Below are 115343 nucleotides of genomic sequence, written 5' to 3'. Positions count from 1 at the left end.
GGCCAGACCGTGGCGATTGGCGACGGCGCTAACGACCTGCCGATGATCCAGACGGCGGGGCTGGGCATTGCCTACCACGCCAAACCGAAAGTGAATGAAAAGACGGAAATCACTATCCGTCACGCTGACCTGATGGGGGTGTTCTGTATCCTCTCCGGCAGCCTGAACCCGAAATAAAGAGGTAAAAGGTGGCGAAAGCTCCAAAACGCGCATTTGTCTGTAACGAGTGTGGTGCGGATTATCCGCGCTGGCAGGGGCAGTGCAGCGCCTGTCATGCCTGGAATACCATCACCGAGGTGCGTCTCGCCGCCTCGCCGCAAGCGGCGCGCAATGAACGGCTCGCCGGCTACGCAGGTAGCGCGGGCGTCTCTAAAGTACAAAAGCTTTCTGAGATTAGCCTTGAGGCGCTGCCGCGTTTCTCGACCGGTTTTAAAGAGTTTGACCGCGTGCTTGGCGGCGGCGTGGTGCCGGGCAGCGCCATTCTGATTGGCGGCAACCCGGGCGCCGGGAAATCGACGCTGCTGCTGCAAACGCTCTGCAAGCTTGGCGAGCAGATGAAAACGCTCTACGTCACCGGCGAGGAGTCGCTGCAACAGGTGGCGATGCGCGCGCATCGTCTGGGCCTGCCGACGACGAATCTCAACATGCTCTCGGAAACCAGCATCGAACAGATCTGCCTTATCGCCGAAGAAGAGCAGCCGAAGCTGATGGTGATCGACTCCATTCAGGTGATGCACATGGCGGACGTGCAGTCGTCGCCGGGCAGCGTCGCGCAGGTGCGTGAAACCGCCGCCTATCTGACGCGCTTCGCCAAAACCCGCGGCGTGGCGATTGTTATGGTCGGCCATGTGACCAAAGACGGCTCGCTGGCGGGCCCGAAAGTACTCGAACACTGTATCGACTGTTCGGTGCTGCTGGACGGCGACGCCGATTCGCGTTTTCGCACGCTGCGCAGCCATAAAAACCGCTTTGGCGCAGTGAATGAGCTTGGCGTGTTCGCGATGACGGAACAGGGTCTGCGCGAAGTCAGCAACCCGTCGGCCATTTTCTTAAGCCGTGGCGATGAAGTCACTTCCGGCAGCTCGGTGATGGTGGTCTGGGAAGGCACGCGCCCGCTGCTGGTGGAGATCCAGGCGCTGGTGGATCAGTCAATGATGGCGAACCCCAGACGCGTGGCCGTGGGCCTTGAGCAGAACCGCCTTGCGATCCTTCTTGCGGTGTTGCACCGCCACGGCGGTCTGCAAATGGCCGATCAGGATGTGTTCGTCAACGTGGTCGGCGGGGTGAAAGTCACCGAGACCAGCGCTGACCTGGCGTTGCTGCTGGCGATGGTTTCCAGCCTGCGCGATCGACCACTGCCGCAGGATCTCGTCGTGTTTGGCGAGGTGGGCCTCGCAGGCGAGATTCGCCCGGTGCCAAGCGGCCAGGAGCGTATCTCCGAAGCGGCGAAGCACGGTTTCCGTCGCGCCATTGTGCCTGCCGCCAACGTCCCGAAAAAAGTGCCCGAAGGCATGCAGATTTTCGGTGTTAAAAAGCTCGCGGATGCGCTAACTGTCTTTGACGACTTATAATTAATTATTCAATGGGTTATTACCCACAATCATTCGCGTTGCGGGAAGGCGGCGCGTTTGTGAGCCCGGGGCGCTTACTGAAGTCAGCGTCCGGGGACGCAAGCGAAGCCAACGCACCGCAGCGTGACATATAAAGGGTAATTGCAGGAGGCAGCGCATCTTGTCATTCGACTATCTTAAAACCGCGATCCGTCAAAAGGGCTGCACGCTACAACAGGTGGCGGCGGCCTGCGGCATGACCAAGGGCTATTTAAGCCAGCTGCTCAACGCCAAAATCAAAAGCCCCAGCGCGCAGAAGCTCGAAGCGCTGCACCGCTTTCTGGGCCTTGAGTTTCCGCGCCGCCAGAAGCGCGTCGGCGTCGTGTTCGGCAAGTTTTATCCGCTGCATACCGGCCATATTTATCTGATCCAGCGCGCCTGTAGCCAGGTCGACGAGTTGCACATCATCATGGGCTACGACGAAAAGCGCGACCGCACGCTGTTTGAAGAGAGCGCAATGTCGCAGCAGCCCACCATCAGCGACCGCCTGCGCTGGCTGCTGCAAACCTTCAAATACCAGAAAAACATCCGTATTCACGCCTTTAATGAAGAGGGCATGGAGCCGTACCCGCACGGCTGGGACGTCTGGAGCGAGGGGATTAAAGCGTTTATGGAGGAGAAGGGTATTGAGCCCGACACCATCTATACCTCCGAGGAGGCGGATGCGCCGCAGTATCGCGAACATCTCGGCATCGAGACCGTGATTATCGACCCCAAACGCACCTTTATGAATATCAGCGGGGCGCAGATCCGCGCCAACCCGTTCCGTTACTGGGAGTATATCCCGACCGAGGTGAAGCCGTTCTTTGTACGTACGGTGGCGATCCTCGGCGGCGAGTCGAGCGGGAAATCGATGCTGGTCAATAAGCTCGCCAATATCTTCAACACCACCAGCGCCTGGGAATATGGCCGCGATTATGTGTTCTCGCACCTGGGCGGCGACGAGATGGCGCTGCAATATTCCGACTACGACAAAATTGCGCTTGGTCATGCGCAATATATTGATTTCGCGGTGAAATATGCCAATAAAGTGGCGTTTATCGACACCGATTTCGTAACCACCCAGGCGTTCTGCAAAAAATATGAAGGGCGTGAACATCCGTTCGTACAGGCGCTGGTAGATGAATACCGCTTCGACCTGGTTATCCTGCTGGAGAACAACACGCCGTGGGTGGCGGATGGACTGAGAAGCCTTGGAAGCTCGGTGGATCGCAAAGAGTTCCAGTCGCTGCTGGTGTCGATGCTCGAAGAGAACAAGATTGACTATGTGCACGTCGAGGAGCCGGATTACGACTCCCGTTTCCTGCGCTGCGTGGAGCTGGTGAAACAGCTGATGGGCGAGCAGGCGTAGCGGGCAGAAGGGGCTGGAGGGCGGGTGTACCGCGCCTACCTGCCCTACGGCTATTCGCAAGCGCGCATACATACAGGGCGGGTAAACCACGCGTCGCGCAATGCGAGAGGGTAAACGCGCCGCGCTTACCCTCCCTGTGTCTTAAAACGCCACGACTACCTTGCCGCGCATATGGCCTTCCAGCACTTTACGGTGTGCGTGGGTAATACTCTCAACGCTCAGCCCGTGGAAGGTTTCGCTCAGCGCGCTCTCCACTTCGCCGGCATCCACCAGCTTCGCGACCTCGTTCAGGATCTCGCCCTGGCGCGCCATATCGGCGGTCTGGTACATGCTGCGGGTATACATGAATTCCCAGTGCAGCGCGGCGGATTTCGACTTCAGCGCGTCCTGATCCAGTGGATGCGCGTTTTCCACGATGCTGCAAATATGCCCCTGCGGCGCGATAAGCTGGCTCACCGCCGCCCAGTGACCGTCGGTATCATTCAGAATGAAAATGTAATCGACAAATTTAATGTCGTGCTTCGCCAGCTCGCCCGGCAGATCCTGATAGTTCACCACCAGATCCGCGCCACGATCCCGGCACCACTGCGCGGAATCTTCACGCGAGGCGGTGGCGATGATTTTCGCTTTGCTGTGCAGGCGCGCAAACGGGATCGCAAGCGAGCCCACACCGCCCGCGCCGCCGATAATCAGCAGCGTTTTCTCTTCACCCGCATCCTGAATCTTCAGGCGTTCGAATAACCCTTCCCACGCGGTCAGCGCCGTCAGCGGGATGGCGGCTGCGGCAGCCCAGGAGAGCGTGCGCGGTTTATGGCCCACGATGCGGGCGTCGATCAACTGATGGCTGGCGTTGCTGCCAGAACGGGTAATATCCCCGGCATAATAGACTTCATCGCCCGCCTTAAACCCGCTGACCTTGCCGCCCACGGCCGTCACGATGCCGCTCGCATCCCAGCCCAGCACGCGCGGCGCCTGCAACCCGTTTTTCTTCAGGCTGGCATGCACTTTAGTGTCGACCGGGTTAATGGAGACCGCTTTCACTTCCACCAGCAAATCGTAATCGCCAGGCTGCGGCATCGGCTGGGTGATTTCAATAAAGTTTTCCGGCGCGTCCGGATTAACGGCAATCGCTTTAACAGACATGGTGTGTTCCTTTTGCTGAGTTTGTTCAGAGAATGTTGTGTTGAATGTAGTCTATGCGGGCTGACAGAGGGTGATAAGATGGACAATCCAGAACGGCGTGTTCGTGAGAGATGAACAATCATGTTTAAGCAACTGCAGGATATGGCACTCTTCGCGCTGGTGGCGGAAACCGGCAGCTTTACGGCGGCGGCGCAGAAAGCGGGCCTGCCGAAATCAAGCGTCAGCCAGCGTATCAGCCAGCTGGAGGCGCATGTCGGGCTGCGGTTGCTCAACCGCACCACGCGCAAGCTGAGCCTGACCTTTGCAGGCGAACATTATCTGGTTCACTGTCGTGAAATGCTCGATGCCAGCGAGCGCGCGGATCTCGCCGTTCAGCGCCTGCGCGACAACCCCAGTGGTCGGTTACGTATTACCAGCCCGGCGGGTATCGGCGCGACGCTGCTGGCGCGCATGAATGCGGAATTTCTCGCGAAATACCCGGATATCACGCTGGAGGTTTTTATCTCTGACGACGTGCGGGATCTGGTGATGGAAGGGTTTGACGTGGCGCTGCGCACCGGTAAACCGCAGGACTCCTCGCTGATTGGCCGTAAAATTGGGCACTGTCCGCGTTATCTGGTCGCCTCGCCGGGCTATCTCTCTCGCTTCCCGCGCCTTACTCACCCGTCACAACTGGTGGAACACCGCGTCGTGGTGCACCGCGCCTGGACGGAGTGGCTGCTGCAGCGCGACCGTGAACTCTACCGCTGTCATCTGAATCCTGTGCACCAGACCGATAATTTGCTTTATGCCCGCGAAAGCGCGCTGGCCGGAGCGGGCATCACGTTACTGCCCGCTTTCTTACTGGACGACATACTGCGCCAGGGCGCACTGGTCAATATCCTGCCAGAGTGGGCCGTCACCGGTAACGATCTCTATCTGGTCTATCCGGGGCGCAAACTCAACGCGCCAGCGCTGGTGAGCTATATCAATTTCGCACTCGGCTATGAAGGCGTTACTCAGTTTTACGAAAATATGACGATGTAAGGCTTCTGGTGGATATTTTCGGCGGTTAAGTAAATAAAAAGAGAGAAACAAAAGCCAGGAAAAATAAAATCCAAAAAAGTAAAACCGCCATAATTTATTTGTGGGGATGATGTGTTGTGATATTTTACGCGCCTGAATTATTGTAACGCCCTTCTGCTGCCGGAATCATTGATAACTACGGCAAATAATAAATGAGCTTAGATTAACTCGGTTTATATACACGCGAGCAACAGCACGCGTGCGCTGCTTTTTTACGGCAGCGGAAGCGCGCCTCGCCACGGCTATGGGTATACCCCACGGCGGTAGCCTGTTCGCAGCATTCTTACAGGATCGGTTAATGAAAAGACATGGACTGGCTGTTCAACGCGCCACCGTTCTGGCGTTGTTTTTAAGGGAGATAAAAACGCGTTTCGGCAAGTTCCGCCTCGGTTACGGCTGGGCGTTGCTTGAGCCTTTACTGCATCTCGCTATTTTATTGTTTGTTCTGGATTTCGTCATGGAACGAACGCTGCCGGATATTTCTTTTCCGGTGTTTTTATTAAGCGGCATTATTCCCTATTTTATTTTTAGTCATATTACAGGGCGCTCTGTTAACGCCGTCGATGCGAATCAGGGGCTTTTTAATTATCGTCCGGTAAAACCTGTCGATACGATTATCGCCAGAACGCTGCTGGAGGCGGGGATTTATATTGCGGTTTATCTGCTGCTGCTCGCCATGCTGGCGATGATGGGCGAAGTATTTACCTGCTCACACCTCTTAACGTTATTTAGCGTCTGGGGCTGCCTGATTATTTTCTCCTTCGCCATCGGGCTGATTTTTATGGTCATCAGCAGCGCATTTCCGGAAGCTGAAAAGTTCCTGCCACTGCTGACGCGCCCGCTCTATTTTATCTCCTGCGTGATGTATTCGCTCAATACTATTCCGCAGGAATATCAACGCTGGGTGGCATGGAACCCGTTGGTGCATGTCGTCGAGCTGACGCGGGAGTCGCTGGCAACCAGCTATGAGAGCGACGGCGCGAGTCTTGCGTATCTCGCCATCAGCACGCTGGTGGCGCTCTTCACCGGCCTTGCACTCTATCGTCACCAGGAAGAGGCGATGCTGACCTCATGATTACTATTGAAAATCTCACCAAATCGTACCGCACGCCCGCAGGGCGACATTATGTATTTAAGGATCTCAGCCTGACGCTACCGTCCGGCAAGAGCGTGGCGCTCATCGGGCGCAACGGCGCGGGAAAATCGACGCTGCTGCGCATGATTGGCGGTACGGATAACCCGGATAAAGGGCGGATTATCTCCAGCGCGACGATCTCCTGGCCAGTCGGGCTGGCGGGCGGTTTTCAGGGCAGCCTGACCGGCCGGGAAAACGTGAAATTCGTGGCGCGGCTTTATGCAACGAAAGAGGAATTACGGCAGAAAGTGGCGTTTGTCGAAGATTTCGCCGAGCTCGGCAAATATTTTGATATGCCTGTCAAAGCGTACTCGTCCGGTATGAAAGCGCGCCTCGGCTTTGGCCTGAGCATGGCGTTTACGTTTGATTACTATCTGGTGGACGAAGTGACGGCCGTTGGCGATGCCAGCTTTCGTAAAAAATGCGAAAAGGTCTTTGAAGAGCGCCATCGTGACGCCTGCTTTTTAATGGTGTCGCATAACCTTAATTCGCTGAAACAATATTGCGATGCGGCAGTGTTTATCGGGCGGGAAAATCAGGTTCATTATTACGATAATGTTGATGGCGCCATTGATGCCTATAAGGCGCAGGAAAATCTGTAACCATGCTATACAGAAAAGCCAGAAAGCTTCTCTCTTCCCCCGGCATGTTCCTGAGAGATTACCTGCTTAAAAAGCACCCGCTCATTTTTAATGAAATCCATTGTCCGGTAACAGAGGAGGGCGTGTTGCTTAAGCATGACCTCGCACTGGAGCGCATGTTTGAGGTTAACTTCCCGGTCGATGTGGTTTTTACCTGGGTTGATAACAACGACCCGCGCTGGGGCAGTAAATTTCAGCAGTACCGGCGCACTCATTTACAGCAGGGTGACAACGCCGACTGCGACCTGGCGCGCTTTGATAATCACAATGAAATCTATTACTCAGTGCTGAGCGTATTGCGTTTTATGCCCTGGGTACGTTTTATTTATATTGTCGTTGACGGGCATTCGTTGCCGTGGGCAGAACGTATTGCCAACGTTAAAATTATTTCGCATGAAGAGATTATCCCGTCGCAATATTTACCTACATTTAACTCGCACGTTATCGAAGCGCATTTACACCATATTCCTGGGCTTGCGGAACATTTTATCTATTTTAATGACGATGTTTTTGTGGCACGCGATCTCCCGGCCAGCCATTTTTTTAAAGGTAACGGTCTGGCATCGCTTTTTATCTCCCGCAAAAGCCTGACGGCGATGGCGCAGCGCGGAAGCACGACACCGGCCTTATCTGCGTCGTTAAATGCCAGAACGCTGCTGGCTGACGATACGGGGTTTACACCGGATGCGCCGTTGGCGCACACGTATGTGCCCTTACGCAAAAGCATGTTTACCGAGGCCCGGCAGCGATACCGCCAGCAAATTGATGCGTTTCTCTCCTGTAAATTCAGGAGCGATAACGACCTGAACCTGCCGACGTTCCTGGTGCCCTGGCTTGCCTACATCAGGGGAATGGCCGCGCCCGCGAGGGATATTTGTTATTACTTCAACGTACGCTCGCCCGCCGCGAAAATGCATTATCGGGCGCTGATTGACAGACGGCCGCATGATGGGGCGCCGCACTCCTTCTGCGCCAATGATTTTTCTTCACGTAACACAAGTATTCATCATTATCAGGACCAACTGATTGACATGCTGGAAACATATTTTGAAAATGGAACACACAAAAATGTTTAATAATAAACTTCGCAAGCTGGTAAGGGACCCCAAACTGTTCTTCAGCGACATGGCTGCCAATCAGGCGCGGAAACTAAGCAAACTGCATATTAAAAAAGAGGACGGGCATTACGAATATACGGTGGTCTCGGCGGTATATAATGTCAGTGCTTTTCTGGATGACTATTTTAAAAGCTTTATCAATCAGCGGCTGAAGTTTAAAAAGCATATTCAGCTGATCCTGGTCGATGATGGCTCGACAGATAATTCTGGCGACATTATTAAAAAATGGCAAAAGAAATATCCGAATAATATTATTTATATTTATCAGGAGAATGCCGGGCAATCTTCTGCACGTAATAACGGGTTGCAGCATGTGGCTACGGAGTGGGTGACATTTATCGACCCGGATGATTTTGTTGATGTCGATTATTTTTACAACCTCGACGCTTTTCTTTATCAGCATCAGGATAAAGACGTTAAAATGGTAGGTTGTAATATCATTATGTTTTATGAGGCTAAGAATCAATATAAAGATGCACACCCTTTGGCTTATAAGTTTAAAAAGGGCAATCAGCTGGTGTCGCTTGCTGAAATGGAAAAAGAGATCCAGCTTTCAGCCAGTACGGCGTTTTTCCGTACTGAAATGATCGCATCCAAAAACGTCTTTTTCGATGCCAGAGTGAAGCCTAATTTTGAGGATGCACATTTCGTTGCTCACTATTTACAAGGTGAAAAAAACGGACATGCCGCATTTTTAGCGCATTCAAAATATTTCTACCGCAAACGTGAAGATGGCTCGTCTACGCTGGATACCTCCTGGACTAAAAAAGAGCGGTTCACGCATGTTCCTGTGTATGGTTACCTGGACGTTTTAAAATCCTACGCCGAAAAAGAGGGTACAGTACCGGTAAATATACAAAGGACGGTCATTTATGAGATTGTCTGGTATTTGAAATGGTTAACTAATCATGACGCGCGTAGCGCCTTTTTGTCAGCAGATGAAAAGCAACGGTTTATTCATAAGCTCAAAGAACTATTTGGTTATCTCGATAAAAATACCATTATGAATTTCGAGCTGGCAGGCGCATGGTTTTACCATAAAGTGGCCATGCTGTCTTTTTTCAAAGATCTCCAGCCCGACGCGCAAATTGTGTATGTGGAGAAATACGATCCGCATAAACACATGGCGCAGCTTCGCTATTTTTCCAGCTTTGTCGGCCTTGAGCAGATTACGCTGGATGGCGTGGACGTGATACCGGCATATGCCAAAACTATCCGTCATGATTTTATGGATGAAACCTTAATTCTGGAACGACGTCTGTGGGTTGCGCTGGGAGACGCTCAACACATAACAGTATCTGTATCAGGATTGCCAACGCGTATTTCTCTTGGCGGAAAACAGCATAAAGATGGCCTGAACCCATGCGAAATTGTTAACTTTTTTTCTTGTATGATGCCTAAGTATGCAAAGAAAAAAGATTACATGGATGCCTGGGTTTTTATAGACCGCGACACTCAGGCTGATGATAATGCCGAACATCTTTATCGCTATGTTCAAAAAAACTATCCAGAAAAGAAAATTTTCTTTGCTTTAAAGCGAGAGTCACATGACTGGGCTCGTCTGGAAAAAGAAGGGTTTAACCTGCTTGAATTTGGTTCTATGGAGCATAAGCTTGCGCTCGGCTCATGCAGTAAAGTGATCAGCTCCCATGCTAATTACTACATTACTAATTTATTGGGCCCTAAAATGCTTACAGGAAGACACTTTGTCTTTTTACAGCATGGCGTCATTAAAGACGATCTCTCTGGTTGGTTAAACACAAAAGAAGAAATCAATTGCTTTATCACGTCATCATCAGCGGAGTATCATTCGATTAGTAATGATTTTACTAAATATTCTTGCTCTAAAAAAGAAGTCTTTTTGACCGGATTGCCACGGCACGACAAACTGATAGATAATCGCATTCAACCAGAAAGACTAATCGTAATTATGCCTACATGGCGACAAAGCATAGTCGGTAAGGTATTAGGAGATGGTGATGAACGTGAAATAAATCCATCTTTTTTTGAAAGTGATTTTGCTTTGCGCTGGAAAAGTTTTTTACAATCTCCACTGTTGGCTGAGTATGCTAAAAAGTATAGTTACCGTGTGGCTTTTTTTCCTCATTTTAATATTTTGCCTTATTTAGAGAAATTCGACGTTCCTGAGTTTATTGACGTTATTACTCATGTTACGGGTAGTATTCAGGAAACATTTAATCGAGCCGCGCTGATGATTACTGACTACTCATCTGTGGCTTTTGAAATGGCTGTTCAAAATAAACAAACAATCTATTACCAGTTTGACGCTAAAGAATTCTTTGCAGGCCATGTGTATTCAAAAGGCTACTTCGACTACCGTGAACACGGTTTTGGCCCGGTTGTCGAAACGGAAAAAGAGCTGTTTAAGGAGCTGAACACGCTGCTGAAAAATAATGCAGTGCCCTCTGCGAAAATCCTCAAGCGTATCAGCCAGACGTTCCCGTACCGCGACGGTCATAACTGCGAGCGCACTTATCAGGCTATCGTGTCGCTGGATGCGCCGTTGCCGCAAGGATTTGCCGATGCGGACATTCACCGCCAGTACGCCCAACAGGCTACTGCGGCCCGCCGCTGGGCGTTGGCCGAAAAACGCTGGCAGGCGTATCTGACGCTGACGCTCACGCAGGATGAGGACGCGCAGGGCTGCGCCGGGCTTGCCGAAGCGCTGCGTAAGCAGGGCAAAACAGTCGCGGCGCGTCAGATTATTGATGGCTGGTATGCCCGTTATCCTCATCAACGCCATCAGGCGCTCTGCGTCGCAAGCGCGCTTCTTGACATGGCGGAGCATCACTGGCAACAGGCAGCGGCGCACTGGCAGGCGGCTGGCGAGGCCAGCGTGGATAACGCCCGTTACTGCTACTCACTCTGTCGTAGCGAGCAGGTTTCCGTACTGGAGACCCTGTGTAAAAAAGTCCGTCCCGTGACAGGTTTCCATTACGCCCGCTTCTGTTTACTGCTGGCGAAGAAAAAATGGGCCGAAGGGATTGCCTATGTCGAGGCGCAGGGTGTTGATGTGGCGTCCCCGGAAAGCCTGGAGAATAAGCTTCTGATTACGCTTTCCTGGTGCTATCAGCAACTGAACAAGCTCAATGAGGCGCATCAGTGCCTGGTGAAATATGAAAAACATATTGAAAACGATCCGCAGTGCCGGTTGAAAATTGCCCGTCTGGCTTTTCTGCGCCAGAACTGGGAGAAGATCCTTACGCAGCTGAATAAAGCCTGCACGGATGTCGCCAGATTGCCGGATGAGCATCTTTATTACTATTGCGTGGCGTTACTGCGCACCGGTAAATATGCGGAAATGTATGTGCTTTACGGTACGCTGAATAGCGCCCTGAAAAATGACATTCGGTTCCTGAAAATTTATGCGCAGGCGTGTCTGGCGCTGAAGAAAACAAACGAAGCGATCGCGCTCTTTGAAAGCCAGAATAAACCGGATGATGAGTTCAGTCTTATCTATGCCGGGGCCTTAAAAGAGGCCGGGCGCTTTAGCCAGGCGCTCTTGGTAGTGCGCAATAAGATTGGCCGCTATAACCAGAAGGCATGGATGTTGCGGTGCGACCTGGCCCAGCTCTGCGAGGACTGGGATGATGCTTACGACTGCTGGCTGAATCTGTTGCGCCATTATCCGCAGCAGATGCCCGCCAATGCGGCGGAAAAACTACAAAACCTGCGGCTCCTGCGTGAGTTTTCCGTTAAGTCAGATATTCAACAATAAACGTTAATAATTTAAAAACAGGCGCGGGCTTTCTGCGCCTGTTTTTTTATGGAGTAAAAATGTCCGAGCAAACTGAAATTGTGAATGGCGTGCAGATCAAATACCGCTTTAAAAAAAGAAAATATGACACGCAGCATATGCTTTTTATTTTCAGCGGGTTTGGCGGGGCTGGCATGTTTACGTATGATTTCGCCAACGCCCTGCAGGATTGTCCGGCGTATGTGGTGTGGATCAAAGATGATTTTAACGATGCCTGTACTTATTACCTGTGTCAGAACAACGATTTTAGCGTCGAGCAGGCGGTTATCACCTTTATTGAAAACATGCTCGCACGTTATGGCCTTGATAAAACGCAGTGTACGCTGGCCGGGTTTTCAAAAGGTGGCAGCGCGGCGCTGTGGTATGGCCTGAAATACGCGTTTAAAAATATCGTTGCGACGGTTCCGCAGTTTCATATTGGCAGCTATGCGCAAAACAACTGGCCAGAGGTATTTACGCATATGACTGGCGATAAAAGCGAAGCGTCTGCCCACAGGCTGGATACGCTCTTGCCTTGCCAGTTAAGCGCTGACACGGCGTTTGATAAGAATATCTACCTGTTAACCTCTGAAGCCGACTGCCAGTATGAAAGCGAAGTAAAACCCTATATTCCCGTATTTCGGAAATACCAAAACTTTAATCTGTTTATGGCGCAGTCGATGCTTATCAGAGAGCATAATCAGGTTACGTCTTACCATGTGCCGCTGTTATTAGGGATTTTCTATTCTCTCTCTCAGGGCGCGGTTCCACGCTTTGGCGACTGCGCCCTGGCGGCGGATAATCGCGTGCTGCCGCGTCCGCTTAAGCCCGAGCCGGTCGCCGTGCTGAAAAAGATAGCCGTTAACGGCGCACGGCTGTTCCCGGAAGGCGTGGCGGTACTGAAAGGACTGAGTTGCGCGGAGTACCCGGATATCCAGGTGGATCTGGTGTGTAAAAACGAAAGGTGTGAAGAAGTTTTCCGCATCGCGAAAGCCCATCGCACGATTCTCACCCGCCAGCTTTACGATGAGGGGTTTGTGAATTACGACAAAGGCTGGTTCTGTACGGCGCGCTACGAAGGGCTTTCGCTGGCGGCATTACCTGCAGGGACATATCAACTGTGGCTTGATATTACCTGTCAGCAGACAGGGGCGCGCAAAGCGCTGGAAACCGACGCGGCCCTTGCTAACCGCGTGCTGGCGGCCAGCGAGGCGCTGGAGGTGTTCAGCGAAGGTACAAACGTGTACCTCACCCGTAAAGCGCACTCATAACCCGGCGAAAGGGTTCTCACGGCTGTAAAAGACGGCGTTGATTTGCGTGCGACGCATCAGATAAGCACGAAACGCCGTGAACAGTTGGTGATCCGGGCGAAAAGGCGTTTTCCAGAATGCATCCAGATTTCCCTGAAACGTAAGTCCTTCGATATCATACAGCGCCTTTCCCATCACCTTCAGGGGCTTATTGTGAATAAGCGCTGAGATCCCCACCGTGCTGTTAATGGTCACCACGCCTGCCGAATTGCTGAGCAGTTCCGGCAGCGGCAGGTCATGGATATAAATCACCCGTTCGCCCACGCCATAACGTTTGCTCAGTGCATTAATAAACGCGCGGTAATTCTGGTGTCCCCGGTCCATCGGATGATGTTTGATAACCAGTATCTGCGAGGGCGGGGCATGGCGCGCAAATGAGCCAAGCGTCTCCTCAATAAACGCCCGAATATCGTGATAATGACTGTGGCGCTGTAGCTGGCTGTCGTTAAAAACCTGCAGGATAGCCAGAAAATAGCGCCCGCGGTAGCCCGTCGCCAGCGCGCGGCGAATACTACGCTGCGTGCAGCCATACCAGAGCTTACGCACTGCGGCGCGCGCCCAGCATGCGCCTTCATACCAGGGTGAAAAACATTTGTGGTGTTGATAGTGCGCAAACGCGCGCTGACGGTAGCAGCCCATCAGATAATACCAGGCCGCGTGGCCGATACGCCGCAAGGCGGAAGGCGCGATACGCCTGACATCCGGTACGGGCAGCGCGGGCAAATCCCGATAAAACGCCGCCTCGCGCGGCAGCCCGGAAAACCCGTTCACCCCGTTCTCTTCAAGCGTGATAAAACACGGCCGTAAATAGCCCTCTTCAAAGACCAGAAAACGTATTCCCTTCGCTTGCGCCCAGCGGCGCGCGGCCTGATGCAGCGGCCGACAATCGCCGAAGCAGACCAGCGTATCAAACGGCCAGTCGCTGCGCGTCTCGCCAAGCCAGGCGCCGAAAGCGTCCGGCTCGCCGCGGTAGGCCTGGCTTTTTTCCTGGCGGCAGTAGAACTCATCGCCGCCGTTAAACGCCACCTGTCGCGCCTCGCGTCCTTTACTCTCTAACCAGTCGGCGAGATGACGAAAAAACGGCCCCATCGGCCCCTGTAATAACAGGTATTTCTGGCCGGAAAGCAGAGTATCAAGAGCGCTGCGCATCATGCGATATCACCGGAGGTCAAAAAAAGGCGTGAAAGAGATTGCGGGTTTTGTTCACCAGATGCCTGAGCACATTGCGCCGTGCGGTGAGGGCGCGATGGCGTGCCGGTGAGGCGCTCAGAATAGCGACCGCCTCTTCCACGCTCATCGGCGTTTTACGCGCCGGATGCAAATAGAAGGGGTAATCAATAAGCGTGGTGTGGATAAGCTCATGAAGCGAGAGCTGCCGGGCGCGGCGCGGGCAGGCGTATTCATCCTGCGTCAGCCCCCATCCGGCATAAAACGGCATGCCGTAACAAAACACCGTTTTGCCGCGCAGCAGCGCCTCAAAACCGGTCAGGGAGGTGAGAGTATGTACTTCGTCCACCTGTTCGAGCACGTCGGCGATATCCGCCCCGGTCGCGAGGCAATCCGCCCAGCGCAACGCGTCTTTACTGTCGGGCTCTCCGGCACGGTTACCCGCCACGACATCCGGATGCGGTTTGAACACGATATACGCCTGCGGATTTCTGGCGCGAACGGCGCGCAACAACGCTGTAACGGTCTGGATATGCTGCGTGCCGCCCCTGAGCGAGGCGTCATTGCTGACCTGACCCGGCACCAGCAGGATCCGCCGCCCCCAGGCGGCGACAGGTAGCCGCCAGGCGTCGCCGGCGTTATATTTGCTCACGCCGCTTTCGACAATGCGCTGGCGCAGCCGCTCAGCGCGCGCGGCCTGCGCTGAGGTCAGGCGTACGGCATTAAGCGCGACTTCCAGATCGCTCTGGCGCGTGGCGTCGTAATAGATGCCGCGTTTATCCAGCACCAGCGACAGCGGCGTATGGAGATCGGATCCAAGACCTACCGAGCGCAGAAAGCCGTCTTCCATACGCCAGACATCCATCCCGTGCGCACGGGCAACGGCCTGCCAGCGCGCTTCGCCAGCGGTTCCCCAGACCACACAGGCGTCGGCGGGCAAGGCGCGGCGGGAAAAGCGCAGATGGTTACCTGCCGTGGCGAGAAAGGGCTTCAGAATACTGCGTTTCCAGAGCGTCAGCCCGGGCGCCCACAGCGTGCCTCGCAGCGCCAGTTGGTGCCGACGGCGCAGCGCCAGATATTCCAGCACATCAAACAGCGTGCCGGGCTGGTTTGTTTGCGGGTTCAGGTAGCGCGCGTAGCGTAAATACGCTGCGCTCACCAGCGCGAGAAGCGTCGCATTGCCGCGGCGTGCCGCGAGCGACTGCGCCGCGGGATGGCGATCGTCCGTCAGTCCCCATCCCGCATACCAGGGCTGCCCAAAGCAGACCACCGGTTTGCCCGCCATCAGCGCTTCGAAACCATACTGCGACGTCACGGTATAGACGCGCTCCACATACCGCAGCAGCGACTGCGGGCTGACGTCCTGTGTTATCAGCCGAACGCCGGCGTGCCGGGGCAGATCGCACAGGTAGCCGCGCTTCTTGCCGTGTAATACGTCCGGATGCGTTTTAACCCAGATTTCGGCATCCGGGTTTTCCGCTCGGGCAATATCAAGCATTAGCCGGAATGTCGCGGCACTTGCGTTACCGAACGTGACGGAAACATCCCCCAGGGTTTGATCGACCACCAATACCGCTCGGGCAGCGGGCGTGCCGTCAAAGGGCGGCGCGTGGTTATATTTCGCAAGATCGCCCTCTACGATAAGCCGCATCGCCTCCTGCGCCTGCGCGCTGAGCGCGGCGTTGCCGGGCGAGTCCTGAATAAGCTTTTCAAGCGCGCTCGGGCGGCTGGCATCGTAGTAAATGCCGTCGTCATCAATAACCAGCGAGAGCGGCGGATATCCCTGCGCCGCCGGGCCGGGCGAGCGAATAAAACCATCCTCAAGACGAATGACGTTAAGCCCGGCCTGGCGCGCGCGGGCAACGGCTGTCGCCGCGCTGGGTCGACAGCCCCAGACGGCGATGGCAGTGATCTCAGGTGGGATCGCCCGTCGCCGCGCGAGTTTACGACAGGGCATCGCCAGCAGGTGCGCTAAGCCCGGAATGCGCCAGATGCCCGGCGAGAAGGTGCCGATGAGGATGGGTTTCATCATTACAGCGTCAGGATGACTTTCGCCGCGACGGCGAGCTGGTAGAGGATGGTCGAAATACCGCGCGTCACTTCGATATTCTTCGACTCATACTTCGGCAGAACCATCAGCTCGTCGCCTGGCTGCATTTCATCGACCTCTTCGGCGTCCAGCGCTGCGCCGTTCTGGCGAATGACAATGACTTTCGCGCCGCTGGCCTTCTGCGTCATGCCGCCGCATTTGGCGATGTAATCTTCAGGATCGAGCCCTTTCTCCCAGGTGACGGCGTTGGGGAACAGCACTTCGCCATGCACCATCACCAGTGACGTTTTCTCCGGAATGGTGATAACGTCGCCATCTTCCAGCAGCACCGAATCGAGGTTATTTTCGCTCAGCACCACTTCGCCCTGCGGCACGACGGTGCGGGCTTTCGCCACAAAACGGCTCACCAGCTGCGCCTCCTGCATACGCAGGCGTGACTCTTCCTGCGTTGAGGACTGCGCCGACAGCGACGCCTGTTCCAGTTTTTGCAGCGCCAGGTCGAGCATCTCTTTCTGGCGCAGCGCGACCGAACGGCGGTACAGCTTAATGGCGTTTAACTGCGACATGCTGTTCGGACGCAGCTTCGCCAGCACCTGGCGCATCGTGGCGCCGTAAGGCAGCACCATTGCATGTTCGCCGGAGTGCGCGCCTTCCACGCGCACCTGGATAGTGCCGGTATAGCGGTCGGAGCTCACCACCATTCTGTCGCCATCCTGAAGCGTGCGGCTGGATGCCTCACCAATCGGAAAATATTCACTCTGTTTCATCGCGCCCTGCTGGCGCACCAGCGTGACGTGCGTCGCGCCCGGTTTGGGGCGCGCCCAGCGCAGCGCCTCAGAGACTGGCATGCGCTCCTCGGTGAATTCAAAGTCGTAGCTGTTGAACACGTCACCTTCGACGCCGAACGTGTGCTGGCGCGGGCCGACGATAATGGTGTCACCATCGGCGAACTGCGACAGGCTTAGGCTGCCGTTGAGCAGAAAATCATACAGGTTTACATGGGAGCGCGTTTTCGTGCCACGCTTGACGGTGATATCGACATAGCTGCCGCGCTCGCTGTCGACGCCGCCCGCTTTGCTGAGATAGGAGAGCAGCGAATCGGACGCCACGCCGCCGTAAAGCCCGGGCGTGCGCACGTAGCCGGTGACAAACACTTTCACCGGCTGCGCCTGCAACAGCGAAGCGTAAACATTGACGTTAGACTGATAAACCTCTTTGACGCGCATGATAACCAGCGTGTTGAGCTGGCTGTTCGTGACGCCCGCCACTTTCAGCGGACCGACGTTTGGCAGAAAAATATTGCCTTTCGGATCGACGGTAAGCGTGCCGTCATAGGTGAACGCGCCCCACAGGCGCACCTGAATAGTATCGCCGAGACCAATCACATAGTTCGGGTTAAACGCGATGCTGGCGCCGCCCTGCGCGCCAGGCGAGGTAAAGAGCTGCGCGCCGAACATGCGGCTCATCACGGCGGCAGGCGCGGGCAGCGGCGTGTTATCGAAACCGTCCGCGCTGGCCGGCGCGGATGACGTGGGCATGAGGACTGGCGCTGCGCCAGTCAGCGCCGGGTCGGCAGTTAAATCAAGCGCGCTGGCGCTGGCCGTCAGACAGAAAAAAATCAGTGAGGCGGATGAAACGTTTTTCATAACTCTCTCAGGAATTAAAGCGGCAGGGTTAAGCTCGGTGATCGTCAACGATCGCCAGCAGTAGTCTGAGCGTGCCGAACAGCAGGCAGCAGATCAGTAAACCACTGGCTAACAGGTAGAGCGTCTCGGGATAGCGTGATTCTTCCGCCAGCTGGGGGGAGCTGATGACTGACAGGCTTTTCAGCTTGCGAGCCGCCTCCACGCGCGTTTTTTCGATGGCCGTCAGGGCAAGCTGATACAGATCGGTATCGAACGTCACCCGGGATTTAAGCTCGTCGAAATCCGCCGCCACACGGTTGAGCCGGTCGCCTTCCGGGGCCGTAATGTTGTTTTTCTCTTTTTCGATCTGCGCGTTGATGGAGGCCAGCGTGTTTTTGGTGGTCACGACCGGCGGCGCGTCTTCACGCAGATAGGTCAGCAGCGTGCGCAATTCCGTTTCCAGCCGGATCTTTTGCTCGGTCAGATTGTTGACCGCCGAGCTCGCCGCGACGGCAGAGGCCTGCGGATCCAGCATCTGGTTACGGTTCTGAAAGGCGAGCAGGGCGCTTTTGCTGGCATCCAGCCGCTGACGCGCTTTTTCCAGCTCGCCTTCGGCAAATGCCTGCTGATCGCGGGCGATGTGGTGCGAAAGCTCGTTGATAAAGCGTTCGGATTCTTTCAGCACCGCCTGGTTAAAGCGCAGGGCGAATTGTGGCGTGAACCCCTGGGTTTCGATGGTCAGCAAACCGTTTTTGTTGTCGTAACGAATGGCGATGCGGTGGCGGTAGTAATCGAGAAACGCTTCGGCGGTCGCGTTAGCGGAAAGGTGATAAAAAATATCCAGCCCGCTTGCGCCAAACGCCTTTTTAAAATCGAGCTGGCGGTCGAGTATTTTTAGCAAATCCGGCGAGTGCAGATACTCTTTGAGGTAGAGCGCGTCTTCGGCGGAGCTTGGGTTGGAGGCGCCCATCAGCAGGCCGATATTCAGGCTGCTGCTGTCGATGTCACTGGCGCGCTTGATGGCAACCTGTGATTCGCTCACATAGCGCGGCTGGCTGAAAATCAGCAGGTAAACGGCCAGCAACATTACCGGCGCGCCAATCACGATTTTCGCGCTATGGCGCTGAAAGATGACCACGCTACGGGAAATATCCCGTCGCCGTATCCATGCTAAAAGGAGCTTAATTTTATTGAGCACTGTGTGAATACCATTAATTTCGTGAATAAATGATAGATATATATTTTTATAAAAAATGCTATTGCTACGGGCGGCGGCTTTTATTGCCATCACCCGGTAAAATATTGCCGTCTGCCAACAGGAAACGGCCAGCATAACCTTAAGCCCTGGCGGTAACCGGTAGTAAATCTAAAAACTGACTGTCGGTTTTATGTATTGACGGTGAAAATGATAAAAAGCGAGGAGAGATGACGTTAACGACGCGCAGATGGCGGTCTGTTTAACCCTGACACCGATTCCGTGACATTTTCAATCCATGAAAATAATAAACGCCAATAATAAAGTTTCTGCTAACGGACGGCGCAAAAACCTTATGAAACCCAAAGAGCCAAATATGGTTTATTAATTACCATAATAGGGGTGAATGAACAAGAAATCGGCAATAAATCGGAGTTAAGGGCGGGTATAAATCTTAAGAATAAGGCAGATGAAAAACGGCCTTCCTGAGAAGGCCGTGAATGACATTACTTGGCGATACGTTTGTATTTAATACGCTTTGGCTCCAGCGCATCCGCGCCGAGCGTGCGTTTCTTATACTCTTCGTATTCGGTGAAGTTACCTTCAAAGAACTCCACTTTGCCTTCATCCTGATAATCCAGGATATGCGTGGCGATACGGTCAAGGAACCAGCGGTCGTGCGAGATAACCATCGCGCAGCCCGGGAACTCCAGCAGGGCGTTTTCCAGCGCGCGCAGGGTTTCGATATCCAGGTCGTTAGTCGGTTCATCGAGCAGCAGCATGTTGCCGCCAACCTGCAGCAGCTTCGCCAGATGCAGACGACCACGCTCACCGCCGGACAGCTCGCCGACGCGTTTGCCCTGGTCAACGCCTTTAAAGTTAAAGCGGCCTACGTACGCGCGGCTCGGCATCTCGGTGTTGCCGATTTTCATGATATCCAGCCCGCCGGACACTTCTTCCCAGACGGTTTTGCTGTTGTCCATGGCGTCACGGAACTGGTCGACGGACGCAAGCTTCACGGTTTCACCAAGCGTAATGGTGCCGCTGTCCGGCTGCTCCTGCCCGGACATCATGCGGAACAGCGTGGATTTCCCCGCGCCGTTCGGACCGATGATGCCGACAATCGCGCCTTTCGGCACGGAGAAGCTCAGGTCATCAATCAGCACGCGATCGCCGTAGGATTTACGCAGATTGCTGACTTCCACCACTTTATCGCCCAGACGCGGTCCCGGCGGAATAAAGAGTTCGTTGGTTTCGTTACGTTTCTGGTACTCGGTGCTGTTGAGCTCTTCAAAGCGCGCCAGACGGGCTTTGCCCTTGGACTGACGGCCTTTGGCACCCTGACGCACCCACTCCAGCTCTTTCTCTATGGATTTACGGCGCGCGGCTTCCTGAGACGCCTCCTGGGCCAGACGCTGATCTTTCTGCTCAAGCCAGGAAGAGTAGTTGCCTTCCCACGGAATGCCTTCGCCGCGGTCAAGTTCGAGGATCCAGCCCGCAACATTATCAAGAAAGTAACGGTCGTGGGTGATCGCCACCACGGTGCCTTCGAAATCATGCAGGAAGCGCTCCAGCCACGCCACGGACTCGGCGTCCAGGTGGTTGGTCGGTTCGTCGAGCAGCAGCATGTCCGGCTTTTCCAGCAGCAGGCGGCAGAGCGCCACGCGGCGGCGTTCACCACCGGAAAGGTTCGCGATTTTCGCGTCCCAGTCCGGCAGACGCAGGGCATCGGCCGCGCGCTCCAGCTGGACGTTCAGGTTGTGGCCGTCATGGGCCTGGATGATTTCTTCCAGTTTGCCCTGCTCGGCGGCGAGCTTATCGAAATCGGCGTCCGGGTCGGCGTAGAGCGCATAGACTTCGTCCAGACGCTTAAGCGCGTTAACCACTTCAGATACCGCCTCTTCGACCGATTCACGCACGGTGTGTTCAGTGTTGAGCTGAGGCTCCTGCGGCAGGTAGCCGATTTTGATGCCGGGCTGCGGACGGGCTTCACCTTCGATATCTTTATCGATGCCCGCCATGATGCGCAGCAGGGTGGATTTACCGGCGCCGTTCAGGCCCAGCACACCGATTTTGGCGCCAGGGAAAAAGCTCAGAGAGATATTCTTCAGAATGTGTCGCTTCGGCGGAACGACTTTGCCGACGCGATGCATGGTGTAAACGAATTGAGCCACGTTGGACTTCGCCTCTTATCATGATTAAGGGTTTAACAGCTGCGAAGTTTAGCTGTTTTCAACGCTTAATCCCAGCCAGCAACGCCGCGAATGCGGCAGACGAGACATTAAAGCGCGAATGGTAAAAAAATGTTCACGACATGGCGCAACGGCCTTCGCCTGGTTAGCATGAAGTATCTGAGAATTTCAGGCGGCATGAGGCTGCCGGTCAGTCAATTAACATGAGGAAGGATTGTGGGAACATCCAGACAGGCCGTCTGGCGGTGGCTGGCGGCAGGCGTCTGCCTGCTGGCGCTCGGCCAGGCCGCACGCGCCGATTCGCTCGACGAGCAGCGCAGCCGCTATGCGCAGATCAAACAAGCGTGGGATAACCGGCAGATGGACGTGGTGGAGCAGTTAATGCCCACGCTGCAAACCTATCCGCTTTATCCCTATTTGCAGTACCGCCAGCTCACCGATGACCTGATGAATCAGCCCACCCTTACGGTGCAGCAGTTTATTCAGGCGAACCCGACGCTGCCGCCGGCGCGTTCGCTCAACTCCCGCTTTGTGAATGAACTGGCGCGCCGCGAAGACTGGCGCGGCCTGCTCGCCTTCAGCCCGCAACCGCCGGGCAGCACCGAGGCGCAGTGCAATTACTATTACGCGAAATTTAACACCGGCGACGCGCAGGGCGCGTGGCAGGGCGCGAAAGATCTCTGGCAGACCGGGAAAAACCTGCCGGCGGCGTGCGAGCGTCTCTTTGACGCCTGGCGCACCTCCGGCGCGCAGGATCCGCTGGCCTACCTTGAGCGTATTCGTCTTGCGATGAAAGAGGGCAATACGCGGCTGGTGAGCTCGCTGGCAAGCCAGCTACCGTCTGATTATCAGACCATCAGCAGCGCGCTGGTGAGCCTCGCGAACGATCCCAACAGCGTGATGACGTTTGTGCGCAGCGTCGGCGCGACCGACTTCACCCGCCAGATGGCTGCGGTGGCGTTCGCAAGCGTCGCCCGTCAGGATGTTGAAAACGCCCGGCTGATGATCCCCTCGCTCATCCAGGCGCAGCAGCTTAACGACGCGCAGGCGCAGGAGCTGCGCGATATCGTGGCGTGGCGTCTGATGGGCAACGACGTGATCGCCGAGCAGGCCCGCTGGCGTGATGACGCGATTATGCGTTCCGAATCCACGTCGCTTATTGAGCGCCGGGTGCGTATGGCGCTCGGCACAGGCGACCGCAGCGGCCTGAATACCTGGCTTGCGCGTCTGCCGATGGAGGCGAAAGAGAAAGACGAATGGCGCTACTGGCAGGCGGATCTCCTGATGGAGCGTGGACGCGACGACGAGGCGAAAACCATTCTGCATTCGCTGATGCAGCAGCGCGGCTTCTACCCAATGGCGGCGGCGCAGCGGCTTGGCGAGGATTATCCGCTGCGCGTGGACAAAGCGCCAACGGTTAACGCCGCGCTGTTTGAAGGCGCGGAAATGGCGCGCGTGCGCGAGCTGATGTACTGGGGGCTTGATAATACTGCGCGCAGTGAATGGGCGAATCTTGTCACCAGTCGGAGCAAGCAGGAACAGGCGGCGCTGGCGCGTTATGCATTCGACCGTAACTGGTGGGATCTGAGCGTACAGGCGACGATCGCCGGCAAGCTGTGGGATCAGCTCGAAGAGCGCTTCCCGCTGGCATATAAAGATCTGTTCGCCCGCTACGTGAGCGATAAAGCTGTGCCGCAGAGCTATGCGATGGCGATCGCGCGTCAGGAGAGCGCCTGGAACCCGAAAGTGCGCTCGCCGGTCGGCGCGTCGGGCCTGATGCAGATAATGCCCGGCACCGCGACCCATACGGTGAAGATGTTTAATCTGCCAGGCTACAGCAGCAGCGCGCAGTTGCTTGACCCGGAAACCAATATCCAGATAGGCACCAGCTACCTGCAGTATGTCTATCAGATGTTCGACAACAATCGCATCTTCGCCTCCGCCGCGTATAACGCCGGGCCGGGACGCGTGCGCACCTGGCTTGGCAACAGCGCCGGGCGCATCGATGCGGTGGCGTTTGTTGAAAGTATTCCGTTCTCTGAGACGCGCGGCTATGTGAAAAACGTGCTGGCTTATGATGCCTATTACCGCTATTTCATGGGGGATAAGCCGGTGCTGATGAGCGATGCGGAGTGGCGCCGCCGTTACTGATCGGCGGTGTTGTGCTATGCTGGCGTACTAGTGAACGAGTATGGCGGCATCCGATGACTCAACATTCAACTTATTCCGCGGCCCAGGCCGAACAGAGCCATCAGGAGTGGCTGCGCTTTGTGGCGCTCCTGAAGCAATCTTTTGACGACGAGCTTCATCTTCCCCTGTTAACGCTGCTGCTGACGCCGGACGAGCGCGCCGCGCTCGGTACGCGCGTGCGCATTATCGAAGAGCTGTTGCGCGGCGAGATGAGCCAGCGCGAGCTGAAAAGCGAACTCGGCGCGGGGATCGCAACAATCACCCGCGGCTCTAATAGCCTGAAAGCGGCGCCCGCCGAGCTGCGCCAGTGGCTTGAACAGGAGCTGTTGCAGGCTCAGCGGTAAATCGCGTTATGAAAGGGGCTTAAGGCCAGGATCACCGCCTGATGGTAGACGCTGCTGCGCGTCAGCTTGCCGGCGGTGAAAATACCGATAGCCCCTTCTTTACGTCCAATTTCGTCAATGCCTGTCCAGGCGGACATAACCGGCCCCAGCGCCTTTCCGGCTCGCACTTCTTCGAGTATCGACGCCGGCAGCGGCAGCGTCGCAGAACGCGCTTCGCCGCGCTGTTGCGCGCTTTCAATCACCACCCAACTGAAGGTGCTGCCTTCATCAATACCGGCTTCAATCGCCACCCAGTAGTCGGCTTGCGGACGCAGCGCGCGGGCGTTGATGACGCGCTGGCGCGCGCCCGTGCGCGTCTCGTCGCTCCCCAGCGGCTGTTCCGGCACGCCGCTATCGACGGAGACGGCGTCAATATGGCAGGATGCTTCGCCGAAAATCTCGCTAAATGCACGCAGAATCGCCTGAATTTTGGCTGGATTCGTCGTGGCGCAGACAACATGGTACATAATTAATTCACACTCACAGACGTTTAAGTCGCAGCAGTATAACGGATAAAAAGCATGTTACAGGTATATCTGGTTCGCCACGGTGAAACGCAGTGGAACGCCGAGCGACGCATCCAGGGGCAATCGGACAGCCCATTGACGGAAAAAGGGGAACACCAGGCCATGCAGGTGGCGCAGCGCGCCAAAGCGCTTGGCATCACGCATATCATCAGCAGCGATCTGGGGCGTACCCGGCGTACGGCGGAGATTATCGCCCAGGGATGCGGCTGCGACGTGATACTGGATCCGCGCCTGCGCGAACTGGATATGGGCGTTCTTGAACGCCGTCATCTCGACACGCTCACCGAGGAAGAAGAGGGCTGGCGTCGACAGCTTATCAACGGCACGCCTGAAGGACGCATTCCGCAGGGCGAGTCGATGCAGGAGGTGAGCGATCGCATGCACGGCGCGCTGAACGCCTGCCTTGATTTGCCGCAGGGCAGCCGCCCGCTATTGGTCAGCCACGGCATGGCGTTGGGTTGCCTGGTGAGCACGATCCTCGGTTTGCCTGCGTACGCGGAGCGTCGTCTGCGCCTGCGCAACTGCTCGATTTCCCGCGTGGATTATCAGCAGAGCCCGTGGCTCGCGTCCGGCTGGGTTGTGGAAACCGCAGGCGATGTGTCGCATCTCGATGCGCCTGCGCTGGATGAGTTACAGCGTTAACGGCGGATGGGGATCAGGTATTCGCAGCGCAGGCTGATGCTGCGATCCTGAGCGCGGGTATCTTCCGTCAGAAAATAGCGCTCAATATCCTGGCCGCGGCGGCGCGTCAGACCCAGCGCGGGCATGCAGGTGCCGTAGACCGTCAGGATAAACTCCTGCACGCCGGTGCCTGGCCCTTCATAGGTGAACTGCACGTAGTCGCCGCCTTCCAGCGTCACCGGATGCGTGTGCTCCACACAGCCGTCGGCCAGCGGCTCCGGCAGCGCTGTGGTGTAAAAAACTTCCTGCTCATCGTCTTTTTCCACGCTCGGGCGTGATTCGTTGAGGCCGTAAAACACCGGCGGCAGGACAGGGCAGTTCGCCAGGAACTCGCGCCAGAACTGAACGCGCATCTCCTGGCGAAACGCCGAGATTTGCTCCAGCGCGCAGGTGTAGCTCTGTGTGAGTCCGGTTAAATGCAGTGGCGCGAGCGTCACAAACTGATGCGGCGGCGGCGTGAATGCCTCAAGACGGATTGGCGGACACATTCCCTTTGCGTTCCAGTCCGGCGAACGGCGATAGAGCGCTGGCGTCAGCGAAAACTGTTTTTTAAACGCGCGGGTAAACGTTTGTTGCGAGTCGAAACGGTATTGCAGCGCGATATCAAGAATAGGACGAGCGGTCAGACGCAGGGCGACGGCGGATTTCGACAAACGGCGCGCGCGGATATACGCGCCAATAGCCTGGCCCGTCACCTCTTTGAACATCCGTTGTAAATGCCACTTGGAATACCCGGCTTTGGCCGCCACATTGTCCAGAGACAAGGGGTGATCAAGATGGCCTTCCAGCCAGGTGAGCAGATCCCGAATGATCCCAGACTGATCCATATATAATCCTCATCCTTAAACGCAGTGCCTGAAAAAGTGGGTAGCGAATAGTAGCATTTTTTGTTCTTCTGGCATTCAGTGTTTTCTTTTGCTGATTAGGCAGGATCTGCTGCTGCAAAATGTGATTTTGAGTAACAATGTGATCTGTAAGGTTTTTTGTTCGAGCTGTGAATAATCACCAAACGTAACCTTAAATGAATGGTAACAATATGAAATATCGGGCGTTATTAGTTCCAGTAATGTTTATGGCATTGAGCGGTGGTTTACGTGCTGAAGAGATAGGCTCAGTAGACACGGTATTCAAATGGCTGGGGCCGGATCACAAAATTGTCGTCGAAGCGTTTGACGATCCGGATGTCAAAAATGTGACCTGCTACCTGAGCCGTGCGAAAACCGGCGGCATCAAAGGCGGCCTGGGCCTTGCGGAAGATACCTCCGACGCGGCTATCTCCTGCCAGCAGGTCGGGCCTATCGAGTTGAGCGATAAAATCAAGGCCGGTAAGGCGCAGGGCGATGTCGTGTTCCAGAAGCGCACGTCGCTGGTTTTCAAAAAATTGCAGGTAGTGCGGTTTTATGACGCGAAACGCAACACGCTGGCTTATCTGACATATTCCGACAAAGTGGTTGAAGGTTCGCCGAAAAACGCGCTAAGCGCGGTACCGATTATGCCGTGGGGCCAGGCCCGGTAATTCACAGGATTATTCAGGATGAATCAGACAACCGTCTGGCTGGTGGAGGATGAAACCAGCATCAGCGAAGCGCTGGCGTATGTGATGCAGCTTGAGGGCTTCACGGTACGCACTTTTGAACGCGGGCTGCCCGCGCTGGACGCGCTCCGCCATACCTTGCCGGATCTGGTGGTGCTGGATGTCGGCCTGCCAGACATCAGCGGTTTCGAGCTGTGCCGTCAGCTACTGGCGGCGCACCCGGCGCTGCCGGTGCTGTTTCTCACTGCGCGCAGCGAGGAGGTCGATAAGCTTATCGGCCTTGAGATCGGCGCCGATGACTATGTCGCCAAGCCGTTTTCGCCGCGCGAAGTGTGCGCCCGCGTGCGCACCATTTTGCGGCGGCTGCAAAAGCAGCAGAGCGGCGCGCAAAACGTGGTACGCGCGGGGCATTTCGAGCTTAACGACGACGCCGCGCACATCGCCTGGTGCGGCCAGCCGCTGCCGCTGACCCGCTATGAATTCCTGCTGTTAAAAACGCTGCTGCTGGCGCCGGGGCGCGTTTACTCGCGCCAGCAACTTATGGATAAAGTGTGGGGCGACGCCAGCGACAGCTTCGATCGCACCGTCGATACCCATATTAAAACCCTGCGCGCCAAGCTGCGCGCGGTAAACCCGGACGCCTCACCCATTAATACGCACCGGGGGCTGGGTTACAGCCTGACGGTCAGCTGATGCGCATCGGCATGCGGCTCCTGCTGGGCTATTTCCTGATTGTCGCCGTAGCGGCCTGGTTTGTGCTCGCCATTTTCGTGCAGGAGATCAAACCCGGTGTACGGCGGGCGACGGAGGGCTCGCTCAATGACACGGCCACGTTGCTTGCAGAAATTGCCCGCGACGATTTGCTGGCGGGGCGTCCGCGCGACGGGCAACTGGCGCAGGCGTTTAAGCGTCTTAACCACTACCCGGTGAACGCCAATATCAGCGGCATCAAAAAGGTGCGGAATGAGTACCGTGTTTACCTGACGGACGCGCAGGGGCGGGTAGTGTTCGACTCCAGCGGCGAGGCGGTCGGACAAGATTATTCGCGCTGGAACGATGTCTGGCTGACGCTGCGCGGACACTATGGAGCGCGCAGCTCGCCGCTGCACCCGGATGATCCGGACAGCACGGTGATGTACGTCGCCGCGCCGGTGCGCGACGCGGGACGCATCATCGGCGTACTAAGCGTCGGCAAGCCAAATATCGCGCTTGCGCCGGTGATCCGCCGCAGCGAACACCGGATCATGATGGCGGGCGTTGCGCTGCTCGGCATCGCGCTCCTGACCGGCATCGTGATGGTGCTCTGGATCAACGGCTCCATCGGCAGGCTGGTGCGTTACGCCGATTCGGTTACCGGGGCCGCCCCCCTGCCGCTGCCCGACCCCGGCAGCAGCGAACTGCGGCGTCTCGCCCAGGCGCTGGAAAACATGCGGGTGCGGCTCGAAGGTAAAAATTATATCGAGCAGTATGTCCACGCGTTGACCCACGAGCTGAAAAGCCCGCTGGCGGGCATTCGCGGCGCGGCGGAGATCCTGCGCGAGGCGCCGCCGCCTGACGTGGCGCGGCGGTTCAGCGAGAATATTTTGCAGCAAAACGCGCGTATGCAGGCGCTGGTGGAAAAACTGCTGCACCAGGCGAAGCTCGAAAACCGGCTGGAGATCGCGCCCGAGCCGGTCTTACTGGCGCCGCTGTTCGCCACCCTGGCGGAGCTCTACGCCTCGTCACTTTTGCAAAACGCGGTACGCCTGCGTATCGACCCCGACCCCGGCGACCTGCGCGTGGCGGGCGATGAGGCGCTGCTGTTGCAGGCCATCGGCAATCTGCTGGTGAACGCGCTCGACTTCACCCCACCGGACGGCGAGATAACGCTGGGCGCATGGCAGGAGGGCGAGCGGGTCATTGTGCGCGTGACAGATACCGGCAGCGGCATTCCGGACTACGCGCTGGCGCGCATTTTCGAGCGTTTCTATTCGCTCCCGCGGGCGAGCGGACAGAAGAGCAGCGGCCTCGGGCTCGCGTTCGTTCAGGAAGTGGCGCGGCTTCATCAGGGCGACATTACGCTGGCTAACCGGCCGGAAAGCGGCGTTGAGGCGCGGCTGACGTTAAATCCCGCCTGACTTCACCGGCGCTTCACATAACTTCATTTCCACCCCACATAAGCCCTCTATCTTCGGCACCATCGAAGAGGAGAGGCTTATGTTGAAATCACCATTGATGTTAAAAGGCATGGCGCTGCTGGGCTGTATGGCGCTGCTGTTGATCCCGCTGCGTATTCTGAGCGTCGTCATCGGCGAGCGCGCCGATTATCGCGACCACGTCACTCACTCGCTTGAGCAGAGCACCAGCGGGCCGCAGAAACTCGTCGGGCCGCTTATCGCCATTCCGGTTACCGAAATCACCACCACAATGGAAGAGGGCAAAGAGGTGACCCGGGAGCGCAGTTTTATCCGCTACTGGCTGCCGGAGTCGCTGATGGTAACGGGAAAGCAGGCGGTTGAACCGCGTCATGTCGGCATTTACGAAGGGCAGGTTTGGCGCAGCGAGGTGTCGCTGGAAGCGCGCTTTACGCTGCCTGCGCAGGCGGTAAACCCTGGCGCGCAGTACCGGCTGGGTGACGCCCGGCTGGTGATGGCGGTAGGTGATTCGCGCGGCATCGGCAATGTGGGCGCGCTGAACATTAACGGGCAGACGCTGGAGGTCGAACCAGGCACCGGGCTTGAGGAGGGGGGCGAGGGGCTGCACGCGAGCGTACCGGCTGCGCTGCTTGAGGCCTCGACGCTCGCGGTCCGCTTCTCGCTGGAGCTGAACGGCACCGGCGCATTTTCCGTCGTGCCGCTGGGGCGCAGCAGCGAGATGTCGCTTATCAGTAACTGGCCGCATCCCAACTTCTACGGCAACTTCCTGCCCGCGACGCGGGAGATCTCCGCCAGCGGTTTTGCGGCGAAATGGCGCAGCAGCTGGTATGCCAATAATCTCGACGGCTATTTTCAGAAGGGGCAGGAGGTGAGACTGGGCGCGCTGCCGGCGTTCAGCGTCACGGTGGCGACGCCGGTGGATCAGTATCAGCTCACGGACCGCGCGGTAAAATACGCGGTGCTGCTGATAGCGCTCACTTACATGGCGTTTTTCGTCTGCGAAACCCTGAGCGGCATTACGATGCACCCGGTGCAGTATCTGCTGGTGGGGCTTTCACTGGTCATGTTCTATCTGTTGCTGCTGGCGTTCTCCGAGCATATCGGCTTTAACCTGGCCTGGCTTGCCGCAAGCCTCGCGGGGGCGGCGCTGAATACGCTGTATCTGCAGGCGGTACTGAAAGGGTGGCGGCGTAGCCTGCTCTTTGCAGGCGGTTTGCTGGCGCTCGACGGCGTGCTCTGGCAGTTGCTGCGCTCACAGGATTTCGCGCTATTGCTTGGCAGTGGGCTGCTGTTTGCCGCGCTGGCAGCGGTAATGTTGCTGACCCGTCATATCGACTGGTATGCGCTGACGCCTGCGAAAGCACGCTTCACACGCCTGACGCCTGCCTCGCAGGAAGAGCGCTTCCGGCTCTGGAAGTAAAAGGCGGGCAATAAAAAAGGGCGGAATCTCCGCCCTTTTCGCGTTTCGCCGTCAGGTTTATTCCTGCAGATCACCGCAGAAACGGTAACCTTCACCGTGAATGGTGGCGATGATCTCCGGAGTGTCCGGCGTGGATTCGAAATGTTTACGAATGCGACGGATGGTCACGTCAACCGTACGGTCATGCGGCTTGAGCTCGCGACCGGTCATTTTCTTCAGCAGTTCCGCGCGGGTCTGGATCTTGCCCGGGTTTTCGCAGAAGTGCAGCATGGCGCGGAATTCGCTGCGCGGCAGTTTGTACTGCTCGCCATTCGGGCTAATGAGCGAACGGCTGTTGATATCAAGCTCCCAGCCGTTGAACTTGTAGCTTTCCACGCTGCGACGCTCTTCGCTTACCGTACCCAGATTCATGGTGCGGGAGAGCAGATTGCGGGCGCGGATGGTCAGCTCACGCGGGTTAAACGGTTTGGTGATGTAATCGTCAGCGCCGATCTCCAGCCCTAAGATTTTATCCACCTCGTTATCACGGCCAGTCAGGAACATCAGCGCGACATTCGCTTGCTCGCGCAGTTCGCGCGCCAGCAGCAGGCCATTTTTACCCGGCAGGTTGATATCCATGATAACCAGGTTGATATCATTGTCAGAGAGGATCTGATGCATCTCGGCGCCATCGGTGGCTTCGGACACATCATAGCCTTCTGCTTCGAAAATACTTTTTAACGTGTTGCGTGTTACCAACTCGTCTTCAACGATAAGAATGTGCGGGGTCTGCATGTTTGCTACCTAAAAATTGCCAACTAAATCGAAACAGGAAGTACAAAAGTCCCTGACCTGCCTTATACATGCCATAAATTAACATGCCCGGCCTAACATGACTAAAGTACGTAATTGCGTTCTTGATGCACTTTCCATCAACGTCAACAACATCATTAGCTCGGTCGTGGGTACTTTTCCCTCTGGACCCGACGGTGTCAAAAACGGCTGTTATCCTAACCATTTTAACAGCAACATAACAGGATGATACGATACCAACACCGAATAAAACTACGCTTCGTTGACATATATCAAGTTCAATTGTAGCACGTTAACAGTTTGATGAGATCATCGCAGCGAAGAACTAACTCTGATTACATTCGGGTAACATTGCGGATAATTTCGCCTCTTAACTAATAAACAAAGCGAATCCGATAAGCAAGCGGAATTTGTATTGTTTTTATTGATGATAAACAGCCGGATAACGCCGGTTTTACGGCATAATAAAAGGGATTTCTCCGGTTATTTCCATAACTACTGTTTATCTATTTAGCGACCCTTAACGGGCCGGGATTGTATATAAAATGTAAATTCGCGACGCGTATTAATTGGCGGGTCGCTATTTTCCTCCACGACAGAATCACAGAGAGCCTTATGCGTTTGCCCATTATTCTGGTGTCACCCGCCAGACCTGAAAACGTCGGCGCCGCCGCGCGTGCCATGAAAACCATGGGATTTACCGAATTGCGGATCGTTGACAGTTCAGCGCATCTTGACCCGGCGGCGCGGCGCGTCGCCCACGGTGCTGGCGATATTCTCGATAATACGCGGCATTACGACACGCTCGCCGCCGCGCTGGACGATGTGGACTTCACGGTCGCCACCACAGCGCGCAGCCGCGCGAAGTTTCACTACTACGCGACGCCGCAACAGCTCCTGCCGCTGCTTGAAGAGAAAGCGGCCTGGCTGCCGGTGACGGCGCTGGTGTTCGGACGTGAGGATTCGGGACTGACCAATGACGAGCTGGCGCTGGCCGATGTGCTAACCGGCGTGCCGATGGTCGCCGATTACCCGTCGCTGAACCTGGGTCAGGCGGTGATGGTTTACTGCTATCAGTTAACGACGCTGATGCAAAAACCACCTGCCGCGGCGCCAGAGGCCGATCATGACCAGCTGAAAGCGCTACGCCTGCGCATCGACGCGTTGCTGACCACGCTTGGCGTCGAAGACGACATCAAAATGGCCGACTGGCTGCAACAGCGTCTCGGGCTTCTTGAGCAGCGCGACACCGCGATGTTGCATCGTTTGCTGCACGATATCGAAAAAAAAGCAGCAGGCTGAAAAACTACATTGCCTGCGTCTTCCAGCATTAAATGCTAATTAGACAGGGGAATCGCCGGGTTTTAGGGGCGTAAAAGACGTCTTTATCGCTATCCGGCGGAACAGTTTCGGCCGGTGCGTAAATGAAATATTCGTTGACTTAACCTGACGATTACTTTAACCAATAGAGATACAGGACAGAAAAGTACAGAGCACACAACATCCATGATTCGCATCAGCCTGACTACCATTATTACTACCACCACCATTACCACAGGTAACGGGGCGGGCTGACGCGTACAGGAAAAACTGAAAAAAGCCCGCACCTGAACAGTGCGGGCTTTTTTTTCGGCATAAAATCAAGGGGTAACAACCATGCGAGTGTTGAAATTCGGCGGTACATCGGTCGCGAACGCAGAGCGGTTTATGCGTGTCGCCGACATTCTGGAGAGCAATGCCAGGCAGGGGCAGGTAGCGACCGTTCTTTCTGCTCCCGCGAAAATCACCAACCACCTGGTGGCGATGATTGAGAAAACCATCAGTGGCCAGGATGCCCTGCCGAATATCAGCGATGCCGAACGTATTTTTGCCGAACTGCTGAAAGGGCTCAGCGACGCCCAACCTGACTTCCCGTATGCGCAAATGAAAGCGGTCGTCGATCAGGAGTTCGCTCAGATAAAACATGTGCTGCACGGCATCAGCCTGCTCGGCCAGTGCCCGGACAGCATCAACGCGGCGCTCATCTGCCGTGGTGAAAAACTCTCTGTCGCTATCATGTCGGCGCTGCTTGAGGCTCGTGGCCATAAAGTAACGGTTATCGATCCGGTGGAAAAACTGCTGGCGGTTGGCCATTACCTGGAATCGACCGTCGATATTGCCGAATCCACCCGCCGCATCGCGGCCAGCAAAATCCCGGCGGATCATATGGTCCTGATGGCGGGCTTTACCGCCGGTAACGATAAAGGCGAACTGGTGGTGCTCGGGCGTAACGGCTCCGACTATTCCGCCGCGGTGCTGGCCGCTTGTCTGCGCGCCGACTGTTGCGAGATCTGGACTGACGTCGACGGTGTCTATACCTGCGACCCGCGCCAGGTGCCGGATGCGAGGCTTCTGAAGTCGATGTCGTACCAGGAAGCGATGGAGCTCTCCTACTTCGGCGCTAAAGTTCTCCACCCCCGCACCATCACCCCCATCGCCCAGTTCCAGATCCCTTGCCTGATTAAAAACACCGGTAATCCGCAGGCGCCCGGCACGCTGATTGGCGCGTCCAGTGACGAAGACGGCCTGCCGGTGAAGGGCATCAGCAACCTTAATAATATGGCGATGTTCAACGTCTCCGGCCCCGGCATGAAAGGCATGGTGGGGATGGCGGCGCGCGTGTTCGCGACCATGTCCCGCGCCGGGATCTCGGTGGTGCTGATTACCCAGTCGTCGTCCGAGTACAGCATCAGCTTTTGTGTGCCGCAAAGCGACTGCGCCCGCGCGCAGCGGGCCATGGAAGATGAGTTCTATCTGGAGCTGAAAGAAGGGCTTCTGGAGCCGCTTGCCATTATGGAGCGCCTGGCGATTATCTCGGTGGTAGGCGACGGCATGCGCACGCTGCGCGGTATTTCGGCGAAATTCTTTGCCGCCCTTGCTCGCGCGAATATCAATATTGTGGCGATTGCGCAGGGCTCATCCGAACGCTCTATCTCCGTTGTGGTGAGTAATGACGATGCCGTCACCGGCGTGCGCGTCACGCACCAGATGTTGTTCAATACCGATCAGGTCATTGAAGTCTTTGTGATTGGCGTAGGCGGAGTCGGCGGCGCGCTGCTGGAACAGCTGAAGCGCCAGCAAACCTGGCTTAAGCAGAAGCATATCGATCTGCGCGTCTGCGGCGTGGCGAATTCAAAAGCGCTGCTGACCAACGTACACGGGCTGGATCTGGAAAACTGGCGCGCGGCGCTGGCGGATGCCAACGAGCCGTTCAACCTCGGGCGCCTGATTCGCCTGGTGAAAGAGTATCACCTGCTGAACCCGGTCATTGTCGACTGTACCTCTAACCAGGCGGTGGCGGATCAATACGCTGACTTCCTGCGTGAAGGCTTTCATGTGGTGACGCCGAACAAAAAGGCTAACACCTCATCGATGGATTACTACCACCAGTTGCGCCACGCCGCCGCCGCGTCGCGCCGCAAGTTCCTCTATGACACCAACGTTGGCGCGGGGCTGCCGGTTATCGAAAACCTGCAAAATCTGCTCAACGCCGGTGATGAGCTGCAACGCTTCGCGGGCATCCTTTCCGGCTCGCTGTCATTTATTTTCGGCAAGCTCGATGAGGGCATGAGCCTGTCGGAAGCGACCCGTATGGCGCGCGAAATGGGGTATACCGAGCCGGATCCGCGCGACGATCTCTCCGGCATGGACGTGGCGCGCAAGTTATTAATTCTGGCGCGTGAAACGGGCCGTCACCTTGAGCTTAGCGATATCGTCATTGAGCCGGTGCTACCGGAAAGCTTTGACGACAGCGGCGAAACCGGGAGCTTTATGGCGCGCCTGCCGCAGTTGGATAATGAGTTCGCCGCTCGCGTGGCGCAGGCCCGCGACGAAGGCAAAGTGTTGCGCTACATCGGCACCATTGAAGAAGATGGCGTCTGCCGTGTGAAGATCGCCGCGGTGGATGGTAACGATCCGCTTTATAAAGTGAAAAACGGCGAAAACGCGCTGGCGTTCTACAGCCGCTATTACCAGCCGCTGCCGCTGGTGCTGCGCGGCTACGGCGCGGGTAACGATGTCACGGCGGCGGGCGTGTTCGCCGATCTGCTGCGCACCCTGTCATGGAAGTTAGGAGTTTAAGATGGTTAAAGTGTATGCCCCGGCCTCCATTGGCAACGTCAGCGTGGGGTTTGACGTATTAGGCGCTGCCGTGTCGCCGGTCAATGGCGAGCTGCTGGGCGACTGCGTGACGGTAGAGGCGGCGGCGGAGTTTTCGCTGACCAATACCGGGCGCTTCGTCAGCAAGCTGCCCGCCGAACCGCGAGAAAATATCGCCTGGCAATGCTGGGAGCGCTTTTGTCAGGAGATTGGCAAAACCGTGCCGGTCGCCATGACGCTTGAGAAGAACATGCCGATAGGCTCCGGGCTTGGCTCCAGCGCCTGCTCCGTGGTGGCGGGCCTGATGGCGATGAACGAATTTTGCGGCAAACCGCTCAGCGACGATCGTCTGCTGACGCTGATGGGTGAACTGGAAGGGCGCATCTCCGGCAGTATTCATTACGATAACGTCGCCCCCTGTTTCCTGGGCGGCCTGCAGCTGATGCTGGAAGAAAACCACATTATCAGCCAGCCGGTGCCGTGCTTTGACGAATGGCTGTGGGTAATGGCGTATCCGGGGATCAAAGTCTCAACCGCCGAGGCGCGGGCCATTTTACCGGCGCAGTATCGCCGTCAGGATTGCATCAGCCACGGGCGTTATCTGGCGGGCTTTATTCATGCCTGCCATACGCGCCAGCCGCAGCTTGCCGCTAAACTGATGCGTGACGTCATCGCCGAACCGTACCGTACCAAATTACTGCCGGGCTTTAGCGAGGCACGCCAGGCGGCAACGGAGATCGGGGCGCTGGCGTGCGGCATCTCCGGCTCCGGCCCGACGCTGTTCGCGGTCTGTGATAAAACCGACACCGCACAGCGGGTGGCGGAGTGGCTGAAGCAGCACTATCTGCAAAATCAGGAAGGCTTTGTACATATCTGCCGTCTCGACACGGCTGGCGCACGAGTATTGGGATAACGCATGAAACTCTACAATCTGAAAGACCATAACGAGCAGGTCAGCTTTGCGCAGGCCGTCACGCAGGGACTGGGTAAAAATCAGGGGCTCTTTTTCCCGCACGACTTGCCGGAATTCAGCCTGACTGAAATCGACGAAATGCTGGAGATGGATTTCGTCTCCCGCAGCAGCAAAATTCTCTCGGCTTACATCGGCGATGAGATCCCGGCCGATATTCTGCGCCAGCGCGTGGCGAACGCTTTCACGTTCCCGGCGCCGGTAAGCCAGGTTGCGGAAGATATCGGCTGTCTGGAGCTGTTCCATGGCCCGACGCTGGCGTTTAAGGATTTTGGCGGCCGTTTTATGGCCCAGATGCTGACGCAAATCAGCGGCGATAAGCCGGTGACCATTCTGACCGCGACGTCCGGCGATACCGGCGCTGCCGTGGCCCACGCCTTTTATGGCCTGAAAAACGTCCAGGTGGTTATCCTCTATCCGCGCGGCAAAATCAGCCCGTTGCAGGAGAAACTGTTCTGTACGCTTGGCGGCAATATTGAAACTGTCGCCATCGACGGCGATTTCGACGCCTGTCAGGCGCTAGTGAAACAGGCGTTTGACGACGAAGAACTGAAAGCGAAACTGGGGCTTAATTCCGCCAATTCCATCAATATCAGCCGCCTGCTGGCACAGATCTGCTACTACTTCGAAGCCGTCGCGCAGCTGCCGCAGGAAGCCCGCAACCAGCTGGTAGTTTCGGTGCCAAGCGGCAACTTCGGCGACCTGACCGCCGGGCTGCTGGCGAAATCCGCCGGGCTGCCGGTGAAGCGCTTTATCGCCGCCACCAATGCCAACGACACGGTGCCGCGTTTCCTGCAACACGGCGAGTGGTTGCCGAACGCGACGGTGGCGACCCTCTCCAACGCGATGGATGTGTCACAGCCGAACAACTGGCCCCGCGTGGAAGAGCTGTTCCGCCGTAAAATCTGGCGTCTGAACGAACTGGGCGTGGCGACCATCGACGATGAAACCACGAAGGCGACTATGCGCGAACTGCGCGAGCTGGGCTATCTCTCGGAGCCGCACGCGGCGGTCGCCTACCGCGCGCTGCGCGATCAGCTGCGCCCTGGCGAGTACGGGCTGTTCCTCGGCACGGCGCATCCGGCGAAATTCAAAGAGAGCGTAGAAGCGGTGCTTGGCGAAACGCTGCCGCTGCCACCGGAGCTGGCAGAGCGCGTCGACCTGCCGCTGCTGTCGCATTCGCTGCCAGCCGATTACGCCGCGCTGCGTGAATTGATGATGAACAAAGCGCCGTAAAACGCGCGTTCAGGCGGTACATTACCGGGAGAGGCGTCGCCTCTCCTTTTTTTGTGCGCGATAGCTGCAAACGTGAAGAAAATGTGTAGTGAAAAGGCAGGAAAAGCGCAGAAATTCCCAATAAATGCGGGCGTTTATCATTTGAGATTGCGCAGGATTATCAATACCCGGCAGGACGCTTATCCTTCTTTCATCAACCCATAACGGGCATGAATCTGTAAGGAGTTCCTGTGTTAAAACCTCTACTGCTGGCCTTTTCCATCCTGATGACCGCGCCGCTGTTAACGCAGGCGGCAGAACTGACGCTGCTGCCTTCCGTGAAGCTGCAAATCGGCGACCAGGATCGCGACGGCCATTACTGGGATGGTGGTCACTGGCGTGACCGCGACTGGTGGCATAAGCACTATCAGCGCCATGAAAACCGCTGGGAGCCGCGCCATCACGACGAACGCCCGGTAGCGCGACACGACCGTCACGACGGGCCTGACGTTCATCACCGCTAATAAAAACGCCAGCCTTCGCTGGCGTCATAGTTACTGCTCGTGACGTTTAAACACCAGCTCGCCGCCGCCCGAGGCGGCCTCATCGAAGAAATAGCCTTCGCTGTCGAATGCGGTGAGCTGCTCCGGTTTTGTCAGACGATGCTCGATGATGTAACGGCTCATCAGCCCGCGCGCTTTTTTGGCGTAGAAGCTGATGATTTTAAATTTGCCGTTCTTCTCATCAAGGAAGACCGGTTTGATTATCTCCGCGTTCAGTTTCGCAGGCTTGACTGCTTTGAAATATTCATCTGACGCCAGATTCACCACTACATTATCGCCCTGGGCGGCAATCGCCTCGTTCAGCTTCTGAGTAATCGTATCGCCCCAGAAAGTGTAGAGATCTTTGCCTTTCGGGTTCGCAAGGCGCGTACCCATCTCCAGACGGTACGGCTGCATGAGATCGAGCGGGCGCAGCACGCCGTAAAGCCCGGAAAGCATACGCAGATGCTGCTGGGCGAAATCGAAATCCGCCTCGCTAAACGTTTCCGCTTTAAGGCCGGTATAGACGTCGCCTTTAAATGCCAGGATCGCCTGGCGGGCGTTATCCGGCGTGAAATCGGGCTGCCAGTCACTGAAGCGGGTCGCGTTTAGCGACGCCAGCTTGCTGCTGATGCTCATCAGGTCGGCAATTTCTTCGTCGGTCAGCCGACGGGCAATATCGATAAGCGCCTGCGCGTGGTCGAGCAGTTCAGGCTGGGTGTAGCGCGTCGTGGCAAGCGGACTCTGGTAGTCCAGAGTCTTGGCGGGAGAAATCAGAATCAGCATGACATGTCCTTTCTTCGTTTTCCCGGAACTCTACCAAAGAACGCCGTAAAGTGAACCAATGGCTGCGATTGAACGCGCTTACTCCAGCGGCGCGCTGCGCCAGACATCGGGCTCTACCTGGCGGGCTATTTCCGGGTAACGGTCTGAATTAAAGACCGGCTTTAGCCCCAGCCTGCGCTGGCGCAGGTAGTCATCGGCGATGCATTTCACCACCGGAGAGAGCAGCAGAATGGCGGTAAGATTCATTACCGCCATCAATGCCATCGTCACTTCAGCCACCTGGCGCAGCAGCGGTAAATTAAAGAACGGCCCGGCGAAGACCATCGCGATCACCGCAATCCGCAGCAGCCATCGGTAAGGGGGCGTGTATCTGCGCAGGAACACCAGATTGTTTTCGGCATATGCGTAATTGGCAACGATCGAGATAAAGGCGAACAGCACGATCACGCCCGCCACCAGATCTTTGGCCCATGGCCCGGCGAGCCGACCCAGCGATTCGCGCGCGAGCGTCAGCCCGTCCGTCGCAGCGGGTAACGACTCTGTCATCCCGGCCAGGAGCACGATAAACGCGGTGGACGAGCAGATAACCAGGGTGTCGATGAATACGCCTATCATCTGCACGATACCCTGGGCGGCCGGGTGGGGCGGCCAGGAGGTCGCGGCAGCGGCGGCGTTAGGCGTGGCGCCCATGCCTGCTTCGTTGGAAAACATGCCGCGCTGAAAGCCGCTGGTCAGCGCCTGACTGATACTCCAGGCAAGCGCGCCGGAGGCGGCTTCCTGCCAGCCGAAGGCGCTGCGCACAATCATCAGGAAGATATCAGGCAGCGCGGAGAGATGCAGAGCCATCACCACCAGCGCGGTTATGACCCAGACGCCCGCAATCGGCGGCACCACGCGGCACATCAGGCGCGCCACGCCTTTAAAGCCGAGCAGCAGCATCGGCAGCAGGCACAGCGCCAGCAGCCCACTGCTGACATAAACGGGTAACGTCAGCGCTTTGCCGAGCGCTTTAGAGAGCGCGCCCGCCTGCGCGGCATTAAAGAGAAGTCCGAAAGTGAAGATTAAAAACAGGGAAAACAGCACGCCCATCCAGCGCATGCCGAGCCCGCGCTCCATATACCAGGCCGGGCCGCCGCGAAAGTTGCCCTCCCGATCGCGTCCTTTATAGAGCTGCCCCAGCGCATTTTCGGCAAATGACGTCGCCATGCCGATAAGCCCGGCGACCCACATCCAGAACACGGCGCCCGGCCCACCGCTGATTATCGCGAACGCGACGCCGGCAATATTCCCGCTACCCACCCGCGCGGCGACGCTGGTGCAGAGCGCTTCAAAGGCTGTCAGCCCGCTGCCGGAGGGGCGCAGGCTACGGCTCAGCGCGCGCGGAAAAAAACGCAGATAACGAAACTGAATGAAATGCGTGCGCCAGGAAAACCAGAGCCCTGCGCCAGCCAGCAGATACAGCATGGCTGAACCCCAGAGTATTTCGCTGATAAATAAAAGAAAATCCGACATGCCTGTTCCCCGCAGCGCGGCTCTGCCTGGCGCCTGCGGCAAGGCCGCCGACACGCCTTCTATGAAAGCGCAGAGCCTGAAATAAAAGCAGTTTATCACATGGCTACGACGCGATTGCCCCGGTTGCGCTCGAAAAGTCTCGTGTTATCATCACCGCAGACCGATTACATCTCCCTGACACGAAGTTCAAAAGAGAAACACTATCATGACGGACAAATTGACCTCCCTTCGTCAGTTCACAACCGTGGTTGCTGACACTGGAGACATCGCGGCAATGAAGCTGTACCAGCCGCAGGATGCCACGACTAACCCTTCTCTGATCCTTAACGCCGCACAGATCCCTGAATACCGCAAACTGATCGACGACGCGGTGACCTGGGCGAAAAGCCAGAGCAGCGATCGCGCTCAGCAGGTGGTAGACGCGACTGACAAGCTGGCGGTGAACATCGGTCTGGAAATCCTGAAGCTTATCCCTGGCCGTATCTCTACCGAAGTGGACGCGCGTCTCTCCTATGACACCGAAGGCAGCATCGCTAAAGCCAGGCGCCTGATCAAACTCTACAACGACGCTGGCATCAGCAACGATCGCATTCTGATCAAGCTCGCTTCTACCTGGCAGGGCATCCGCGCCGCCGAGCAGCTTGAAAAAGAAGGCATCAACTGTAACCTGACTCTGCTGTTCTCCTTCGCGCAGGCGCGTGCGTGCGCTGAAGCGGGCGTTTACCTGATCTCTCCGTTCGTGGGCCGTATCCTCGACTGGTACAAAGCCAACACGGACAAAAAAGAGTATGCGCCGCAGGAAGATCCGGGCGTGGTTTCCGTGACGGAAATCTACGAGTACTACAAACAGCACGGCTATGAAACCGTGGTCATGGGCGCAAGCTTCCGTAACGTCGGCGAAATCCTTGAACTCGCGGGCTGCGACCGTCTGACCATCGCGCCTGCGCTGCTGAAAGAGCTGGCGGAAAGCGAAGGCACCGTTGAGCGTAAGCTCGCCTTTAACGGCGAAGTGAAAGCGCGTCCGGAACGCCTGACTGAATCTCAGTTCTTCTGGGAGCACAACCAGGATCCGATGGCGGTGGACAAACTGGCGGACGGTATCCGCAAGTTCGCCGTTGACCAGGAAAAACTGGAAAAAATGGTCCAAGACCTGCTGTAATCTCTCCGTGGCCGGCCCTGCCGGCCACGTTTCTTACGTTCCCGCCCTGTCTGCAAACCACTCTGGCGTGTATCATTTCGCAAAACTGCACTGATTTTCGGAAATGATATGGATACGTTACGCATAGGCTTAGTTTCAGTTTCTGACCGCGCTTCCAGCGGTGTGTATCAGGATAAAGGCATTCCGGCGCTCGAAGCGTGGCTTACGCAGGCGCTGACGACCCCGTTCGTGCTGGAGACCCGTCTGGTACCCGACGAACAGCCGCTTATCGAACAGACGCTCTGTGAACTGGTAGACGAAATGGGCTGCCATCTTGTGCTTACCACCGGCGGTACAGGCCCGGCGCGCCGCGACGTGACTCCAGACGCCACGCTTGCGATTGCCGACCGTGAAATGCCGGGCTTCGGCGAGCAGATGCGCCAGATAAGCCTGAACTTTGTGCCGACCGCGATCCTCTCGCGTCAGGTGGGCGTGATCCGCAAGCAGGCCCTCATTCTCAATCTGCCAGGCCAGCCCAAATCCATTCAGGAAACGCTCGAAGGGCTGAAAGATGAGCACGGTCACGTAAAAGTGTCAGGAATATTTGCCAGTGTCCCGTATTGCATTCAGCTGCTGGATGGCCCTTACGTTGAAACTAATGCCGACGTGGTAGCGGCTTTTCGTCCTAAAAGCGCAATTCGCGAAGTAAAAAACTAATTATTCGCTGTTGATGACATAAACGATGTTTGAAGGTGGCGTGGCGGTGATTTAACGATATAGTCACTTTTAGTTTACGTTTTTACGATAAGCTAATTCACGCCCACCACTTTACAAACGGTTCGTTATGGAACAGCAAACACGTCCTCTTAATCGTCAGGACTATAAAACCCTGACGCTGGCGGCCCTGGGTGGCGCGCTGGAATTCTACGATTTCATTATTTTCGTCTTCTTCGCGGCGGTCGTCGGGGAGCTGTTTTTCCCGCCGGATATTCCGGAGTGGCTGCGTCAGGTACAGACTTTCGGGATCTTCGCCGCCGGTTATCTGGCGCGACCGCTCGGCGGCATTATCATGGCGCACTTTGGCGATCTGGTGGGCCGCAAAAAAATGTTCACCCTGAGTATCCTGCTGATGGCCGTGCCCACGCTGCTGATAGGTCTGCTGCCGGATTACGCGGCGATGGGCATCGCCGCTCCTGTGTTGCTGCTCCTGATGCGTATTCTGCAGGGGGCGGCCATTGGCGGCGAAGTGCCGGGCGCGTGGGTTTTTGTGGCCGAGCATGTCCCTGAAAAGCGTATCGGCATTGCCTGCGGCACGCTGACCGCCGGCTTAACGGTGGGCATTTTGCTGGGCTCGGTAGTCGCGACCCTCATTAACACCAGCATGACGCAGCAGGCCATTCATGACGGCGGCTGGCGCATTCCGTTCCTGCTCGGCGGCGCGTTTGGTCTGGTGGCGATGTACCTGCGTCGCTGGCTTCAGGAGACGCCGGTTTTCCTTGAGATGCAGCAGCGCAAGGCGCTGGCGCAGGAGCTGCCGGTGAAAGCCGTGGTGGTGAAGCATCGTCAGGGCGTGCTTATCTCTATGCTGCTGACGTGGCTGCTGTCGGCGGGCATCGTAGTGGTGATTTTAATGTCGCCGGTCTGGCTGCAAAAGCAGTACGGCTTCACGCCAGCGGTCACGCTGCAGGCCAACAGCATCGCGACGATCATGCTCTGCATCGGTTGCCTGATAGCTGGGCTTGCCGCGGATCGCTTTGGCGCCAGCCGCACGTTTATTATCGGCAGCATGCTGCTCGCGGCCTCCAGCTGGGCGTTCTATCACCTTTCCGGCGCACATCCGGAACACCTCTTTTTGCTCTATGGCCTGGTGGGGGTATGCGTCGGCGTGGTGGGCGCGGTGCCTTTCGTGATGGTGCGTGCGTTTCCGGCGGCGGTGCGCTTTACCGGCATTTCGTTCTCCTACAATGTGGCGTATGCCATTTTCGGCGGCCTGACGCCCATTGCCGTCACGATGCTGATGGGCGTCTCACCCATGGCGCCCGCCTGGTATGTGCTGGCGCTCTCGCTGATGGGGTTAGGGCTCGGCGTCTGGCTGGGCCGAAAGCGGCAGTCTGACGCTTCGCATACCGTGGCGGAGCCCGCGCAGTCGTAATCGCGAAAATGCGCCGTTCCGGCAGCGTGGCCACACAGGGCGAGGCTAAAGATATTAAGCAGCGATGTGGCGGATAAAAGAGAACAGCGTAAGCGTGGCGCAAGCAGGATGAAGGGCGCGTCAGAAGAAGACGTCGTGCCCGTGGGCACGACGCAAAGCGAAAATCAGTGTTTCTCGCCAATCGGCAGTACGGTGCGGCCGTACTGCTCGTTCAGCACTTCGCCCATCGCGAGGTAAATCGCGCTGGCGCCGCATACGAGGCCAATCCAGCCTGCAATATGCACAATGCTTTCGTTATCCATCAGATGGCCGACCGCCAGCAGGGCGAACAGCACCGTCAGGCTCAGGAACACGAATTGCAGCACGCGCGCGCCGCATAGCGTACCGAAGAACATAAACAGCGTGAACACGCCCCAGATACTTAAATAAACGCCCAGAAAATGGCCGTTAGCCGCCTCTGCGAGGCCCATTTTCGGCAGCAGCAGAATCGCGACCAGCGTCAACCAGAACGAACCGTATGAGGTGAAAGCGGTTAAACCGAAGGTGTTGCCTTTTTTATATTCCAGCAGACCGGCAAAAATTTGCGCGATGCCGCCGTAGAAAATCCCCATCGCCAGAATAATGCCGTCCAGCGGGAACATGCCGATATTATGCAGATTGAGCAGAATGGTAGTCATACCAAAGCCCATTAACCCCAGGGGGGCCGGATTAGCCAACTTAATGTTGCCCATAAACCCTCAAAATAATAAGAAAAATTTGCAAAAAGTAACGCCCCGGACGTTATCTTTCGTGACGGGGCGCGGCATCATAATCAGGCCGTTTCGCGCCGTCTATGATCTGGGAAGGGAGAAAATAAAAAAATTTTGCGCTTTGCCCCTTGATGGCGGGCGGAGCGACCCCATCTTGTAGTCAACCGCAATGGATGAGCCTGAAAAAAAAGGGCGGTGGACGGTTGAATCCCCACCGTTAGCCCGCATAACAGGTTCAGACCACATGATGACGATTTTTTAGTGGAGACGTTTAGATGGGTAAAATTATTGGTATTGACCTGGGTACAACCAACTCTTGTGTAGCGATTATGGATGGCACTCAGGCTCGCGTGCTGGAAAATGCGGAAGGCGACCGCACCACGCCTTCTATCATTGCATACACTCAGGATGGTGAAACTCTGGTAGGTCAGCCGGCTAAACGTCAGGCAGTGACTAACCCGCAGAACACCCTGTTTGCAATCAAACGCCTGATCGGCCGCCGCTTCCAGGACGAAGAAGTTCAGCGCGACGTGTCCATCATGCCGTACAAAATCATTGCCGCGGATAACGGCGATGCATGGCTGGACGTAAAAGGCCAGAAAATGGCCCCGCCGCAGATTTCCGCGGAAGTGCTGAAAAAAATGAAGAAAACCGCCGAGGATTACCTGGGCGAGCCGGTGACTGAAGCGGTCATTACCGTTCCGGCATACTTCAACGACGCGCAGCGTCAGGCAACCAAAGACGCTGGCCGTATCGCGGGTCTGGAAGTCAAACGTATTATTAACGAACCGACTGCCGCAGCGCTGGCTTACGGTCTGGATAAAGAAACCGGCAACCGTACCATCGCGGTATACGACCTGGGCGGCGGTACGTTCGATATCTCCATCATCGAAATCGATGAAGTTGACGGCGAAAAAACCTTCGAAGTACTGGCGACCAACGGTGATACCCACCTGGGCGGCGAAGACTTCGACAGCCGCCTGATCAACTATCTGGTGGAAGAGTTCAAGAAAGATCAGGGCATTGACCTGCGCAACGACCCGCTGGCGATGCAGCGCCTGAAAGAAGCGGCCGAAAAAGCGAAAATTGAGCTTTCTTCCGCGCAGCAGACCGACGTGAACCTGCCGTACATCACTGCAGACGCAACCGGTCCGAAACACATGAACATCAAAGTGACTCGCGCGAAACTGGAAAGCCTGGTAGAAGACCTGGTAAACCGTTCTATCGAGCCGCTGAAAGTCGCGCTGCAGGACGCTGGCCTGTCTGTGTCTGACATCAACGACGTTATTCTGGTCGGCGGTCAGACCCGTATGCCGATGGTCCAGAAGAAAGTGGCTGAGTTCTTCGGCAAAGAGCCGCGTAAAGACGTTAACCCGGACGAAGCTGTCGCTATCGGCGCAGCGGTGCAGGGCGGCGTACTGACCGGTGACGTGAAAGACGTGCTGCTGCTGGACGTGACCCCGCTGTCGCTGGGTATCGAAACCATGGGTGGCGTGATGACTCCGCTCATCACCAAAAACACCACTATCCCGACCAAGCACAGCCAGGTGTTCTCGACGGCTGAAGATAACCAGTCCGCCGTGACCATCCACGTGCTGCAGGGTGAGCGTAAACGCGCTGCTGATAACAAATCTCTGGGTCAGTTCAACCTGGATGGTATCAACCCGGCGCCGCGCGGCATGCCGCAGATCGAAGTGACCTTCGACATCGACGCCGACGGTATTCTGCACGTGTCCGCGAAAGACAAAAACAGCGGCAAAGAGCAGAAAATCACCATCAAGGCTTCTTCTGGTCTGAACGAAGACGAGATCCAGAAAATGGTGCGCGAAGCGGAAGCGAACGCAGAAGCTGACCGTAAGTTCGAAGAGCTGGTGCAGACCCGCAACCAGGCGGATCATCTGGTGCACAGCACCCGCAAACAGGTGGAAGAAGCAGGCGATAAACTGCCGGCTGATGACAAAACCGCTATCGAATCCGCGCTGACCGCGCTGGAAGCGTCCCTGAAAGGCGAAGACAAAGCGGATATCGAAGCGAAAATGCAGGCGCTGGCGCAGGTTTCCCAGAAGCTGATGGAAATCGCTCAGCAGCAGCATGCTCAGCAACAGGCAGGCTCCGCTGACGCTTCTGCGAACAATGCGAAAGATGACGACGTCGTTGACGCTGAGTTCGAAGAAGTTAAAGACAAAAAATAATCGCCCTGATGCAGGGTAGATAACACTGGCACGGGCGTAGGAGTTTCTCCACGCCCGTGCACGCATGTCAGGGGCAGATAAAAAATGGCGAAGAAAGACTATTACGAAATTTTAGGCGTCCCGAAAACGGCGGACGAGCGTGAAATAAAAAAGGCGTATAAGCGCCTGGCCATGAAATATCACCCGGACCGTAACCAGGGTGATAAAGAGGCCGAAGGGAAATTTAAAGAGATTAAAGAAGCCTACGAAATTCTTACCGACGCGCAAAAACGCGCGGCCTACGACCAGTATGGTCATGCCGCTTTTGAACAGGGCGGTATGGGCGGCGGTGGTTTCGGTGGCGGCTTTGGCAACGGCGCTGACTTCAGCGATATTTTCGGCGATGTTTTCGGCGATATCTTCGGCGGTGGACGCGGTCGTCGCGCCTCACGTGGCGCGGATTTACGCTACAACATGGAGCTGACGCTGGAAGAAGCGGTACGCGGCGTCACAAAAGAGATCCGCATCCCGACGCTGGAAGAGTGTGAAGTCTGCCACGGCAACGGCGCTAAACCCGGCAGCCAGCCGCAGACCTGTCCGACCTGTCATGGTGCAGGCCAGGTGCAGATGCGTCAGGGCTTTTTCGCCGTACAGCAGACCTGTCCGCACTGTCAGGGCCGCGGTACGCTTATCAAAGATCCGTGCAACAATTGCCACGGTCATGGCCGTATTGAGAAAACCAAAACGCTGTCGGTGAAAATCCCGGCGGGCGTCGATACCGGCGATCGCATCCGTCTGGCGGGTGAAGGCGAGGCGGGCGAACACGGCGCGCCAGCAGGCGATCTGTACGTTCAGGTGCAGGTGAAACAGCACCCGATCTTTGAGCGCGAAGGCAATAACCTTTACTGTGAAGTGCCGATTAACTTCGCGATGGCGGCGCTGGGCGGCGAGATAGAAGTGCCGACGCTGGATGGCCGCGTGATGCTGAAAGTGCCGAGCGAAACCCAGACCGGCAAGCTGTTCCGCATGCGTGGAAAAGGCGTGAAATCGGTACGCGGCGGTGCGCAGGGCGACCTGCTGTGCCGTGTCGTGGTGGAAACTCCGGTTGGGCTTAACGATCGCCAGAAAGCGCTGCTTCAGGAGCTGCAGGAAAGTTTCGGCGGGCCGACCGGCGAAAAAAACAGCCCGCGTTCCAAAAGCTTCTTCGATGGCGTGAAAAAGTTTTTTGATGACTTAACCCGCTAATCATTCTGTTTTTACGAACAGTGAAAATCAGCCTGAAATGGTTTCCGCCATTTCAGGCTTTTTTCTACGATTTTACTTACTATTCTGAATAGCGTTTTGCCATCATTATTGGTCTCGTTATTGTTTACATCTCGCTGCCATCGATCCCGCGTCGTTGAAATTTGATAAAAATCGATTTTTTGGCGAGGCAAATTGATTTTGCCAGTGAACGCTGAAACTTATATTTTGTTACTTTTACCGACGGCAGGATACGCTGACGCATGAAGAAGAAAAGCGGTGCCAATGAGTTTGATTATAATCTCATCAAAGTTTTTGACGCCGTCATCACCGCAGGAAATGCGGCACGCGCCTCTCAACAACTTCAGGTCACGCCTGCCGCTATCACGCTCGCTATTCAGCGCCTGCAGCAAACCTATGACGAAGAACTCTTTATTCGTACCCGTGAAGGTCTGACGCCGACGCCGCGCGCCAGGGAAATTCACCGTGCCTACAGCAAGGCGGTGGATATTATCAACGCGACTTTTGAGCGTACCGCGACAATGCCGGCGCGGTATGAAATGAAAATCACCGGAGATGATGTCAGCGAGCAGTATTACTTCGCCCAGCTCTTCGATATGGAACTGTTTGAGCGATTTCGCCTGCATTACCTTTCCTCTACCGGCAAAAGCTTTTCACGCCAAAGCAATGACTTACAGGCAGGGAAAAGTGACTTGTTGTTATCAACACACTATTTTAGCGAGCCGGATATTGAGCAAACCATTATTGATCAGTACCGTCAGTATACGGTGATTTGCAATACCCGGAATCCTCTTTGTGAATTGCCGCAGTTATCTCTGGCTAACCTTTACGCTTCACGACACGCGGTTTACCACCCCTACAAAGTAAAAACCGCCTTAAAAAAAGATATCAAAAGTAATGATGGACTCTCATTTTTTAACAATCAGTTTTCTGTCAGGTATTATACAGATTCGATAAATGGTTTATTAAGTATCATTGAAAACTCATCGTTAATAGCAATACTGCCATTAAAAATAGCCCGCTTTTTTCAGGCACAAGGAAAATACCGAATCGCTTTAATTGCACTGCCCGATGAAATAGACATTGAAATAATTAGAGTTTATGCCGGATGGCATCGCGATAACGCGCAGCGAGATCAGATAAAAGAGGTTATAATCATGCTACAGACGCTTATTAATTATCGTAAATAGCCTGTTCCGAACTTGTAAATCACAGCCATCTCTTTTCATGACTAAAAAACTGTTCCTCCATTAATAAGAGTGTACGTCCCGCAGTGAGATGAAATGATTACCTTACTACTGATTAGGGTGCTAACTTTATTGCATCGCCAGATGGCGTATTCATTTATCGTTCACTAATTATCGAGGTTTATCATGTCTATTGCAGCGCATATCCCCACGCCAAAACTGGTTTTGGTTGAACTGGAAATTTTATTAACCATTATTGCTATCGGCGGTTGGGGCGGCTTTGTCAGCTATCTGATGAAGTGTGAAAAAAGTCAAACCCATAAAGATATTATGGACTGCCTGGCGCAGATCGCTATCTCATGTTTTACCGCCTTTCTGTTAAGCGTGGCGGCGATTGACCGAAACATGAGTTTTAATATGGTACTGATGCTGGCAGGTCTTGGCGGGGTATTTGCAACACCGATACTGCGGATACTAAGCGAGAGAGTAAAAAGCTTTTTGGGCGGCACGTCCCTGTTAAAATAAACCAGCAAAAGCCCGCCGTGATAGCGGGCTTTTCTTTTCCGTCCTCAGGACATCGTGACCCTTTCACGCAGCCAGCCGTAAATAAACGCCTCGTTAGCTTCCCGTTTTTCCGTTATATCAAGATAATAGTCGCCTTGCGTACAGTTCAGCGCCCGTACCAGCACGATTTCGCCTTCTTTGCCTCGTTCATCCAGGTAACGTTTTAAGGCCTCAAGCGTATTTTTCCCGATAGCGCCATCCACGACCAGATCGCCATAAAGCTTCTGCTGGCGATTAAAAGCATTGAGCCAGCGCTGTAGCCAGCGGGCGGGGATCGCGGGGCCGATATTAGTGCCTGCATCGCAAAGCTCAAACGCCACGGGGAGCGAATACTGAGCGACGCGGTTAAAACCCGGGGCTATCCAGTAATCTTGTTCCAGTATGTTGTATGCCTCTTCACGGGTGAGTGCGCGCATATCGCCTTTATAACCGTGCGCTCTGGCGGTTTTCTCGGTAATGCCCCACTTTGTGGGACCACCGAGATCGGCTGGATGATTCACATAATTCCCTTCGATGTTCAGGATGCCGTCAATGACAGGATTCATAATGGTTCCTCGCAGCAGAAATTCAGGGGTGGCTCACATCCATCAAAGTAAAAAGCGCCAGTACGCAGACAACAAAAACGGCGAACAACGCCATCGTCCACCACGTGCGTTTAGGTTTCTTATTGTTTTCAACTGTCAGCAGGTCGACAGGGATCTCATCGTTCACTTTGATGCCAAGCTTGGGCACAGTGACGAACAAATCATTGATGCCGAGCGTGCGCAGATCCCGACGTAGCAGGTAAAGCACCTGCGTAAGATTAGCGTCGCTGATGTACTGACCACGACTGCCCCAGAGTACCGCGGCGATTTGTTGTTTTTCGATAATGCCATTTTTTGCGTTTTCAATAATGAAGCTCAGGCAACGTGCGCGCATGGTTGTCATTTTGATGACGCATGCGTTATCCGTGTTTTTTAATTCGTTATTAGCCTCTGTAAAAATACAATTGCGATTAATAACATAGCTTTTCATATATCACCTGTTGACAGATATAAATATATGGCGGGAAGTTCCTTTAGCGATTTAGAGAGTAAAGTTCAGCTTCGTTATTTTCCATAGCCCGCATTAAAAAAAGTGGTTTTATTTAACGAAACGACAGTTCAGATCACGATTTGCCACCGTTATTAAATGCTTTTTAAGTGACAATTAAAGTGTGCTTAATCTTTAATACATTATATATTTTGAATCATAGTGTTGATATTTAATGGTAATTTCAAAAAAATTTTCGTTAAGTTTAATCTTTTTTAATAAGTTTCATAAATGCGCTTATTTTTTATTGGAGTTTTATTTGATGTGATTGGCGCGATGTTTTTTGTCCACGCATGATAGTTAGCGCAGAAAGTACTGCACTCACTTTTCACGAAGGAAAATAAACATGGCTACAAGTAAATTAATTCAGGGCGACAGCCTGACCGAAACCAGTAACGCTGCAGATGGGTTTAATCCGGCCAGTGAAGCTGAAAAATACAGCTATACATCAGCCCGCGTGGCAAAGCCGGTATACAATAAATATAAGTCTGCTAATAAGCCTAAAGTATTTGGTTATTATACCGACTGGTCCCAGTATGATGGACGCCTCCAGGGCGACGATACCCCATCCAATCGTGGGCGCGGCTACGATCTCGCAAAAGTGTCGCCCACCGCGTATGACAAGATCGTTTTCGGTTTCCTGGGCATCGTCGGCGATAAAGGCGAAAAGCAATACACGATTGAAAACGCCGCTCGCCTGACCAACAAAAACACGAACGAACCGACGTTCCTTGATCCATGGGGCGATTTTCAGTCTTACGTTAACTGCGGTCACAGCACCAGCGGCTGGGATATCGATCCGGCTACCGTCACGCAGGCCACCACCAAAGGCCTGCTCGGCGGTCTGCGCGATCTTCAACAAAGAGCGAAACAGCAGGGACATACCCTTGCGCTTTCAATGAGTATCGGCGGCTGGACCATGAGTAACGGTTTTCATGAGATGTCGAAAACCGACTCTTCGCGTAAAACCTTCGCCGCAGGCGTGGTCAAACTGTTTAAGCAGTTCCCGATGTTCAGCGAAGTGGATATCGACTGGGAATACCCGAACGCTGAGGGCAATGGCAACCCGCATGGCCCGGAAGATGGCGCCAACTACGCGCTGCTTATCGCTGAACTCAAAAAACAACTCAGCGCGGCAGGACGCAGCGACGTAAAAATTTCTATTGCCAGCTCGGCCGTCGTGTCTACGCTCGAATATTCTAATGTCAAAGCGCTCATGGACGCAGGCCTGTACGCCATTAACGTCATGACCTATGACTTCTTCGGCACGCCGTGGGCCGAGACCCTGACGCACCATACCAACCTCACCCCGCTTACTGCGGGCGGCTGGAGCATCGAAGCGGTCGTGGATTACCTGATTGCCGAAGGTTTCCCTTCCGAACGTATTAATATCGGTTACGCCGGTTATACCCGTAACGCCCGCAATGCGATGATTGAGAGCTTCTCGCCGCTCAAAGGCGCGTATACGCCGGGCAACGGCACCACCACCGGGACGTTCGAATCCGGCAGCACCGAATGGTACGACACCATTTACAACTACCTGGATCTGGAAAACCAGAAAGGACGTAACGGCTTTAACGTCTATACCGACAAAGTCGCCAATGCGGATTATCTCTACAACCCGCAGAGCAAACTCTTTATGTCGCTGGATACACCGCGCTCGGTCAAAGCCAAAGGCCAGTACGCCGCGTCGCGTAATCTTGGCGGTCTGTTTACCTGGACTATCGACCAGGATAACGGCGTGCTGGTGAATGCCGCGCGTGAAGGGCTGGGGTATGAGATCGAGACCCAGACGGTCGATATGAAGCCGTTCTATTTTGAAGGCATTAACGTTTCTGAACCGGATAGCGGCAGCAGCGATAACGAACCGCAGCCGGCAGTAAACCATGCGCCCATGGCGGCTATTCAGCTACGCGTGGTCGGCGGGTCGCGTATTCAGCTTTCCGGCGAGGCATCCCGCGATGAAGATAACGACGCGCTGAGCTTCAGCTGGGGCGTGCCGTCTACCATCAGCGTGGCGGATAAGAGCGCTGCCGTGATTGAATTTGACGTGCCGGTCGTCACGCAGAGCACCGATTTCCAGTTCACGCTCTTCGTGCGCGACAGTAAAAACGAGCCCTCTTCGCAGCAGCGTTTTGTGGTGACCGCCGTGCCGGGTAGTGCGTCGTCTGATGGTGACACGCCAGCCCCGACCCCGACGCCCGAACCGGAACCGACTCCAACGCCGACGCCGACGCCAACCCCAACCCCAACGCCGGATAATAGCGGTTCCGGCGGCGCACCGTATCCGCTCTGGAGCGCCAGTACGGTTTACGGCGCGAAATGGGGCACTTTCGAGAAGGTGAGCTGGAAAGGCCATAACTATCAGGTTAACTGGTACTCGCAGGGCGATCAGCCGGATCTTAACAGCGGGCCATATCAGGTCTGGACTGACATTGGGACATACTGATCTTCACGACATAGTTCCGCTTTTCCGCTCAGCCCGTGTTTGAGCGGGTTTGAGGCCCCGGGTAGGGATTACCGGGGCCTTTTTTATCGCTATCGTTAACAACGCCGCGTCATTGTTCTCATTAATTCGTTTTAGCCGATCTTTATGCGCAGAATAAACTGCTTTTCCGATGAGTAAAGGTCGCTATCCTTATACATACCGAAAGTAAGTGAACAGGTCATCTCAATATTCTGGATGGACAATGATGATAAAAGCGGTACAACGTTTCTTTAAAAACGAGGCTGCGGGCGGCATCGTACTCATCGCGGCGGCTGCGCTGGCCATGTTGCTGGCCAATATGAGCGCCACACACGACCTCTATGAAGGCTTTCTTAGCACACCGGTGGAGTTACAGGTCGGGGCGCTGGAGATCAAAAAGAACATGTTGCTGTGGGTGAACGACGCCCTGATGGCCGTGTTCTTTTTGCTGGTCGGGCTGGAGGTTAAGCGTGAACTGGTGCAGGGCTCGCTTGCAAGCCGCCGGCAAGCCTCGCTGCCGGTGATTGCCGCGCTGGGCGGCATGGTCGTTCCGGCCGCGCTCTATCTGGCCTTTAATTATCAGGATCCGATCACTCGCGCGGGCTGGGCTATTCCTGCGGCGACCGATATCGCGTTCGCGCTGGGGATCCTGGCGCTGCTCGGCAGCCGCGTGCCGCCCGCGCTGAAAATCTTTCTGATGGCGCTGGCGATTATTGATGATCTGGGCGCGATTGTGATTATTGCGCTGTTTTACACCAGTTCGCTGTCAATGGTGTCGCTGCTGGTGGCGGCGGGCGCGATCGCCGTGCTGGCGCTCCTGAATATCTGCAACGTGCGCCGCGTCGGAGTTTATATTCTGGTAGGCGTGGTGCTCTGGACCGCGGTGCTGAAATCTGGCGTTCACGCCACGCTGGCGGGCGTGATTATCGGCTTTTTTGTGCCGCTTAAGGCAGAAAAGGGGCATTCGCCCGCCGGCACGCTGGAGCACGCGCTGCATCCGTGGGTAGGTTTTATGATCCTGCCGCTGTTCGCGTTCGCCAATGCGGGCGTTTCGCTTGAGGGCGTTACGCTGGCGGGCCTGGCATCACTGCTGCCGCTGGGTATTATCGCCGGACTGTTTATCGGCAAGCCGCTTGGCATCAGCCTCTTTTGCGCGCTGGCGGTCAAGCTCAAATGGGCCACGCTGCCGCCGGGTGTCACGCAGAAAACGATTATGGCCGTCGGCGTGCTGTGCGGCATCGGTTTTACCATGTCTATTTTTATCGCCTCGCTGGCGTTTGGCGATGTTGATGCCGCGCTGGTGACCTGGGCGAAACTTGGCATTCTGGTCGGGTCATTACTGGCTGCGGTCACCGGCTATTTGCTGCTGCGCGGCCATTTGTCGGGTACGCGTTAGCGCCCGCTTTATCACGCGGCCTTCCGGAGTGAAGGCCGCTCCGCTCTCAGGGAGTTCAGGGAGAATGCGCTCATGTCTCACATCAACTACAACCACCTGTATTACTTCTGGCAGGTTTGCAAAGAGGGCTCGGTCGTCGGTGCCGCCGAGGCGCTGTACCTCACGCCGCAAACCATTACCGGGCAGATAAAAGCGCTGGAGGAGCGGCTACAGGGCAAACTGTTTAAGCGTAAGGGAAGGGGGCTTGAGCCCAGCGAGCTGGGACAGCTGGTGTTTCGTTACGCTGACCGTATGTTTACCCTGAGCCAGGAGATGCTGGATATCATCAATTACCGCAAAGAATCTCATTTGTTGTTTGATGTCGGCGTGGCGGACGCGCTCTCTAAACGGCTGGTGAGCGGCGTACTGGACGCGGCGGTAGTGGAAGATGAACAAATTCATCTGCGCTGTTTTGAATCGACCCACGAGATGCTTCTGGAACAGCTCAGCCAGCATAAGCTCGACATGATTATCTCCGACTGCCCCATCGACTCCACGCAGCAGGCGGGGCTGTTTTCCGTGAAAATCGGCGAGTGTAGCGTGAGTTTCTGGTGTCAGAATCCGGCCCCGACGAGGCCCTTCCCGGCGTGTCTCGAAGAGCGACGGCTGTTGATCCCGGGGCGTCGTTCGATGCTTGGGCGCAAACTGCTTAACTGGATCCACTCGCAGGGGCTGAAGGTGGAGATCCTCGGCGAGTTTGACGACGCGGCGCTGATGAAAGCGTTCGGCGCGGCGCATAACGCCGTGTTTGTGGCGCCAAGCCTGTACGCGCACGATTTTTATGAGGATGACAATATCGTCGAGATAGGGCGGGTGGATAATGTGATGGAAGAGTATCACGCGATTTTTGCGGAGAGGATGATTCAGCACCCGGCGGTGCAGCGTATCTGCAATCGCGACTACTCGGCGCTGTTTGTGCCGCCGAAATAAAACCGCAGCCATAAAAAAACCCGCAGATGCGGGTTTTTTTAACAAGCTGCTTTAAACAAGCTTCAACGAATGGCGATTAAGCCAGTTTGTTGATCTGCGCAGTCAGGTTAGCCTTATGACGCGCGGCTTTGTTTTTGTGGATCAGACCTTTAGCAGCCTGACGATCCACGATTGGTTGCATTTCGTTAAATGCTTTCAGTGCAGCAGCTTTGTCGCCAGCTTCAATCGCTGCGTATACTTTCTTGATGAAAGTACGCATCATAGAGCGACGGCTTGCGTTGTGCTTACGGGCCTTTTCAGACTGAACGGCACGCTTCTTAGCTGATTTGATATTAGCCAAGGTCCAACTCCCAAATATGATCTATGTGGACAATTCAAAGGCCGAGGAATATGCCCTTTCAGCCTTCTTTTGTCAATGGATTTGTGCAAATAAGCGCCGTTGTTATGCGGCGCTCGTTACGTAGTGATGGCGCAAGATTCTACCAGCTTGCCTCGTGCGAATACAGTCTTTGTGGGACAAAATTCGCGTTCAGCGTGAAACCGTTGCGCAGCGCGATGAAATCCTTGTCAGTTTATGGCTGACAGGGCCAAATCGTCGGTTAACCTTAAAGGCTGTACAAGGTATAATCCGACGATTTTCACTGTCCTGAGCCAGTCATGAAGCTGATACGCGGCATACATAATCTCACCTCTGAGCATCACGGTTGCGTGCTGACCATCGGCAATTTCGATGGCGTGCATCGTGGTCACCAGGCTTTGCTGAGCGGGCTATGCGCGCAAGGGCGCGAACGCGGCCTTCCCGTTATGGTCATGATTTTCGAGCCGCAGCCCCTTGAGCTTTTCGCCGCGGATAAAGCCCCTGCGCGGCTGACGCGGTTGCGTGAAAAGCTGCGCTATCTCGCCCGTTGCGGCGTGGATTACGTGCTGTGCATTCGCTTCGACCGCCGCTTTGCCGCGCTGACGGCGCAAAACTTTGTAAGCGATCTGCTGGTGGAGCGCCTCGGGGTTAAATTTCTGGCTACCGGGGATGATTTCCGCTTTGGCGCTGGTCGCGAAGGGGATTTCTTGTTATTACAGAAAGCCGGGCGCGAATATGGCTTTGAAGTCACCAGCACGCAAACGTTTTGCGATGAAGGTGTGCGCATTAGCAGTACTGCGGTGCGTCAGGCGCTCGCTCAGGATGATTTAGCGCTGGCGGAAAACCTGCTCGGACGGCCTTTCGCTATCTCCGGGCGCGTCGTCCACGGCGACGCGCTGGGGCGTACCATAGGTTTCCCGACGGCGAACGTACCGCTGCGCCGTCAGGTTTCGCCTGTGAAGGGCGTCTATGCGGTGGAAGTGCTGGGCATCAGCGATAAACCGCTGCCTGGCGTCGCCAATATCGGCACCCGCCCGACGGTGGCTGGCGTGCGTCAGCAGCTTGAAGTTCATCTGCTGGACGTTGCAATCGACCTCTACGGCCGCCATATAGATGTAGTGCTGCGTAAAAAAATACGCAATGAACAGCGGTTTGCCTCGCTTGATGAACTCAAGGCGCAAATCGCCAGAGACGTGATCACCGCCCGCGACTTTTTTGGGCTACCGACACCGGCGTAACGCCTGAATCGGCTAATTATCAAACCGAAATACGGAACCGAGAATCTGATGAGTGACTTTAAATCAACCCTGAATTTGCCGGAAACAGGGTTCCCGATGCGTGGCGATCTCGCCAAACGCGAACCGGGAATGCTGGCGCGTTGGACCGATGATGACCTCTACGGCATCATTCGTGCAGCCAAAAAAGGCAAAAAAACCTTCATTCTGCATGATGGCCCTCCTTATGCGAATGGCAGCATTCATATCGGTCACTCGGTTAACAAGATTCTGAAAGACATTATCGTGAAGTCCAAAGGGCTTGCCGGTTATGACTCCCCCTACGTGCCGGGCTGGGACTGCCACGGGCTGCCTATCGAGCTGAAAGTCGAGCAGGAATATGGCAAGCCGGGTGAGAAATTCACCGCTGCCGAATTCCGCGCTAAGTGCCGCGAGTACGCGGCGACCCAGGTTGACGGCCAGCGTAAAGACTTTATCCGTCTCGGCGTGCTGGGCGACTGGTCGCATCCGTACCTGACCATGGATTTCAAAACCGAGGCCAATATCATCCGCGCGCTCGGTAAAATCATCGGCAACGGCCATCTGCATAAAGGCGCCAAGCCGGTGCACTGGTGCGTTGACTGCCGCTCCGCGCTGGCTGAAGCGGAAGTGGAGTACTACGACAAAACGTCGCCGTCCATCGACGTCGCCTTTAACGCGGTAGACCCGGCGGCGGTCGCGGCGAAATTCGGCGCGCAGAATGTCAACGGCCCGGTATCGCTGGTTATCTGGACCACCACCCCGTGGACGCTGCCGGCGAACCGCGCGATCTCTCTGCATGCCGAGATCGACTATGTGCTGGTGCAGGTCGAAGGCCAGGCGCTGATCGTGGCGAAAGATCTGCTTGAAAGCGTGATGAAGCGTGTGAACATCGCGGATTACACCGTACTCGGCGAAACCAAAGGCGCGCATCTTGAGCTGATGCGCTTCGCGCACCCGTTCATGGGCTTTGACGTTCCGGCGATTCTCGGCGAGCACGTTACGCTCGATGCCGGTACCGGCGCGGTGCATACCGCAGGCGGCCACGGCCCGGACGACTACACCATCAGCCAGAAATATGGCCTGGAAATCGCCAACCCGGTCGGCCCGGACGGCGCTTATCTGCCGGGCACCTACCCGACGCTGGATGGCGTTAACGTCTTCAAAGCGAACGATCAAATCGTTGAGCTGCTGCGTGAAAAAGGCGCGCTGCTTAACGTGGCGAAGCTGCTGCACAGCTATCCGTGCTGCTGGCGTCATAAAACGCCGATCATCTTCCGCGCCACGCCGCAGTGGTTCGTCAGCATGGATCAAAAGGGCCTGCGCGCGCAGTCGCTGAAAGAGATCAAAGACGTGCAGTGGATCCCGGACTGGGGCCAGGCGCGCATCGAATCGATGGTCGCCAACCGCCCGGACTGGTGTATCTCCCGCCAGCGCACCTGGGGCGTGCCAATGTCCCTGTTCGTCCATAAAGAGACGCAGGAACTGCACCCGCGCACCCTGGAGCTGATGGAAGAAGTCGCTAAGCGCGTGGAAGTTGACGGTATTCAGGCATGGTGGGATCTCGACCCGCGCGACATCATGGGCGATGACGCCGATGTCTATGAAAAAGTGCCGGATACGCTGGACGTCTGGTTCGACTCTGGATCGACCCACTCGTCAGTCGTTGACGTGCGCCCGGAATTCTCCGGCCATGCGGCGGACATGTATCTTGAAGGCTCTGACCAGCATCGCGGTTGGTTTATGTCTTCGCTGATGATCTCCACCGCCATGAAAGGCAAGGCGCCGTACCGTCAGGTACTGACCCACGGCTTCACCGTTGACGGTCAGGGCCGCAAGATGTCGAAATCTATCGGCAACACGGTCTCTCCGCAGGACGTGATGAACAAACTGGGCGCTGACATTCTGCGTCTGTGGGTAGCGTCGACCGACTACACCGGCGAAATGGCCGTGTCCGACGAAATCTTAAAACGCGCCGCCGATGCGTATCGTCGTATCCGTAACACCGCGCGCTTCCTGCTGGCGAACCTGAACGGTTTCGATCCGGCGAAAGACATGGTGAAACCGGAAGAGATGGTCGTGCTGGATCGTTGGGCGGTCGGCTGCGCGAAAGCCGCGCAGGACGATATCGTGAAAGCGTATGACGCTTACGATTTCCATGAAGTGGTGCAGCGCCTGATGCGCTTCTGCTCCATCGAAATGGGCTCGTTCTATCTCGATATCATCAAAGACCGTCAGTACACCGCGAAAGCCGACAGCGTGGCGCGCCGCAGCTGTCAGACCGCGCTGTATCATATCGCCGAAGCGCTGGTGCGCTGGATGGCGCCGATCATGTCCTTTACCGCGGATGAGATCTGGGGCTATCTGCCAGGCGCGCGTGAGAAATATGTCTTCACCGGCGAGTGGTACGACGGCCTGTTTGGCCTCGCGGAAACCGAAGCCATGAACGACGCTTACTGGGACGCCCTGCTGAAAGTGCGCGGCGAAGTGAACAAGGTGATTGAGCAGGCGCGCGCGGATAAAAAAGTCGGCGGGTCGCTGGAAGCCGCGGTCACCCTGTACGCGGAGCCGGAGCTGGCGGCGAAGCTCACCGCGCTTGGCGAGGAATTACGATTTGTCCTGTTGACCTCGCAGGCGAAGGTTGAGGATTATGCCAGCGCCGCCGCAGATGCCCAGCAGAGCGAATTGCTCAAAGGGCTGAAAGTGGCGCTCGCAAAAGCCGAAGGTGAGAAGTGCCCGCGCTGCTGGCATTACACCACCGATATTGGCAAGGTAGCGGAACACGCAGAAATCTGCGGTCGCTGTGTCAGCAACGTCGCCGGTGACGGCGAAAAACGTAAGTTCGCCTGATGAGTAAACCGATTCGTTCCACCGGTCTGCGCTGGCTGTGGCTGGTTGTGGTTGTGTTGATTGTCGATCTGGGTAGCAAGGCGTTAATCCTCCAGCACTTTGCGCTGGGGGAGACCGTCTCCCTGTTCCCGTCGCTGAATCTGCACTATGCGCGCAACTACGGCGCGGCGTTTAGCTTCCTCGCGGATAAAGGCGGCTGGCAGCGCTGGTTCTTCGCCGGTATCGCTATCGGCATCTGCGTGCTGCTCACCGTCATGATGTATCGTGCAAAGGCGAGCCAGAAGCTCAACAACATTGCTTACGCGCTGATTATTGGCGGCGCGCTGGGCAATTTGTTCGATCGTCTGTGGCACGGCTTTGTAGTCGATATGATCGACTTCTATGTCGGCGACTGGCATTTCGCCACCTTTAACCTGGCCGATACCGCTATCTGTATCGGCGCGGCGTTAATCGTGCTGGAAGGCTTTTTGCCGAAACCAGCCGCGAAAGCACAGGCGTAAATCTCCATGCCGGGTGGCGCTACGCTTACCCGGCCTGAAGCATTTGCGGCCTCTCGCAGGCCCGGTAAGCGCAGCGCCGCCGGGCAAACAGATGACCCAAAAAGTGAGCAACCTGCATGTCTACATCCATACAGAGCAACAGCGCGGTGCTGGTGCACTTTACGCTGAAGCTTGAAGACGGTTCCACGGCAGAGTCGAGCCGCAACAGCGGCAAACCAGCGCTCTTTCGCCTGGGCGACGGTTCGCTGTCGCAGGGACTGGAGCGCGAACTGCTTGGCCTGCATGCGGGCGATAAAAAAGCGTTTACGCTGCTGCCGGAAGACGCCTTCGGAACGCCGAGCCCCGATCTCATCCAGTACTTCTCCCGCCGCGAATTTATCGACGCGGGGGAGCCGGACATCGGTGCTATTATGCTTTTTACCGCAATGGACGGCAGCGAAATGCCGGGGGTTATCCGTGAAATCAACGGCGACTCCATCACAGTGGATTTCAACCATCCGCTCGCCGGGCATACCCTTCATTTTGATATAGACGTGCTGGAAATCGATCCGGCGCTGGAGAGTTCTGATGCAGATCCTGTTGGCTAACCCGCGCGGCTTCTGCGCAGGCGTGGACCGCGCTATCAGCATTGTGGAAAACGCGCTGGCGATTTACGGCGCGCCTATCTACGTTCGCCACGAAGTGGTGCATAACCGCTACGTGGTAGACAGCCTGCGCGAACGCGGCGCAATTTTTATCGAGCAGATAAGCGAAGTGCCGGATGGCGCAATTCTGATTTTCTCCGCGCACGGCGTTTCCCAGGCGGTACGCAACGAAGCGAAAAGCCGTGACTTAACGGTATTTGACGCCACCTGCCCGCTGGTGACCAAAGTGCATATGGAAGTCGCGCGCTCAAGCCGCCGTGGCGAAGAAGCGATTCTTATCGGCCACGCCGGTCATCCGGAAGTAGAAGGCACGATGGGCCAGTACAGCAACCCGGAAGGGGGCATGTATCTGGTGGAATCACCGGACGACGTCTGGAAAATTACCGTTAAGGATGAGGACAATCTCTCCTTTATGACCCAGACCACGCTGTCGGTAGACGACACCTCGGACGTTATCGACGCGCTGCGCCGCCGCTTCCCGAAAATCGTTGGTCCGCGCAAAGATGACATCTGCTACGCCACCACTAACCGTCAGGAAGCGGTGCGGGCGCTGGCGGAGCAGGCGGACGTGGTATTAGTGGTGGGTTCGAAAAACTCCTCTAACTCTAACCGCCTGGCAGAGCTCGCCCAGCGTATGGGCAAAACCGCCTACCTTATCGACGACGCGAATGATATTCAGGAAGCCTGGGTGAAAAACGCCGCCTGCGTGGGCGTTACCGCAGGTGCGTCGGCGCCGGATATCCTGGTGCAGAACGTTATCGCGCGCCTGAAAGCGCTCGGCGGCAGCGACGCCCATGAGCTGACCGGTCGCGAAGAGAATATCGTGTTCGAAGTGCCGAAGGAACTGCGCATCGACGCCCGCGAAGTGCAGTAACTCCCGCCCGCGTACCGATAACAGCATGCCGGACGGTGAACATCGTCCGGCATTTTTGTATCCGCAAGCAGGCCAGTGATGACAGGACATTGTGTGAAAAAAACGCCGATTATTCTCGATACCGATCCGGGTATTGACGATGCCGTGGCCATTGCCGCCGCGCTGTTCTCGCCCGCAATCGATTTACAACTCATCACCACCGTGGCGGGTAACGTCAGCGTGGAGAAAACCACCCGCAACGCGCTGCAACTGCTGCATTTCTGGCAGGCTGATGTGCCGGTCGCGCAGGGCGCGGCCACGCCGCTGGTGCGCCCGCTGCGCGATGCCGCCTCGGTTCATGGCGAATCAGGCATGGATGGCTTTGATTTCACCGTACATGACCGGCAGATACTTGATGTTCCGGCGTTTCAGGCCATCTTTGCGCGGCTGATGGCAAGCCCCGAGCCGCTGACCATTGTCACCATCGGGCCGCTGACCAATATCGCTCTCCTGCTGACGCACTACCCGGCGTGTACCGCGAAAATCAAACGGCTGGTGATGATGGGCGGCTCCGCGGGGCGCGGCAACTTCACGCCGAACGCCGAGTTTAATATCGCCATCGATCCTGAAGCGGCCGCGCGGGTGTTTGAGAGCGGCATTGAAATTGTGATGTGCGGGCTCGACGTCACGCATCAGGCGGTGCTGACGCCCGACTATCTCGCCGCGCTGCCCGCGCTGAACCGGACGGGCCGACTGCTCCACGCGCTCTTCAGTCATTATCGCGCAGGCAGCATGACGACTGGGCTGCGCATGCACGATCTCTGCGCTATCGCCTGGGTGGTTAAGCCTGAGCTGTTCACGCTTAAGCGCTGTTTCGTTGCGGTGGAAACCCGCGGCGACTACACGGCGGGCACCACGGTTGTGGATATCGAAGGCCGGTTAAACCGGCCCGCTAATGCGCAGGTGGCGCTCGGAATCGACGTCGCCGCGTTTCGCGAATGGGTGGCGCAGACACTGGCGCTGGCGCCTTAGCTCACGGCCTCGCAGACAGTTTTTCCGTCAGATAGTCAATGAGCACCCGGATTTTGGCGGGCATATGACGTCCCGCCGACCACAGTAGCCAGAGCCTGCCTGAATAGCTGCTGATAAACTCCCATGCCGGCAGCACCTGTACAATCTCGCCTGCCGCCAGTGCATCGCTTGCGGTAAAGCGCGGCAGGCTGCCGATACCGAGATGGCGCTTCACCGCGTCGAGGCGCACGCCGGTATGGTTGGCCGCGTAGCGCCCGCGCGTCTGGACCACCACGCTTTTTCCGTCGCGGCGAAATTTCCAGCGAGCGTCCGCCGCCGTCTCGCCAAGGCTGATGCAGCTGTGCTGACGTAATTCCTGCGGATGCTCCGGCGTGCCGTGGCGCGCCAGGTACGCCGGGGTAGCGCACAGCAGGTGCTCTATCGGCATCAGCGGCTTGCCATACAAGCCGGGAGAGGGCGAGTCGGTGATACGCAGCGCCAGATCCACTTCATCATCAATCAAATCCATATAGCGGTCTTCGAGACGCAGGCAGATATCAACTTCCTGATAGCGCGCCAGAAATTCTTCCATCAGCGGGTGGATCACGAAACGGCCTACGGCTTTCGGCACGCCGAGCGTGACCCGACCCTGCGGTGCCTGCGAGGCGGTGCCGCCGAGCGCCATGACATCGCGGGCGTTGTCCATCATGCTGGCGGCGCGCTGAAACACGCCGCAGCCTGCCTCGCTCAGGCGCAGCTTGCGGGTGGTGCGCACCAGCAGCTTGCAGCCCAGCTCACGCTCAAGACGTGAAACGCTGCGGCTGACGGAAGAGGGCGTGCTGCCAAGCTTTCGCGCGGCGGCGGAGAAGCTGCCGCTCTCCACCACCTGGACGAAAACGGCGATATCGGGCAGTAGAGCTAAATTCATATTTGTGCGCCTGATGCAAAGGTTCGTTGTCGCCGCGCAGGATTATCGCAGCGGCAATAATAAATATACTGTGTGATGAACCGGGAGGACAACGATGACACAACGAGACTACTACCTGAGTGACGCCTTAACGGGCGAGGCGACGGTGCTGCGCTGCGAGCAAAACGCGCAGGGCGACTATGAAGTGGAGCTGGACAGGACGCTGTTTCACCCGCAGGGCGGCGGGCAGCCCGCCGATAGCGGCACGATCAACGGCGCGCCGGTGCTGCGCGTAGAGAGCCGCGGCGACACGGTCATTCATCTGCTGGCGCAGCCGCTGGCAAACGGCCCCGCCACGCTTGTGGTGGACGAACCGCTGCGCACACGCCATACCCGTTGGCACTCCGCCGGGCATCTGATTGGGTACGCGGGCGAGCGGCTTGGCTGGCGTCCGGTCAAGGCGCACCACTGGCCCGGCGAAGGCAAAATCACCTTTGCCCCGGATACGGCCACCGACGCGCCCGGGAGCGCGGCGTTTACGGCGGTTATTACGGAATGGGTTGCGGCCAATCTGCCGCGCAAGGTGGATTTCGTCGACGGGCGGCGTCAGGTGCGTTTCGGCGAGCTGCCGGTCTATGGCTGCGGCGGCACGCATGTCGCCTCGCTGTCGCAGGTGGGCGAGGTCACGCTCACCAGTATTAAAGTGAAAAAGGGGCAACTGCTGGTGGCGTACCAGCTTGCGGATTAACCCTCGCGGCAGGCGCAAACGCCTGCCGTCTCTACTGTATAACCTTAATAACATAATGGTTACTACAGCTTTTACTGATATCCCCGCCGTTTTGTCATAATTTTCTAATTATCCCGGTTTTCCGCTGGCGGCCTGCGGTCAGGCTGGTTAACCTGAGAGCGATTTCTAAGCAATCTGAAGAGTATAAATATGCATGATGCACAGGTCCGCGTCGCGATCGCGGGGGCGGGTGGCCGTATGGGACGGCAATTAATCCAGGCGGCAATTTCAATGGAAGGCGTGGCGCTGGGCGCGGCGCTTGAGCGCGACGGCTCGACGCTGCTGGGCGCGGATGCCGGCGAGCTGGCAGGCGCTGGCGCGACCGGCGTTATTATTCAGAGCCGCCTTGAGGCAGTAAAAGATGACTTCGATGTGTTTATCGATTTCACGCGCCCGGAGGGCACGCTCGCCCATCTGGCGTTCTGCCGCGCGCAGGGTAAAGGCATGGTCATCGGCACCACCGGCTTTGACGACGCCGGTAAAGCCGCGATTCGTGATGCCGCGACGGCTATCCCGGTGGTTTTCGCCGCCAACTTCAGCGTGGGCGTTAATGTCATGCTTAAACTGCTTGAAAAAGCAGCGCAGGTGATGGGCGATTACACCGATATCGAAATTATTGAAGCGCATCACCGTCATAAAGTCGACGCGCCTTCGGGCACGGCGCTGGCAATGGGCGAGGCGATTGCCGGCGCGCTGAATAAAGATCTGAAAAGCTGCGCGGTATACGCTCGCGAAGGCCACACTGGCGAGCGAGAGCCCGGCACCATTGGGTTCGCCACGGTACGCGCGGGCGATATCGTGGGTGAGCACACCGCCATGTTTGCTGATATCGGCGAGCGCATCGAAATTACCCATAAAGCGTCCAGCCGTATGACATTTGCAAACGGCGCGGTGAGATCGGCATTGTGGGTAAAATCCCGTAAAAATGGCTTTTATGATATGCGTGATGTGCTTAATCTTAATGATTTGTAATTATTATTACCCATCGTGATGTGGTTATTACAATCGTAACTTTTTGATTGGAAGGGCAATAAATTATTGCCCTTTTTTATTTTGCTGTTTTTGGCGTTCTTAACGATTTTAAGGTTAAAGTGCTCTTAAAAACTAACTTTATGAGTGTTTTTTCGTTATCAGGTTGTGAATTTTGACCGTTTGGTCCACTTTAAAAGCTGTGTTATGCTTCCGCTTTATTTTTCTTGTCCAGCAACCGTTTTCCGCGCTTCGTTTTCTGTGTTTTTTGCCTCTCATTCTCGCTGTTTTCATTAAAGGCGCCAAAATAACAATAAAAAGTGCGTTTTCAGGTAGACTTCCCCCTGGGTTATCTCTAGAATGCCGCCGTTTGCCAAAAATTCGCTGTTCAGGCGTTTTTGCATTGATTTAGCCACACCGGTTGAATTAATATGCAAATAAATTGACTGTTTATTCCCTGGAGGACGTTTTGATTAAGTCAGCGCTGTTGGTTCTGGAAGACGGAACCCAATTCTACGGTCGGGCCATCGGGGCAACAGGTACGGCAGTAGGGGAAGTCGTTTTCAATACTTCTATGACCGGTTATCAAGAAATCCTCACTGATCCTTCCTACTCCCGCCAGATTGTCACTCTTACTTATCCCCATATTGGTAATGTCGGTACTAACGACGCCGACGCTGAGTCCTCCCAGGTACATGCTCAGGGCCTCGTGATCCGCGATTTGCCGCTGATTGCCAGCAACTACCGCAACACCGAGGATCTCTCTTCTTACCTGAAGCGCCATAACATCGTGGCGATTGCCGATATCGATACTCGTAAGCTGACGCGTCTGCTGCGTGAGAAAGGCGCCCAGAACGGCTGCATCATCGCAGGGGATAATGTCGATGCCGCGCTGGCGCTTGAAAAAGCGAAAGCCTTCCCGGGCCTCAACGGCATGGATCTGGCGAAAGAAGTGACCACTAAAGAAGCCTGGAGCTGGACCCAGGGCAGCTGGACGCTTAAAGGCGAGCTGCCGGAAGCGAAGAAAGAAGAAGAACTGCCTTACCATGTGGTGGCTTACGACTACGGCGTGAAGCGCAACATTCTGCGTATGCTGGTGGACCGCGGCTGCCGCCTGACGGTCGTCCCGGCGCAGACACCGGCGGAAGACGTGCTGAAAATGAACCCGGACGGCATCTTCCTCTCAAATGGTCCCGGCGACCCGGCGCCATGCGATTACGCCATCGACGCCATTAAAAAATTCCTCGACACCGACGTGCCGGTCTTCGGCATCTGCCTTGGCCATCAGTTGCTGGCGCTGGCGAGCGGCGCGAAAACCGTGAAGATGAAGTTCGGCCACCACGGCGGCAACCACCCGGTTAAAGATCTCGACAACAACTGCGTGATGATCACCGCCCAGAACCACGGCTTTGCGGTTGACGAAGCCTCAATGCCCGCCACGCTGCGCGTGACTCACAAATCCCTGTTCGATAATACGTTGCAGGGCATTCACCGCACCGATAAACCGGCGTTCAGCTTCCAGGGGCACCCGGAGGCGAGCCCGGGGCCGCATGATGCCGCGCCGCTGTTTGACCATTTCATTGATTTAATTAAGCAGTATCGTCAAGACGCTAAGTAATCAGGAGACAGAGAGAAAATGCCAAAACGTACAGACATTAAAAGCATCCTGATTCTTGGCGCCGGTCCGATTGTTATCGGCCAGGCGTGCGAATTCGACTACTCCGGCGCCCAGGCGTGTAAAGCGCTGCGTGAAGAGGGCTACCGCGTCATTCTGGTGAACTCCAACCCCGCGACCATCATGACCGACCCGGAGATGGCGGATGCGACTTATATTGAGCCGATCCACTGGGAAGTGGTGCGTAAAATCATCGAAAAAGAGCGTCCGGATGCGGTGCTGCCGACCATGGGCGGCCAGACGGCGCTGAACTGCGCGCTGGAACTGGAGCGTCAGGGCGTACTGGAAGAGTTTGGCGTCACCATGATTGGCGCCACTGCCGACGCGATTGATAAAGCCGAAGACCGCCGCCGCTTCGACGTGGCGATGAAGAAAATCGGCCTTGAAACCGCGCGCTCCGGCATTGCCCATAATATGGACGAAGCGCTGGCTGTCGCGGCGGATGTCGGTTATCCGTGCATCATTCGCCCGTCCTTTACGATGGGCGGCACCGGCGGCGGCATCGCGTATAACCGCGAGGAATTCGAAGAAATTTGCGCCCGCGGCCTCGACCTTTCCCCGACCAAAGAGCTGCTGATTGACGAATCGCTGATCGGCTGGAAAGAGTACGAGATGGAAGTGGTGCGTGATAAAAATGACAACTGCATCATCGTCTGCTCTATCGAAAACTTCGACGCCATGGGCATCCATACCGGCGACTCCATCACCGTGGCCCCGGCCCAGACGCTGACCGACAAGGAATATCAGATCATGCGTAACGCCTCGATGGCGGTACTGCGTGAAATCGGCGTCGAAACCGGCGGCTCTAACGTGCAGTTTGCGGTGAACCCGAAAAATGGTCGTCTGATTGTTATTGAAATGAACCCCCGCGTGTCGCGCTCCTCAGCACTGGCCTCAAAAGCGACCGGTTTCCCGATTGCCAAAGTGGCGGCGAAACTGGCGGTGGGCTATACCCTCGACGAGCTGATGAACGACATCACCGGTGGCCGTACCCCGGCCTCCTTCGAGCCGTCTATCGACTACGTTGTCACCAAAATTCCGCGCTTTAACTTTGAGAAATTTGCGGGCGCTAACGACCGTCTGACCACCCAGATGAAGTCGGTCGGTGAGGTCATGGCGATTGGCCGCACTCAGCAGGAGTCGATGCAGAAAGCGCTGCGCGGTCTGGAAGTAGGCGCGACCGGTTTTGACCCGAAAGTGAGCCTGGATGACCCGGAAGCGCTGACCAAAATCCGTCGTGAGCTGAAAGACGCGGGCGCCGAGCGTATCTGGTACATCGCTGACGCTTTCCGCGCGGGCCTGTCCGTTGACGGCGTTTTCAACCTGACCAACATCGACCGCTGGTTCCTGGTGCAGATTGAAGAGCTGGTGCGCCTTGAAGAACAGGTCGCCGAGCAGGGCATTAACGGCCTGAACGCCGATTTCCTGCGGATGCTCAAACGTAAAGGCTTCGCCGATGCGCGTCTTGCGAAACTCGCGGGCGTCAGTGAATCGGAAATCCGCAAGCTGCGCGAGCAGTACAACCTGCATCCGGTCTATAAGCGTGTGGATACCTGCGCGGCGGAATTCGCCACCGATACCGCCTACATGTACTCCACTTATGAAGAAGAGTGCGAGGCGAACCCGAACCTGGATCGTGAAAAAATCATGGTGCTGGGCGGCGGGCCGAACCGTATCGGCCAGGGCATTGAGTTCGACTACTGCTGCGTACACGCCGCGCTGGCGCTGCGTGAAGACGGTTACGAGACCATCATGGTCAACTGCAACCCGGAAACCGTCTCCACCGACTACGATACTTCCGACCGCCTTTACTTTGAGCCGGTTACGCTGGAAGACGTGCTGGAAATCGTACGCATCGAGAAGCCGAAAGGCGTTATTGTGCAGTACGGCGGCCAGACGCCGCTGAAGCTGGCGCGCGCGCTGGAAGCAGCAGGCGTACCGGTTATCGGCACCAGCCCGGACGCTATCGACCGCGCCGAAGACCGCGAGCGCTTTCAGCAGGCGGTGGATCGCCTGAAGCTGAAACAGCCGGCGAACGCCACCGTGACGGCCATCGAACAGGCGGTCGAGAAAGCGAAAGAAATCGGCTACCCGCTGGTGGTGCGCCCGTCTTACGTGCTGGGCGGCCGCGCGATGGAAATCGTCTACGACGAAGCCGACCTGCGTCGCTACTTCCAGACGGCGGTGAGCGTTTCCAACGACGCGCCAGTGCTGCTGGACCGCTTCCTGGACGACGCCGTTGAAGTGGACGTGGACGCCATCTGCGACGGCGAAATGGTGCTGATTGGCGGCATCATGGAGCATATCGAACAGGCGGGCGTGCACTCTGGCGACTCCGCGTGCTCGCTGCCAGCGTACACCTTAAGCCAGGAGATTCAGGACGTGATGCGCCAGCAGGTGCAGAAGCTGGCCTTTGAACTCCAGGTCCGCGGCCTGATGAACGTCCAGTTCGCGGTGAAAGACAACGAAGTCTACCTGATTGAAGTAAACCCGCGCGCCGCGCGTACCGTGCCGTTTGTCTCCAAAGCTACCGGCGTGCCGCTGGCGAAAGTGGCAGCGCGCGTTATGGCAGGCAGAACGCTGAGCGAGCAGGGCGTCACCAAAGAGATAATCCCACCGTATTATTCGGTGAAAGAAGTGGTGCTGCCGTTCAATAAGTTCCCGGGCGTTGACCCGCTGCTGGGGCCGGAAATGCGCTCCACCGGCGAGGTGATGGGCGTGGGCCGCACCTTCGCAGAGGCATTCGCCAAAGCGCAGCTTGGCAGCAACTCCACCATGAAGAAACAGGGCCGCGCGCTGCTCTCGGTGCGTGAAGGCGATAAAGAGCGTGTGGTGGATCTCGCCGCCAAGCTGTTGAAATTTGGCTTCGAGCTTGATGCGACGCACGGCACCGCGATTGTGCTGGGCGAAGCAGGCATTAACCCGCGTCTGGTGAACAAGGTGCATGAAGGGCGTCCGCACATTCAGGACCGTATCAAGAATGGCGAATACACGTATATCATCAACACCACCGCAGGCCGTCAGGCGATTGAAGACTCCAAGCTGATTCGCCGCAGCGCGCTGCAGTATAAAGTGCACTACGACACCACGCTGAACGGCGGCTTCGCCACCGCAATGGCGCTGAATGCCGACGCTAAAGAAAAAGTGATTTCGGTGCAGGAGATGCACGCGCAGATCGCGAAGTAAGAAATTATGAATGAGCCAAAAGCCAGCGTAAGCTGGCTTTTTTTTATGCTTACCCCCTAAATTTAATAGCCAATTAGTTTTTCACTCCTGTGTGACCATCCGTTACCCTTGACCCCTTATCGTTTATCGAAGCCCAGTTTCACGTTTAAGGAGAAACACGTGTTAAAAAGAGTCATGCTTTTGGGTGCCTGTCTGGCATTGACCGCCTGTTTTGGCGGCGGTGACAGTAAAGAATTTTTGATTGATAACCCAACCGGGAAACCCTTAGCGATTTCTGTCGATGACCAAAAAATAACGGTTCCGGCAAAGGAATCTCACAATATTAAACTGGACGCGGGCCAACATACGTTGACGCTGGAAAATGGCGAAAAGGTGAAATTCAGCGTGTTTGGCGCCTGGCCTCGCTCCGGCGAGAGCGGCCTTATCAACCCGACCCGTACCCGTTACATTTACGTCGTGCAAAAGTATCTGGCGGAAGGCGTTCAGCCAGCCGGTGAAAATGGTGATGTTCACACCCTGACGATTGATGGGGAGACCGTCACCGGCCCATTCGAGGACCTGGGTAGCGAACTCTTTATTGATAATTTTGCGAAAGAGTGGGAGCTGAACCCGACAGAGGCTTTCCCTGAGTCGATGACATCCACGACGAACGATAATTACAAGACTAAGATTTTCCGCATCGAAGACTTTAAGCATTTCTATAACAATGAGTTTTCTCCGTCCGTTGAATATACGGAAAATATGCGTATTACGGAGTCGCGTTATCAGCCGCCTGTCATTACCGCGCATTTTAATTCTGCGGAATTACAGCAAAACCTGAATGACGCCACCAAAATTTATACCGCGTTTATTCACGCTGAGTCGGCAAGTGACCAAAAAGATCTGCTGAAAGAGTTTGAAAAACAGAACCGCGAAAAATGGCGTAAACCAGCAGCAGGCGGTGAAGAGCTGACCCGCTATTATGAAATCATGACCAATCTTAATCACATCATGATGAGCTCTATTCTTGAGCTTAAGCCGTAACGTCTGACCGCCGGGCGTCTGCATATCAGGCGCCCGGCCTCAGAACCTTCTGTATTTCCAAAAATTATCAGTCAGTTAACCTAAAATAATAAGGTGTGTAATCAAATCCAACGAAAAAGCAGGGAGAACACCATGCGATCGAAACTACTGATAACGTCCATTTTTGCTGCCGCCACGCTGTTTACCGTCGCGGGCTGTTCATCCAATCAGGCTGTTAAAACCACTGACGGCAAGACCATTGTCACTGATGGTAAACCGGAAGTAGATAGCGATACCGGCCTGGTATCTTATAAAAATGCCCAGACCGGCCAGACCGAGCAGATTAATCGCGGCGAGGTGAAATCCATGAGCGAGCTGGATAATTAAGCACGAGGCTGGTTATTCCACGCCTTAAAAACGGATGCTCAGGCATCCGTTTTTTGATTACGCGTTGATCCCACCTTCCCACTGCAAGAAATAATACCCCTGCGGATTGCCCCTGTAAGCGCGCCTGTTAACTGGCTACACTCATTCCATTCCCATGATGGGCAGCGACACAGGCAAGGTTATGATTTTAATTATTTATGCGCACCCCTATCCGCACCACTCTCACGCCAACCGGCGGATGCTGGAACATGTGCAGGGGCTGGACGAACTCGAAGTGCGCTCGCTTTATCAGCTCTACCCCGATTTCAACATTAATGTCGCCGCCGAACAGGAGGCGCTCGCGCGCGCTGATTTGATTGTCTGGCAGCACCCCATGCAGTGGTACAGCGTGCCGCCGCTTTTCAAACTCTGGATAGATAAAGTGCTCGCGCACGGCTGGGCCTATGGCAAAGGCGCAACGGCGCTGCAAGGCAAAAGCGTCTTGTGGGCGGTCACGACGGGCGGCGACAGGCATCACTTTGATATTGGCGATCATCCGGGATTTGACGTGCTCGCCCAGCCGCTACAGGCGACGGCGCTCTATTGCGGCCTCAACTGGCTGACGCCCTATGTCATGCACCGCACCTTTGTGTGCGACGACGAAACGCTGGAAGGCAAAGCGCGGGAGTATCAACAACGATTAACCGACTGGCAGGAGCGTCATCATGGATAGCCATACTCTGATTCAGGCCCTGATCTATCTCGGATCGGCGGCGTTGATTGTGCCTGTCGCGGTGCGGTTAGGGCTCGGTTCGGTGCTGGGTTACCTGATTGCGGGCGGGCTGATTGGCCCGTGGGGATTGCGGCTGGTGACAGACGCGCAGGCGATATTGCACTTTGCCGAAATCGGCGTGGTGTTAATGCTGTTTGTCATTGGCCTTGAGCTCGATCCGCAGCGGCTGTGGAAACTGCGCGCGTCGGTGTTTGGCGGCGGTGCGTTGCAGATGGGCGCGTGCGGCTTGTTGCTCGGCGGCTTTTGCGTCGCGCTCGGGTTACGCTGGCAGGTGGCGCTGCTGATTGGCCTGACGCTCGCGCTCTCGTCAACGGCCATCGCCATGCAGGCGATGAACGAGCGCAACCTGACGGCTTCGCAGCTGGGGCGCAGCGCGTTTGCCGTACTGCTGTTTCAGGATATCGCCGCGATCCCGCTGGTCGCGATGATCCCGTTGCTTGCCGCGAGCGGCGAGGCGACGACCGCCAGCGCGTTTTTCCTCTCGGCGTTGAAAGTCGTCGGCGCGCTGGCGCTGGTGGTATTGCTTGGCCGTTTCGTCGCGCGTCCGGCGTTGCGTTTCGTGGCGCGATCCGGGCTGCGTGAAGTGTTCAGCGCCGTGGCGCTGTTTCTGGTGTTTGGCTTCGGCCTGCTGCTGGAAGAAGCCGGGTTGTCGATGGCGATGGGCGCGTTTCTTGCGGGCGTGTTGCTGGCGAGCTCCGAATACCGGCATGCGCTGGAGAGCGATATCGAGCCTTTTAAAGGGCTACTGTTGGGGCTCTTTTTTATCGGCGTCGGTATGTCGATTGATTTCGGTACGCTGGTCGCGCATCCGCTGCGCGTGCTGACGCTGCTGTTCGGCTTCCTGATTATTAAGACCGTCACGCTGTGGCTGGTGGCGAAGCCGCTGAAGGTGCCGGGCCGCCAGCGTCGCTGGTTCGCGGTGCTGTTAGGTCAGGGAAGCGAGTTTGCGTTTGTGATTTTCGGCGCAGCGCGCAGCGCAGAGGTGTTGGATGCGGAGTGGGCGAAGGCGCTGACGCTCGCGGTGGCGCTCTCCATGGCCGCGACGCCGCTGCTGCTCGTGCTGCTAACCCGCCTTGAAAAAACGGGACAACAACAGGCGCGCCAAGCCGACGAGATTGACGAAGAACAACCGCGCGTCATTATCGCGGGCTTCGGGCGTTTCGGGCAGATTGCGGGCCGTTTACTGCTCTCCAGCGGCGTGAAAATGGTGGTGCTTGATCACGACCCGGATCACATTGAGACCCTGCGCAAGTTCGGCATGAAAGTGTTTTATGGCGACGCCACGCGCGTCGATTTACTGGAGTCCGCCGGAGTGGCGAAAGCCGAAGTGTTAATCAACGCCATCGACGATCCGCAGGCGAATTTACAGCTGACGGAACTGGTGCAGACGCACTTCCCGCAGGTGCGGATCATTGCGCGCGCGCGCGATGTCGATCATTACATTCGCCTGCGTCAGGCGGGTGTGGCGCAGCCGGAGCGTGAAACGTTTGAAGGCGCGTTGCGGGTCGGGCGGATGGCGCTGGAAGAGCTGGGGATCGGGCGCTACGAAGCGCGCGAGCGCGCCGACCTGTTCCGCTGCTACAACCAGCAGATGGTCGACGAGATGGCCGATGGCGATAACGACACCACGGCGCGCGCCGCCACCTTCAAGCGCACCAGCGCAATGCTGACGGAGATTATCAGCGAAGACCGCGCGCATCTGTCGCTGATTCAGCGCCACGGCTGGCAGGGCACGCAGGAAGGCAAGCACACCGGCAACGACGCCGATGAGCCCGTCGTTAAACCGCAGCCATAAAAAACGCCCCGTCAGGGGCGTTTTCTTTTATATCAATGGCGGGCGCGAGTTAACTCAGCGCCACCTTGATGCCGAGCGCCAGCAGCATGCCGCCCAGCAGTTTATCGATAATCTTCTGTGCTTTGGTCAGGCCGCGACGCACCGGCGCGCTCTGGATAAGCAACACCAGCAGCGGCCACCAGACCAGCGTCAGCGCGACGATAATGCCCGCGTACCAGAGTTTTTCCATCATGCCGGAATTGACGTTCAGCACCTGGGTAAACATCGCCAGGAAAAACAGCGTGGCTTTAGGGTTCAGCAGGTTGCAGAGATAGCCCTGGATAAACGCCTTTTTGAGCGAGGTGGATTCCTGCGCCACGCCGTCCAGCGCCAGGCTGGTAGTGCCGCGGGCCAGCAGTGCATTGATGCCGAGCCAGACCAGATATGCCGCGCCGACATATTTCAGCGCGCCGAAAAGCCACGGCGTCGTGGTGATCAACACCGCGATGCCCGCCACGCAGTAAGTCATGTGCGTGACGACGCCTGCGATCACGCCCGCCGCCGTCATCATCGCCGCGCTACGCGGATACCGCGCGGCGTTTTTGATAACCAGAAAGAAGTCGGGGCCCGGCGAGAGCATACCCAGCGCCGCGATGGTGGCAACGAAAAGAGTGGTTTCCAGCATGGTCAATCCTCACATCAACGAGCGCGCACTATAAAGCATTCAGCCTGTTTTGGCATCCGCGTCAGCGGGCTTTACGGGGGTGTAAAGGCGAAGCGCTTGTGGTTTCAATGAGATAACGCGCGGGCGCGCACCTGTGCATCGTGCCCGGCGCAGCAGAACAAAAAAAATTCTCCGCCTGGTTCGGGTCGCCAGTCGACTAAAGATTGCGCTTTCCGTATAGTGGCGGCAATTTTTTACACCTGGGAAATTATCAATGATCAGTCTGATTGCGGCCTTAGCGGTGGATCGCGTAATTGGTATGGAAAACGCCATGCCGTGGGACCTCCCTGCCGATCTCGCCTGGTTTAAACGTAACACGCTTAACAAACCGGTTATCATGGGACGTCTGACCTGGGAATCGATCGGTCGCCCGCTGCCGGGGCGTAAAAATATCGTGCTCAGCAGCCGTCCGGGCGATGACGATCGCGTAGTGTGGGTGCGCTCTGTTGAAGACGCATTGCAGGCCTGCGGCGATGCCGAAGAGGTGATGGTCATCGGCGGCGGCCGCGTGTATGAACAGTTCCTGCCGCGTGCGCAGCGCCTTTATCTCACCCATATCGATGCGGAAGTGGAAGGCGACACCCATTTCCCGGATTACGAGCCGGACGAGTGGCAGTCGGTGTTCAGCGAGTTTCATGACGCCGACGAGAAAAACTCACACAGCTACTGTTTCGAGATCCTTGAGCGCCGTTAATCCGCGCGTCGGCGACGGTGATGTAAAAAAAGCGGAGGCGCAGGGCGCATCCGCTTTTTTTATGGCTTTGGTTTTATTGGGGTAATGGCGGCTGGCGCTTCGCTTCCCGCCCGGGGCGTCATGGTCGTAATGTGAGCTTCAGGAGGGGGCGACCGCTAAGCGTAGCGCGCTCGCCATTCTGGCATCACGACGCGACGGCGGCTTTATCGTCGTCGCTGTCGGTCTGACGGTTGGAGTGCTGGGTAAACACGGCTTTATCCTCCCAGCGCAGGCAGGTGAGGGTGCCGCCCCAGCAGCAGCCGGTATCCAGCCCATAGATGTTTTCCGGCGTGCCTTTGCCCTCAAGCGACGCCCAGTGCCCGAACACAATCGCATATTCTTCGGCGACCGGACCGGGAATGGCGAACCAGGGCTTCAGCGGCGCAGGCGCGCTTTCCGGGCTTTCCTTGCAGTACATATCCAGCTGGCCGTTCGGAAAACAATAACGCATGCGTGTAAATGCGTTAGTGATAAAGCGCAGGCGGGCAAGGCCGGTCAGCTCCGGCGACCAGTTGTTCGGCATATCGCCATACATGGCATCGAGGAACAGCGGGTAGCTGTCGCTTGAAAGCACCGCTTCGACATCGCGGGCGCAGGCCTGGGCGGTGGCGAGATCCCACTGCGGCGTGATGCCCGCGTGGGCCATCACCAGCTTTTTCTCTTCATCCACCTGCAACAGCGGCTGACGACGCAGCCAGTTGATAAGCTCGTCGGCGTCCGGCGCTTCAAGCAGCGGCGTGACCCTGTCCTTCGGCTTATTACGGCTGATGCCCGCGAAAACCGCTAACAAATGCAGATCGTGGTTACCGAGCACCAGGCGCACGGCATCGCCGAGCGAGCGCACGTAGCGCAGCACTTCCAGCGAGCCGGGGCCGCGGGCCACCAGATCGCCGGTCAGCCATAGCGTATCTTTACCAGGGGTGAATTCAACCTGCTGTAACAGCGCGACCAGTTCATCGTAGCAACCATGAACGTCGCCAATAAGATATGTAGACATCGTATCAGTGAATGAGTGTGGGAACGGCGAGGCGGAAAACCGGGATATCAAGGCGGAAGCCGTTGCCCTGGTCATCCACCATCTCGTAATGGCCCTGCATCGTGCCGAACGGCGTTTCAATAACCGCGCCGCTGGTGTACTGGTATTCGCCGCCGGGCTGAATATGAGGCTGAACCCCGACCACGCCTTCCCCCTGGACTTCGGTCTCTTTACCGTTGCCATTGGTGATAAGCCAGTAGCGGCCCAGCAGCTGAACAGGCGTTCGTCCCAGGTTGCGGACGGTGACGGTATAGGCAAAGACGAAACGCTCATCCTCCGGAGAAGACTGGGCCTCGATATAAACGCTCTGTACCTGTACGCAAACGCGGGGTGAATCAACCATGTTTAGCTCTCCTTCGAGGGCGGATTATCAGCTAAATAGTTCGCCATCTGGCAATACTGCGCAACAGAAATATTCTCGGCGCGCATGGCCGGGTCAATGCCAAGCGACGTCAGCACTTCCGGGCTGAACACATTGCCGAGGCTGTTGCGGATGGTTTTACGACGCTGGTTAAACGCTTCGGTAGTGAGACGGCTTAACAGACGCAGCTCTTTCACCGGATGCGGCGGCGTAGTATGAGGCACGAGACGCACCACGGCGGAATCCACTTTAGGCGGCGGCGTAAAGGCGGTCGGCGGCACTTCAAGCACCGGGATCACCTGACAGAAATATTGCGCCATCACGCTTAAGCGACCATACGCCTTACTGTTCGGGCCGGCAACCAGACGGTTGACCACTTCTTTTTGCAGCATGAAGTGCATATCGGCAATCGCACTAGTATAGCTAAACAGGTGGAACATCAGCGGCGTGGAGATGTTGTACGGCAGATTGCCGAACACGCGCAGCGGTTGCCCCATTTTCTCGGCAAGTTCGCCGAAGTTCATGGTCATGGCATCCTGCTGATAAATGGTCAGCTTCGGGCCGAGGAACGGGTGAGTTTGCAGGCGCGCGGCGAGATCGCGGTCCAGCTCGATAACGGTAAGCTGGTCGAGGCGTTCGCCTACCGGCTCGGTTAACGCCGCCAGGCCCGGGCCGATTTCAACCATCGCCTGGCCTTTCTGCGGGTTAATCGCCGATACGATACTGTCGATCACAAACTGATCGTTTAGGAAGTTTTGCCCGAAGCGTTTGCGGGCTAAATGGCCCTGATGGACTCGATTATTCATTGATTCTTACTGTTCATAACCATGCTGATGGCGAGATTAAGCGCCGTGATAAAACTGCCGACGCTGGCGTTTCCTGATCCTGCCAGTTCCAGCGCGGTGCCGTGATCGACCGACGTGCGGATAAAAGGCAGGCCGAGCGTGATGTTCACTGCGCGGCCAAATCCCTGGTATTTTAGCACGGGCAGGCCCTGATCGTGGTACATCGCCAGTACCGCATCGGCGTTTTCGAGGTATTTCGGCTGGAAAAGGGTGTCTGCCGGTAGCGGACCAGTCAGATGCATTCCGCGTGCGCGCATCTCCTCCAGCACAGGGATAATCGTGTCGATCTCTTCGGTGCCCATATGTCCGCCTTCGCCCGCGTGCGGGTTCAGGCCGCAGACCAGCACATGCGGCTGCGCAATGCCGAACTTGCTTTGCAAATCATGATGCAGCGTCGTAAGGATATGTCGCAAAAGATCGGGTGTGATGGCGTCAGCGACGGCTTTCAGCGGCAGGTGCGTGGTTACCAGCGCCACGCGCAGCGCTTCGGTGGCGAGCATCATCACTACTTTTTCACTGCCGGCGCGCGCTTCAAAAAACTCGGTATGCCCGGTAAACGGAATGCCCGCGTCGTTGATAATTCCTTTATGCACCGGCCCGGTCACCAGCGCGTCGAATTCGCCGCGAAGGCAACCATCGCAGGCGCGCGCCAGCGTTTCGACAACATAAATGCCGTTAGCTGAGGCCAGCGTACCGGGTTTGACAGGCGCCTGTAAGGTGACGGGCAGAAGAGTGAGCGTACCCGCCGCTTGAGGGAGGGCGGGAGCGTCGGAAGAGTAGGGCAACAGCGTGAGCGGTAAATCAAGCTGCGCCGCCCGCGCCGTGAGCAGCGTCGGGTCGGCGCAGACGACCAGTTGCGCAGGCCAGGCGTGCTGGGCAAGCGCAACGACCAGGTCGGGGCCAATCCCGGCGGGCTCGCCGGGTGTAATGACCACTCGTGGGGTTTTTACCATCAGTTGCTCAGGATTTTCACGTAGGCGCTGGCGCGTTGTTCCTGCATCCAGGTTGCCGCTTCTTCGGAGAATTTGCGGTTAAACAGCATCCGGTAGGCGCGATCTTTCTGCGCCGCGTCGGTGCGGTCGCTCTTACGAGTATCCAGCAGTTCAATCAGATGCCAGCCGAAAGAGGAGTGCACCGGCGTGCTCATCTGCCCTTTGCTCAGGTTCATCAGCGCGTCGCGGAACGCCGGATCGTAAACATCCGCCGCCGCCCAGCCGAGATCGCCGCCCTGGTTAGCCGAACCCGGATCCTGCGAGAACTCGCGTGCGGCCTGCGCAAAGGTGGTTTTACCGCTCTTAATGTCTGCCGCGATCTCTTCAAGCTTCAGGCGCGCTTGCTGATCGGTCATGATCGGCGACGGCTTCAGCAGAATGTGGCGTGCGTGGACTTCCGTCACCGATACGGTCTGAGACTGGCCGCGCAGATCGTTGACCTTAATGATATGGAAACCGACGCCGGAGCGGATCGGGCCAATCACGTCGCCTTTCTTCGCGGTGCTCAACGCCTGGGCGAACACAGACGGCAACTCCTGGATACGTCCCCAGCCCATCTGGCCGCCTTTCAGCGCCTGCTGGTCAGCGGAATAGGTCATCGCCAGCTTGCCAAAATCGCTGCCGTTACGCGCCTGATCGATAATGGAACGCGCCTGGGTTTCCGCTTCGCTCACCTGATCGGCCGTCGGATTTTCCGGCAGTGGGATCAGAATATGGCTCAGGTTCAGCTCGGTGCTGGCGTCATTCTGATTGCCGACCTGTTCGGCCAGCGTTTCCACTTCCTGCGGCAGGATAGTGACGCGACGACGCACCTCGTTATTACGTACCTCAGAGATAATCATCTCTTTGCGGATCTGCGCGCGATAGGTGTTGTAGTTCAGGCCGTCATAGGCCAGACGGCTACGCATCTGATCGAGCGTCATGTTGTTTTGTTTGGCGATGTTGGCGATAGCCTGATCGAGCTGCTCATCGCTGACTTTCACGCCCATTTTCTGACCCATCTGCAACATAATCTGATCCATGATCAGACGTTCGAGGATCTGATGACGCAGCGTGCTGTCGTCCGGGAGCTGCTGGCCGGCCTGGTTTGCATTAAGCTTTACCGACTGCATAAGGCCATCAACGTCACTTTCCAGTACCACGCCGTTGTTCACGACGGCTGCAACTTTATCGACAACCTGCGGAGCAGCGAAGCTGGTATTCACCACCAGGGTGATACCGAGAAGCAGCGTTTTCCAGTTCTTCATACCTTTTCCATTTCGTTTAACCGCAAAGCGGAGAATGTGTCAAAACCTGAGCATTACATGGAGCGCTGATACGGCAGAATGTTCGAGCGCAGCATCTGCTGGGTGCCGAGACCGTAGTTGGAGCTCAGGCCGCGCAGCTCAATGTTGAAGCCAATGACTTCGTCGTATTTGCTCTTATCGATATCCCAGCCGTTGATTTTACGCTCATAACCGACGCGGATAGCATAACAGCAGGAGTTGTACTGCACGCCGAGCATCTGATCGGCGGCCTCGTTGGCATTGGTGTCGTAGTAATACGCGCCCACCACCGACCAGCGATCCACAATCGGCCAGCTTGCCGTCATGCCCACCTGATTAATACCGTCTTTATACTGCTCCGCCGTTGAATACGAAGGCAGCGTGGCCTGGATATACTCCGGGCTGGCGTAACGGTAGTTAAGCTGTACGACGCGATCGTCATCGCGACGATATTCAAGCACGCCGTTACCGGTGGCGACGTTCGCGAGACGCGCGTCATACTGCACGCCGCCGCGCAGGCCCCAGCGATCGCTGATACGCCAGTAAGTATCGCCCGCCCAGACCATTGAGCCGGTATCTTTGTTCTTCTCCCAGTTAATATCGTCATCGCCGGTACGGGACTGGGTGAAGTAGTAGATTTGACCTACAGAAACGTTAAAACGTTCAACGGACGCGTCGTCATAAACACGCGACGTGACGCCGGTCGTTACCTGATTGGCTGAGGCGATGCGGTCAAGGCCGCCGTAAGTACGGTCGCGGAACAGGCCGGAGTAGTCGGACTGCAGCAGCGAGGAGTCGTAGTTATTAATGGCGCTCTGATCGCGGTACGGCACGTAGAGGTACTGCGCGCGCGGCTCCAGCGTCTGGGTAAAGCCATTGCCGATAAGACCCGCGTCGCGCTCAAAGACCATTTTGCCGTCGAGCTTAAACTGCGGCAGTACACGGTTAACCGAATCTTCCAGATTGTTAGCCGCTTCATTTTTACCGCCGCGATATTCGCGATAGCGATCCAGATTTTCCTGCTGGTAGTGGGTCGCCAGCAGTTTTGCTTCGGCATTCAGGCTGCCCCAGTCGTTAGACATCGGCAGATTCATGGTCGGCTCAAGGTGCAGACGCGTCGCTTCCGGCAGGTTTTCGTTCACGTTGGTAAAGCGCACCGCCTGGGCATAAAGACGGGTGTCAAACGGGCCGACGTCGTTCTGATAGAAATTCATGTCAAGCTGCGGTTCAGCGCGATAAGAGTCCCCGCGAGAAGTGTCGAACACCTGAAACTGGAGTGTTGAGAGCGTCGCGTCGAAGTTCTCAACCGCATAGCCAACGCTGAAAAACTGCCTGGCGTAGCCATCAGTACTTGAGCCGTATTTGGAGTCGAAATCATTAAAGTAGCTGGTGTCGCTAACCTTGGTGTAGTTAACGTTAAAGCGCCACACCTGATCCATCACGCCGCCATGCTGCCAGTAGAACAGCCAGCGGTGCTTGTCGCTCATCCCCGGATTTTCGTCCTGATAGACGTCATCGGACGGCAGATAGTCGAACTCCATCAGGCCTGCGCCCGCGTGGGTCAGGTAGCGGAATTCGTTCTGCCACTGCACGTTGCCGCGCTTATGGATATAGTGCGGCGTAATGGTGGCGTCGAAGTTCGGCGCGATGTTCCAGTAATACGGCAATGAGAACTCGAAATAGTTAGTGGTACTGTATTTCGCGTTCGGAATAAGAAAGCCTGAGCGACGCTTGTCGCCGACCGGCAGTTGGAGATAGGGGCTGTAGAACACCGGCACCGGGCCGAGCTTAAAGCGCGCGTTCCAGATTTCCGCCACCTGTTCTTCGCGGTCGTGGATCACTTCGCTGCCCACGACGCTCCAGGTGTCTGAGCCCGGCAGGCACGACGTAAAGGAGCCGTTTTCGAGAATGGTGTAGCGGTTTTCGCCGCGCTGTTTCATCAGATCCGCGGTGCCGCGACCCTGACGGCCCACCATCTGGTAATCGCCGTCCCAGACGTTGGTATCTTTAGTATTTAAATTTGCCCACGCTTTAGGACCTTTCAGGATGACCTGATTGTCATCATAGTGCACATTACCCAGGGCATCGACCGTGCGCACGGGCTCTGGCTGGCCTTCCGCCTGTTTCTGATGAAGCTGTACTTCATCCGCCTGCAGACGACCATTACCTTGCTGAATATCCACATTACCGGTAAACACCGCGTCGTCCGGGTAGTTACCTTTAGCGTGATCGGCGTTAATCGTCACCGGCAGCTGGTTAGGCTCGCCCTGAACCAGGGGTCGGTTGTAGGTGGGAATGCCAAGCTTACATTGAGAAGCAAGATCGGCAGCCATGCCTTGTTGGCTGTAAAGGGCTGTGCCAATCATGGTGGCCAGCAAGGTGGGAATACGTTTTTTCATACGAGTTATTCGTGGTTCCATCATCAATGGCTTCGCGTCGGCAAACGGTCAGAGACTAACTTACTCATCACTACAGCGCCAGTGTTATCCTGTCTGCTTTTCTGCCTGCCTGTTAGGCACCGCTTTGAATGGCAGGTATGATAAAGGAATTTCTGGCTGACGGCATGACGATTTGGGGAGTATATGCAGTATTGGGGAAAACTGGTTGGAGGGCTCACCGGGCTGCTGGTCGGCGGTGGAGTCTGGGGCGTCATCCTCGGCCTGGTTATCGGGCATATGATAGACAAAGCGCGCAGCCGTCGTACCGTCTGGTTCACCAGCCAGCAGGAACGCCAGTCGCTCTTCTTCGCCACCACGTTTGAGGTGATGGGGCATCTGACCAAATCGAAAGGTCGTGTCACTGAAGCCGATATTCAGGTGGCGACGCAGTTTATGGACCGCATGAACCTGCACGGGGCGTCGCGAGACGCGGCCCGCAACGCGTTTCGCGTCGGCAAGGAGCATGGTTATCCGCTGCGTGAGAAAATGCGTCAGCTGCGCAGCGTCTGTTTTGGTCGCTTCGATCTGATTCGGATGTTTCTGGAAATTCAGATCCAGACCGCCTTCGCAGACGGCTCGCTGCACCCGAAAGAGCGCGACGTGCTGTATGTGATTGGCGAAGAGCTGGGCATTTCCCGCATTCAGTTCGATCAGTTCCTGCGTATGATGCAGGGCGGCGCGCAGTTCGGCGGCGGTCAGCACTCCTGGCACAACGGCAGCGGCGAGGCGCAACAGGCTCAGCGCGCGCCGACGCTGGAAGATGCCTGCAACGTGCTGGGCGTGAAAACGACTGACGACGCCACGACCATCAAGCGCGCTTACCGCAAGCTGATGAGCGAGCATCACCCTGACAAGCTGGTCGCCAAAGGGCTGCCGCCGCAGATGATGCAAATGGCGCAGCAGAAGGCGCAGGAAATTCAGAAAGCCTACGATCTGATTAAAACGGCGAAAGGGTTTCGTTAAGGCTGCATAACGCTCTGCAACCGTTGTGCCATAAAAAAAGAGACGCTATGGCGTCTCTTTTTCTTTAATTATATAACGAGCGGCTTAAAAATCCGCAGGCGCCCGGAACGTCATCGGCGAGCCGTAAGCCGGGTGAGTGATGGTGAGCTGCTCGGCGTGCAGAAGCAGCCGTGGCGCAAGCGCGAGCGCTTGCGGCGTAGCATAAAACTTATCGCCGAGGATCGGATGACCAAGCGCCATCATATGCACGCGCAGCTGATGCGAGCGTCCCGTAATCGGCTTTAGCAGCACGCGGGCGGTATTGTCGTCCGCGTATTCCAGCACCTCATACTCGGTTTGCGCCGCTTTACCGGTTTCGAAACAGACCTTTTGCTTCGGCCGGTTCGGCCAGTCGCAAATCAGCGGCAAATCCACAACCCCTTCCGCCTTCTCCGGGTGGCCCCAGACTCGCGCCACATACTGCTTTTTCGGCTCGCGCTCGCGAAACTGGCGCTTAAGTTCGCGCTCCGCGGCTTTGGTCAGCGCGACCGCAATCACCCCGCTGGTGGCCATATCCAGGCGATGTACCGACTCCGCGTTCGGGAAATCGCGCTGGATACGGGTCATCACGCTGTCTTTATGCTCATCGAGCCGGCCTGGCACGGAGAGCAGACCGCTGGGTTTATTCACCACCATGATGTGCTCATCCTGATAAAGGATGAGCAGCCAGGGCTCCTGCGGCGGGTTGTAGGCGTCCAGCATGTATCGCTCCGGTTACTGGTGAGTCACCACGATGAGACGCAGCGCATCCAGTCGCCAGCTCGCCTGGTTAAGATTCTCCAGCACCTGCTGGCGGTTAGTTTCAATCGCCGCCAGTTCGTCGTCGCGAATGTTCGGGTTCACGGCGCGCAACGCTTCGAGACGGGAAAGCTCGGCGGAAAGTTTGTCATCGGCTTCCTGGCGCGCCGCGTCGATAAGTTCGCGTGCCGCTTTTTCCACCTGCGCTTCACCGCCCTGGATTATCGCATGCACCTCTTGCTGTACCGCATTCACCAGCTTGCTGCCGGTATGGCGGTTAACGGCGCTCAGCTGACGGTTAAAACTTTCAAACTCCACCTGGCCTGCCAGGTTATTGCCGTTTTTATCGAGCAGCATGCGCACCGGCGTCGGCGGCAGGAAGCGGTTAAGCTGCAACTGCTTCGGCGCTTTGGCTTCCACGACATAAATCAGCTCCAGCAACAGTGTGCCGACCGGTAGCGCCTTGTTCTTCAGCAGCGAAATGGTGCAACTGCCGGTATCGCCGGAGAGGATCAGATCCAGGCCATTGCGGATAAGCGGATGCTCCCAGGTGATGAACTGCGCGTCTTCGCGAGACAGCGCCACGTCGCGGTTAAAGGTAATGGTGCAGCCATCCTCCGGCAGGCCCGGGAAATCCGGCACCAGCATATGATCGGAAGGGGTCAGCACAATCATATGCTCGCCGCGGTCGTCCTGGTTAATGCCCACGATATCGAAGAGGTTCATGGCGAAGTTCACCAGACCCGTGTCGTCATCCTGTTCGGCGATGGCGTCAGCCAGTTGCTGAGCTTTTTCGCCGCCATTGGAGTGGATCTCCAGCAGGCGGTCGCGGCCCTGTTCGAGCTGCGCTTTCAGCTCATCGTGCTGCTTGCGGCACGCCTGAATGAGGTCGTCGAAGCCGTCGGTGTTTTCCGGCGCGGCCAGATAACCGATAAGCCGTTCATAAACGCTGTCGTAAATGGCGCGGCCGGTCGGGCAGGTATGCTCAAACGCGTCCAGGCCTTCGTGATACCAGCGCACCAGCACCGACTGCGCGGTTTTCTCGAGATACGGCACGTGGATCTGGATATCGTGCGCCTGGCCGATACGGTCCAGACGGCCGATACGCTGCTCCAGCAGATCGGGGTTGAACGGCAGGTCGAACATGACCAGCTGGCTGGCGAACTGGAAGTTACGGCCTTCGGAGCCGATTTCCGAGCACAGCAGTACCTGCGCGCCGGTATCTTCTTCGGCAAACCAGGCCGCCGCGCGGTCGCGCTCGATAATCGACATGCCTTCATGGAACACAGCGGCGCGGATGCCTTCGCGCTCGCGCAGCACCTGCTCCAGCTGCAGCGCGGTGGCCGCTTTGGCGCAGATCACCAGCACTTTTTGCGAGCGATGGCTGGTGAGGTAGCCCATCAGCCACTCCACGCGCGGGTCGAAGTTCCACCAGGTGCCGCTGTCGCCTTCAAATTCCTGATAAATCTGCTCCGGGTAGAGCATATCGCGGGCGCGTTCTTCGGCAGATTTTCGCGCGCCCATGATGCCGGAGACTTTAATGGCGGTCTGATACTGGGTCGGCAGCGGCAGCTTAATGGTGTGCAGCTCGCGCTGCGGGAAGCCTTTCACGCCGTTGCGGGTGTTGCGGAACAACACGCGGCTGGTGCCGTGGCGGTCCATCAGCATAGACACCAGTTCCTGACGCGCCGCCTCGGCGCCATCGCGGTCGCTGTTGGCGGTTTGCAGCAGCGGCTCGATATCCTGCTCGCCGATAAGCTCGCTCAAGGCGTTGAGCTGTTCATCGTTCAGATGCGTCCCCGCCAGCAGCAGCGCGACGGCGTCTGCCACCGGGCGGTAGTTCTGCTGCTCTTCGACAAACTGCCCGAAATCGTGGAAGCGGCTCGGGTCCAGCAGGCGCAGGCGCGCGAAGTGGCTCTCCATGCCGAGCTGTTCCGGCGTCGCGGTCAGCAGCAGCACGCCCGCCACGCGTTCGGCCAGCTGTTCAATGGCCTGATACTCGCGGCTCGGCGCGTCTTCGCTCCAGACCAGATGGTGCGCTTCGTCCACCACCAGCAGATCCCACTCGGCATCGCACAAGTGCTCAAGGCGCTGCTTGTTGCGGCGCACGAAATCCAGCGAGCAGATAACCAGCTGTTCGGTTTCAAAGGGGTTGTCGGACTCGTGCTGGGCTTCGGTATAGCGCTCGTCGTCAAACAGGGAGAACCGCAGGTTGAAGCGGCGCAGCATCTCCACCAGCCACTGGTGCTGGAGCGTTTCCGGCACGACAATCAGTACGCGCTCAGCGGCGCCCGCGAGCAACTGCTGGTGAATGATCATCCCGGCTTCGATGGTTTTACCGAGACCCACTTCGTCCGCCAGCAGGACGCGCGGCGCATGGCGGCGACCCACGTCGTTTGCGATATTCAACTGGTGGGGGATAAGGTTAGTACGCTGGCCGCGCAGGCCGCTCCACGGCATCCGGTACTGTTCGCTCTGGTATTTGCGGGCGCGAAAGCGCAGGGCGAAACGGTCCATGCGGTCAATCTGACCGGCGAACAGGCGGTCCTGCGGTTTGCTGAACACCAGTTTGCTGTCGAGGAACACTTCACGCAGCGTGACATTTTCCTCAAGCGTATCCAGACGGGTGCCGATATAAATAAGTAAGCCGTTTTCTTCCTTTACTTCATCCACTTTCAACTGCCAGCCTTCGTGGCTGGTCACGGTATCGCCCGGGTTGAACATGACGCGGGTGACCGGGGAGTCATTTCGGGCATACAGACGATTTTCACCGGTAGCCGGGAAAAGCAGCGTCACCATGCGGGCGTCGATCGCCACTACGGTGCCCAGTCCCAGTTCGCTTTCCGTATCGCTGATCCAGCGTTGACCAAGTGTAAAAGGCATATATATCGGCTCTATTCTCTTATCAGATTTGCAGGCAATAGTATGACTCCCGCCTGCGCGCAGGCGGGGGGTCGCAATCAGGGTGATGTGAAAAGGGCGCTATGGTACTGGATGCCAGGACGTTCGTCACGTGTCAAAAAAGCCCCATCTGCCCTGTCATCAGTGTAGCAAAGTCATCTTCCATGAACGGTAAGATCCCATCCGCGACGGGCTGTAACTGCTTCGTTAAATAGTGATCGTAGTCGAGCGCGCCCTGCTGATAATCCACCGGCTCCGGGCCGTTTACCGTCCAGACATACTTAATAGTGCCGCGGTTCTGGTACTGCGCCGGACGCCCGAGGCGCGCGTTATGCTCATCGGCGAGCCTTGCTGCGCGAACATGCGGCGGCACATTGCGCTGATATTCGTTGAGCGGGCGGCGCAGGCGCTTGCGATACACCAGTCTGTCATCCAGTTCGCCCGCCATCAGCCGGGCGATGGTGTCGCGAATGTAATCCTGATAGGGCTCGCGGCGGAAAATCCGCAGGTAGAGATCCTGCTGAAACTGCTGGGCGAGCGGCGTCCAGTCGGTACGCACCGTCTCCAGCCCCTTAAACACCATACGCTGGCTCTCGCCTTCCTGAATCAGGCCCGCGTAGCGCTTCTTGCTGCCCATCTCCGCGCCGCGGATCGTCGGCATCAGAAAACGACAGAAGTGGGTCTCAAACTCCAGCTCCAGCGCGCTCTCAAGCCCCATGCTCTCCTGCAGATGCTGTTTCCACCACGCGTTGACGTGCGTCACCAGCCGTTGACCTATGCGCGCGGCTTCCGCTTCGCTGTGCGGGCTTTTCAGCCAGACGAAGGTGGAGTCAGTGTCGCCGTAAATCACCGTGTAGCCCTGCGCTTCGATAAGCGCTTTGGTCTGACGCATGATTTCATGGCCACGCATGGTAATAGAGGACGCGAGGCGCGGATCGAAGAAGCGGCACGCGCTGGTGCCAAGTACACCGTAAAACGCGTTCATTATGATTTTAAGCGCCTGGGAAAGCGGTTTATTGCCAAGCCGTTTGGCCTCTTCTCGCCCCTGCCAGATCTGCGTGACGATCTCCGGCAGGCAGTGCGTTTCGCGTGAAAACCAGGCGCCGATAAAGCCTTCCACGCTCTTTGTCTGATCCGGCGCCCGGAGTCCTTCCACCAGGCCGACCGGGTCGATTAAAAAGGTGCGAATAATCGACGGATAAAGGCTTTTGTAATCCAGCACCAGCACTGAGTCATACAGGCCGGGCTGCGAATCCATCACATAGCCGCCGGGGCTTGCCTGGGGCGGCACCGCGCCGAGATTCGGCGCGACAAAACCCGCGCGGTGCATACGCGGAAAATAGAGATGGCTGAACGCCGCCACCGAGCCGCCGTGCCGGTCAACTGGCAGGCCGTTGACCGTGGCGCGCTCCAGCAGGAACGGCATGATCTCCGTTTTATGGAAAATGCGCGTCACCAGCTCGCAGTCTTTCAGGTTATAGGTAGCGAGCGCGGGTTTATCCTCGGCGAAACGGCGATCAATCTCATCCATGCGCTGCCACGGGTTGTCGATGGCTTTGCCTTCGCCGAGCAGCTCCTGCGACACCGCCTCCAGCGAAAACGACGAGAAATTCCAGAAGGCGGATTTGAGCGCTTCGATGCCGTCGATAATCAGCCGCCCGGGGGCCTGCGCGAAAAAGACGCCATTTTTAAAACCATGCTCACGCCACTCCAGATCGGTGCCGCCGCGCCCGAGCCGCAGCGGCACGCCGTAGCGCTCGGCATGTTTTTGCAGCATACGCAGATCGAACTGAATGACATTCCAGCCAATCAGCACATCCGGATCGTGCCTTGCAAACCAGGCGTTCAGTTTTTCAATCAGTTGCGGGCGGCTTGCGACATATTCCAGCTCAAAATCGAGGCCGCGGGCGTCGCCGTTCTCCGGCCCGAGCATGTACACCACGCGGGAGCCGCAGCCTTCAAGGCCGATACAGTAAAGCTCGCCGTGGCGGGTGGTTTCGATATCCAGCGACACCCATTTAAGGGGCGGGCGATAGAGCGGATTGGGCTTGAGGCGCGCGTTGATGAGCCGCTCGCCCTGACGCTCGCCGCTGACCCACACGGGGGCGGTGATAAAGCGCTCCATCAGAAAGCGCTCCGGCGGGCGGATATCCGCCTCGTAGACCGTCACGCCGTTTTCGCGCAGCAGCTTATCAAGACGCATCAGCTGACGGTGCGAGCGGCAATAGAGGCCGCATACCGGCTGACGCTGAAAATCTTTCAGGACGAGCGAGGCGAAGCGTGCGTCGTTCTCGTGCGCCAGCAGGCTTTCGGCGCGAGGACGCTCGGCCTCAGGAATAAACGCCACCGATTCTTGCGGCGGCAGGCAAACCCGCAGCGGCCCGGTGTCCGTCGCCAGCCAGAACTCAATCTCCGTTCCCTGCGGTGTATCCCGCCAGTGACGGCTTAAAATAAACCCCTGATGCGCTTCAGACACGCTGCGTACTCACGTAAAAAACCAGGCGTGATTATAGCCTGGCTGGCGGTGTTTTGCTGGGGTTTTATACAGTTGTGCCGTTGCCCGACGGGCGACGCAGGGCCGACCAGCGCTGCGCCTGTGGGAACGGTGCTACTGCCCGTAATACGCTTTCGCGCCGTGTTTACGCAGGTAGTGTTTATCCAGCAACGTCTGCTGCATCGCGGGCAGTTCGGGCGCGAGCTGGCGACAGAAGATGCCCATATAGGCGACCTCTTCCAGCACGATCGCGTTATGCACCGCGTCGACCGCATCTTTGCCCCAGGCGAAAGGCCCGTGGGAGTGCACCAGCACGCCGGGCATCTGGGCCGGGTCAATATCCTGTTCGCGGAAGGTTTCGGCTATCACCACGCCGGTTTCCCATTCATACGCGCCATTGATCTCTTCATCCGTCATTTTACGGGTGCAGGGGATCTCGCCGTAGAAATAGTCGGCATGCGTGGTGCCGGTCGCCGGGATCGGCAAGCCCGCCTGCGCCCAGATGGTGGCGTGGCGCGAATGGGTATGCACGATGCCGCCGATGGATGGGAACTGTTGATAGAGCAGCCGGTGAGTCGGGGTATCGGAAGAGGGCTTTTTGGTGCCTTCGACAACTTCGCCGGTCTCAATACTGACCACCACCATATCCTCGGCGGTCATCACGGTGTAATCGACGCCGGAGGGTTTGATAACAAACACGCCGCGCTCGCGGTCGACGGCGCTGACGTTACCCCACGTCAGCGTCACCAGATTGTGCTTTGGCAGCGCCAGATTGGCTTCCAGTACCTGACGCTTGAGTTCTTCTAACATTGTCGTCTCCATGCCGGAGGGCGCGTCGTGTGCGGCCTGCGATATCACAGGCCGGTCAACGAGCGCCGCCGGGCAGCAGTGCGTTAACGTTTGAGGCCGTAATAGACTTCATTCCAGCGCAGCGCGTCTTTAAAGGCGGGCAGGCGGGTGTCGTTGTCGATAACGGCAAGTTCAAGGTCGTGCATTTCGGCGAACAGGCGCATGTCGTCGAGCGTCAGCGCCTGGCTGAAGACGGTGTGGTGCGCGCCGCCGGCGAGGATCCAGGCTTCTGAGGCGGTCGGCAGATCCGGCTGGGCTTTCCACAGCGCGTTGGCGACCGGCAGTTTCGGCAGGGCGTGCGGCGTTTCCACCGCGTCAACGCAGTTCACCAGCAGACGGAAGCGATCGCCCAGATCGATAAGGCTCGCGTTCACCGCCGGGCCGGTGGTGGTGGAGAAGATCAGGCGCGCCGGATCGGCTTTGCCGCCGATGCCAAGGTACTGCACGTCGAGGATCGGTTTTTCCGGCGTGGCGATGGTCGGGCAGACTTCCAGCATGTGAGAGCCCAGCACCATGTCGTTGCCGTTCTCGAAGTTGTAGGTGTAGTCCTCCATAAAGGAGGTGCCGCCTTCAAGGCCAGCGGACATCACTTTCATGATGCGCAGCAGCGCGGCGGTTTTCCAGTCGCCTTCGCCCGCAAAGCCATAGCCCTGCTGCATCAGGCGCTGAACCGCGAGGCCCGGCAGTTGCTTCAGGCCATGCAGATCTTCAAAGGTGGTGGTGAAGGCGTGGAAACCGCCGTCCTCCAGGAAGCGCTTCATGCCAAGCTCGATGCGCGCCGCGTCGATAACGTTCTGGCGTTTATCACCGTTGATCTGCGCGGCGGCAGTCAGGCGGTAGCTGCTTTCATATTCATCCACCAGTGCGTTGATATCGCCTTCGCTGACGTCGTTAACGATAGCCACCAGGTCGCCCACGCCCCAGGTGTTCACTGAGAAGCCGAACTTGATCTGCGCCGCGACTTTATCCCCTTCGGTCACCGCGACTTCACGCATGTTGTCGCCAAAACGCGCCACTTTCAGATGGCGGGTGTCCTGTTTCGACACCGCCTGACGCATCCACGCGCCAAGACGCCCCTGAGACTGTTTATCCTGCCAGTGGCCGGTCACGACGCTGTGTTGCAGACGCATACGCGCGCCGATGAAGCCGAACTCGCGGCCGCCGTGGGCGGTCTGGTTCAGGTTCATAAAGTCCATGTCGATGCTGCCCCACGGGATCTGCGCGTTGAACTGGGTATGGAATTGCAGCAGCGGTTTGTTGAGGATGGAGAGGCCGTTGATCCACATCTTGGCTGGCGAGAAGGTGTGCAGCCACACCACCAGGCCTGCGCATTTATCGTCATAGTTAGCGTCACGACAGATGGCGGTGATTTCGTCCGGTGTGGTGCCGAGCGGCTTTAACACCAGCTTGCATGGCAGTTTCGCTTCGGCGTTCAGCGCATTCACCACCTGTTCGGCGTGCTGATTCACCTGACGCAGCGTTTCAGGGCCGTAAAGGTGCTGGCTGCCAATCACAAACCACACTTCATATTGATCGAAAATTGTCATCATCGTGTCCTTAATGTGTCAGGGCCGCCTGGTCTGCGCGCTCGGCAGACTGCGGGGTGGCGGCTGAAGGGAGATAGTGTTGTTCCGCGCTTTGCGACCATTGCTGGAAGCGGCGATAGAGTTGTTCGAAGCGTGCGGCACGCTCTGGCTGCGGCTGTAGCGTGCTCTCAATCTGGCTTGCCATCGCCTGCTGCGCCTGCGGAATGTCGGCATGCGCGCCTGCGGCGACGGCGGCGAAGATGGCCGCGCCCAGCGCACAGCACTGATCGGAGGCGACGATTTGCAGCGGGCGGTTTAGCACGTCGCAGCAGACCTGCATGATCACCGGGTTTTTACGGGCGATGCCGCCGAGCGCCATCACGTTGTTCACGGCGATCCCCTGGTCGATAAAGCACTCCTGAATGGCGCGCGCGCCGAAGGCGGTGGCGGCAATCAGCCCGCCGAACAGCAGCGGCGCATCGGTGGCGAGGTTAAGATCGGTGATAACGCCTTTCAGGCGCTGGTTGGCGAACGGCGTGCGGCGGCCATTGAACCAGTCAAGGATCACCGGCAGATGATCGAGCGACGGGTTTTTCGCCCAGGCTTCGGTCAGTTCAGGCAGCAGCTGTTTTTTGCTCGCGTCGATCTGCGGTTTCAGTTCCGGATGTTGCTGCGCCAGTTTGTCGAGCGGCCAGCCGAGCAGGCGGCCAAACCAGGCATACATATCGCCGAACGCCGACTGGCCTGCTTCCAGCCCGATGAAATCCGGCACGACGCTGCCATCTACCTGACCGCAGATGCCTTTCACGGCGCGTTCGCCGACGTCCGCTTTTTCCGCCACCAGAATGTCGCAGGTGGAGGTGCCGATAACTTTCACCAGCGTGTTCGGCTGAGCGCCTGCGCCCACTGCGCCCATATGGCAGTCAAACGCGCCGCCGGAGATAACCACGCTTTCCGGCAGGCCGAGGCGCTGCGCCCAGTCGGCGCAGAGGTTGCCCACCGGGATGTCGGCGGTGAAGGTGTCGGTAAACATCGGATAGTCGAGATGCTGGTTAATCAACGGGTCGAGCTCATCGAAGAAGCTCGCCGGCGGCAGGCCGCCCCAGCTCTCGTGCCACAGCGATTTATGGCCGGCGCTGCAGCGGCCGCGGCGAATATCCGCCGGACGCGTGGTGCCGGAGAGTAAGGCGGGCACCCAGTCGCACAGCTCAATCCACGAGGCGGCGGCCTGCGCGACCGCCCGGTCCTGACGCGTCACATGCAGAATTTTGGCCCAGAACCATTCACTGGAGTAAATACCGCCGATGTAGCGCGAGTAATCCGCTTTGCCCGGCGTATGGCACAGGCGGGTAATTTCTTCCGCTTCTTCCACCGAGGTGTGATCTTTCCAGAGCACAAACATCGCGTTGGGGTTGTCGGCAAATTCAGGGTTGAGCGCCAGCACGTTGCCGCTGGCGTCAATGGGGGCAGGGGTCGAGCCGGTACTGTCTACGCCGATGCCCACCACGGCGGCGCGCTGTTGTGGCGAGAGTTCCGCCAGCACGGTTTTCAGCGCCGCTTCCATTGATTCAATGTAATCCCGCGGGTGATGGCGGAACTGGTTGCGGGCCGCGTCGCAATAGCGCCCCTCCTGCCAGCGTGGATACCACTCAACGCTTGTGGCAAGTTCGGCGCCGGTGGCGCAATCCACCGCCAAAGCCCGAACCGAGTCGCTGCCAAAATCGAGTCCCAGCGCAATAGCCATCTTCATACTCCATGCGATAAACAAACATGGAGAGAACATTAGTTTTACCCCGTCAAAAGGGTCAGGGTGGATCCGCTGAACTTATGGATAAAAATGCTGTGAAGCGAGAATTTGTGACGCCACGCAAATATTCGATGTGGACATTTCTGCCGCGCTTATAGACACTTTGGTTATGTATTAAAAAGCCTGACAGCGACGGCAATACAGGTTATTTTCTGTAATAAAGCGGGCTTAAGCTGCGGGCGTCGCCCTGAAGCGCGCCCCCGTACCTGCCGGTTCCGGCTAAAATGACGATATGGACAAATGGTTTCTTCACTCTCGCTTCGGAGCGCCGTGAAAATGGCTGAAACGCAAAACGATCCTCTGCTGCCCGGTTACTCGTTCAACGCCCACCTGGTGGCCGGACTGACGCCGATTGAGTCCGAAAGCTATCTCGATTTCTTTATCGACCGGCCGCTCGGCATGAAAGGCTTTATTCTCAACCTGACGGTGCGCGGCGAAGGCGTGGTGAAAAATCAGGGTAAGGAATATCTCTGCCGCCCCGGCGATATGCTGCTGTTCCCGCCTGGCGAAGTGCATCACTATGGCCGCAGCCCGGAGGCGAAAGAGTGGTATCACCAGTGGGTCTACTTTCGCCCGCGCGCCTACTGGCATGAATGGCTGAACTGGCCGGCGATTTTCGGCCAGACCGGGTTTTATCGCCCGGATGAAGCGCATCACGAGCAGTTCTCGGCGCTGTTTCAGGCGATCATCGACGCCGCACAGGGGCCGGGGCGCTATGCCGAGCTGCTGGCTATCAACCTGCTGGAACAACTGCTGCTGCGCCGCGTCGAGGCGATCAGCGAATCGCTGAAGGCGCCGCTCGACAGCCGTGTGCGCGACGCCTGCCAGTACATCAGCGATCATCTGGCCGACAGCCATTTTGATATCGCAAGCGTGGCGCAGCACGTCTGTCTGTCGCCGTCGCGGCTGTCGCATCTGTTCCGCCAGCAACTGGGCGTCAGCGTGCTGAGCTGGCGCGAGGATCAGCGCATCAGCCAGGCGAAGCTGCTGCTCAGCACCACACGTATGCCGATTGCGAGCGTCGGGCGCAATGTTGGCTTTGAAGATCAGCTCTATTTCTCGCGCGTCTTTAAAAAATGTACCGGGGCGAGCCCGAGCGAATTCCGCGCCGGATGTGAGTAAGGCAGGGCGGGCGTTGTGTCATGCCTGGTAAAGTAAAGTATGGTTAAAGAAGGATGTCTTGACGCAGGACATGGCGCTCAGGAGAATCCTCTCTTCGTCACTTTACCGGATGCGTTATGGAAGCTTTGCTGGAACACTTTATCACTCAGTCAGTGGCGTATTCGCTGATTGCCATTGCGCTGGTAGCGTTCCTTGAGTCTCTGGCGCTGGTCGGGCTGCTGCTGCCCGGCACCGTGTTGATGGCCGCGCTCGGCGCGCTGATTGGCAGCGGCGAGGTGAATTTCTACGAAGCCTGGGCGGCGGGGATTATCGGCTGCCTGCTCGGCGACTGGATCTCTTTCTGGCTCGGCTGGCGCTTTAAAAAGCCCCTTCACCGCTGGTCTTTCCTGAAAAAGCATAAGGCGCTGCTCGATAAAACCGAACACGCGCTGCATCAGCACAGCCTGTTTACCATTCTCGTCGGACGATTCGTCGGGCCGACTCGCCCACTGGTGCCGATGGTGGCGGGCATGCTTGACCTGCCGGTGCGTAAATTCCTGCCGCCGAATATCCTCGGCTGCCTGCTCTGGCCGCCGTTCTACTTTCTGCCGGGCATTCTGGCGGGCGCCGCCATCGATATCCCGCCAGAGATGAAAAGCGGCGCGTTTAAATGGCTGTTAGGCGGAGTGGCGCTGCTGACATGGTTCGCGGCGTGGCTGCTCTGGCGCTGGTGGCGCAGCGGCAAAACCGAAGACCGCCTTACGCGCTACCTGCCGCGCGCGCGTCTGCACTGGCTGGCGCCCGGCGTGGCGGTGGCGGCGGGAGCGGCGCTGTTTGCTATCCAGAGCCATCCACTGATGCCTGTCTACCGCGCTATTCTCTGGAAAGTGGTGACCGGCGCTCAGTGAGGCGTGATGCCGAGCAGCGCCGATGCGCTGGCCTCGCCGCTCAGCAACTGCGCGGTGGGGCCGTCCCAGACGATGCGGCCTTCCACGACCACCAGACTGCGTGGCGCGATGCGCGCCGCGTCTTCCACGCTGTGCGATACCATTAAAAGCGTCGTACCTTCTTCTACGCAGAGGTGCTCAAGCAGCGTCAGCATCTCCTGACGTAGCGCCGGATCGAGCGCGGAAAACGGCTCGTCGAGCAGCAATATAGGGCGCTGGCGTACCAGGCAGCGCGCCAGCGCGGCCCGCTGGCGCTGACCGCCGGAGAGCGCCGTGGGCAGCCGCTCCAGCAGGTCGCCAATCGCCATTTTACCGGCCATCTCTTCCACCTGACGCTTCTGCTGCGCGTCCAGCCGCAGGCCGGGCGAGAGCCCGAGGCTGATGTTCTGGCGCACCGTCAGATGGTTAAACAGATTGTTTTCCTGAAACAGCATCGACACCGGGCGTTGTGACGGCGGCGTATGGGTATGATCTTCGCCCGCGAGGCGCAGCGTGCCGCTCGCGGGGGCGAGAAACCCGGCAATCAGATTGAGTAGCGTGCTTTTACCCGCGCCGCTTGGCCCCAGCACCGCTATCCGCTCGGCCTCGCGGACGTCGAGCGTAAAGCGCATCGGCAGATGGTGATACAGCCAGGTGAGATCAGTCAGTGTCAGCATGGCGCCCCGGAAGTTTTTCAATCAAGGTGAACAACAGAAAACAGAGTAGCAGCAGCAGCAACGCCGTCACCGCGCCTGCGTCGCTGCGATAAGCGCCGATCTGCTGATAGAGATAAAAGGGCAGCGTGCGGAAATCCTCATTACCGAACAGAGCCACCACGCCGAAATCGCCAATCGACAGCACGCAGGCGAAGGCCATCGCCTGCGCGAGCGGTACGCGCAACGCGCGCGCCTCTACCAGCCGCAGCCGGTTCAGCCCACGTATCTCAAGCGACGCGCAGAGCGCGCCATAACGCGCGGCGATATCGCGCATCGGGTTATCCAGCACTTTCAGGGCGTAGGGGATAGCCATCAGCGCGTTGGTGAAAATCACTATCGCGTCGGCGCGCGCTGGCAACCCGACAGTGGCGTTCAGCAGCAGGAAAAAACCGGTCGCCAGCACGATGCCCGGCATGGCGAGGATCAGCACGCCGCAAAGCTCCAGGCTCTGCCCGGCGAGACGGCGGTGTCGCAGGTAAAGCTCGCGGGTGCTCCAGAGCAGCATCATGGTCAGGATGACGCACAGCAGGCCCGCGCAAAGCGCGATGCGCAGCGATGTCCAGAGCGCGCGCCACAGCGCCGGGTCGGCCAGCGCGTGCCCCATGTCGCCGCGTAAGCCATCCACCAGCACCGCCAGCAGCGGCGGCAGCAACAGCAGCAGCGCGGCGGTAATTAATAGCGCGTCGGTCAGTTTGCTGCGCCACGAATCTTCCGGGTTGCGCCAGCCGCGCACCAGCGTCGCGCCCACCGGGATCGCTTTACTAAGACGCTGGCTCAGCAGGATCAGCGACAGGCAGCAGCCCATCTGGAGAATCGCGAGCAGCGCCGCGCGTCCCGGGTCATAGTCGTAACTCAATGCCTGGTAGATGGCGAGCTCAATGGTAGTGGCCTGCGGCCCGCCGCCGAGCGCCAGTACCGTGGCGAAGCTTGCGAAGCAGAGCATAAAAATCAGCGCCGCCACCGGCGGGATCTGGCGGCGCAGCCAGGGCCACTCCACCAGCCGGAAAAAATCCCAGCCGCGCATGCCAAGCTGGGCGGCCAGCTGGCGCTGTTCGCCGGGGATCTGCGTCAGGGTCTGGTACAGCAGGCGGGTCGCCATCGGCATATTAAAAAAGAGGTGCGCCAGCAGAATGCCCTGCAGGCCGTAGGGCGAAAAAGACCATTCGATGCCAAGCGCCGCGCAGAGCGCGGCCAGCCAGCCGCTGCGCCCGTAGACGCTGAGCAGGCCGAAGATCGCCACCAGCACGGGCAGGATCAGCGTCATGGCGCACAGGCGCAGCAGGGTTCGCCGCCCCGGAAAGCGGCGGCGATAGAGGGCGCGGGCAAGAGGAATGGCAGGCACGACGGAGATCAGGGCCGAGAGAAACGCCTGCCAGAAGGAGAAGCGCACCACATGCCACAGATAGCTGTCGTTCAGCAGGGCGCGGGCATCGGTGTGCGGCGCGTGCGTCCAGAGCGCCGTGAAGGCCGCCAGCGCCACCGCCGCCATCAGCAGGGCGGCGATGAGGCCGGGCCAGAGCCAGCCCGGTGTTAGCGGCTCACGGCGCGTTGCCATTCGCTCGTCCATTGGGCGCGCTGCGCGGCCACGTCCTCAGAGGTAAATTGCAGCGAGGTGTGCGGTTTCGTCAGCGCGTTGAAGCCCTCCGGCAGCGTGACAGCCGCGACCGGATACATCCAGTTGCCGGTCGGGATCGCGTTCTGGAAACCCGGTGAAACCATAAATTTAAGGAATTTTTCCGCCAGTTCCGGCTGTTTGCTGGCGGCGGTGCGCCCGGCGACTTCCACCTGCAAATAGTGGCCTTCGCTGAAGTTCGCGGCGGCGTAGTTATCTTTTTTCTCTTCAATGATGTGATAAGCCGGCGAGGTGGTGTAGCTCAGTACCAGATCGCCTTCGCCTTTCAGAAACAGGCCATAGGCTTCGCTCCAGCCCTTCGTGACGGTGACGGTTTTCGCGGCGAGTTTTTGCCAGGCGTCCGGCGCTTTGTCGCCGTAGACTTTCTGCATCCAGAGCAGCAGGCCAAGCCCCGGCGTGCTGGTACGCGGATCTTCATAAATAACGCGCCATTTCTGATCGCTTTCCACCAGCTCTTTCAGGCTTTTCGGCGGGTTTTTCAGCTTGTTTTTGTCATAGACAAAGGCGAACCAGCCGTAGTCGAACGGCACGAAGGTGTCGTTGTTCCAGCCGCCCGGGATGTTGACGTCACCGGCCGGAACGCCGCTTTTCGCAAACAGCCCGGTCGCGGTGGCAGCCTGGAGCAGGTTGTTGTCGAGCCCCAGCACCACATCAGCTTTGCTGTTCTTGCCTTCCATACGCAGGCGGTTGAGCAGCGACACGCCATCTTCCAGCGCCACGTATTTCAGCTCACAGCCGCACTCGGCTTCAAAAGCGGTTTTGATTTTCGGGCCAGGACCCCATTCGGAGGAGAAGGAATCGTAGGTGTAGACGGTCAGTACGGGTTTGGCGAAAACCGGGACGGCGACCAGCGCCAGCAGCGGAAGCAGTTTTTTTAACACTTTGCACCTTTATCAAATGGGGGCAAAGGATTTTGAGCAGTAGCCTCAAATCCCTTCGCCGGCGTTATCCGGATCAGGTTCGACGGGTATTATCTCAGCGCGTCGGTTTTCCGGCGGCACCCCGTTGAGAACGGCCCATTGTAATGATTTGCGTAATGTTGCGAAAGGGTTACGGCTCGGGCGGCGCAAACCAGGCGGATTTAAAATCAAACCAGCCGAGCGTATTCATCCGTACGCCGCGCATGCTGCGCTGGCCCTGTAACATCAGCCAGTGGTGGATAAGCGGTAATATGTCTTGCCGCTCCAGCATTGTCTGGCACCACTGCGGCAGGTTAAGCGCGCCGGTGCGCCAGCGCTGCGCGTCGCCCTGCCAGTCGAGCGGGATACAGCGCTGGATAAGCGGCACTTCGCACAGCTGCGCGAACAGCGAGAAATCAAGCGGCAGCGTGAAATTGGCGCTGTTCAGCCACAGATCGCTGGTTATCTCTCCCTGATACCACTCCTCGTAGCTCACTTCACGCAGCTCCAGCTCAACCTGTTCCTGCGCCAGAATATCGCGCAGCAGCGCGCCGATTATCCGGTTCTCGATGTGATCGCCATAAAACGTGAGCGTCAGGCGCTCCAGCCCGGCGGGCTTTTGCGCCTCCAGAATTTGCGGCGCGTGGTGCCAGCGCGGCAGCAGGCCGTAGGCCGGGAACCAGATGCGCTGATATTGCGGCGCGGCGCGATGCAGCAGGCGCGCGGGCGTGAACAGATGGCTTACCCAGCGCCGTACCTGCGGCATCGCGCCGACGCGCGAGCGGGAATCAAACAGCAGGTAGTAGCAGCCCTCTTCGAGACGGCTTTCGACGGCTTTTTCTTCCGGCTCACGCGTCGGACCCTCAAGCTGAACGGCGCAGCTTAACTCTTCGCCGATTTCAGGCAGTACCCAAAAATTCACTTCGTCAATAAGCGCCCGGTAGCCGAAATAGTCGTCGAAGGCGTGGATTTTCAGCTGCGTACTATTATTGCGTACCACCGCGTAGGGGCCGGTACCGACCGGCTGACTGGCGAATTTCGGCAGATCCGGCCATTCGCGTGGAAGGATCATCGCCGGTACGCTGCCGAGTAGCCACGGCAGCCAGTCATCCGGCTCGCTCAGGTGAATATCAAGCGTCCAGGCGGTAGGGGAGACTATCTGACGGAGATGCGCGTAAAGCGGCAGGGCGCAGATGCGTTGCAGCGAGCTGATGACATCGAGCATGTCGAGTTCGCGGCCATGATGAAAATGAATGCCGGGGCGCAGAAAAAAACGCCAGTGAAAAGGGGAAATACGCTGCCAGTGATGAGCAATATCCGCTTCCAGTTCCCCGTTTTCCTCGTTTATGCGCGTCAGCCCGCTAAAGATTTGCCGGGCGATATGGGTCTCTGAGCGGCGCAGCGCGCTGCCGGGCAGCAGGTTTTGCAGCGGGCGGTAGTAGAGCACGCGCAGGATATGACGCCCCTGACGGAAGCTACGGCCAAGATGCGAGAGCAGCATCTGACGCACGGCGGATTTGTCGCCAACGATCTGCACCAGCTGATCGATCCGGTCCTGCTCCAGCAGATCTTCCGCCCGCTGCTGCTGAAGCGCGAGCCCGGTATAGAGAAAACGCAGCCGCGAACGCTTGCCGCGCCCGGCTTCGGCGTCCCAGGTCAGCCAGCCGCGCGCCTGCATCGCGTTCAGCAACGTCCGCATATGGCGACGCGAACAGTTCAGCAGATCCGCCAGTTCATTGAGCGTGGTTTCCTGGGGCTTGCCGTCGCAGCATTGCCACAGGCGGATGAATTGCTGTTGCAGACGACCTGAAGGCATAAAAGGGGAACTCCTGCGGGAAACTCATCAATTTAATATTCCCTATATTACGGCAATACTTCTCTTCGATGAAAGCGGAGGTGCTTATGAAAACGTCAGCAACGGGCAGGTTTTACCAACGGTATTTCAGTGCAACAAAACGTCTTTCTGGCTCATGGCTGGCCCGCCTGAGTTGTCAGACGCCGCAACGGATGCTGAATGATGTGATGCAGTGGGAGACGACTTTCCCGGTGACGTTTAAGCGCCGTTAAGCAGACATCACGTGTAACTGAGTATTGGTGCTTTTCACCCGCCAGCAGTGTGCTACTGCTGGCTTTTTTCGTCTATGATGAACACTTTTCCGCCCGCCTTAAACGAAAGGATGCGCCCGATGTTGTGGTTCCTCACGCCTGCAAGACGTCTCAATCTGGTCTATCTCGCCTTTATGATTGTCGCTTTTATGATGGGCGTGGCGGGGGCGCTACAGGCGCCGACGCTGAGCCTGTTTCTGAGCCGTGAAGTCGGCGCGCCGCCGTTCTGGGTGGGGCTGTTTTACACCGTTAACGCCATCGCCGGGATTGCGGTAAGCCTGTTACTGGCGAAGCGCTCCGACAGCCGGGGCGACCGACGTAAACTTATCCTCTTTTGCTGTGTAATGGCCGTTGCAAACTGCGTGCTGTTCGCCTTTAACCGCCACTACCTGACGCTGATTACCGCAGGCGTGCTGCTGGCGTCGCTCGCGAATACCGCCATGCCGCAGCTGTTTGCTCTCGCGCGTGAATATGCCGATAACTCGGCCCGCGAGGCGGTGATGTTCAGCTCGGTGATGCGCGCCCAGCTGTCGCTCGCCTGGGTTATCGGGCCGCCGCTGTCGTTCATGCTGGCGCTGAGTTTCGGCTTTACCACCATGTTTTTGATTGCCGCCGGAATCTTCATCCTGAGCCTGACGATTATCTTCTTCGCATTGCCGTCGGTAGCGCGTATTGAGCAACCCGCCGATGTGGCGCTGACGCAGGTGAGCGGCTGGAAAGATAAAAACGTGCGGATGCTGTTTATCGCTTCTGTGCTGATGTGGGCCTGCAACACGATGTATATCATCGATATGCCGCTGTGGGTGAGCCAGGATTTAGCGCTGCCGGAAAGCCTCGCGGGCGTGCTGATGGGCACTGCGGCGGGGCTTGAGATCCCGGCGATGCTGCTGGCCGGTTTTTACGTGAAGCGATTCGGTAAAAAACCGATGATGCTGCTGGCGGTGGGGGCGGGCGTGGTGTTCTACGCGGGGCTGAATCTCTTTCACAGCCGCGAGGCGCTACTGGGGTTACAGCTGTTTAACGCGGTGTTTATCGGGATTGTCGCCGGGATCGGCATGATCTGGTTTCAGGATCTTATGCCGGGGCGAGCGGGCTCGGCGACCACGCTATTTACCAACAGCATTTCGACCGGCGTTATCCTCGCAGGCGTTGTGCAGGGAGCGCTGGTGGAGACCTTCGGGCATTATGCTGTCTATTATGTGATTGCCGGGGTGTCAGTGTTAGCGCTGTGGCTGACGAGCCGGGTGAAAGACGTTTAAAGCGGATGACGCCCGAGTAAAGGGGGCGATATCCAGGGTGGGTAAGCGTGGCGCACCCACCTTTTTTATGGCGGGTGCGGTTGGTTTGATGGCGGGTAAGCCGCGCGTACCCGCAGGGCCACTGCAAAAGCTGTAAAACTCAGCCCATAAACGCGGGCTGTTTTTTCTCATACGCGGCGATGGCATCGTCGTGTTGCAGCGTCAGCCCAATGCTGTCCAGCCCGTTCATCATGCAGTGACGTCGAAACGCGTCAATGTCGAAGTGATAAGACTTCTCGCCCGCTTTCACCACCTGTGCGTCCAGATCCACTTCAAAGCGAATGCCTGGACTGGCTTTGACCAGCGCGAACATTTCGTCCACCTCTTCATCGCTGAGCGTCACCGGCAGCAGCTGGTTGTTAAAGCTGTTGCCGTAAAAGATGTCAGCGAAGCTCGGCGCAATCACCACTTTAAAACCGTAATCGGTCAGCGCCCACGGCGCGTGCTCGCGCGACGAGCCGCAGCCGAAGTTCTCGCGCGCCAGCAGAATCGACGCGCCCTTATACTCCGGGAAATTCAGGACGAACTCCGGGTTCGGCACCTCGCCTTTGTCGTCCAGAAAGCGCCAGTCGTTAAACAGGTGTGCGCCAAAGCCGGTGCGGGTGACCTTTTGCAGAAACTGCTTCGGGATAATCGCGTCGGTATCCACGTTCGCCGCATCCAGCGGAACCACCAGACCGGTGTGTTGGGTAAATTTCTCTGCCATGGTGTTCCCCTTATTTCAGGCTACGGATATCGGCGAAACGGCCGGTAACGGCGGCGGCAGCGGCCATTGCCGGGCTGACCAGGTGGGTGCGTCCGCCGCGGCCCTGACGGCCTTCAAAGTTACGGTTGCTGGTGGAGGCGCAGCGCTCGCCCGGATTCAGGCGGTCATTGTTCATCGCAAGGCACATAGAGCAGCCGGGCAGGCGCCACTCAAAGCCCGCCTCGATGAAGATCTTATCCAGCCCTTCGGCTTCGGCCTGCGCTTTTACCGGCCCGGAGCCTGGCACCACCAGCGCCTGGACGCCCGGCGCCACTTTACGGCCTTTGGCGATTTCCGCCGCCGCGCGTAAATCTTCAATGCGCGAGTTGGTGCAGGAGCCGATAAACACTTTATCGATAGCCACGTCGGTCAGCGGCACGCCTGCTTTCAGGCCCATATAGGCCAGCGCTTTCTCGGCAGAGGCGCGCTCAACCGGATCGGCGAATGACGCCGGATCGGGAATGGCGTCGGTCACAGAAATCACCTGGCCTGGGTTGGTGCCCCAGGTCACCTGCGGCGCGATATCTTCGGCATTCAGCGTCACTACGGCGTCAAACTGCGCGCCGTCGTCGGTTTTCAGCGTCTTCCAGTATTCCACGGCATCCGCAAAATCCTGGCCCTTCGGCGCATGCAGACGGCCTTTCACATAGTTGAATGTGGTCTCATCCGGTGCCACCAGGCCCGCTTTGGCGCCCATTTCAATCGCCATATTGCACAGCGTCATGCGGCCTTCCATGCTCAGCGCGCGGATAGCGTCGCCGCAGAATTCCACCACATAGCCGGTGCCGCCCGCACTGCCGGTTTTACCGATGATCGCAAGCACGATGTCTTTCGCGGTGATGCCAGGCGCGGCCGTGCCGTTGACTTCAATTTTCATGGTCTTCGCGCGGCCCTGTTTGAGCGTCTGCGTCGCCAGCACATGCTCCACTTCCGAGGTGCCGATACCGAACGCCAGCGCGCCGAATGCGCCGTGAGTGGCGGTGTGCGAATCGCCGCAGACGATGGTCATGCCTGGCAGAGTGATGCCCTGTTCCGGCCCCATCACATGCACGATGCCCTGATACGGGTGGTTCAGATCATAGAGCTCGACGCCAAACTCGTTGCAGTTCTTGATAAGCTCCTGCATCTGGATGCGAGCCATTTCGCCGGAGGCGTTGATGTCTTTCGTCTGGGTGGAGACGTTGTGATCCATCGTCGCGAAAGTTTTACGCGGCTGGCGCACCGGGCGGCCATGCGCGCGCAGGCCATCGAACGCCTGCGGAGAGGTCACTTCATGCACCAGATGGCGGTCGATGTAGAGCAGCGGCGTTTCGTTTGGCGCTTCATACACCACGTGAGCGTCAAACAGCTTTTGATATAAAGTCTTTGCCATGATTACACCCCTTCGGCCACATAGCGGGCGATGATATCGCCCATTTCATCGGTGCTGACAGCCTGACCGCCGCGGGCCAGGTCGCCGGTACGCACGCCTTCTTCCAGCGCGCGGTTAATGGCGTGTTCGATAGCCGTCGCCGCGTCATCGGCTTCCAGGCTATAGCGCAGCAGCAGCGAGAGCGACAGGATCTGGGCAATCGGATTAGCAATATTTTTACCGGCGATATCCGGCGCGGAGCCGCCTGCGGGCTCGTACAGGCCGAAGCCCTGCTCGTTAAGGCTGGCGGAAGGCAGCATACCCATCGAGCCTGTGATCATCGCGCACTCGTCAGAGAGAATATCGCCGAACAGGTTGGAGCAGAGCAGCACATCGAATTGCGAGGGATCTTTAATCAGCTGCATGGTGGCGTTGTCGATATACATGTGCGACAGCTCGACATCCGGATACTCTTTGGCGATTTCATTGACGATTTCGCGCCACAGCAAGGACGTTTGCAACACGTTCGCTTTATCAATTGAGGTCACTTTATTGCGGCGCTTGCGCGCGGACTCAAAGGCGATGCGTGCAATGCGTTCAATTTCAAAACGGTGATAAACCTCGGTGTCGAACGCTTTTTCATGCATGCCGCTGCCTTCACGGCCTTTCGGCTGGCCGAAGTAGATGCCGCCGGTCAGCTCGCGCACGCAGAGGATGTCAAAGCCGTTGGCGGCGATATCGGCGCGCAGCGGGCAGAATTCTTCCAGGCCCGGGTAGAGCTTCGCCGGGCGCAGGTTGCTGAACAGCTTGAAGTGTTTACGCAGCGGCAGCAGCGCGCCGCGCTCCGGCTGCTGCGCCGGGGGCAGATTTTCCCACTTCGGGCCGCCGACTGAGCCGAACAGAATGGCGTCGGCCTGTTCGCAGCCTTCTACCGTCGCCTGCGGCAGCGGGTTGCCGTGACGATCGATGGCGATGCCGCCGACGTCATAGTGGCTGGTGGTGATACGCATATCAAAACGGCCACGAACTGCATCCAGTACTTTCAGGGCTTGCGCCATCACTTCCGGGCCAATACCGTCGCCCGGCAAAACTGCAATATGATAATTTTTAGACATCACACGGTTTCCTGGTTGTGTTCTTTATTCTGTGCTTTGCGTTGCAACTCTTTCTCGACTTCGCCGGCGCGCCAGATATTGTTCAGCACGTTGATCATCGCGCGGGCGGAGGACTCGACGATATCGGTGGTCAGGCCCACGCCGTGGAAGTGACGGCCGTTATAGCTGACTACGATATCTACCTGGCCCAGCGCGTTTTTGCCGTGGCCTTTCGCGCCTAACTGGTATTTCACCAGTTCAATGTCGTAATCGGTAATGCGGTTGATGGCCTGATAGACCGCGTCAACCGGGCCGTTACCGTTGGCGGCTTCGGCTTTCACTTCCTCGCCGCAGGCGAGCTTGACGGACGCGGTCGCCATCGCGCTGGAGCCGGACTGCACGCTAAAGTATTCCAGACGGAAATGCTCCGGCTCTTCCTGCTGTTTATTGATAAAGGCCAGCGCTTCCAGATCATAATCAAATACCTGGCCTTTTTTGTCCGCCAGCTTCAGGAAAGCGTCGTACAGGTTATCCAGGTTGTAGTCGCTTTCCTGGTAACCCATCTCCTCCATACGGTGCTTCACGGCGGCGCGGCCGGAGCGGGACGTGAGGTTCAATTGCACCTGATTCAGGCCGATGGATTCCGGCGTCATGATTTCGTAGTTTTCGCGGTTTTTCAGCACGCCGTCCTGATGGATGCCGGAGGAGTGGGCAAACGCACCGGCGCCGACCACCGCTTTGTTCGCCGGGATCGGCATATTGCAGATCTGGCTGACGGTCTGGCTGGTGCGCCAAATCTCCTGATGGTTAATCGTAGTGTGGACGTTGAGCAGATTCTGGCGCAGCTTGATAGCCATAATGACTTCTTCCAGCGCGCAGTTGCCCGCACGCTCGCCAATACCGTTCAGCGTGCCTTCAACCTGACGCGCGCCCGCGTGGACGGCGGCCATGGCGTTGCCGACGGCCATACCCAGATCGTCATGGGTATGCACGGAGATAATGGCTTTGTCGATATTGGGTACGCGCTCATACAGGCCCGTGATGATGTTGCTGAATTCGAAAGGCAGGGTGTAGCCGACGGTGTCCGGGATATTAATAGTGGTGGCGCCCGCGTTGATGGCGGCTTCCACGACGCGCGCCAGATCCTCGATCGGGGTGCGACCAGCGTCTTCGCAGGAGAACTCGACATCGTCGGTATAGTTACGGGCGCGTTTGACCATATAAACGGCGCGTTCGATAACCTCGTCCAGCGTGCTGCGCAGCTTGGTGGCGATATGCATAGGCGAGGTGGCGATAAAGGTGTGAATACGAAACGCCTCGGCCACTTTCAGGGATTCCGCCGCCACGTCGATATCTTTTTCCACGCAGCGGGCCAGCGCGCAGACGCGGCTGTTTTTCACCTGGCGGGCAATCGTCTGTACCGACTCGAAATCGCCTGGCGAGGAGACCGGAAACCCGACTTCCATAACATCGACACGCATACGCTCAAGCGCCAGCGCGATTTGCAGCTTTTCCTTTACGCTCAGGCTCGCCTGCAGCGCCTGCTCACCGTCACGCAACGTGGTATCAAAAATAATGACTTGCTGGCTCATGGTTGGTGTCCTTATTTGTCCTGAGGCGCCTTGCGTGAGCATAAAAAAACCCGCGCAGCGGCGCGGGTTTTCGTATTTCTGATGACCTGACTCAAGCGTTATCGCCGAACGTCGCGCACCAGTCTACCGCGCACTGAAGATGCGTTTAGTAGTAGTAGACCAGCAAAACGAACGATGCGAATCATGACTCACGTCCCGAATAAAAGCGTTAATAGGCTTTTAGTGGTACTGGATAGCGCCGGCCATGTCAACCCCCTGTCCTTAATTCTACAGTTAATGCGCCAGCGCCCCGCAGTAAGCGGATTTAGTGGATTATGCTGGGTAATCGCATTTGTATAAAACATATCTATAAATTAAGCGAGGCGTAAGTATTCATGTATGCGGAGTGCCTCTTTATGGTCATTTTTTGCCGTTCCGATGGCATTAAAATATTCATCAAAACAATTAATTGCGGCGGCGGATAAGTGAGTTTTCTCTTTTAAACAGATTTTCTGAAAACGACGGGTCATCATTTATGAGAAAAGAGAAGAAGTTACTAAAACTTAATTGATAATTCATAAAGTGAATTATTGTTTATTCGTCTTTTTTATGATTTGATCACGCCGTAAAGAGAAAGTCATGATAAACAAAGTCTAAAAGTGTCAGGGGAGTTAGCTTTATTGTCTATTAATGATCTTTTATTGCAAACCAAACGGCTTTTATGAAAATTTGAACCTCCTCTTTTGCCTGAGATTGCTACATGAAAACGGAATTTTTTGGGTAATGCATGCAAAGGGAATAATGTATCAGTGGAGTAAATTATGTCTGGTGATCATATTGATAATTCACCCGTATCTGAGGGGCTGAAGCCTCAATTACGCACGGTCGATCTTAATTTGTTGACGGTTTTTGATGCGGTGATGCAGGAGCAAAATATTACCCGCGCCGCGCATTTGCTGGGCATGTCCCAGCCTGCCGTCAGCAACGCCGTGGCGCGCCTTAAGGTGATGTTTAATGACGAATTATTCGTACGTTACGGGCGCGGCATCCAGCCGACCGTTCGGGCATGCCAGCTGTTCGGATCGATTCGTCAGGCGCTTCAACTGGTGCAAAATGAATTGCCGGGCTCCGGCTTTGAACCGCTCAGCAGCGAAAGGCTGTTTAACCTTTGTGTATGCAGTCCGCTGGATAATCTGCTGACGTCGATTATTTATAACAGCGTAATGAATATCGCGCCCAATATTCATTTAGTATTTAAATCTTCGCTGAATCAGAACATTGAACATCAGTTGCGCTATCAGGAGACGGAATTTGTTATCGGCTATGACGAATTTCGCCGTCCGGAGTTTACCTGCGTTCCGCTATTTAAAGATGAAATGGTGCTGGTGAGCAGCCAAAGTCATCCGCGTAAAGATAACCTGTTACGCGAAAGCGAAGTGTTTAAAGAGCAGCATGCGGTCGTGGCGTTAGATCGCTTTAGTTCTTTTAGCCTGCCGTGGTATGACACCACAGAAAAACAGGCCGCGATTGCTTATCAGGGAATGGCGATGACCAGCGTGCTGAATGTCGTGTCGCGTACCAATCTGGTGACTATCGCCCCGCGCTGGCTGGCGCAGGATTATGAACATACCCTGCAACTGCAAATTATGCCGCTGCCGTTTAAATTAAACAGCCGCACCTGTTATCTCTCCTGGCATGAAGCGGCCGGGCGCGATAAGGGCCATCAATGGATGGAGGAGCTGTTATCCAACGTCTGCCGTCGCTGACGCGCCGTTAAGGCTCATCGGGCGGTCATGACCGCCCGTTTTTCTTTTATTATTGTCTTTTGTAGCATTTTATCCTGCCCTGATTTACCGCCTCGCTGCGCCTCTGTTTATCCTCCTGATTATTTGATTTATCACTGTCAGGAATGAGCCTCACGAAATTTACGGTCATAAGCGCCGCTTATATTCAGCATATCTCTCCGTTTAACCGCTTTTCTTCAGCGGCGCGCAGGAATTTCGCGCGCGGCGCGGCACCCGATTGCTAATTGCCTGCCTCATTTTCAGCGGTTATGTTAGGGAGACGCATAACGATAATTAACGACAGGACATCACACCTGTACCAGTGACCGTGCGGAAAATGACTTCTGCCGTCAGTCCGTAAACAAAAGCCTGGAGGCAAACCATGGAGATGTTGTCTGGAGCCGAGATGGTCGTCCGATCGCTTATCGATCAGGGCGTGAAGCAAGTGTTCGGTTATCCCGGTGGTGCCGTGCTCGACATTTATGACGCGCTGCACACCGTTGGCGGGATTGATCATGTGCTGGTGCGCCATGAACAAGCCGCGGTGCATATGGCGGATGGTCTGGCGCGCGCAACCGGAGAGGTGGGCGTGGTGCTGGTGACCTCCGGCCCTGGCGCCACCAACGCGATTACCGGTATCGCCACGGCTTATATGGACTCCATTCCGCTTGTGGTGCTATCAGGCCAGGTGGCGACCTCGCTGATTGGCTATGACGCTTTTCAGGAGTGCGACATGGTGGGGATCTCCCGCCCGGTGGTGAAACACAGCTTTCTGGTGAAGCAGACCGAAGATATCCCGACGGTGCTGAAAAAAGCGTTCTGGCTCGCCGCGAGCGGCAGACCGGGCCCGGTGGTGGTGGATCTGCCGAAAGATATTCTGAATCCAGCCAAAAAACTGCCTTATGTCTGGCCGGACACCGTCAGCATGCGTTCTTACAACCCGACCACGCAAGGCCACAAAGGGCAGATCAAACGCGCCCTGCAGACTCTTGTCGCCGCGAAAAAACCGGTGATGTACGTGGGCGGCGGCGCTATTACGGCGGCGTGCGAAAACGAACTGCGCGCGGTGGCGGAAAAGCTTAACGTGCCGGTGGTCTCTTCATTAATGGGGCTGGGCGCATTTCCCGGCACGCATCGTCAGGCGCTGGGTATGCTGGGGATGCACGGCACCTTTGAAGCCAACATGACGATGCATAACGCCGATGTGATTTTCGCCGTCGGCGTGCGCTTTGACGACCGCACGACCAACAATCTGGCGAAGTACTGCCCCAACGCGACCGTGCTGCATATTGATATCGACCCGACGTCTATCTCCAAAACCGTGGCGGCGGATGTACCTATTGTCGGCGATGCGCGCCAGGTGCTGAGCCAGATGCTGGAGCTGCTGGGCCAGGAAGAGAGCCAGCAGCCGCTCGACGACCTCCGCGACTGGTGGCAGCATATCGAGCAGTGGCGCGCCCGTCAGTGCCTGAATTACGACCGCGAAAGCGGCAGCATTAAACCGCAGGCGGCTATCGAAACGCTGTATCGTCTGACTAACGGCGACGCTTATGTGACGTCCGATGTCGGCCAGCATCAGATGTTTGCCGCGCTGTATTACACCTTTGATAAACCACGCCGCTGGATAAACTCCGGCGGTCTCGGGACGATGGGCTTTGGCCTGCCGGCGGCGCTCGGCGTGAAGCTGGCGCTGCCGGAAGAGACAGTCGTGTGCGTGACCGGCGACGGCAGTATTCAGATGAATATTCAGGAGCTCTCCACCGCGCTGCAATATGAACTGCCGGTGCTGGTGCTTAACCTGAACAACCGTTATCTGGGCATGGTGAAGCAGTGGCAGGATATGATCTATTCTGGCCGCCACTCGCAGTCTTATATGGAATCGCTACCTGATTTCGTCCGCCTGGCCGAGGCTTACGGGCATGTCGGGATTTCCATTACCCGCCCGGAAGAGCTCGAAAGCAAGCTCAGCGAGGCGCTGGAGCATGTGCGCAATAACCGGCTGGTGTTTGTCGATGTCACCGTGGACGGGACGGAGCACGTCTATCCGATGCAGGTTCGCGGCGGCGGAATGGATGAAATGTGGTTAAGCAAAACGGAGAGAACCTGATTATGCGCCGGATATTATCAGTTTTACTGGAAAACGAATCGGGCTCGTTGTCTCGCGTGATTGGGCTCTTCGCACAGCGTGGCTATAACATTGAAAGCCTGACGGTGGCCCCTACTGACGATCCCACGCTCTCCCGCATGACGATCCAGACGGTCGGCGACGAAAAAGTGCTGGAGCAAATTGAAAAGCAGCTGCATAAGCTGGTGGATGTACTGCGCGTCAGCGAACTGGGGCAGGGCGCGCATGTCGAGCGTGAAATCATGCTGGTGAAAATCCAGGCGAGCGGCTATGGCCGTGAGGAAGTGAAGCGCAGCGCCGAAATTTTCCGTGGGCAGATTATTGATGTTACGCCGTCGCTCTATACCGTGCAGCTCGCGGGCACCAGCGAAAAGCTCGACGCGTTCCTCGCCAGCATTCGCGATGTGGCGAAAATTGTGGAAGTGGCGCGCTCCGGCGTGGTTGGTCTCTCCCGTGGCGAAAAAATTATGCGTTAAGCGTATTGCCTTCTTGTTATGCATCCGCCCGGCGTTCCTGCCGGGCTTTTTTTTGCAGCAGGCGCGACAGGCGCGCGCAAAAGCAGTTGCTCAGGGTACTATTCTGCGCTTAGATGTTAAGGATTTTAACTTATAACCCTTGAAAGGTTATGGAGTAACACTCTTGTTAAGGGGCAAACGTGAAACTGGATGAAATCGCGCGGCTGGCTGGCGTGTCGCGCACCACGGCGAGCTATGTCATTAATGGAAAAGCCCGGCAGTACCGTGTGAGTGATAAAACCGTTGAGAAAGTGATGGCTGTGGTGCGTGAGCATAACTACCACCCGAACGCCGTCGCCGCAGGCCTGCGCGCAGGACGCACGCGCTCCATCGGGCTGGTTATCCCCGATCTTGAAAACACCAGCTATACCCGCATTGCCAACTATCTTGAACGCCAGGCGCGTCAGCGCGGGTATCAGTTACTTATCGCCTGCTCTGAAGATCAGCCGGATAACGAAATGCGCTGCATCGAGCATCTGTTGCAGCGACAGGTCGACGCCATCATCGTTTCCACCTCTTTACCGCCAGAACATCCGTTTTATCAGCGCTGGGCGAACGATGCCTTCCCGATCGTCGCGCTCGACCGCGCGCTGGATCGCGAACACTTTACCAGCGTCGTGGGCGCCGATCAGGACGATGCCGAAATGCTGGCAAGCGAGCTGCGCACATTCCCGGCCGAAACCGTACTTTATCTCGGCGCGCTGCCAGAGCTGTCGGTGAGCTTCCTGCGTGAACAGGGTTTTCGCAGCGCGTGGAAAGACGATCCGCGCGAGGTGCACTTTTTATATGCCAACAGCTACGAGCGTGAAGCCGCCGCCGTGCTGTTTGAAAAATGGCTGGAAACCCACCCAATGCCGCAGGCGCTGTTCACGACTTCATTTGCGCTGTTGCAGGGCGTAATGGACGTGACGCTCAAGCGCGAAGGGCGCCTCCCGTCTGAACTCGCTATCGCCACCTTCGGCGACAATGAACTGCTCGATTTCCTGCAATGTCCGGTACTGGCGGTCGCGCAGCGTCATCGCGATGTGGCGGAACGCGTGCTTGAGCTGGTGCTCGCGAGCCTTGACGAACCCCGCAAACCGCGACCGGGCCTGACCCGAATTCGCCGCAATCTTTACCGACGCGGCAGCCTCAGCCGTCGTTAAGCCGCCAGTGAAAATGGCAAAAAGGCAGCTTTGGCTGCCTTTTCTTTTGATTCGGATAATTCCGGCGCATTTTTACACATCCTGACATGAACGCTGCGCACTGTGCAGAAGAGATGTCTCATCCGGGATTAGTCGTAACCAATCATTTCTTATGTGTAATTTTGTAACTGTTTCTCGCGACGCGGAGGCTGCCGGAAGCAGTTTAGTTTCAGTAAGTTCGCGAATGGCAGATAAAAGCGCGCTAAACCACAGCAGGCGCTGTTAACTCCAGGGCTTTTACCTTAAAATGCCGCTCGCGTCGCAAACTCAACACTTAGTCCTCTTCACCGATCGTATTAAGTGGTTTTTAACGGTCCTGTGTGTATTCGTCATTTTTCTTACAAATATTCATAGCGTTAATTTTGCCTCGTCAGGATGGCAGGGATTTTATTTGCCGCTTTCTCTTTGTCAGCGCCGAATCTTTTGTTGAAGGCGGCCCCGGTGCTGGCTTGACAAGCTTTTCCTCCGCTCCGTAAACTCCGGTGGGTGGGATTTTGTGGGATAAAGTGGTGAAAAAGGGCAGAGCTCAGTGAGGCTTTAATGTTTCGTGGCGCAACGTTGGTTAATCTCGACAGCAAAGGGCGGCTATCCGTTCCGACGCGCTATCGTGATTTACTGCATGACGCCTCGTCCGGCCAGATGGTTTGCACTATCGATATTCACCATCCCTGCCTGTTGCTTTATACCTTGCCCGAATGGGTAATTATCGAACAAAAATTGTCGCGTCTGTCGAGCATGAACCCCGCAGAACGTCGAGTGCAGCGCCTGCTGCTGGGCCATGCCAGCGAATGCCAGATGGACAGCGCGGGCCGTCTTTTATTAGCACCCGTGTTACGGCAACACGCCGGATTGACCAAACAAGTGATGCTGGTCGGGCAGTTCAACAAATTTGAGCTGTGGGACGAAGCGACCTGGCATCAACAGGTCAGGGAAGACATCGACGCTGAGCAGTCATCTTCTGAAGTGTTGTCGGAGCGGCTGCAGGATTTGTCTTTATAAAATATGATGGAAAATTATAAACATACGACGGTGCTCCTTGACGAGGCCGTCAACGGCCTGAATATACGTCCAGACGGCATTTACATTGACGGCACCTTTGGCCGCGGCGGACACTCGCGTCTGATCCTTTCACAGCTGGGCGAACAAGGGCGGTTACTGGCTATCGATCGCGATCCGCAGGCGATTGCGGCGGCCGCTGCCATTGACGATCCGCGCTTCTCCATCATTCACGGTCCTTTCTCCGCGCTGGGCGAGTATGTCCGCGAACGCGAGTTACAGGGCAAAATCGACGGCATCCTTCTTGATCTCGGCGTCTCGTCGCCGCAGCTTGACGATCCTGAACGCGGCTTCTCTTTTATGCGCGATGGCCCGCTGGATATGCGTATGGATCCCACGCGCGGCCAGTCCGCCGCCGAATGGCTGCGTAACGCGGAAGAAGCGGATATCGCCTGGGTGCTGAAAACCTTTGGCGAAGAGCGTTTCGCGAAACGTATCGCGCGCGCCATCGTTGAGCGCAACCGCGAGCTGCCGATGACCCGCACCAAAGAGCTGGCGGAAGTCGTGGCGGCGGCCACACCGGTAAAAGATAAGTTCAAGCACCCCGCCACCCGAACTTTCCAGGCGGTGCGCATCTGGGTGAACAGTGAGCTCGAAGAGATTGAGCAGGCGCTGAAAGGCGCGGTGGCCGTGCTGGCGCCGGGCGGGCGTCTTTCCGTCATCAGTTTTCACTCTCTGGAAGATCGGCTGGTAAAACGCTTTATGCGTGAGCAGAGCCGTGGGCCGCAGGTGCCGGCCGGGCTGCCGATGACCGAAGCGCAGTTGCAAAAGCTTGGCGGTCGCGAACTGCGCGCGCTGGGCAAACTGATGCCGGGCGAGGCCGAAGTCGCTGAGAACCCGCGCGCGCGCAGTTCGGTATTGCGCGTGGCCGAGAGGACAGGCGCATGATAAGCCGGGTGACAGAAACCCTCAGCAAAGTCACCGGATCGCTGACCAGCACCGAACGCCACGCGCTGCCCGCCGTGATCGGCGGCGATCTTCTGCGCTACGGGAAACTGCCGCTCTGTCTGTTTATTGCCATTATCGTGACCGCTATCTTCGTGGTCACGACCGCGCACCATACCCGTTTGCTCACCGCGCAACGTGAGCAGCTGGTGCTGGAGCGCGACGCGCTGGATATTGAATGGCGCAACCTGATCCTTGAAGAAAACGCGCTCGGCGATCACAGCCGGGTTGAACGGATCGCAACGGAAAAGCTGCAAATGCAGCATGTCGATCCCTCGCAGGAAAATATTGTGGTGCAGAAATAAGGACTGACCAGGCGAATGAAAGCAGCAAAGACGCTTAAAC

98 protein-coding genes, 1 pseudogene, 1 riboswitch and 1 other annotated feature (2 of these 101 cut by a window edge) are annotated in these 115343 nt (G+C 57.0%); of the genes and pseudogenes, 61 read left to right on the top strand and 38 right to left on the bottom strand.

Annotation, left to right across the window (positions count from 1 at the left end):
- From serB to nadR, 3 genes are all read left to right on the top strand, one after another.
- Positions 1 to 177 carry the 3' portion of a phosphoserine phosphatase gene (gene serB, locus AFK63_RS15470; RefSeq protein ID WP_038865101.1) on the top strand. 795 nt of this gene lie to the left of the window's left edge, so only the last 177 of its 972 coding nucleotides appear in the window; its start codon lies off the left edge, out of view; it ends in the stop codon at positions 175 to 177.
- An 11-nt stretch (positions 178 to 188) separates the two neighbouring features.
- Positions 189 to 1571 carry a DNA repair protein RadA gene (gene radA, locus AFK63_RS15465; RefSeq protein ID WP_038865098.1) on the top strand — a complete coding sequence of 461 codons (1383 nt, stop codon included), beginning with the start codon at positions 189 to 191 and terminating at the stop codon, positions 1569 to 1571.
- A gap of 157 nt (positions 1572 to 1728) precedes the next feature.
- Positions 1729 to 2961, top strand: coding sequence for a multifunctional transcriptional regulator/nicotinamide-nucleotide adenylyltransferase/ribosylnicotinamide kinase NadR (nadR, locus tag AFK63_RS15460; RefSeq protein ID WP_038865094.1), 1233 nt, complete (start codon positions 1729 to 1731; stop codon positions 2959 to 2961).
- 141 nt (positions 2962 to 3102) lie between these two features.
- Here nadR and AFK63_RS15455 read toward each other — a convergent pair whose 3' ends face one another.
- Complete coding sequence (locus tag AFK63_RS15455) at positions 3103 to 4104, bottom strand: zinc-binding alcohol dehydrogenase family protein (RefSeq protein ID WP_038865091.1); 1002 nt, start codon at positions 4102 to 4104, stop codon at positions 3103 to 3105.
- A 120-nt stretch (positions 4105 to 4224) separates the two neighbouring features.
- Between AFK63_RS15455 and AFK63_RS15450 the strand changes: the two genes are divergently transcribed.
- The 6 genes from AFK63_RS15450 to AFK63_RS15425 all read left to right on the top strand — a co-directional run bounded on the left by AFK63_RS15450 (position 4225) and on the right by AFK63_RS15425 (position 13091).
- A complete protein-coding gene (locus tag AFK63_RS15450; protein ID WP_038865088.1) occupies positions 4225 to 5130 on the top strand; it encodes a LysR family transcriptional regulator in 906 nt (301 codons plus the stop codon).
- 337 nt (positions 5131 to 5467) lie between these two features.
- Positions 5468 to 6244: an ABC transporter permease gene (locus AFK63_RS15445; RefSeq protein ID WP_038865080.1), complete on the top strand. Its 777-nt coding sequence runs from the start codon at positions 5468 to 5470 to the stop codon at positions 6242 to 6244.
- A complete protein-coding gene (locus AFK63_RS15440; protein WP_038865079.1) occupies positions 6241 to 6906 on the top strand; it encodes an ABC transporter ATP-binding protein in 666 nt (221 codons plus the stop codon). Before AFK63_RS15445 ends, AFK63_RS15440 begins: the two co-directional genes overlap by 4 nt.
- Positions 6907 to 6908: 2 nt before the next feature.
- On the top strand, positions 6909 to 8021 hold the full coding sequence (locus AFK63_RS15435; RefSeq protein ID WP_038865078.1) for a Stealth CR1 domain-containing protein: 1113 nt from the start codon (positions 6909 to 6911) through the stop codon (positions 8019 to 8021).
- Positions 8014 to 11802 carry a CDP-glycerol glycerophosphotransferase family protein gene (locus AFK63_RS15430; RefSeq protein ID WP_053531582.1) on the top strand — a complete coding sequence of 1263 codons (3789 nt, stop codon included), beginning with the start codon at positions 8014 to 8016 and terminating at the stop codon, positions 11800 to 11802. Before AFK63_RS15435 ends, AFK63_RS15430 begins: the two co-directional genes overlap by 8 nt.
- Positions 11803 to 11861: 59 nt before the next feature.
- The gene (locus AFK63_RS15425; RefSeq protein WP_038865064.1) at positions 11862 to 13091 is read left to right on the top strand and encodes an alpha/beta hydrolase; all 1230 of its coding nucleotides are present in this window, start codon (positions 11862 to 11864) and stop codon (positions 13089 to 13091) included.
- Here AFK63_RS15425 and AFK63_RS15420 read toward each other — a convergent pair.
- From AFK63_RS15420 to ettA, 5 genes are all read right to left on the bottom strand, one after another.
- Positions 13086 to 14282, bottom strand: coding sequence for a capsule biosynthesis protein (locus tag AFK63_RS15420; protein ID WP_038865055.1), 1197 nt, complete (start codon positions 14280 to 14282; stop codon positions 13086 to 13088). The two genes, AFK63_RS15425 and AFK63_RS15420, sit on opposite strands and share 6 nt — an antisense overlap.
- A gap of 16 nt (positions 14283 to 14298) precedes the next feature.
- Entirely contained in the window at positions 14299 to 16326 is a 2028-nt protein-coding gene (locus tag AFK63_RS15415) for a capsular polysaccharide biosynthesis protein (protein ID WP_038865070.1), read from the bottom strand.
- Between the two features lie 2 nt (positions 16327 to 16328).
- A complete protein-coding gene (locus AFK63_RS15410; RefSeq protein ID WP_038865053.1) occupies positions 16329 to 17993 on the bottom strand; it encodes a polysaccharide biosynthesis/export family protein in 1665 nt (554 codons plus the stop codon).
- 28 nt (positions 17994 to 18021) lie between these two features.
- Positions 18022 to 19170, bottom strand: coding sequence for a capsule biosynthesis protein (locus AFK63_RS15405; RefSeq protein ID WP_038865068.1), 1149 nt, complete (start codon positions 19168 to 19170; stop codon positions 18022 to 18024).
- A gap of 503 nt (positions 19171 to 19673) precedes the next feature.
- A complete protein-coding gene (gene ettA / locus AFK63_RS15400; RefSeq protein ID WP_038865051.1) occupies positions 19674 to 21341 on the bottom strand; it encodes an energy-dependent translational throttle protein EttA in 1668 nt (555 codons plus the stop codon).
- A 234-nt stretch (positions 21342 to 21575) separates the two neighbouring features.
- On the opposite strand from ettA, the gene sltY reads away from it, so the two are divergent.
- Both sltY and trpR read left to right on the top strand, forming a co-directional pair.
- On the top strand, positions 21576 to 23510 hold the full coding sequence (sltY, locus tag AFK63_RS15395) for a murein transglycosylase (RefSeq protein ID WP_038865049.1): 1935 nt from the start codon (positions 21576 to 21578) through the stop codon (positions 23508 to 23510).
- A 53-nt stretch (positions 23511 to 23563) separates the two neighbouring features.
- A complete protein-coding gene (gene trpR, locus AFK63_RS15390; protein ID WP_007730112.1) occupies positions 23564 to 23893 on the top strand; it encodes a trp operon repressor in 330 nt (109 codons plus the stop codon).
- On the opposite strand, the gene yjjX is transcribed toward trpR, so the two are convergent.
- A complete protein-coding gene (gene yjjX, locus AFK63_RS15385; RefSeq protein WP_038865046.1) occupies positions 23884 to 24399 on the bottom strand; it encodes an inosine/xanthosine triphosphatase in 516 nt (171 codons plus the stop codon). The two genes, trpR and yjjX, sit on opposite strands and share 10 nt — an antisense overlap.
- Before the next feature lie 54 nt (positions 24400 to 24453).
- On the opposite strand from yjjX, the gene gpmB reads away from it, so the two are divergent.
- On the top strand, positions 24454 to 25101 hold the full coding sequence (gpmB, locus tag AFK63_RS15380) for a 2,3-diphosphoglycerate-dependent phosphoglycerate mutase GpmB (RefSeq protein ID WP_038865044.1): 648 nt from the start codon (positions 24454 to 24456) through the stop codon (positions 25099 to 25101).
- Here gpmB and robA read toward each other — a convergent pair.
- On the bottom strand, positions 25098 to 25967 hold the full coding sequence (robA, locus tag AFK63_RS15375) for an MDR efflux pump AcrAB transcriptional activator RobA (protein ID WP_038865042.1): 870 nt from the start codon (positions 25965 to 25967) through the stop codon (positions 25098 to 25100). The genes gpmB and robA overlap by 4 nt on opposite strands.
- A gap of 209 nt (positions 25968 to 26176) precedes the next feature.
- On the opposite strand from robA, the gene creA reads away from it, so the two are divergent.
- The 4 genes from creA to creD all read left to right on the top strand — a co-directional run bounded on the left by creA (position 26177) and on the right by creD (position 30229).
- Positions 26177 to 26656, top strand: coding sequence for a protein CreA (creA, locus tag AFK63_RS15370; protein ID WP_038865040.1), 480 nt, complete (start codon positions 26177 to 26179; stop codon positions 26654 to 26656).
- Positions 26657 to 26674: 18 nt separating this feature from the next.
- A complete protein-coding gene (creB, locus tag AFK63_RS15365; protein ID WP_038865038.1) occupies positions 26675 to 27367 on the top strand; it encodes a two-component system response regulator CreB in 693 nt (230 codons plus the stop codon).
- Entirely contained in the window at positions 27367 to 28791 is a 1425-nt protein-coding gene (creC, locus tag AFK63_RS15360) for a two-component system sensor histidine kinase CreC (protein ID WP_038865036.1), read from the top strand. The genes creB and creC overlap by 1 nt, the downstream gene beginning before the upstream one ends.
- Before the next feature lie 79 nt (positions 28792 to 28870).
- Positions 28871 to 30229: a cell envelope integrity protein CreD gene (creD, locus tag AFK63_RS15355; RefSeq protein WP_038865034.1), complete on the top strand. Its 1359-nt coding sequence runs from the start codon at positions 28871 to 28873 to the stop codon at positions 30227 to 30229.
- A 57-nt stretch (positions 30230 to 30286) separates the two neighbouring features.
- Here creD and arcA read toward each other — a convergent pair whose 3' ends face one another.
- On the bottom strand, positions 30287 to 31003 hold the full coding sequence (arcA, locus tag AFK63_RS15350) for a two-component system response regulator ArcA (protein WP_007675752.1): 717 nt from the start codon (positions 31001 to 31003) through the stop codon (positions 30287 to 30289).
- Positions 31004 to 31100: 97 nt separating this feature from the next.
- On the opposite strand from arcA, the pseudogene yjjY reads away from it, so the two are divergent.
- The 7 genes and pseudogenes from yjjY (at position 31101) to AFK63_RS15325 (ending at position 37867) form a co-directional block, all read left to right on the top strand.
- A pseudogene (gene yjjY / locus AFK63_RS21310) lies at positions 31101 to 31242 on the top strand (YjjY family protein).
- A 394-nt stretch (positions 31243 to 31636) separates the two neighbouring features.
- The gene (locus AFK63_RS15345; protein WP_038865031.1) at positions 31637 to 32323 is read left to right on the top strand and encodes a tRNA/rRNA methyltransferase; all 687 of its coding nucleotides are present in this window, start codon (positions 31637 to 31639) and stop codon (positions 32321 to 32323) included.
- 204 nt (positions 32324 to 32527) lie between these two features.
- Positions 32528 to 32596 carry a thr operon leader peptide gene (gene thrL / locus AFK63_RS20685; RefSeq protein ID WP_071601047.1) on the top strand — a complete coding sequence of 23 codons (69 nt, stop codon included), beginning with the start codon at positions 32528 to 32530 and terminating at the stop codon, positions 32594 to 32596.
- Positions 32535 to 32652, top strand: a sequence feature (Thr leader region). Its footprint overlaps the gene before it by 62 nt.
- 25 nt (positions 32653 to 32677) lie before the next feature.
- Complete coding sequence (gene thrA / locus AFK63_RS15340) at positions 32678 to 35140, top strand: bifunctional aspartate kinase/homoserine dehydrogenase I (RefSeq protein ID WP_038865029.1); 2463 nt, start codon at positions 32678 to 32680, stop codon at positions 35138 to 35140.
- Between the two features lies 1 nt (position 35141).
- Positions 35142 to 36071, top strand: a complete 930-nt coding sequence (thrB, locus tag AFK63_RS15335) for a homoserine kinase (protein ID WP_038865027.1) — start codon at positions 35142 to 35144, stop codon at positions 36069 to 36071.
- A gap of 3 nt (positions 36072 to 36074) precedes the next feature.
- Positions 36075 to 37364 (top strand): threonine synthase, encoded by a 1290-nt coding sequence (gene thrC / locus AFK63_RS15330; protein WP_038865026.1) that lies wholly within the window; start codon positions 36075 to 36077, stop codon positions 37362 to 37364.
- 230 nt (positions 37365 to 37594) lie between these two features.
- Entirely contained in the window at positions 37595 to 37867 is a 273-nt protein-coding gene (locus tag AFK63_RS15325; protein ID WP_038865024.1) for a DUF2502 domain-containing protein, read from the top strand.
- Between the two features lie 30 nt (positions 37868 to 37897).
- Here the strand turns inward: AFK63_RS15325 and yaaA are convergent, their stop codons facing one another.
- A complete protein-coding gene (yaaA, locus tag AFK63_RS15320) occupies positions 37898 to 38671 on the bottom strand; it encodes a peroxide stress protein YaaA (RefSeq protein WP_038865022.1) in 774 nt (257 codons plus the stop codon).
- A gap of 78 nt (positions 38672 to 38749) precedes the next feature.
- Entirely contained in the window at positions 38750 to 40183 is a 1434-nt protein-coding gene (locus AFK63_RS15315) for an alanine/glycine:cation symporter family protein (protein WP_038865020.1), read from the bottom strand.
- Between the two features lie 205 nt (positions 40184 to 40388).
- Between AFK63_RS15315 and tal the strand changes: the two genes are divergently transcribed.
- From tal to AFK63_RS15300, 3 genes are all read left to right on the top strand, one after another.
- Positions 40389 to 41342: a transaldolase gene (gene tal / locus AFK63_RS15310; RefSeq protein ID WP_038865018.1), complete on the top strand. Its 954-nt coding sequence runs from the start codon at positions 40389 to 40391 to the stop codon at positions 41340 to 41342.
- 108 nt (positions 41343 to 41450) lie between these two features.
- Positions 41451 to 42038, top strand: a complete 588-nt coding sequence (mog, locus tag AFK63_RS15305; RefSeq protein ID WP_038865016.1) for a molybdopterin adenylyltransferase — start codon at positions 41451 to 41453, stop codon at positions 42036 to 42038.
- A 127-nt stretch (positions 42039 to 42165) separates the two neighbouring features.
- Entirely contained in the window at positions 42166 to 43473 is a 1308-nt protein-coding gene (locus AFK63_RS15300; protein ID WP_038865013.1) for an MFS transporter, read from the top strand.
- 164 nt (positions 43474 to 43637) lie between these two features.
- On the opposite strand, the gene satP is transcribed toward AFK63_RS15300, so the two are convergent.
- Positions 43638 to 44204, bottom strand: coding sequence for an acetate uptake transporter (satP, locus tag AFK63_RS15295; RefSeq protein WP_038865012.1), 567 nt, complete (start codon positions 44202 to 44204; stop codon positions 43638 to 43640).
- A 293-nt stretch (positions 44205 to 44497) separates the two neighbouring features.
- Here satP and dnaK point away from each other — a divergent pair, with 293 nt between their 5' ends.
- From dnaK to AFK63_RS15275, 4 genes are all read left to right on the top strand, one after another.
- Entirely contained in the window at positions 44498 to 46414 is a 1917-nt protein-coding gene (gene dnaK, locus AFK63_RS15290) for a molecular chaperone DnaK (RefSeq protein WP_038865009.1), read from the top strand.
- Between the two features lie 84 nt (positions 46415 to 46498).
- A complete protein-coding gene (gene dnaJ, locus AFK63_RS15285; protein WP_038865007.1) occupies positions 46499 to 47638 on the top strand; it encodes a molecular chaperone DnaJ in 1140 nt (379 codons plus the stop codon).
- 260 nt (positions 47639 to 47898) lie between these two features.
- The gene (locus AFK63_RS15280) at positions 47899 to 48846 is read left to right on the top strand and encodes a LysR family transcriptional regulator (protein WP_038865005.1); all 948 of its coding nucleotides are present in this window, start codon (positions 47899 to 47901) and stop codon (positions 48844 to 48846) included.
- A 183-nt stretch (positions 48847 to 49029) separates the two neighbouring features.
- Positions 49030 to 49368 (top strand): phage holin family protein, encoded by a 339-nt coding sequence (locus AFK63_RS15275; protein ID WP_038865003.1) that lies wholly within the window; start codon positions 49030 to 49032, stop codon positions 49366 to 49368.
- A gap of 44 nt (positions 49369 to 49412) precedes the next feature.
- Here the strand turns inward: AFK63_RS15275 and AFK63_RS15270 are convergent, their stop codons facing one another.
- Positions 49413 to 49952, bottom strand: a complete 540-nt coding sequence (locus tag AFK63_RS15270; protein WP_038865001.1) for a glycoside hydrolase family 108 protein — start codon at positions 49950 to 49952, stop codon at positions 49413 to 49415.
- A gap of 22 nt (positions 49953 to 49974) precedes the next feature.
- Positions 49975 to 50421, bottom strand: coding sequence for a winged helix-turn-helix domain-containing protein (locus tag AFK63_RS15265; protein ID WP_038864999.1), 447 nt, complete (start codon positions 50419 to 50421; stop codon positions 49975 to 49977).
- A gap of 403 nt (positions 50422 to 50824) precedes the next feature.
- On the opposite strand from AFK63_RS15265, the gene AFK63_RS15260 reads away from it, so the two are divergent.
- The 3 genes from AFK63_RS15260 (at position 50825) to nhaR (ending at position 55310) form a co-directional block, all read left to right on the top strand.
- Positions 50825 to 52927 carry a glycosyl hydrolase family 18 protein gene (locus AFK63_RS15260; protein ID WP_038864998.1) on the top strand — a complete coding sequence of 701 codons (2103 nt, stop codon included), beginning with the start codon at positions 50825 to 50827 and terminating at the stop codon, positions 52925 to 52927.
- Positions 52928 to 53168: 241 nt separating this feature from the next.
- Complete coding sequence (nhaA, locus tag AFK63_RS15255) at positions 53169 to 54341, top strand: Na+/H+ antiporter NhaA (RefSeq protein WP_038864996.1); 1173 nt, start codon at positions 53169 to 53171, stop codon at positions 54339 to 54341.
- Positions 54342 to 54413: 72 nt separating this feature from the next.
- A complete protein-coding gene (gene nhaR, locus AFK63_RS15250; RefSeq protein ID WP_038864994.1) occupies positions 54414 to 55310 on the top strand; it encodes a transcriptional activator NhaR in 897 nt (298 codons plus the stop codon).
- A 76-nt stretch (positions 55311 to 55386) separates the two neighbouring features.
- Here nhaR and rpsT read toward each other — a convergent pair whose 3' ends face one another.
- Positions 55387 to 55650 (bottom strand): 30S ribosomal protein S20, encoded by a 264-nt coding sequence (gene rpsT / locus AFK63_RS15245; protein WP_001518655.1) that lies wholly within the window; start codon positions 55648 to 55650, stop codon positions 55387 to 55389.
- Between the two features lie 317 nt (positions 55651 to 55967).
- Here rpsT and ribF point away from each other — a divergent pair, with 317 nt between their 5' ends.
- The 6 genes from ribF (at position 55968) to rihC (ending at position 62800) form a co-directional block, all read left to right on the top strand.
- A complete protein-coding gene (ribF, locus tag AFK63_RS15240; protein ID WP_038864990.1) occupies positions 55968 to 56906 on the top strand; it encodes a bifunctional riboflavin kinase/FAD synthetase in 939 nt (312 codons plus the stop codon).
- Between the two features lie 48 nt (positions 56907 to 56954).
- Positions 56955 to 59771: an isoleucine--tRNA ligase gene (gene ileS / locus AFK63_RS15235; RefSeq protein WP_038864982.1), complete on the top strand. Its 2817-nt coding sequence runs from the start codon at positions 56955 to 56957 to the stop codon at positions 59769 to 59771.
- Entirely contained in the window at positions 59771 to 60271 is a 501-nt protein-coding gene (lspA, locus tag AFK63_RS15230; protein WP_038864980.1) for a signal peptidase II, read from the top strand. The genes ileS and lspA overlap by 1 nt, the downstream gene beginning before the upstream one ends.
- A 116-nt stretch (positions 60272 to 60387) precedes the next feature.
- Entirely contained in the window at positions 60388 to 60858 is a 471-nt protein-coding gene (fkpB, locus tag AFK63_RS15225) for an FKBP-type peptidyl-prolyl cis-trans isomerase (protein ID WP_004386255.1), read from the top strand.
- Complete coding sequence (gene ispH, locus AFK63_RS15220; protein ID WP_038864978.1) at positions 60839 to 61789, top strand: 4-hydroxy-3-methylbut-2-enyl diphosphate reductase; 951 nt, start codon at positions 60839 to 60841, stop codon at positions 61787 to 61789. Before fkpB ends, ispH begins: the two co-directional genes overlap by 20 nt.
- Before the next feature lie 93 nt (positions 61790 to 61882).
- Complete coding sequence (gene rihC / locus AFK63_RS15215; RefSeq protein ID WP_038864976.1) at positions 61883 to 62800, top strand: ribonucleoside hydrolase RihC; 918 nt, start codon at positions 61883 to 61885, stop codon at positions 62798 to 62800.
- A gap of 1 nt (position 62801) precedes the next feature.
- Here the strand turns inward: rihC and AFK63_RS15210 are convergent, their stop codons facing one another.
- A complete protein-coding gene (locus tag AFK63_RS15210) occupies positions 62802 to 63707 on the bottom strand; it encodes a LysR family transcriptional regulator (protein ID WP_038864974.1) in 906 nt (301 codons plus the stop codon).
- Between the two features lie 94 nt (positions 63708 to 63801).
- On the opposite strand from AFK63_RS15210, the gene AFK63_RS15205 reads away from it, so the two are divergent.
- The 8 genes from AFK63_RS15205 (at position 63802) to kefC (ending at position 74259) form a co-directional block, all read left to right on the top strand.
- Complete coding sequence (locus tag AFK63_RS15205; RefSeq protein WP_038864972.1) at positions 63802 to 64434, top strand: alanyl-tRNA editing protein; 633 nt, start codon at positions 63802 to 63804, stop codon at positions 64432 to 64434.
- Positions 64435 to 64623: 189 nt separating this feature from the next.
- Positions 64624 to 65445 carry a 4-hydroxy-tetrahydrodipicolinate reductase gene (gene dapB, locus AFK63_RS15200; RefSeq protein ID WP_038864970.1) on the top strand — a complete coding sequence of 274 codons (822 nt, stop codon included), beginning with the start codon at positions 64624 to 64626 and terminating at the stop codon, positions 65443 to 65445.
- Positions 65446 to 65911: 466 nt separating this feature from the next.
- Positions 65912 to 67060, top strand: a complete 1149-nt coding sequence (carA, locus tag AFK63_RS15195; RefSeq protein WP_038864968.1) for a glutamine-hydrolyzing carbamoyl-phosphate synthase small subunit — start codon at positions 65912 to 65914, stop codon at positions 67058 to 67060.
- An 18-nt stretch (positions 67061 to 67078) separates the two neighbouring features.
- Positions 67079 to 70303 (top strand): carbamoyl-phosphate synthase large subunit, encoded by a 3225-nt coding sequence (gene carB, locus AFK63_RS15190; protein ID WP_038864966.1) that lies wholly within the window; start codon positions 67079 to 67081, stop codon positions 70301 to 70303.
- Positions 70304 to 70462: 159 nt separating this feature from the next.
- Positions 70463 to 71326 (top strand): hypothetical protein, encoded by an 864-nt coding sequence (locus AFK63_RS15185; protein ID WP_038864964.1) that lies wholly within the window; start codon positions 70463 to 70465, stop codon positions 71324 to 71326.
- Between the two features lie 132 nt (positions 71327 to 71458).
- Entirely contained in the window at positions 71459 to 71692 is a 234-nt protein-coding gene (locus AFK63_RS15180) for a YgdI/YgdR family lipoprotein (RefSeq protein WP_038864962.1), read from the top strand.
- Positions 71693 to 71873: 181 nt separating this feature from the next.
- Positions 71874 to 72404 carry a glutathione-regulated potassium-efflux system oxidoreductase KefF gene (kefF, locus tag AFK63_RS15175; protein WP_038864960.1) on the top strand — a complete coding sequence of 177 codons (531 nt, stop codon included), beginning with the start codon at positions 71874 to 71876 and terminating at the stop codon, positions 72402 to 72404.
- Positions 72397 to 74259, top strand: a complete 1863-nt coding sequence (gene kefC / locus AFK63_RS15170) for a glutathione-regulated potassium-efflux system protein KefC (RefSeq protein WP_038864956.1) — start codon at positions 72397 to 72399, stop codon at positions 74257 to 74259. Before kefF ends, kefC begins: the two co-directional genes overlap by 8 nt.
- Positions 74260 to 74308: 49 nt before the next feature.
- On the opposite strand, the gene AFK63_RS15165 is transcribed toward kefC, so the two are convergent.
- The gene (locus AFK63_RS15165; RefSeq protein ID WP_038864955.1) at positions 74309 to 74923 is read right to left on the bottom strand and encodes a LysE family transporter; all 615 of its coding nucleotides are present in this window, start codon (positions 74921 to 74923) and stop codon (positions 74309 to 74311) included.
- A gap of 253 nt (positions 74924 to 75176) precedes the next feature.
- On the opposite strand from AFK63_RS15165, the gene folA reads away from it, so the two are divergent.
- Positions 75177 to 75656: a type 3 dihydrofolate reductase gene (gene folA, locus AFK63_RS15160; RefSeq protein WP_038864954.1), complete on the top strand. Its 480-nt coding sequence runs from the start codon at positions 75177 to 75179 to the stop codon at positions 75654 to 75656.
- A gap of 184 nt (positions 75657 to 75840) precedes the next feature.
- Here folA and apaH read toward each other — a convergent pair whose 3' ends face one another.
- The 6 genes from apaH to lptD are packed head-to-tail and all read right to left on the bottom strand — an operon-like array spanning position 75841 to position 82593.
- Positions 75841 to 76692 carry a bis(5'-nucleosyl)-tetraphosphatase (symmetrical) ApaH gene (apaH, locus tag AFK63_RS15155; RefSeq protein ID WP_038864953.1) on the bottom strand — a complete coding sequence of 284 codons (852 nt, stop codon included), beginning with the start codon at positions 76690 to 76692 and terminating at the stop codon, positions 75841 to 75843.
- Between the two features lie 4 nt (positions 76693 to 76696).
- Positions 76697 to 77074, bottom strand: coding sequence for a Co2+/Mg2+ efflux protein ApaG (apaG, locus tag AFK63_RS15150; RefSeq protein WP_038864952.1), 378 nt, complete (start codon positions 77072 to 77074; stop codon positions 76697 to 76699).
- A 2-nt stretch (positions 77075 to 77076) separates the two neighbouring features.
- Positions 77077 to 77898, bottom strand: a complete 822-nt coding sequence (gene rsmA / locus AFK63_RS15145) for a 16S rRNA (adenine(1518)-N(6)/adenine(1519)-N(6))-dimethyltransferase RsmA (protein ID WP_038864950.1) — start codon at positions 77896 to 77898, stop codon at positions 77077 to 77079.
- Entirely contained in the window at positions 77895 to 78890 is a 996-nt protein-coding gene (gene pdxA, locus AFK63_RS15140; protein ID WP_038864946.1) for a 4-hydroxythreonine-4-phosphate dehydrogenase PdxA, read from the bottom strand. The genes rsmA and pdxA overlap by 4 nt, the downstream gene beginning before the upstream one ends.
- On the bottom strand, positions 78890 to 80176 hold the full coding sequence (gene surA / locus AFK63_RS15135) for a peptidylprolyl isomerase SurA (protein WP_038864943.1): 1287 nt from the start codon (positions 80174 to 80176) through the stop codon (positions 78890 to 78892). The genes pdxA and surA overlap by 1 nt, the downstream gene beginning before the upstream one ends.
- Positions 80177 to 80229: 53 nt before the next feature.
- Entirely contained in the window at positions 80230 to 82593 is a 2364-nt protein-coding gene (gene lptD, locus AFK63_RS15130; RefSeq protein ID WP_038864940.1) for an LPS assembly protein LptD, read from the bottom strand.
- Between the two features lie 183 nt (positions 82594 to 82776).
- Between lptD and djlA the strand changes: the two genes are divergently transcribed.
- Positions 82777 to 83595 (top strand): co-chaperone DjlA, encoded by an 819-nt coding sequence (djlA, locus tag AFK63_RS15125; RefSeq protein WP_038864936.1) that lies wholly within the window; start codon positions 82777 to 82779, stop codon positions 83593 to 83595.
- A gap of 84 nt (positions 83596 to 83679) precedes the next feature.
- Here the strand turns inward: djlA and rluA are convergent, their stop codons facing one another.
- The 6 genes from rluA to araB all read right to left on the bottom strand — a co-directional run bounded on the left by rluA (position 83680) and on the right by araB (position 93886).
- On the bottom strand, positions 83680 to 84336 hold the full coding sequence (rluA, locus tag AFK63_RS15120) for a bifunctional tRNA pseudouridine(32) synthase/23S rRNA pseudouridine(746) synthase RluA (protein WP_038864934.1): 657 nt from the start codon (positions 84334 to 84336) through the stop codon (positions 83680 to 83682).
- A gap of 12 nt (positions 84337 to 84348) precedes the next feature.
- Positions 84349 to 87255 (bottom strand): RNA polymerase-associated protein RapA, encoded by a 2907-nt coding sequence (gene rapA, locus AFK63_RS15115; RefSeq protein ID WP_038864932.1) that lies wholly within the window; start codon positions 87253 to 87255, stop codon positions 84349 to 84351.
- A 133-nt stretch (positions 87256 to 87388) separates the two neighbouring features.
- On the bottom strand, positions 87389 to 89749 hold the full coding sequence (gene polB / locus AFK63_RS15110; RefSeq protein ID WP_038864930.1) for a DNA polymerase II: 2361 nt from the start codon (positions 89747 to 89749) through the stop codon (positions 87389 to 87391).
- 132 nt (positions 89750 to 89881) lie between these two features.
- The gene (gene araD, locus AFK63_RS15105) at positions 89882 to 90577 is read right to left on the bottom strand and encodes an L-ribulose-5-phosphate 4-epimerase (RefSeq protein WP_038864928.1); all 696 of its coding nucleotides are present in this window, start codon (positions 90575 to 90577) and stop codon (positions 89882 to 89884) included.
- 83 nt (positions 90578 to 90660) lie between these two features.
- On the bottom strand, positions 90661 to 92163 hold the full coding sequence (gene araA, locus AFK63_RS15100) for an L-arabinose isomerase (RefSeq protein WP_038864926.1): 1503 nt from the start codon (positions 92161 to 92163) through the stop codon (positions 90661 to 90663).
- Positions 92164 to 92173: 10 nt separating this feature from the next.
- Entirely contained in the window at positions 92174 to 93886 is a 1713-nt protein-coding gene (araB, locus tag AFK63_RS15095) for a ribulokinase (protein WP_038864924.1), read from the bottom strand.
- A 339-nt stretch (positions 93887 to 94225) separates the two neighbouring features.
- Between araB and araC the strand changes: the two genes are divergently transcribed.
- Together araC and AFK63_RS15085 are read left to right on the top strand one after the other, a co-directional pair.
- Complete coding sequence (gene araC, locus AFK63_RS15090) at positions 94226 to 95071, top strand: arabinose operon transcriptional regulator AraC (RefSeq protein ID WP_144420909.1); 846 nt, start codon at positions 94226 to 94228, stop codon at positions 95069 to 95071.
- Positions 95072 to 95187: 116 nt separating this feature from the next.
- Positions 95188 to 95958, top strand: coding sequence for a DedA family protein (locus tag AFK63_RS15085; RefSeq protein WP_038864919.1), 771 nt, complete (start codon positions 95188 to 95190; stop codon positions 95956 to 95958).
- Here AFK63_RS15085 and thiQ read toward each other — a convergent pair.
- The 4 genes from thiQ to sgrR form a co-directional block, all read right to left on the bottom strand.
- Positions 95952 to 96653, bottom strand: a complete 702-nt coding sequence (gene thiQ, locus AFK63_RS15080; RefSeq protein ID WP_038864917.1) for a thiamine ABC transporter ATP-binding protein ThiQ — start codon at positions 96651 to 96653, stop codon at positions 95952 to 95954. The genes AFK63_RS15085 and thiQ overlap by 7 nt on opposite strands.
- Positions 96637 to 98247, bottom strand: coding sequence for a thiamine/thiamine pyrophosphate ABC transporter permease ThiP (thiP, locus tag AFK63_RS15075; protein WP_038864915.1), 1611 nt, complete (start codon positions 98245 to 98247; stop codon positions 96637 to 96639). The genes thiQ and thiP overlap by 17 nt, the downstream gene beginning before the upstream one ends.
- Entirely contained in the window at positions 98223 to 99206 is a 984-nt protein-coding gene (gene thiB / locus AFK63_RS15070; RefSeq protein ID WP_038864913.1) for a thiamine ABC transporter substrate binding subunit, read from the bottom strand. Before thiB ends, thiP begins: the two co-directional genes overlap by 25 nt.
- A 32-nt stretch (positions 99207 to 99238) precedes the next feature.
- Positions 99239 to 99340, bottom strand: a riboswitch (TPP riboswitch).
- Positions 99341 to 99375: 35 nt separating this feature from the next.
- Positions 99376 to 101040 carry an HTH-type transcriptional regulator SgrR gene (gene sgrR, locus AFK63_RS15065; RefSeq protein WP_038864911.1) on the bottom strand — a complete coding sequence of 555 codons (1665 nt, stop codon included), beginning with the start codon at positions 101038 to 101040 and terminating at the stop codon, positions 99376 to 99378.
- A gap of 86 nt (positions 101041 to 101126) precedes the next feature.
- Here sgrR and sgrT point away from each other — a divergent pair, with 86 nt between their 5' ends.
- Both sgrT and AFK63_RS15060 read left to right on the top strand, forming a co-directional pair.
- Positions 101127 to 101291: a glucose uptake inhibitor SgrT gene (sgrT, locus tag AFK63_RS20670; RefSeq protein WP_071603734.1), complete on the top strand. Its 165-nt coding sequence runs from the start codon at positions 101127 to 101129 to the stop codon at positions 101289 to 101291.
- 119 nt (positions 101292 to 101410) lie between these two features.
- Entirely contained in the window at positions 101411 to 102589 is a 1179-nt protein-coding gene (locus AFK63_RS15060; protein WP_038864909.1) for a sugar efflux transporter, read from the top strand.
- A gap of 139 nt (positions 102590 to 102728) precedes the next feature.
- Here the strand turns inward: AFK63_RS15060 and leuD are convergent, their stop codons facing one another.
- The 5 genes from leuD to leuL form a co-directional block, all read right to left on the bottom strand.
- On the bottom strand, positions 102729 to 103334 hold the full coding sequence (gene leuD / locus AFK63_RS15055; protein WP_038864907.1) for a 3-isopropylmalate dehydratase small subunit: 606 nt from the start codon (positions 103332 to 103334) through the stop codon (positions 102729 to 102731).
- A 10-nt stretch (positions 103335 to 103344) separates the two neighbouring features.
- Positions 103345 to 104745, bottom strand: coding sequence for a 3-isopropylmalate dehydratase large subunit (leuC, locus tag AFK63_RS15050; protein WP_038864905.1), 1401 nt, complete (start codon positions 104743 to 104745; stop codon positions 103345 to 103347).
- A gap of 2 nt (positions 104746 to 104747) precedes the next feature.
- A complete protein-coding gene (leuB, locus tag AFK63_RS15045; RefSeq protein WP_053531581.1) occupies positions 104748 to 105839 on the bottom strand; it encodes a 3-isopropylmalate dehydrogenase in 1092 nt (363 codons plus the stop codon).
- On the bottom strand, positions 105839 to 107410 hold the full coding sequence (gene leuA, locus AFK63_RS15040; RefSeq protein WP_038864884.1) for a 2-isopropylmalate synthase: 1572 nt from the start codon (positions 107408 to 107410) through the stop codon (positions 105839 to 105841). Before leuA ends, leuB begins: the two co-directional genes overlap by 1 nt.
- Before the next feature lie 98 nt (positions 107411 to 107508).
- Positions 107509 to 107595: a leu operon leader peptide gene (gene leuL / locus AFK63_RS21800; protein ID WP_108695679.1), complete on the bottom strand. Its 87-nt coding sequence runs from the start codon at positions 107593 to 107595 to the stop codon at positions 107509 to 107511.
- 615 nt (positions 107596 to 108210) lie between these two features.
- Here leuL and leuO point away from each other — a divergent pair.
- From leuO to AFK63_RS15000, 8 genes are all read left to right on the top strand, one after another.
- On the top strand, positions 108211 to 109155 hold the full coding sequence (leuO, locus tag AFK63_RS15035; RefSeq protein ID WP_038864881.1) for a transcriptional regulator LeuO: 945 nt from the start codon (positions 108211 to 108213) through the stop codon (positions 109153 to 109155).
- A 400-nt stretch (positions 109156 to 109555) separates the two neighbouring features.
- Positions 109556 to 111280 carry an acetolactate synthase 3 large subunit gene (gene ilvI, locus AFK63_RS15030; protein ID WP_038864878.1) on the top strand — a complete coding sequence of 575 codons (1725 nt, stop codon included), beginning with the start codon at positions 109556 to 109558 and terminating at the stop codon, positions 111278 to 111280.
- 2 nt (positions 111281 to 111282) lie between these two features.
- Entirely contained in the window at positions 111283 to 111774 is a 492-nt protein-coding gene (gene ilvN / locus AFK63_RS15025; RefSeq protein ID WP_004386411.1) for an acetolactate synthase small subunit, read from the top strand.
- A 179-nt stretch (positions 111775 to 111953) separates the two neighbouring features.
- The gene (cra, locus tag AFK63_RS15020) at positions 111954 to 112958 is read left to right on the top strand and encodes a catabolite repressor/activator (protein WP_038864875.1); all 1005 of its coding nucleotides are present in this window, start codon (positions 111954 to 111956) and stop codon (positions 112956 to 112958) included.
- A 579-nt stretch (positions 112959 to 113537) separates the two neighbouring features.
- Positions 113538 to 113996, top strand: a complete 459-nt coding sequence (gene mraZ / locus AFK63_RS15015; protein ID WP_038864871.1) for a division/cell wall cluster transcriptional repressor MraZ — start codon at positions 113538 to 113540, stop codon at positions 113994 to 113996.
- 3 nt (positions 113997 to 113999) lie between these two features.
- A complete protein-coding gene (gene rsmH / locus AFK63_RS15010; RefSeq protein WP_038864868.1) occupies positions 114000 to 114941 on the top strand; it encodes a 16S rRNA (cytosine(1402)-N(4))-methyltransferase RsmH in 942 nt (313 codons plus the stop codon).
- On the top strand, positions 114938 to 115303 hold the full coding sequence (gene ftsL, locus AFK63_RS15005) for a cell division protein FtsL (RefSeq protein ID WP_038864865.1): 366 nt from the start codon (positions 114938 to 114940) through the stop codon (positions 115301 to 115303). The genes rsmH and ftsL overlap by 4 nt, the downstream gene beginning before the upstream one ends.
- A gap of 15 nt (positions 115304 to 115318) precedes the next feature.
- A protein-coding gene (locus AFK63_RS15000) for a peptidoglycan glycosyltransferase FtsI (protein ID WP_038864862.1) crosses the window boundary here: on the top strand, positions 115319 to 115343 show its 5' portion. Its footprint extends 1739 nt past the window's final position; the window shows 25 of its 1764 coding nt (coding positions 1-25); its start codon is at positions 115319 to 115321; the stop codon falls past the right edge of the window.

Origin of the sequence: Cronobacter muytjensii ATCC 51329, assembly GCF_001277195.1 — a bacterium.
In the GTDB taxonomy this organism is placed as follows: Bacteria; Pseudomonadota; Gammaproteobacteria; order Enterobacterales; family Enterobacteriaceae; genus Cronobacter; species Cronobacter muytjensii.
The sequence above is the reverse complement of the archived record's forward strand: the minus strand, read 5'-3'. Positions and strand labels throughout refer to the sequence as shown.

What these genes read in the sequence shown, in the direction of transcription:
- AFK63_RS15455 (WP_038865091.1), bottom strand. Translation starts at nt 4,104, where the DNA reads ATGTCTGTTAAAGCGATTGCCGTTAATCCGGACGCGCCGGAAAACTTT.
- AFK63_RS15450 (WP_038865088.1), top strand. Translation starts at nt 4,225, where the DNA reads ATGTTTAAGCAACTGCAGGATATGGCACTCTTCGCGCTGGTGGCGGAA.
- AFK63_RS15445 (WP_038865080.1), top strand. Translation starts at nt 5,468, where the DNA reads ATGAAAAGACATGGACTGGCTGTTCAACGCGCCACCGTTCTGGCGTTG.
- AFK63_RS15440 (WP_038865079.1), top strand. Translation starts at nt 6,241, where the DNA reads ATGATTACTATTGAAAATCTCACCAAATCGTACCGCACGCCCGCAGGG.
- AFK63_RS15435 (WP_038865078.1), top strand. Translation starts at nt 6,909, where the DNA reads ATGCTATACAGAAAAGCCAGAAAGCTTCTCTCTTCCCCCGGCATGTTC.
- AFK63_RS15430 (WP_053531582.1), top strand. Translation starts at nt 8,014, where the DNA reads ATGTTTAATAATAAACTTCGCAAGCTGGTAAGGGACCCCAAACTGTTC.
- AFK63_RS15425 (WP_038865064.1), top strand. Translation starts at nt 11,862, where the DNA reads ATGTCCGAGCAAACTGAAATTGTGAATGGCGTGCAGATCAAATACCGC.
- AFK63_RS15420 (WP_038865055.1), bottom strand. Translation starts at nt 14,282, where the DNA reads ATGATGCGCAGCGCTCTTGATACTCTGCTTTCCGGCCAGAAATACCTG.
- AFK63_RS15415 (WP_038865070.1), bottom strand. Translation starts at nt 16,326, where the DNA reads ATGAAACCCATCCTCATCGGCACCTTCTCGCCGGGCATCTGGCGCATT.
- AFK63_RS15410 (WP_038865053.1), bottom strand. Translation starts at nt 17,993, where the DNA reads ATGAAAAACGTTTCATCCGCCTCACTGATTTTTTTCTGTCTGACGGCC.
- trpR (WP_007730112.1), top strand. Translation starts at nt 23,564, where the DNA reads ATGACTCAACATTCAACTTATTCCGCGGCCCAGGCCGAACAGAGCCAT.
- yjjX (WP_038865046.1), bottom strand. Translation starts at nt 24,399, where the DNA reads ATGTACCATGTTGTCTGCGCCACGACGAATCCAGCCAAAATTCAGGCG.
- gpmB (WP_038865044.1), top strand. Translation starts at nt 24,454, where the DNA reads ATGTTACAGGTATATCTGGTTCGCCACGGTGAAACGCAGTGGAACGCC.
- robA (WP_038865042.1), bottom strand. Translation starts at nt 25,967, where the DNA reads ATGGATCAGTCTGGGATCATTCGGGATCTGCTCACCTGGCTGGAAGGC.
- creA (WP_038865040.1), top strand. Translation starts at nt 26,177, where the DNA reads ATGAAATATCGGGCGTTATTAGTTCCAGTAATGTTTATGGCATTGAGC.
- creB (WP_038865038.1), top strand. Translation starts at nt 26,675, where the DNA reads ATGAATCAGACAACCGTCTGGCTGGTGGAGGATGAAACCAGCATCAGC.
- creC (WP_038865036.1), top strand. Translation starts at nt 27,367, where the DNA reads ATGCGCATCGGCATGCGGCTCCTGCTGGGCTATTTCCTGATTGTCGCC.
- creD (WP_038865034.1), top strand. Translation starts at nt 28,871, where the DNA reads ATGTTGAAATCACCATTGATGTTAAAAGGCATGGCGCTGCTGGGCTGT.
- arcA (WP_007675752.1), bottom strand. Translation starts at nt 31,003, where the DNA reads ATGCAGACCCCGCACATTCTTATCGTTGAAGACGAGTTGGTAACACGC.
- AFK63_RS15345 (WP_038865031.1), top strand. Translation starts at nt 31,637, where the DNA reads ATGCGTTTGCCCATTATTCTGGTGTCACCCGCCAGACCTGAAAACGTC.
- thrA (WP_038865029.1), top strand. Translation starts at nt 32,678, where the DNA reads ATGCGAGTGTTGAAATTCGGCGGTACATCGGTCGCGAACGCAGAGCGG.
- thrB (WP_038865027.1), top strand. Translation starts at nt 35,142, where the DNA reads ATGGTTAAAGTGTATGCCCCGGCCTCCATTGGCAACGTCAGCGTGGGG.
- thrC (WP_038865026.1), top strand. Translation starts at nt 36,075, where the DNA reads ATGAAACTCTACAATCTGAAAGACCATAACGAGCAGGTCAGCTTTGCG.
- yaaA (WP_038865022.1), bottom strand. Translation starts at nt 38,671, where the DNA reads ATGCTGATTCTGATTTCTCCCGCCAAGACTCTGGACTACCAGAGTCCG.
- AFK63_RS15315 (WP_038865020.1), bottom strand. Translation starts at nt 40,183, where the DNA reads ATGTCGGATTTTCTTTTATTTATCAGCGAAATACTCTGGGGTTCAGCC.
- tal (WP_038865018.1), top strand. Translation starts at nt 40,389, where the DNA reads ATGACGGACAAATTGACCTCCCTTCGTCAGTTCACAACCGTGGTTGCT.
- mog (WP_038865016.1), top strand. Translation starts at nt 41,451, where the DNA reads ATGGATACGTTACGCATAGGCTTAGTTTCAGTTTCTGACCGCGCTTCC.
- AFK63_RS15300 (WP_038865013.1), top strand. Translation starts at nt 42,166, where the DNA reads ATGGAACAGCAAACACGTCCTCTTAATCGTCAGGACTATAAAACCCTG.
- satP (WP_038865012.1), bottom strand. Translation starts at nt 44,204, where the DNA reads ATGGGCAACATTAAGTTGGCTAATCCGGCCCCCCTGGGGTTAATGGGC.
- dnaK (WP_038865009.1), top strand. Translation starts at nt 44,498, where the DNA reads ATGGGTAAAATTATTGGTATTGACCTGGGTACAACCAACTCTTGTGTA.
- dnaJ (WP_038865007.1), top strand. Translation starts at nt 46,499, where the DNA reads ATGGCGAAGAAAGACTATTACGAAATTTTAGGCGTCCCGAAAACGGCG.
- AFK63_RS15280 (WP_038865005.1), top strand. Translation starts at nt 47,899, where the DNA reads ATGAAGAAGAAAAGCGGTGCCAATGAGTTTGATTATAATCTCATCAAA.
- AFK63_RS15275 (WP_038865003.1), top strand. Translation starts at nt 49,030, where the DNA reads ATGTCTATTGCAGCGCATATCCCCACGCCAAAACTGGTTTTGGTTGAA.
- AFK63_RS15270 (WP_038865001.1), bottom strand. Translation starts at nt 49,952, where the DNA reads ATGAATCCTGTCATTGACGGCATCCTGAACATCGAAGGGAATTATGTG.
- AFK63_RS15265 (WP_038864999.1), bottom strand. Translation starts at nt 50,421, where the DNA reads ATGAAAAGCTATGTTATTAATCGCAATTGTATTTTTACAGAGGCTAAT.
- AFK63_RS15260 (WP_038864998.1), top strand. Translation starts at nt 50,825, where the DNA reads ATGGCTACAAGTAAATTAATTCAGGGCGACAGCCTGACCGAAACCAGT.
- nhaA (WP_038864996.1), top strand. Translation starts at nt 53,169, where the DNA reads ATGATGATAAAAGCGGTACAACGTTTCTTTAAAAACGAGGCTGCGGGC.
- nhaR (WP_038864994.1), top strand. Translation starts at nt 54,414, where the DNA reads ATGTCTCACATCAACTACAACCACCTGTATTACTTCTGGCAGGTTTGC.
- ribF (WP_038864990.1), top strand. Translation starts at nt 55,968, where the DNA reads ATGAAGCTGATACGCGGCATACATAATCTCACCTCTGAGCATCACGGT.
- ileS (WP_038864982.1), top strand. Translation starts at nt 56,955, where the DNA reads ATGAGTGACTTTAAATCAACCCTGAATTTGCCGGAAACAGGGTTCCCG.
- lspA (WP_038864980.1), top strand. Translation starts at nt 59,771, where the DNA reads ATGAGTAAACCGATTCGTTCCACCGGTCTGCGCTGGCTGTGGCTGGTT.
- fkpB (WP_004386255.1), top strand. Translation starts at nt 60,388, where the DNA reads ATGTCTACATCCATACAGAGCAACAGCGCGGTGCTGGTGCACTTTACG.
- ispH (WP_038864978.1), top strand. Translation starts at nt 60,839, where the DNA reads ATGCAGATCCTGTTGGCTAACCCGCGCGGCTTCTGCGCAGGCGTGGAC.
- AFK63_RS15210 (WP_038864974.1), bottom strand. Translation starts at nt 63,707, where the DNA reads ATGAATTTAGCTCTACTGCCCGATATCGCCGTTTTCGTCCAGGTGGTG.
- AFK63_RS15205 (WP_038864972.1), top strand. Translation starts at nt 63,802, where the DNA reads ATGACACAACGAGACTACTACCTGAGTGACGCCTTAACGGGCGAGGCG.
- dapB (WP_038864970.1), top strand. Translation starts at nt 64,624, where the DNA reads ATGCATGATGCACAGGTCCGCGTCGCGATCGCGGGGGCGGGTGGCCGT.
- carB (WP_038864966.1), top strand. Translation starts at nt 67,079, where the DNA reads ATGCCAAAACGTACAGACATTAAAAGCATCCTGATTCTTGGCGCCGGT.
- AFK63_RS15180 (WP_038864962.1), top strand. Translation starts at nt 71,459, where the DNA reads ATGCGATCGAAACTACTGATAACGTCCATTTTTGCTGCCGCCACGCTG.
- kefF (WP_038864960.1), top strand. Translation starts at nt 71,874, where the DNA reads ATGATTTTAATTATTTATGCGCACCCCTATCCGCACCACTCTCACGCC.
- kefC (WP_038864956.1), top strand. Translation starts at nt 72,397, where the DNA reads ATGGATAGCCATACTCTGATTCAGGCCCTGATCTATCTCGGATCGGCG.
- AFK63_RS15165 (WP_038864955.1), bottom strand. Translation starts at nt 74,923, where the DNA reads ATGCTGGAAACCACTCTTTTCGTTGCCACCATCGCGGCGCTGGGTATG.
- folA (WP_038864954.1), top strand. Translation starts at nt 75,177, where the DNA reads ATGATCAGTCTGATTGCGGCCTTAGCGGTGGATCGCGTAATTGGTATG.
- apaH (WP_038864953.1), bottom strand. Translation starts at nt 76,692, where the DNA reads ATGTCTACATATCTTATTGGCGACGTTCATGGTTGCTACGATGAACTG.
- apaG (WP_038864952.1), bottom strand. Translation starts at nt 77,074, where the DNA reads ATGGTTGATTCACCCCGCGTTTGCGTACAGGTACAGAGCGTTTATATC.
- rsmA (WP_038864950.1), bottom strand. Translation starts at nt 77,898, where the DNA reads ATGAATAATCGAGTCCATCAGGGCCATTTAGCCCGCAAACGCTTCGGG.
- pdxA (WP_038864946.1), bottom strand. Translation starts at nt 78,890, where the DNA reads ATGGTAAAAACCCCACGAGTGGTCATTACACCCGGCGAGCCCGCCGGG.
- surA (WP_038864943.1), bottom strand. Translation starts at nt 80,176, where the DNA reads ATGAAGAACTGGAAAACGCTGCTTCTCGGTATCACCCTGGTGGTGAAT.
- lptD (WP_038864940.1), bottom strand. Translation starts at nt 82,593, where the DNA reads ATGAAAAAACGTATTCCCACCTTGCTGGCCACCATGATTGGCACAGCC.
- djlA (WP_038864936.1), top strand. Translation starts at nt 82,777, where the DNA reads ATGCAGTATTGGGGAAAACTGGTTGGAGGGCTCACCGGGCTGCTGGTC.
- rluA (WP_038864934.1), bottom strand. Translation starts at nt 84,336, where the DNA reads ATGCTGGACGCCTACAACCCGCCGCAGGAGCCCTGGCTGCTCATCCTT.
- rapA (WP_038864932.1), bottom strand. Translation starts at nt 87,255, where the DNA reads ATGCCTTTTACACTTGGTCAACGCTGGATCAGCGATACGGAAAGCGAA.
- araD (WP_038864928.1), bottom strand. Translation starts at nt 90,577, where the DNA reads ATGTTAGAAGAACTCAAGCGTCAGGTACTGGAAGCCAATCTGGCGCTG.
- araA (WP_038864926.1), bottom strand. Translation starts at nt 92,163, where the DNA reads ATGACAATTTTCGATCAATATGAAGTGTGGTTTGTGATTGGCAGCCAG.
- araB (WP_038864924.1), bottom strand. Translation starts at nt 93,886, where the DNA reads ATGGCTATTGCGCTGGGACTCGATTTTGGCAGCGACTCGGTTCGGGCT.
- araC (WP_144420909.1), top strand. Translation starts at nt 94,226, where the DNA reads ATGGCTGAAACGCAAAACGATCCTCTGCTGCCCGGTTACTCGTTCAAC.
- AFK63_RS15085 (WP_038864919.1), top strand. Translation starts at nt 95,188, where the DNA reads ATGGAAGCTTTGCTGGAACACTTTATCACTCAGTCAGTGGCGTATTCG.
- thiQ (WP_038864917.1), bottom strand. Translation starts at nt 96,653, where the DNA reads ATGCTGACACTGACTGATCTCACCTGGCTGTATCACCATCTGCCGATG.
- thiP (WP_038864915.1), bottom strand. Translation starts at nt 98,247, where the DNA reads ATGGCAACGCGCCGTGAGCCGCTAACACCGGGCTGGCTCTGGCCCGGC.
- sgrR (WP_038864911.1), bottom strand. Translation starts at nt 101,040, where the DNA reads ATGCCTTCAGGTCGTCTGCAACAGCAATTCATCCGCCTGTGGCAATGC.
- sgrT (WP_071603734.1), top strand. Translation starts at nt 101,127, where the DNA reads ATGAAAACGTCAGCAACGGGCAGGTTTTACCAACGGTATTTCAGTGCA.
- AFK63_RS15060 (WP_038864909.1), top strand. Translation starts at nt 101,411, where the DNA reads ATGTTGTGGTTCCTCACGCCTGCAAGACGTCTCAATCTGGTCTATCTC.
- leuD (WP_038864907.1), bottom strand. Translation starts at nt 103,334, where the DNA reads ATGGCAGAGAAATTTACCCAACACACCGGTCTGGTGGTTCCGCTGGAT.
- leuC (WP_038864905.1), bottom strand. Translation starts at nt 104,745, where the DNA reads ATGGCAAAGACTTTATATCAAAAGCTGTTTGACGCTCACGTGGTGTAT.
- leuB (WP_053531581.1), bottom strand. Translation starts at nt 105,839, where the DNA reads ATGTCTAAAAATTATCATATTGCAGTTTTGCCGGGCGACGGTATTGGC.
- leuA (WP_038864884.1), bottom strand. Translation starts at nt 107,410, where the DNA reads ATGAGCCAGCAAGTCATTATTTTTGATACCACGTTGCGTGACGGTGAG.
- leuL (WP_108695679.1), bottom strand. Translation starts at nt 107,595, where the DNA reads ATGATTCGCATCGTTCGTTTTGCTGGTCTACTACTACTAAACGCATCT.
- leuO (WP_038864881.1), top strand. Translation starts at nt 108,211, where the DNA reads ATGTCTGGTGATCATATTGATAATTCACCCGTATCTGAGGGGCTGAAG.
- ilvI (WP_038864878.1), top strand. Translation starts at nt 109,556, where the DNA reads ATGGAGATGTTGTCTGGAGCCGAGATGGTCGTCCGATCGCTTATCGAT.
- ilvN (WP_004386411.1), top strand. Translation starts at nt 111,283, where the DNA reads ATGCGCCGGATATTATCAGTTTTACTGGAAAACGAATCGGGCTCGTTG.
- mraZ (WP_038864871.1), top strand. Translation starts at nt 113,538, where the DNA reads ATGTTTCGTGGCGCAACGTTGGTTAATCTCGACAGCAAAGGGCGGCTA.
- rsmH (WP_038864868.1), top strand. Translation starts at nt 114,000, where the DNA reads ATGATGGAAAATTATAAACATACGACGGTGCTCCTTGACGAGGCCGTC.
- ftsL (WP_038864865.1), top strand. Translation starts at nt 114,938, where the DNA reads ATGATAAGCCGGGTGACAGAAACCCTCAGCAAAGTCACCGGATCGCTG.